General features: G+C 74.3%; 104 protein-coding genes (2 of these 104 running past the window's edge). 53 read left to right on the plus strand and 51 right to left on the minus strand.

The window, feature by feature from the left end; genetic code table 11:
- The 3 genes from ACZ7RU_RS15340 to ACZ7RU_RS15350 all read right to left on the minus strand — a co-directional run.
- Window positions 1-413, minus strand: partial view of a serine/threonine-protein kinase gene (locus ACZ7RU_RS15340; protein WP_470341569.1) — the beginning only. The gene continues 589 nt to the left of window position 1, outside the view; the window shows 413 of its 1,002 coding nt (coding positions 1-413); the start codon lies at window positions 411-413; the stop codon falls past the left edge of the window.
- 86 nt (window positions 414-499) lie between these two features.
- A complete protein-coding gene (locus tag ACZ7RU_RS15345) occupies window positions 500-1,063 on the minus strand; it encodes a hypothetical protein (protein ID WP_470341421.1) in 564 nt (187 codons plus the stop codon).
- A 7-nt stretch (window positions 1,064-1,070) separates the two neighbouring features.
- Window positions 1,071-3,488 (minus strand): ABC transporter ATP-binding protein/permease, encoded by a 2,418-nt coding sequence (locus ACZ7RU_RS15350; protein WP_470341422.1) that lies wholly within the window; start codon window positions 3,486-3,488, stop codon window positions 1,071-1,073.
- 158 nt (window positions 3,489-3,646) lie between these two features.
- Here ACZ7RU_RS15350 and ACZ7RU_RS15355 point away from each other — a divergent pair, with 158 nt between their 5' ends.
- Window positions 3,647-4,996, plus strand: a complete 1,350-nt coding sequence (locus tag ACZ7RU_RS15355) for an acyltransferase (protein ID WP_470341423.1) — start codon at window positions 3,647-3,649, stop codon at window positions 4,994-4,996.
- Here ACZ7RU_RS15355 and ACZ7RU_RS15360 read toward each other — a convergent pair.
- The 11 genes from ACZ7RU_RS15360 to ACZ7RU_RS15410 all read right to left on the minus strand — a co-directional run bounded on the left by ACZ7RU_RS15360 (window position 4,993) and on the right by ACZ7RU_RS15410 (window position 16,885).
- Window positions 4,993-5,778: a DUF3050 domain-containing protein gene (locus tag ACZ7RU_RS15360; protein WP_470341424.1), complete on the minus strand. Its 786-nt coding sequence runs from the start codon at window positions 5,776-5,778 to the stop codon at window positions 4,993-4,995. The genes ACZ7RU_RS15355 and ACZ7RU_RS15360 overlap by 4 nt on opposite strands.
- Window positions 5,779-5,842: 64 nt before the next feature.
- Window positions 5,843-6,811: an alpha-ketoacid dehydrogenase subunit beta gene (locus ACZ7RU_RS15365; protein WP_470341425.1), complete on the minus strand. Its 969-nt coding sequence runs from the start codon at window positions 6,809-6,811 to the stop codon at window positions 5,843-5,845.
- Entirely contained in the window at window positions 6,808-7,830 is a 1,023-nt protein-coding gene (locus ACZ7RU_RS15370; protein ID WP_470341570.1) for a thiamine pyrophosphate-dependent dehydrogenase E1 component subunit alpha, read from the minus strand. Before ACZ7RU_RS15370 ends, ACZ7RU_RS15365 begins: the two co-directional genes overlap by 4 nt.
- An 89-nt stretch (window positions 7,831-7,919) precedes the next feature.
- Window positions 7,920-9,890 carry a 4-hydroxyphenylpyruvate dioxygenase gene (gene hppD / locus ACZ7RU_RS15375; RefSeq protein WP_470341426.1) on the minus strand — a complete coding sequence of 657 codons (1,971 nt, stop codon included), beginning with the start codon at window positions 9,888-9,890 and terminating at the stop codon, window positions 7,920-7,922.
- Window positions 9,891-9,972: 82 nt separating this feature from the next.
- Complete coding sequence (locus ACZ7RU_RS15380; RefSeq protein ID WP_470341427.1) at window positions 9,973-11,247, minus strand: beta-ketoacyl-[acyl-carrier-protein] synthase family protein; 1,275 nt, start codon at window positions 11,245-11,247, stop codon at window positions 9,973-9,975.
- Window positions 11,244-12,860 (minus strand): class I adenylate-forming enzyme family protein, encoded by a 1,617-nt coding sequence (locus ACZ7RU_RS15385; protein WP_470341428.1) that lies wholly within the window; start codon window positions 12,858-12,860, stop codon window positions 11,244-11,246. The genes ACZ7RU_RS15380 and ACZ7RU_RS15385 overlap by 4 nt, the downstream gene beginning before the upstream one ends.
- 213 nt (window positions 12,861-13,073) lie before the next feature.
- A complete protein-coding gene (locus tag ACZ7RU_RS15390) occupies window positions 13,074-13,670 on the minus strand; it encodes a beta-ketoacyl synthase N-terminal-like domain-containing protein (protein ID WP_470341429.1) in 597 nt (198 codons plus the stop codon).
- 11 nt (window positions 13,671-13,681) lie between these two features.
- Window positions 13,682-14,839: a beta-ketoacyl-[acyl-carrier-protein] synthase family protein gene (locus ACZ7RU_RS15395; protein ID WP_470341430.1), complete on the minus strand. Its 1,158-nt coding sequence runs from the start codon at window positions 14,837-14,839 to the stop codon at window positions 13,682-13,684.
- Window positions 14,836-15,102, minus strand: a complete 267-nt coding sequence (locus tag ACZ7RU_RS15400) for an acyl carrier protein (RefSeq protein WP_470341431.1) — start codon at window positions 15,100-15,102, stop codon at window positions 14,836-14,838. Before ACZ7RU_RS15400 ends, ACZ7RU_RS15395 begins: the two co-directional genes overlap by 4 nt.
- Window positions 15,099-15,383, minus strand: a complete 285-nt coding sequence (locus ACZ7RU_RS15405) for a phosphopantetheine-binding protein (RefSeq protein ID WP_470341432.1) — start codon at window positions 15,381-15,383, stop codon at window positions 15,099-15,101. Before ACZ7RU_RS15405 ends, ACZ7RU_RS15400 begins: the two co-directional genes overlap by 4 nt.
- A gap of 68 nt (window positions 15,384-15,451) precedes the next feature.
- Window positions 15,452-16,885 carry a class I adenylate-forming enzyme family protein gene (locus tag ACZ7RU_RS15410; RefSeq protein WP_470341433.1) on the minus strand — a complete coding sequence of 478 codons (1,434 nt, stop codon included), beginning with the start codon at window positions 16,883-16,885 and terminating at the stop codon, window positions 15,452-15,454.
- 180 nt (window positions 16,886-17,065) lie between these two features.
- On the opposite strand from ACZ7RU_RS15410, the gene ACZ7RU_RS15415 reads away from it, so the two are divergent.
- The 5 genes from ACZ7RU_RS15415 (at window position 17,066) to ACZ7RU_RS15435 (ending at window position 22,584) form a co-directional block, all read left to right on the plus strand.
- Entirely contained in the window at window positions 17,066-18,166 is a 1,101-nt protein-coding gene (locus ACZ7RU_RS15415) for an alpha-hydroxy acid oxidase (RefSeq protein ID WP_470341434.1), read from the plus strand.
- 102 nt (window positions 18,167-18,268) lie between these two features.
- The gene (locus tag ACZ7RU_RS15420; protein WP_470341435.1) at window positions 18,269-19,045 is read left to right on the plus strand and encodes a class I SAM-dependent methyltransferase; all 777 of its coding nucleotides are present in this window, start codon (window positions 18,269-18,271) and stop codon (window positions 19,043-19,045) included.
- Between the two features lie 26 nt (window positions 19,046-19,071).
- Window positions 19,072-20,007 carry an alpha/beta hydrolase gene (locus tag ACZ7RU_RS15425; protein ID WP_470341436.1) on the plus strand — a complete coding sequence of 312 codons (936 nt, stop codon included), beginning with the start codon at window positions 19,072-19,074 and terminating at the stop codon, window positions 20,005-20,007.
- On the plus strand, window positions 20,004-21,290 hold the full coding sequence (locus tag ACZ7RU_RS15430) for an aminotransferase-like domain-containing protein (RefSeq protein ID WP_470341437.1): 1,287 nt from the start codon (window positions 20,004-20,006) through the stop codon (window positions 21,288-21,290). The genes ACZ7RU_RS15425 and ACZ7RU_RS15430 overlap by 4 nt, the downstream gene beginning before the upstream one ends.
- 127 nt (window positions 21,291-21,417) lie before the next feature.
- On the plus strand, window positions 21,418-22,584 hold the full coding sequence (locus tag ACZ7RU_RS15435) for an IS30 family transposase (RefSeq protein WP_470341571.1): 1,167 nt from the start codon (window positions 21,418-21,420) through the stop codon (window positions 22,582-22,584).
- Between the two features lie 107 nt (window positions 22,585-22,691).
- On the opposite strand, the gene ACZ7RU_RS15440 is transcribed toward ACZ7RU_RS15435, so the two are convergent.
- From ACZ7RU_RS15440 to ACZ7RU_RS15455, 4 genes are all read right to left on the minus strand, one after another.
- Window positions 22,692-23,456 carry an ABC transporter permease gene (locus ACZ7RU_RS15440; RefSeq protein WP_470341438.1) on the minus strand — a complete coding sequence of 255 codons (765 nt, stop codon included), beginning with the start codon at window positions 23,454-23,456 and terminating at the stop codon, window positions 22,692-22,694.
- A 43-nt stretch (window positions 23,457-23,499) separates the two neighbouring features.
- Window positions 23,500-24,474, minus strand: coding sequence for an ATP-binding cassette domain-containing protein (locus ACZ7RU_RS15445; protein WP_470341439.1), 975 nt, complete (start codon window positions 24,472-24,474; stop codon window positions 23,500-23,502).
- 226 nt (window positions 24,475-24,700) lie between these two features.
- On the minus strand, window positions 24,701-25,846 hold the full coding sequence (locus ACZ7RU_RS15450) for a glycosyltransferase (RefSeq protein WP_470341440.1): 1,146 nt from the start codon (window positions 25,844-25,846) through the stop codon (window positions 24,701-24,703).
- The gene (locus tag ACZ7RU_RS15455) at window positions 25,843-26,142 is read right to left on the minus strand and encodes a hypothetical protein (RefSeq protein ID WP_470341441.1); all 300 of its coding nucleotides are present in this window, start codon (window positions 26,140-26,142) and stop codon (window positions 25,843-25,845) included. The genes ACZ7RU_RS15450 and ACZ7RU_RS15455 overlap by 4 nt, the downstream gene beginning before the upstream one ends.
- Window positions 26,143-26,344: 202 nt before the next feature.
- On the opposite strand from ACZ7RU_RS15455, the gene ACZ7RU_RS15460 reads away from it, so the two are divergent.
- The 5 genes from ACZ7RU_RS15460 to ACZ7RU_RS15480 all read left to right on the plus strand — a co-directional run bounded on the left by ACZ7RU_RS15460 (window position 26,345) and on the right by ACZ7RU_RS15480 (window position 30,995).
- Entirely contained in the window at window positions 26,345-27,217 is an 873-nt protein-coding gene (locus ACZ7RU_RS15460; RefSeq protein ID WP_470341442.1) for a 3-oxoacyl-[acyl-carrier-protein] synthase III C-terminal domain-containing protein, read from the plus strand.
- A gap of 130 nt (window positions 27,218-27,347) precedes the next feature.
- Window positions 27,348-27,638: a phosphopantetheine-binding protein gene (locus ACZ7RU_RS15465; protein ID WP_470341443.1), complete on the plus strand. Its 291-nt coding sequence runs from the start codon at window positions 27,348-27,350 to the stop codon at window positions 27,636-27,638.
- Window positions 27,639-27,642: 4 nt separating this feature from the next.
- On the plus strand, window positions 27,643-28,428 hold the full coding sequence (locus ACZ7RU_RS15470) for a hypothetical protein (RefSeq protein WP_470341444.1): 786 nt from the start codon (window positions 27,643-27,645) through the stop codon (window positions 28,426-28,428).
- Between the two features lie 44 nt (window positions 28,429-28,472).
- Window positions 28,473-29,102 (plus strand): 4'-phosphopantetheinyl transferase family protein, encoded by a 630-nt coding sequence (locus tag ACZ7RU_RS15475; RefSeq protein ID WP_470341445.1) that lies wholly within the window; start codon window positions 28,473-28,475, stop codon window positions 29,100-29,102.
- Between the two features lie 111 nt (window positions 29,103-29,213).
- On the plus strand, window positions 29,214-30,995 hold the full coding sequence (locus ACZ7RU_RS15480) for a condensation domain-containing protein (RefSeq protein ID WP_470341446.1): 1,782 nt from the start codon (window positions 29,214-29,216) through the stop codon (window positions 30,993-30,995).
- A gap of 29 nt (window positions 30,996-31,024) precedes the next feature.
- Here ACZ7RU_RS15480 and ACZ7RU_RS15485 read toward each other — a convergent pair whose 3' ends face one another.
- Together ACZ7RU_RS15485 and ACZ7RU_RS15490 are read right to left on the minus strand one after the other, a co-directional pair.
- Window positions 31,025-31,741 (minus strand): hypothetical protein, encoded by a 717-nt coding sequence (locus tag ACZ7RU_RS15485; protein WP_470341447.1) that lies wholly within the window; start codon window positions 31,739-31,741, stop codon window positions 31,025-31,027.
- Window positions 31,738-32,391 (minus strand): RNA polymerase sigma factor, encoded by a 654-nt coding sequence (locus ACZ7RU_RS15490; RefSeq protein ID WP_470341448.1) that lies wholly within the window; start codon window positions 32,389-32,391, stop codon window positions 31,738-31,740. The genes ACZ7RU_RS15485 and ACZ7RU_RS15490 overlap by 4 nt, the downstream gene beginning before the upstream one ends.
- A 233-nt stretch (window positions 32,392-32,624) precedes the next feature.
- On the opposite strand from ACZ7RU_RS15490, the gene ACZ7RU_RS15495 reads away from it, so the two are divergent.
- From ACZ7RU_RS15495 to ACZ7RU_RS15515, 5 genes are all read left to right on the plus strand, one after another.
- Window positions 32,625-33,428 (plus strand): SAM-dependent methyltransferase, encoded by an 804-nt coding sequence (locus tag ACZ7RU_RS15495; protein WP_470341449.1) that lies wholly within the window; start codon window positions 32,625-32,627, stop codon window positions 33,426-33,428.
- Window positions 33,429-33,530: 102 nt separating this feature from the next.
- The gene (bla, locus tag ACZ7RU_RS15500; protein ID WP_470341450.1) at window positions 33,531-34,517 is read left to right on the plus strand and encodes a class A beta-lactamase; all 987 of its coding nucleotides are present in this window, start codon (window positions 33,531-33,533) and stop codon (window positions 34,515-34,517) included.
- Window positions 34,518-34,677: 160 nt separating this feature from the next.
- Entirely contained in the window at window positions 34,678-35,565 is an 888-nt protein-coding gene (locus ACZ7RU_RS15505) for a DMT family transporter (protein WP_470341451.1), read from the plus strand.
- A 78-nt stretch (window positions 35,566-35,643) separates the two neighbouring features.
- The gene (locus tag ACZ7RU_RS15510) at window positions 35,644-36,513 is read left to right on the plus strand and encodes an SDR family NAD(P)-dependent oxidoreductase (protein ID WP_470341452.1); all 870 of its coding nucleotides are present in this window, start codon (window positions 35,644-35,646) and stop codon (window positions 36,511-36,513) included.
- A gap of 7 nt (window positions 36,514-36,520) precedes the next feature.
- Window positions 36,521-37,288 carry a polysaccharide deacetylase family protein gene (locus ACZ7RU_RS15515; protein ID WP_470341453.1) on the plus strand — a complete coding sequence of 256 codons (768 nt, stop codon included), beginning with the start codon at window positions 36,521-36,523 and terminating at the stop codon, window positions 37,286-37,288.
- 91 nt (window positions 37,289-37,379) lie between these two features.
- On the opposite strand, the gene ACZ7RU_RS15520 is transcribed toward ACZ7RU_RS15515, so the two are convergent.
- The 3 genes from ACZ7RU_RS15520 to ACZ7RU_RS15530 are packed head-to-tail and all read right to left on the minus strand — an operon-like array spanning window position 37,380 to window position 40,575.
- Complete coding sequence (locus ACZ7RU_RS15520) at window positions 37,380-38,471, minus strand: MGDG synthase family glycosyltransferase (protein WP_470341454.1); 1,092 nt, start codon at window positions 38,469-38,471, stop codon at window positions 37,380-37,382.
- 12 nt (window positions 38,472-38,483) lie between these two features.
- On the minus strand, window positions 38,484-39,428 hold the full coding sequence (locus ACZ7RU_RS15525) for an NAD-dependent epimerase/dehydratase family protein (RefSeq protein WP_470341455.1): 945 nt from the start codon (window positions 39,426-39,428) through the stop codon (window positions 38,484-38,486).
- A gap of 22 nt (window positions 39,429-39,450) precedes the next feature.
- Window positions 39,451-40,575, minus strand: a complete 1,125-nt coding sequence (locus ACZ7RU_RS15530; protein WP_470341456.1) for a DegT/DnrJ/EryC1/StrS family aminotransferase — start codon at window positions 40,573-40,575, stop codon at window positions 39,451-39,453.
- Window positions 40,576-40,955: 380 nt separating this feature from the next.
- On the opposite strand from ACZ7RU_RS15530, the gene ACZ7RU_RS15535 reads away from it, so the two are divergent.
- From ACZ7RU_RS15535 to ACZ7RU_RS15545, 3 genes are all read left to right on the plus strand, one after another.
- Window positions 40,956-43,157: an MMPL family transporter gene (locus tag ACZ7RU_RS15535; protein WP_470341457.1), complete on the plus strand. Its 2,202-nt coding sequence runs from the start codon at window positions 40,956-40,958 to the stop codon at window positions 43,155-43,157.
- Window positions 43,158-43,438: 281 nt separating this feature from the next.
- Window positions 43,439-44,809 (plus strand): sensor histidine kinase, encoded by a 1,371-nt coding sequence (locus tag ACZ7RU_RS15540; protein ID WP_470341458.1) that lies wholly within the window; start codon window positions 43,439-43,441, stop codon window positions 44,807-44,809.
- Window positions 44,806-45,483: a response regulator transcription factor gene (locus ACZ7RU_RS15545; protein ID WP_470341459.1), complete on the plus strand. Its 678-nt coding sequence runs from the start codon at window positions 44,806-44,808 to the stop codon at window positions 45,481-45,483. Before ACZ7RU_RS15540 ends, ACZ7RU_RS15545 begins: the two co-directional genes overlap by 4 nt.
- A gap of 97 nt (window positions 45,484-45,580) precedes the next feature.
- Here the strand turns inward: ACZ7RU_RS15545 and ACZ7RU_RS15550 are convergent, their stop codons facing one another.
- Window positions 45,581-46,396, minus strand: coding sequence for an SAM-dependent methyltransferase (locus ACZ7RU_RS15550; RefSeq protein WP_470341572.1), 816 nt, complete (start codon window positions 46,394-46,396; stop codon window positions 45,581-45,583).
- Between the two features lie 252 nt (window positions 46,397-46,648).
- Between ACZ7RU_RS15550 and ACZ7RU_RS15555 the strand changes: the two genes are divergently transcribed.
- The 4 genes from ACZ7RU_RS15555 (at window position 46,649) to ACZ7RU_RS15570 (ending at window position 48,542) form a co-directional block, all read left to right on the plus strand.
- Complete coding sequence (locus tag ACZ7RU_RS15555) at window positions 46,649-46,996, plus strand: PRC-barrel domain-containing protein (protein ID WP_470341460.1); 348 nt, start codon at window positions 46,649-46,651, stop codon at window positions 46,994-46,996.
- A gap of 152 nt (window positions 46,997-47,148) precedes the next feature.
- Window positions 47,149-47,415: a metal-sensitive transcriptional regulator gene (locus tag ACZ7RU_RS15560; protein WP_380573425.1), complete on the plus strand. Its 267-nt coding sequence runs from the start codon at window positions 47,149-47,151 to the stop codon at window positions 47,413-47,415.
- A 199-nt stretch (window positions 47,416-47,614) separates the two neighbouring features.
- Window positions 47,615-48,088: a VOC family protein gene (locus ACZ7RU_RS15565; RefSeq protein ID WP_470341461.1), complete on the plus strand. Its 474-nt coding sequence runs from the start codon at window positions 47,615-47,617 to the stop codon at window positions 48,086-48,088.
- A gap of 4 nt (window positions 48,089-48,092) precedes the next feature.
- On the plus strand, window positions 48,093-48,542 hold the full coding sequence (locus tag ACZ7RU_RS15570) for an SRPBCC family protein (protein WP_470341462.1): 450 nt from the start codon (window positions 48,093-48,095) through the stop codon (window positions 48,540-48,542).
- Window positions 48,543-48,615: 73 nt separating this feature from the next.
- Here ACZ7RU_RS15570 and ACZ7RU_RS15575 read toward each other — a convergent pair whose 3' ends face one another.
- The 3 genes from ACZ7RU_RS15575 to ACZ7RU_RS15585 all read right to left on the minus strand — a co-directional run bounded on the left by ACZ7RU_RS15575 (window position 48,616) and on the right by ACZ7RU_RS15585 (window position 52,471).
- Window positions 48,616-49,869, minus strand: coding sequence for an FUSC family protein (locus tag ACZ7RU_RS15575; protein WP_470341463.1), 1,254 nt, complete (start codon window positions 49,867-49,869; stop codon window positions 48,616-48,618).
- Window positions 49,870-49,949: 80 nt separating this feature from the next.
- The gene (locus tag ACZ7RU_RS15580) at window positions 49,950-50,684 is read right to left on the minus strand and encodes a polyprenol monophosphomannose synthase (protein ID WP_470341464.1); all 735 of its coding nucleotides are present in this window, start codon (window positions 50,682-50,684) and stop codon (window positions 49,950-49,952) included.
- A gap of 179 nt (window positions 50,685-50,863) precedes the next feature.
- Window positions 50,864-52,471 (minus strand): N,N-dimethylformamidase beta subunit family domain-containing protein, encoded by a 1,608-nt coding sequence (locus tag ACZ7RU_RS15585; RefSeq protein WP_470341465.1) that lies wholly within the window; start codon window positions 52,469-52,471, stop codon window positions 50,864-50,866.
- Window positions 52,472-52,913: 442 nt separating this feature from the next.
- Here ACZ7RU_RS15585 and ACZ7RU_RS15590 point away from each other — a divergent pair, with 442 nt between their 5' ends.
- Entirely contained in the window at window positions 52,914-54,794 is a 1,881-nt protein-coding gene (locus ACZ7RU_RS15590) for an APC family permease (protein WP_470341466.1), read from the plus strand.
- Between the two features lie 93 nt (window positions 54,795-54,887).
- Here ACZ7RU_RS15590 and ACZ7RU_RS15595 read toward each other — a convergent pair whose 3' ends face one another.
- Entirely contained in the window at window positions 54,888-55,157 is a 270-nt protein-coding gene (locus tag ACZ7RU_RS15595; RefSeq protein ID WP_470341467.1) for a GlsB/YeaQ/YmgE family stress response membrane protein, read from the minus strand.
- Between the two features lie 270 nt (window positions 55,158-55,427).
- Here ACZ7RU_RS15595 and ACZ7RU_RS15600 point away from each other — a divergent pair, with 270 nt between their 5' ends.
- A complete protein-coding gene (locus ACZ7RU_RS15600) occupies window positions 55,428-55,793 on the plus strand; it encodes a hypothetical protein (RefSeq protein ID WP_470341468.1) in 366 nt (121 codons plus the stop codon).
- A gap of 127 nt (window positions 55,794-55,920) precedes the next feature.
- On the opposite strand, the gene ACZ7RU_RS15605 is transcribed toward ACZ7RU_RS15600, so the two are convergent.
- On the minus strand, window positions 55,921-56,721 hold the full coding sequence (locus tag ACZ7RU_RS15605) for a HEAT repeat domain-containing protein (protein WP_470341469.1): 801 nt from the start codon (window positions 56,719-56,721) through the stop codon (window positions 55,921-55,923).
- A 94-nt stretch (window positions 56,722-56,815) separates the two neighbouring features.
- A complete protein-coding gene (locus ACZ7RU_RS15610; RefSeq protein ID WP_470341470.1) occupies window positions 56,816-57,526 on the minus strand; it encodes a TetR/AcrR family transcriptional regulator in 711 nt (236 codons plus the stop codon).
- A 217-nt stretch (window positions 57,527-57,743) separates the two neighbouring features.
- On the opposite strand from ACZ7RU_RS15610, the gene ACZ7RU_RS15615 reads away from it, so the two are divergent.
- The 3 genes from ACZ7RU_RS15615 to ACZ7RU_RS15625 all read left to right on the plus strand — a co-directional run bounded on the left by ACZ7RU_RS15615 (window position 57,744) and on the right by ACZ7RU_RS15625 (window position 60,702).
- Window positions 57,744-58,943: an FAD-dependent monooxygenase gene (locus tag ACZ7RU_RS15615; protein WP_470341471.1), complete on the plus strand. Its 1,200-nt coding sequence runs from the start codon at window positions 57,744-57,746 to the stop codon at window positions 58,941-58,943.
- Window positions 58,944-59,288: 345 nt separating this feature from the next.
- The gene (locus ACZ7RU_RS15620; protein WP_470341573.1) at window positions 59,289-59,915 is read left to right on the plus strand and encodes a CBS domain-containing protein; all 627 of its coding nucleotides are present in this window, start codon (window positions 59,289-59,291) and stop codon (window positions 59,913-59,915) included.
- 136 nt (window positions 59,916-60,051) lie between these two features.
- Window positions 60,052-60,702 (plus strand): LamG domain-containing protein, encoded by a 651-nt coding sequence (locus ACZ7RU_RS15625; RefSeq protein ID WP_470341472.1) that lies wholly within the window; start codon window positions 60,052-60,054, stop codon window positions 60,700-60,702.
- A 36-nt stretch (window positions 60,703-60,738) separates the two neighbouring features.
- Here the strand turns inward: ACZ7RU_RS15625 and ACZ7RU_RS15630 are convergent, their stop codons facing one another.
- Window positions 60,739-61,314 carry a hypothetical protein gene (locus ACZ7RU_RS15630; protein WP_470341473.1) on the minus strand — a complete coding sequence of 192 codons (576 nt, stop codon included), beginning with the start codon at window positions 61,312-61,314 and terminating at the stop codon, window positions 60,739-60,741.
- A 152-nt stretch (window positions 61,315-61,466) separates the two neighbouring features.
- Here ACZ7RU_RS15630 and ACZ7RU_RS15635 point away from each other — a divergent pair, with 152 nt between their 5' ends.
- Entirely contained in the window at window positions 61,467-61,817 is a 351-nt protein-coding gene (locus ACZ7RU_RS15635; RefSeq protein ID WP_470341474.1) for an SHOCT domain-containing protein, read from the plus strand.
- 93 nt (window positions 61,818-61,910) lie between these two features.
- Here ACZ7RU_RS15635 and ACZ7RU_RS15640 read toward each other — a convergent pair whose 3' ends face one another.
- A complete protein-coding gene (locus tag ACZ7RU_RS15640; protein ID WP_470341475.1) occupies window positions 61,911-62,321 on the minus strand; it encodes an organic hydroperoxide resistance protein in 411 nt (136 codons plus the stop codon).
- 169 nt (window positions 62,322-62,490) lie between these two features.
- Here ACZ7RU_RS15640 and ACZ7RU_RS15645 point away from each other — a divergent pair, with 169 nt between their 5' ends.
- The 3 genes from ACZ7RU_RS15645 (at window position 62,491) to ACZ7RU_RS15655 (ending at window position 64,634) form a co-directional block, all read left to right on the plus strand.
- Window positions 62,491-62,964, plus strand: a complete 474-nt coding sequence (locus ACZ7RU_RS15645) for a MarR family winged helix-turn-helix transcriptional regulator (protein ID WP_470341476.1) — start codon at window positions 62,491-62,493, stop codon at window positions 62,962-62,964.
- A gap of 297 nt (window positions 62,965-63,261) precedes the next feature.
- A complete protein-coding gene (locus ACZ7RU_RS15650) occupies window positions 63,262-63,834 on the plus strand; it encodes an RNA polymerase sigma factor (protein WP_470341477.1) in 573 nt (190 codons plus the stop codon).
- Window positions 63,831-64,634: a hypothetical protein gene (locus ACZ7RU_RS15655; protein ID WP_470341478.1), complete on the plus strand. Its 804-nt coding sequence runs from the start codon at window positions 63,831-63,833 to the stop codon at window positions 64,632-64,634. The genes ACZ7RU_RS15650 and ACZ7RU_RS15655 overlap by 4 nt, the downstream gene beginning before the upstream one ends.
- A 101-nt stretch (window positions 64,635-64,735) precedes the next feature.
- Here ACZ7RU_RS15655 and ACZ7RU_RS15660 read toward each other — a convergent pair whose 3' ends face one another.
- Together ACZ7RU_RS15660 and argG are read right to left on the minus strand one after the other, a co-directional pair.
- Window positions 64,736-65,404, minus strand: a complete 669-nt coding sequence (locus tag ACZ7RU_RS15660) for a GAP family protein (RefSeq protein WP_470341479.1) — start codon at window positions 65,402-65,404, stop codon at window positions 64,736-64,738.
- A gap of 207 nt (window positions 65,405-65,611) precedes the next feature.
- Window positions 65,612-67,024: an argininosuccinate synthase gene (argG, locus tag ACZ7RU_RS15665; RefSeq protein WP_401103997.1), complete on the minus strand. Its 1,413-nt coding sequence runs from the start codon at window positions 67,022-67,024 to the stop codon at window positions 65,612-65,614.
- 370 nt (window positions 67,025-67,394) lie between these two features.
- Between argG and ACZ7RU_RS15670 the strand changes: the two genes are divergently transcribed.
- Window positions 67,395-68,117: a rhomboid-like protein gene (locus ACZ7RU_RS15670; protein ID WP_470341480.1), complete on the plus strand. Its 723-nt coding sequence runs from the start codon at window positions 67,395-67,397 to the stop codon at window positions 68,115-68,117.
- Between the two features lie 256 nt (window positions 68,118-68,373).
- Window positions 68,374-71,085, plus strand: a complete 2,712-nt coding sequence (locus tag ACZ7RU_RS15675; RefSeq protein ID WP_470341481.1) for a glycosyl hydrolase — start codon at window positions 68,374-68,376, stop codon at window positions 71,083-71,085.
- Window positions 71,086-71,314: 229 nt separating this feature from the next.
- Here the strand turns inward: ACZ7RU_RS15675 and ACZ7RU_RS15680 are convergent, their stop codons facing one another.
- The 7 genes from ACZ7RU_RS15680 to ACZ7RU_RS15710 form a co-directional block, all read right to left on the minus strand.
- Complete coding sequence (locus ACZ7RU_RS15680; RefSeq protein ID WP_470341482.1) at window positions 71,315-72,955, minus strand: methyltransferase; 1,641 nt, start codon at window positions 72,953-72,955, stop codon at window positions 71,315-71,317.
- A gap of 284 nt (window positions 72,956-73,239) precedes the next feature.
- Window positions 73,240-74,139 (minus strand): STM4011 family radical SAM protein, encoded by a 900-nt coding sequence (locus ACZ7RU_RS15685; RefSeq protein ID WP_470341483.1) that lies wholly within the window; start codon window positions 74,137-74,139, stop codon window positions 73,240-73,242.
- A gap of 11 nt (window positions 74,140-74,150) precedes the next feature.
- Window positions 74,151-75,485 (minus strand): STM4012 family radical SAM protein, encoded by a 1,335-nt coding sequence (locus ACZ7RU_RS15690; RefSeq protein ID WP_470341484.1) that lies wholly within the window; start codon window positions 75,483-75,485, stop codon window positions 74,151-74,153.
- On the minus strand, window positions 75,482-76,324 hold the full coding sequence (locus tag ACZ7RU_RS15695; protein ID WP_470341574.1) for an STM4013/SEN3800 family hydrolase: 843 nt from the start codon (window positions 76,322-76,324) through the stop codon (window positions 75,482-75,484). The genes ACZ7RU_RS15690 and ACZ7RU_RS15695 overlap by 4 nt, the downstream gene beginning before the upstream one ends.
- A 29-nt stretch (window positions 76,325-76,353) precedes the next feature.
- On the minus strand, window positions 76,354-77,478 hold the full coding sequence (locus tag ACZ7RU_RS15700; protein ID WP_470341485.1) for an STM4014 family protein: 1,125 nt from the start codon (window positions 77,476-77,478) through the stop codon (window positions 76,354-76,356).
- A 16-nt stretch (window positions 77,479-77,494) separates the two neighbouring features.
- Entirely contained in the window at window positions 77,495-78,427 is a 933-nt protein-coding gene (locus tag ACZ7RU_RS15705) for an STM4015 family protein (RefSeq protein ID WP_470341486.1), read from the minus strand.
- 74 nt (window positions 78,428-78,501) lie between these two features.
- Window positions 78,502-79,479 carry an STM4015 family protein gene (locus ACZ7RU_RS15710; protein WP_470341487.1) on the minus strand — a complete coding sequence of 326 codons (978 nt, stop codon included), beginning with the start codon at window positions 79,477-79,479 and terminating at the stop codon, window positions 78,502-78,504.
- A 202-nt stretch (window positions 79,480-79,681) separates the two neighbouring features.
- Here ACZ7RU_RS15710 and ACZ7RU_RS15715 point away from each other — a divergent pair, with 202 nt between their 5' ends.
- The 4 genes from ACZ7RU_RS15715 (at window position 79,682) to ACZ7RU_RS15730 (ending at window position 83,386) form a co-directional block, all read left to right on the plus strand.
- Entirely contained in the window at window positions 79,682-80,008 is a 327-nt protein-coding gene (locus ACZ7RU_RS15715) for a hypothetical protein (RefSeq protein ID WP_470341488.1), read from the plus strand.
- Between the two features lie 133 nt (window positions 80,009-80,141).
- On the plus strand, window positions 80,142-81,260 hold the full coding sequence (locus tag ACZ7RU_RS15720; RefSeq protein ID WP_470341489.1) for a DUF6745 domain-containing protein: 1,119 nt from the start codon (window positions 80,142-80,144) through the stop codon (window positions 81,258-81,260).
- Between the two features lie 114 nt (window positions 81,261-81,374).
- Window positions 81,375-82,172, plus strand: coding sequence for a MerR family transcriptional regulator (locus ACZ7RU_RS15725; protein WP_470341490.1), 798 nt, complete (start codon window positions 81,375-81,377; stop codon window positions 82,170-82,172).
- Window positions 82,169-83,386 (plus strand): glycosyltransferase, encoded by a 1,218-nt coding sequence (locus tag ACZ7RU_RS15730; RefSeq protein ID WP_470341491.1) that lies wholly within the window; start codon window positions 82,169-82,171, stop codon window positions 83,384-83,386. The genes ACZ7RU_RS15725 and ACZ7RU_RS15730 overlap by 4 nt, the downstream gene beginning before the upstream one ends.
- A 122-nt stretch (window positions 83,387-83,508) precedes the next feature.
- Here the strand turns inward: ACZ7RU_RS15730 and ACZ7RU_RS15735 are convergent, their stop codons facing one another.
- The 3 genes from ACZ7RU_RS15735 to ACZ7RU_RS15745 form a co-directional block, all read right to left on the minus strand.
- On the minus strand, window positions 83,509-84,114 hold the full coding sequence (locus ACZ7RU_RS15735) for a VC0807 family protein (RefSeq protein WP_470341492.1): 606 nt from the start codon (window positions 84,112-84,114) through the stop codon (window positions 83,509-83,511).
- A gap of 29 nt (window positions 84,115-84,143) precedes the next feature.
- Entirely contained in the window at window positions 84,144-84,812 is a 669-nt protein-coding gene (locus ACZ7RU_RS15740; RefSeq protein WP_470341493.1) for a TetR/AcrR family transcriptional regulator, read from the minus strand.
- Between the two features lie 128 nt (window positions 84,813-84,940).
- Entirely contained in the window at window positions 84,941-85,729 is a 789-nt protein-coding gene (locus ACZ7RU_RS15745; protein WP_470341494.1) for a class I SAM-dependent methyltransferase, read from the minus strand.
- A 347-nt stretch (window positions 85,730-86,076) separates the two neighbouring features.
- Between ACZ7RU_RS15745 and ACZ7RU_RS15750 the strand changes: the two genes are divergently transcribed.
- The 4 genes from ACZ7RU_RS15750 to ACZ7RU_RS15765 all read left to right on the plus strand — a co-directional run bounded on the left by ACZ7RU_RS15750 (window position 86,077) and on the right by ACZ7RU_RS15765 (window position 90,645).
- Window positions 86,077-86,448 (plus strand): hypothetical protein, encoded by a 372-nt coding sequence (locus tag ACZ7RU_RS15750; protein WP_470341495.1) that lies wholly within the window; start codon window positions 86,077-86,079, stop codon window positions 86,446-86,448.
- Between the two features lie 85 nt (window positions 86,449-86,533).
- On the plus strand, window positions 86,534-87,127 hold the full coding sequence (locus tag ACZ7RU_RS15755; RefSeq protein ID WP_470341496.1) for a DinB family protein: 594 nt from the start codon (window positions 86,534-86,536) through the stop codon (window positions 87,125-87,127).
- Window positions 87,128-87,949: 822 nt separating this feature from the next.
- Window positions 87,950-88,555, plus strand: coding sequence for an RICIN domain-containing protein (locus ACZ7RU_RS15760; RefSeq protein WP_470341497.1), 606 nt, complete (start codon window positions 87,950-87,952; stop codon window positions 88,553-88,555).
- Window positions 88,556-88,842: 287 nt separating this feature from the next.
- The gene (locus ACZ7RU_RS15765) at window positions 88,843-90,645 is read left to right on the plus strand and encodes a S8 family peptidase (RefSeq protein ID WP_470341575.1); all 1,803 of its coding nucleotides are present in this window, start codon (window positions 88,843-88,845) and stop codon (window positions 90,643-90,645) included.
- 278 nt (window positions 90,646-90,923) lie between these two features.
- On the opposite strand, the gene ACZ7RU_RS15770 is transcribed toward ACZ7RU_RS15765, so the two are convergent.
- Window positions 90,924-92,525 carry an ABC-F family ATP-binding cassette domain-containing protein gene (locus ACZ7RU_RS15770; protein ID WP_470341498.1) on the minus strand — a complete coding sequence of 534 codons (1,602 nt, stop codon included), beginning with the start codon at window positions 92,523-92,525 and terminating at the stop codon, window positions 90,924-90,926.
- A gap of 287 nt (window positions 92,526-92,812) precedes the next feature.
- Here ACZ7RU_RS15770 and ACZ7RU_RS15775 point away from each other — a divergent pair, with 287 nt between their 5' ends.
- Window positions 92,813-93,733, plus strand: a complete 921-nt coding sequence (locus tag ACZ7RU_RS15775) for an ATP-grasp domain-containing protein (protein ID WP_470341499.1) — start codon at window positions 92,813-92,815, stop codon at window positions 93,731-93,733.
- A gap of 117 nt (window positions 93,734-93,850) precedes the next feature.
- On the opposite strand, the gene ACZ7RU_RS15780 is transcribed toward ACZ7RU_RS15775, so the two are convergent.
- Window positions 93,851-95,185: an NAD(P)/FAD-dependent oxidoreductase gene (locus tag ACZ7RU_RS15780; RefSeq protein ID WP_470341500.1), complete on the minus strand. Its 1,335-nt coding sequence runs from the start codon at window positions 95,183-95,185 to the stop codon at window positions 93,851-93,853.
- A gap of 550 nt (window positions 95,186-95,735) precedes the next feature.
- Here ACZ7RU_RS15780 and ACZ7RU_RS15785 point away from each other — a divergent pair.
- Window positions 95,736-96,899 (plus strand): magnesium and cobalt transport protein CorA, encoded by a 1,164-nt coding sequence (locus ACZ7RU_RS15785; RefSeq protein WP_470341501.1) that lies wholly within the window; start codon window positions 95,736-95,738, stop codon window positions 96,897-96,899.
- A gap of 67 nt (window positions 96,900-96,966) precedes the next feature.
- Here ACZ7RU_RS15785 and ACZ7RU_RS15790 read toward each other — a convergent pair whose 3' ends face one another.
- Window positions 96,967-97,323, minus strand: a complete 357-nt coding sequence (locus ACZ7RU_RS15790; RefSeq protein WP_470341502.1) for a hypothetical protein — start codon at window positions 97,321-97,323, stop codon at window positions 96,967-96,969.
- Between the two features lie 118 nt (window positions 97,324-97,441).
- Here ACZ7RU_RS15790 and ACZ7RU_RS15795 point away from each other — a divergent pair, with 118 nt between their 5' ends.
- The 5 genes from ACZ7RU_RS15795 to ACZ7RU_RS15815 all read left to right on the plus strand — a co-directional run bounded on the left by ACZ7RU_RS15795 (window position 97,442) and on the right by ACZ7RU_RS15815 (window position 101,772).
- Complete coding sequence (locus tag ACZ7RU_RS15795) at window positions 97,442-98,038, plus strand: helix-turn-helix domain-containing protein (protein WP_387757090.1); 597 nt, start codon at window positions 97,442-97,444, stop codon at window positions 98,036-98,038.
- A gap of 63 nt (window positions 98,039-98,101) precedes the next feature.
- The gene (gene lepB, locus ACZ7RU_RS15800) at window positions 98,102-99,121 is read left to right on the plus strand and encodes a signal peptidase I (RefSeq protein ID WP_470341503.1); all 1,020 of its coding nucleotides are present in this window, start codon (window positions 98,102-98,104) and stop codon (window positions 99,119-99,121) included.
- Between the two features lie 230 nt (window positions 99,122-99,351).
- The gene (locus ACZ7RU_RS15805) at window positions 99,352-99,615 is read left to right on the plus strand and encodes a hypothetical protein (protein WP_470341504.1); all 264 of its coding nucleotides are present in this window, start codon (window positions 99,352-99,354) and stop codon (window positions 99,613-99,615) included.
- 347 nt (window positions 99,616-99,962) lie between these two features.
- A complete protein-coding gene (locus ACZ7RU_RS15810; RefSeq protein ID WP_470341505.1) occupies window positions 99,963-100,355 on the plus strand; it encodes a hypothetical protein in 393 nt (130 codons plus the stop codon).
- 187 nt (window positions 100,356-100,542) lie between these two features.
- On the plus strand, window positions 100,543-101,772 hold the full coding sequence (locus ACZ7RU_RS15815) for a trans-sulfuration enzyme family protein (protein WP_470341506.1): 1,230 nt from the start codon (window positions 100,543-100,545) through the stop codon (window positions 101,770-101,772).
- Between the two features lie 163 nt (window positions 101,773-101,935).
- Here the strand turns inward: ACZ7RU_RS15815 and ACZ7RU_RS15820 are convergent, their stop codons facing one another.
- Window positions 101,936-102,550 carry a PP2C family protein-serine/threonine phosphatase gene (locus ACZ7RU_RS15820; RefSeq protein WP_470341507.1) on the minus strand — a complete coding sequence of 205 codons (615 nt, stop codon included), beginning with the start codon at window positions 102,548-102,550 and terminating at the stop codon, window positions 101,936-101,938.
- Window positions 102,551-103,152: 602 nt separating this feature from the next.
- Between ACZ7RU_RS15820 and ACZ7RU_RS15825 the strand changes: the two genes are divergently transcribed.
- The gene (locus ACZ7RU_RS15825) at window positions 103,153-104,376 is read left to right on the plus strand and encodes an ROK family protein (protein WP_470341508.1); all 1,224 of its coding nucleotides are present in this window, start codon (window positions 103,153-103,155) and stop codon (window positions 104,374-104,376) included.
- Between the two features lie 154 nt (window positions 104,377-104,530).
- Window positions 104,531-105,064 carry a hypothetical protein gene (locus ACZ7RU_RS15830; RefSeq protein ID WP_470341509.1) on the plus strand — a complete coding sequence of 178 codons (534 nt, stop codon included), beginning with the start codon at window positions 104,531-104,533 and terminating at the stop codon, window positions 105,062-105,064.
- 266 nt (window positions 105,065-105,330) lie between these two features.
- On the opposite strand, the gene ACZ7RU_RS15835 is transcribed toward ACZ7RU_RS15830, so the two are convergent.
- Together ACZ7RU_RS15835 and ACZ7RU_RS15840 are read right to left on the minus strand one after the other, a co-directional pair.
- The gene (locus ACZ7RU_RS15835) at window positions 105,331-107,661 is read right to left on the minus strand and encodes a tetratricopeptide repeat protein (RefSeq protein ID WP_470341510.1); all 2,331 of its coding nucleotides are present in this window, start codon (window positions 107,659-107,661) and stop codon (window positions 105,331-105,333) included.
- 56 nt (window positions 107,662-107,717) lie between these two features.
- Window positions 107,718-108,194, minus strand: a complete 477-nt coding sequence (locus tag ACZ7RU_RS15840; protein WP_470341511.1) for a hypothetical protein — start codon at window positions 108,192-108,194, stop codon at window positions 107,718-107,720.
- 345 nt (window positions 108,195-108,539) lie between these two features.
- On the opposite strand from ACZ7RU_RS15840, the gene ACZ7RU_RS15845 reads away from it, so the two are divergent.
- Both ACZ7RU_RS15845 and ACZ7RU_RS15850 read left to right on the plus strand, forming a co-directional pair.
- On the plus strand, window positions 108,540-109,754 hold the full coding sequence (locus tag ACZ7RU_RS15845) for an NAD(P)/FAD-dependent oxidoreductase (RefSeq protein ID WP_470341512.1): 1,215 nt from the start codon (window positions 108,540-108,542) through the stop codon (window positions 109,752-109,754).
- Window positions 109,751-110,668 (plus strand): RNA polymerase sigma-70 factor, encoded by a 918-nt coding sequence (locus ACZ7RU_RS15850; protein ID WP_470341513.1) that lies wholly within the window; start codon window positions 109,751-109,753, stop codon window positions 110,666-110,668. Before ACZ7RU_RS15845 ends, ACZ7RU_RS15850 begins: the two co-directional genes overlap by 4 nt.
- A 197-nt stretch (window positions 110,669-110,865) precedes the next feature.
- Here the strand turns inward: ACZ7RU_RS15850 and ACZ7RU_RS15855 are convergent, their stop codons facing one another.
- A protein-coding gene (locus ACZ7RU_RS15855) for a hypothetical protein (protein ID WP_470341514.1) crosses the window boundary here: on the minus strand, window positions 110,866-111,037 show its final stretch. The gene runs 224 nt beyond the window's last position; only the last 172 of its 396 coding nucleotides appear in the window; its start codon lies beyond the right edge, outside the window; it ends in the stop codon at window positions 110,866-110,868.

The raw sequence follows: 111,037 nt of genomic DNA on the forward strand, positions 1-111,037 counted from the left end.
TTGACGTCCCGGTGCACCAGGTCGTGGCCGTGCGCGGCGTCCAGCGCCGAGGCGATCTGGAGCGCGAGCCGGACGCTCCGCCCGACCGGGAGCGGGCCGGAGCGGTTGATCAGGGCGCGCAGGTCGCCGCCCTCGACGTAGCGCATCGCGAGGAACAGGATGCCGTCCTGCTCGCCCGCCTCGAACACCGGGATGATGTGGGGGTGGTCGATCGCGGCGGCGGCCTCCGACTCGTGCATGAACCGCTGCCGGAACACCTCGTTGCGGGCCAGCTCGGGGGCGAGCAGCTTGATGGCGACGGTCCGGCCGAGCCGCAGGTCCTTGGCCCGGTAGACCACGGCCATGCCGCCGCGCCCGACCTCCTGCTCCAGCCGGTAGCCGGCGACCTGCCGCCCGACCAGCCCGGCGGGCAGGACGGGGGCGTCCCGCTCGGCGGTGGACCGGTCGACGGGAGGCGTCCCGGCGACAGGGCCCTCGGCGGACGGCCGCTCGGCGGAGGTCACGGCTCACCGGTCCGGGTGGGGGCGGACGGGCTGTGCAAGGGCGGCAGGCCGGGGGAGCGCGGGGAGGCGGGCGCCGCCGGGTGGTCGGCGGCCGCGTACGTCTGGAGCTGGAGCCCGTCGCCGTAGCACCAGCGGTCGTGCACCGGATCGAACAGCCAGAGCGCCTCGCCGTCGACCACCAGGCCGATCCGCAGGCCGCGGGTGCGCTCCCGGAAGGCCTCCAGGTCGAGGGCGCCGGTGGCGAGGTCCTCCAGCAGGGCGCGGTAGCGGGCGAGTGCGCTCCCGGCCTCGGCGAGCGCCGGGCGGGGGTCGGCGGTCCGCGCGGGCGGGCCCCCGGCGGTGGGCGGCGGATGCGGCAGGGCGACCAGCAGCCGGCCGTCCACCCAGGCGGTCCAGCCGTTGGCGCAGAGGATCCGGGCCCAGTCGCCCCGGCGGTCGAGCAGCCGCAGTGGCAGCAGCGGGTCGAGCCGGGCGGCGGGCCGGCCCGGGTCCGGCGTCTCCCAGGAGGCCATCCCGTCCGGTGGGGCGACGTGGGTGGGGCGGAAGGCGAACTCGTCCATGGGCGGGTCACCGCCGCATGATGCTGGGCTCGTGCCGCCGCAGCAGGGCCAGCACCACCAGGCCGTACAGCAGCGACAGTGCGGGCAGCAGCACCATGCTCAGCAGCCAGCCGGAGCGCTGGTGGCCGAACATCGGGTCGGCGGTGATCGCGTTCGGGAAGATGCCGTGCAGCTCGACGGTGCGCGCCATCGCCGACAGGCCCCAGCGGGACGGGATCAGCCAGGCGAACTGCTCCAGCCCCGGGACGCCGTGCAGCTTGAGCATCAGGCCGCTGAAGACGATCTGCACCACCGAGAGGAGCACCAGCAGCGGCATGGTGGCCTCCTCCTTGTCCACCAGCGCCGAGACCACCAGGCCGAGCATCATCGCCGAGAAGGCGAGCAGCGCGACCGCGATGATCAGCTCGGGCAGCTGCGGCATCACCACGCCGGTCGGCACCGCGAAGGACAGGTCCACCCCGGCCAGGCCGACCACGGTCAGGACGACGGCCTGGGCCGCCGTGACCGTGCCCAGCACCACCACCTTGGAGACCAGGTAGGCCGATCTGGAGAGCCCGACCACCCGCTCCCGCCGGTAGATCGCTCGTTCCTTGACCAGCTCGCGCACCGAGTTGGCGGATCCGGTGAGCAGCCCGCCGATGCAGAGCGTGAGCAGGCAGTTCACGGCGTTCTCGGGGGAGAGCCGGGAGCCGGCCATCGCCCGGCACATCAGGCCGATCACGAAGGGCAGCACCACCATGACGGTGAGGAAGAGCCGGTCGGCGGCCAGCACCGCGGTGTACCGGCGCACCAGGGTGCCCAGTTGGGAGAACCAGCTCTGCGGCTTCTCCCGGCCGATCGCGGGTGCGGCCGGCTCGCGCCGGGGCGCGTACGGCTGCGGGAGCGGGTGCGGCGCCGTCCCGTCCCCGGCCGCGACGTAGCGCGCGTACTGCGGGGACTGCCGGAACCGCTGCTGCCAGGCCGCGTGGTCCTCGTTCTCGAAGGCCTCGAAGGCCTCCGGCCACTCCTCGAAGCCGAAGAACTCCAGCGCCTCGCCGGGCGGCCCGTAGTAGGCCGTCCGCCCGCCCGGGGCCAGCACCAGCAGGCGGTCGCAGACGTTCAGGCTGAGCACGCTGTGGGTCACCACGACCACCGTCCGGCCGTCGTCGGCCAGCCCGCGCAGCATCCGCATCACCGAGCGCTCCATGCCCGGGTCCAGGCCGGAGGTCGGCTCGTCCAGGAAGAGCAGGGACGGCTTGGTGAGCAGCTCCAGCGCGACGCTGACCCGCTTGCGCTGGCCGCCGGAGAGGCTGGCGATCACCTGGTCGGCCCGGTCGTCCAGGCCCAGCTCGTGGATCACCTCGGTGACCCGGGCCTCCCGCTCCTGCGGATCGGTGTCACCGGGGAAGCGCAGCTCGGCGGCGTAGGACAGGGCGCGGCGGACGGTGAGCTGGGTGTGCAGGATGTCGTCCTGCGGCACCAGGCCGATCCGGCGGCGCAGCTCGGCGTAGTCGCGGTAGAGGTCGCGGCCGTCGTACAGCACCGTGCCCTCGTCGGCGGGGCGCAGCCCGGTGAGGGCGTTGAGCAGGGTGGACTTGCCCGCGCCGCTGGGGCCGGCCACCGCGAGCAGCGCCTTCTCGGCGAGCGGGAAGCCGACGTCCTCCAGCAGCACCCGGTGGTCGGGGCCGACCCGGACCACCAGGTTCCGGACGTCCAGGGAGATCTCGCCGGTGTCGGTGTACTCGACCAGCCGGCCGTCGGCCAGGCAGAGCGCGGAGTGGCCGATGCCGACGATGTCGGCCGGGCCGACCGGGGCCCGGCGGACCGGGCTGCCGTTGAGGTAGGTGCCGTTGTGGCTGTCCAGGTCGACGATCTCGTGGCCGCCGTCGGGCAGCTCGCGCAGCTCGGCGTGGTGCCGGGAGACCACCAGGTCGTCCAGGACCAGGTCGTTGTCGGGCGCGCGGCCGATCCGTACGGTGTGCCCGGGCAGCCGCAGGACTGCGCTCGGGCTGCGGAACGTGCCGGAGAGCTGGGGGGCGACCAGCGACGGGCGATCCCGCGCCGCGAGCACGGGATCCGCGGCGGAGTCGAGGGCGGAGGCGGGGGCCGGGGCCGGAGCCGGGGCGGCCGGGTCGGTGAAGGTCACGCAGGGGCCCGCGGCCGGATCGCCGAAGCGCAGCCGGGTGCCCGGACCGACGTCCTCGCTGCTGACCCGCAGCCCGTGGTCGTAGGTGCCGTTGGTGCTGCCGACGTCCTCCACCCGCCAGTGGCCGTCGGTCGCACGCAGGACCGCGTGGTGCCAGGAGACCCGGGGGTCGTCCAGGACGATCTCGCTGGTCGGGTCGCGGCCGAGGCGGTAGGCCCGGGCCGGGTCGATCAGCTGCGAGTCGGTGTCGGTGACCAGTACGAGGGGCGGCGCGGTGGGTGCGCCGGGGCGCTCTCCCATGCTCGGCATTCTATCGCCGCCGCTGCCGACGCGGCGGTCGAAGGGCCGGACCGGAGTGCGGGATTGGACTGGACCACTGCCTCCGTACACCACTATCGTTCGGCGTGGCCGCGGATCGCGCGGCGCCGGAGGCCGTCGACTGCTTCGGAACGGAACCCATGAGCATCTGGCCGCAGTTGCGACGATCCCGGACCGTCCGGGCCGGCGGGGCCACCGACCGGGTGCTGCGCTGCGGGCTGATGGACACCATGCTCGCCGACCTCGCCGTCTCGGTCGTGCTCTGCTTCGAGCACCCGCTGGACGACGACCGGCTCGCCGCCGGCCTGGCCCGCGCGCTGGAACGGGTACCGGTCTTCGCCGGACGGCTGCGCACCGTCGAGGGCGTCCTGGAAGCGGTCTGCGACGACACCGGCGTGCCGTTCGAGGTCTACACCGTGGAGGGCACGCTCGCCGAGGCGATGGGCCGGGTGACGGCGCCCGGCTCCGAACTGGTCGCCCCGCTGGACGCCCCCGCCGCGCGCCACGGCGGTGTCCCACTGCTCACCGTGCGGATGACCCGCACGGCCGACGGCGGGACGGTGCTCGGCTGCTCCTGGCACCATGCGGTCGGCGATCTGCACAGCTTCATGCTGCTGCTGCGGAGCTGGTCCGCGGCGGTCGAGGGCGAGCCGCTGCCGGCGGCCGAACTGGTCGACGACCAGGACGCGTTGCTGGCCGAGGTGCTGCCCGCCGAGGACTGCGGGCGGCCCGGCTTCCGGGTGCCCTCGGCGGCGGAGGCGGAACTGCTGGCCCATGAGGTGGCGGTCGGCCCGCGCGCCAACCGGATCGTCCAGATCGCCTTCACCGACGCCGAACTGGCACGGATGCGCGAGGAGTTCGGTGCCGCGGCCGGGCGGCGGCTGTCCTCCGGGGACGTGCTCTGCGCCCACCTCCTCGGCACCCTACGGGAGTTGGACGGGGACGACGCCGAGCGGATGCTGACCGTGCCGGTCAACGCGCGCCGCTGGCTGGGCCTGTCGCCCGCGCTGGTGGGCAACCTGCTGAGCGAGGTCCATCTGCCGCACCGGCCCGAGGACGGTCCGGCGGTGCTGGCCGGCGCGCTGCGCACGGCGGTCGAGGAGTTCCCGACCGCGCACCTCAACCTCCGCGCCAACCTGTGGTTCCTGGCCACCCTCGGCCGCTCGCGGCTGCGCGACTGCGTGCCGCTGGGCTTCGACCCGGGCGCGCGCCGGTTCAGCTTCTCCAACTGGAGCGGCTTCGGCGCCTACGCGGTGAGCTTCCAGGGGCGGCGCCCGGTGCTCTTCAGCCCGGCCGCCAACTACCCGATTCCCTGGGTCAGTTGGACGGTCGAGGGGTTCCGGGGCGAGGGCCGGCTGGCCACCGTGGTGCTGCCGGCCCGGCTCGCCGCCCGGGTGCGCGGAGCAGAGGGCCGGGCGGCGCTGCACCGCTTCCGGCGGGCCGAGGACCGGCCGCCCGCCTCGGCGGCCGTCCTGCCCAAGGTCGTCTAGAAGGACCGTTCGATCGCGGTCCACAGCTGGAGCCGGGCGCGCAGCGCGGTGCGGACCGTCTCGGCGCAGGAGTCCCACTTGTTCTGGTCGTCGCCGCACAGGTCGATCAGCATCTGCATCGCCATCGGGGTGTGCTGCTCGCCGTCGACCTCGATGTGGCGGGCCAGGTAGTCCTTGAAGACGGTGAGCGCGCCCTCGGGGTCGTCGATCCGGATGACCTGGGCGAACATGTCCGGGATCAGGTCCTCGCGGCCGAAGGCGAAGGCGGCGGCCCGGCAGTGCACCGGCGCGTTCTCCACGATCGACCAGGTGGTGGAGGTGAAGTCCAGGGCCGGCTGCGGCACTCCGGCACTCTTCAGGGCGTCCGGCACGGTGGTGCCCGAGCCCAGCAGGGCCAGGAACTCCTCGATCGGGCGCGGGTCGGCGCCGGCCTGCCGCATGCCCTCCACGTACAGCTCGAAGTGGCTGGTGTAGCCCTCGCCGAGCTCGTCGCTCTCCTCGACCAGCACGATCTCGTTGATCAGCCGGCGGCTCGCGGTCGGGCCGTTCGGGACCCACGGCACGTCCACGCAGGTGAGGTCGCGCTGAAGGCTCTTGAGTAGCGACATGAAGTCCCAGACGGCGAATACGTGGCTGCCGAGGAAGGTGCGGACGCGCTCGATGCCGGTCAGCGAGCGGTACACCGAGTGCTCGACCACCTCCCGGCGGAGCGGGTCGATGGCCTGCTGGAGGCTGGTCAGCCCGGGGTGCGAGCGGTCCCAGTGGAAGCGGTTTGCGGACAACGCGACTCCTTGCTCGGGTCGTTGGAAGGTCGGGGCTCGGTGGGCCTGCTGTGTTCCCGTACGGTCAGCGGTTCTTCATCACGAGGTCCAGCGCGTGCCGCAGCTGCTCGCGGCCGGGCTGGACGGCGCGGTCGAGGGCGGGGGCGAACGGCAGCACGGCGCCGTCCGGGCGGGTGATCCGGCGGGGCGGGGCGACCAGGCGCATCTCCTCGGCGGCGGTGGCCAGCACCTCGGCGCCGAAGCCGCAGCTGCGGTTGGAGTCGTCCAGGACGACCAGGCGCCCGGTGCGCTCCAGCGAGTCGGCGAGCGCCTGCCAGTCGAAGGGGTACACCGTGCGCGGGTCGAGGACCTCCACCGAGAGGTCCGGCGCCAGTTCCTCGGCCACTGCGAGGGCGTCGTGCACCAGGTGTCCGAGGGCGACCACGGTGACGTCGGTGCCCGTCCGGTGGATCCGGGCCCGGCCGAGCGGGACGGGGACGAGGTCCCAGGTGACGGTCTCGCGCACCGGCATCGCGGCGGCGGGCGCGAACACCACGACCGGGTCCGGGTCGCGGATCGCCGAGCGCAGCAGCCCGTAGGCGTCGGTCGGGGTGGCGGGCACCACGGTCTTCACCCCGGCGTGCGCGAACAGGCTGTACGGGTGGTCGGAGTGCTGCCCGGCCCAGCCGTCCCGGGAGCCCGAACCGGGCACCAGACAGGTCAGCGGGACGCCGGCCTGGCCGCCGGTCATCAGCGAGAACTTGTGCGCCTGGTTGACGAGTTGCTCGAAGACCAGGAACAGCAGGGACGGGATCTGGAACTCCAGCACCGGGCGCCGGCCGGCCAGCGCGGCACCGACCGCCATCGAGGTGAAGGCCTGCTCGGACAGCGGGGTGTCGACGATCCGCTCCGGCCCGAAGCGGTCCAGCAGGCCGAGGGTCGGCCCGGCCAGGCCGGCGCCGATGTCCTCGCCGAAGACGCAGACCGCCGGATCGGCGGCGAGTTCGTCGGCCAGCGCCCGGTTGAGCGCCTTGGTGTACGAGAGCCTGGTCACGATGTCACTCCCGCCCGGGGCCGCAGCCCGTCGGCGTACAGGTGGTCCAGCGCGCCGGCCGGGTCCGGGTGCGCCGAGGCGAGCGCGAACTCCTCGGCGGCGGCGAGCTGTTCGGCCACCGACCGGTCCAGGTCGGCGACCGTGGCCGGGTCGAGCGGCGCGGCGGCCCGGGGGAGCGGGTCGCGCTCGCGCCAGGCCCCGACCTCCTCGGCGGAGCGGTAGCGCAGCTTCATCCGGCGCTCCATGGTGTGGTGGCCCTCGTAGCGGTAGGTGCGGCAGTTGAGGAAGCCGGGGCCGCGGCCGCTCCGGGCCCGTTCGACGGCGCGCAGCGCGGCGGCCCGGACGGCTTCGGTGTCCATGCCGTCGACCTCCTCGGCGGGGATGCCGAAGGCGGCGGCCCGGCCGGTGGCGCTGCCCGCGACGGCGGTGGCGGCGGGCAGGGTGGTGGCGTAGCCGTTGTCCTCGCAGACGAACAGCACCGGCAGCCGCCACATCGCGGCGAGGTTGAGCGACTCCAGCAGGACGCCCTGGTTGAGCGCGCCGTCGCCGAAGAAGGCCACCGCGACCGGGGTCCGGCCCGCGGCCGGCGCGGGTTCGGCGGCGGAGCCTTCGGCGGTCACCCGGTCGGGCGTCGCCCGTTCGAGTGGTGGGGCGGCCGAGGCGGCCCGGGCCGCCCAGGCGGCGCCGACCGCGATCGGGGCGCCGGCGCCGACCATGCCGTTGGCGCCCAGGATGCCCAGCGAGAAGTCGGCGGCGTGCATGGAGCCGCCCCGGCCGCCGTTCGACCCGCCGACCCGTCCCAGGAGCTCGGCGAGCAGCCGGTGCGGCGCGGTGCCCCGGGCGAGCACGTGGCCGTGGCCGCGGTGGGTGCTGGCGAGCCGGTCGCCCGGGCCGAGCGCCGAGCAGACGCCGACCGCGACGGCCTCCTGCCCGATGTACGGGTGGATTCCGCCGGGGACCGCGCCGGCCTTCACCAGGCCGAGCGCCAGCTCCTCGAAACCCCGGATCAGCCGCAGCATCCGGTAGCGCTCGGCGGGGGTGTCCAGCGGGGCGGGACCGGGGCCGCCGGGCGGGACGGCGCGCCCGCCGGCCGGGTGCGCGGGAGCGGTCACGGCCGTCCCCGCCAGACCGCCGGGCAGAACCGCGGGTCGGCGTAGTCCGGCCGGCCGTCGTCCGTACGGCGCACCAGCACGTCGTGGTTGTACACCACGGGCTCGCCGTCCGGCCGGTCGTGCCGGCGGTACTCGTTGGCGCCGTCCTGGAGGTGCAGCGAGACCGCCCGGCGCGGGTGGGAGGCCAGGTTGGGGCCGCTGCCGTGGTACGTCAGGCAGTGGTGGAAGGACATGTGGCCGCGCGGGATCGGCATCGGCACCTTCCGCACCTGCTGCCCGTTGTGGGCGGCGTTGGCGGCCAGGATGCCCTCCAGCTCGGAGCGGTCGCGGTCGGCGAAGTGCCGGGTGGAGTCCTCGCCGGAGGGCAGCTCCCGCCAGCGGTGGCTGCCGTCGACCATGGTGATGGTGCCGTTCTCCTCGCGGCAGTCGTGGAACGGGATGAAGGCGGTGAGCATCTCCTCCGAGGTGCAGGTCTGCCAGTAGTGCTTGTCGAAGTGCCACGGCACCCGGTTGCTGGGCTCCTCGGGCACCGGGGGCTTGTAGATGAGCGTCGACTGGAAGATCCGGATCTCCTCGGTGCCGGCGAGCAGCGCGGCCACCGCGCCGATCAGCGGCTTGCGCAGGATCGCGCCGATCGCGTCGCTCTCGTAGTGCACGTAGTCGTTGTGCCGCTGGACCGGCCCGTCCTCGGGCCGCCAGGAGGCCAGCCGGGGCGGCCGGACGGGCAGCTCGCGGTCGCGGTGGCCGGCGTAGTACAGCTCGGTGGCGGCCTGGAGGGTGTCCAGTTCCTCGTCGCCGAGCAGCCTGCGGGAGAGGTACCAGCCGTGCTCGCGGTAGTGCGCCACCTCTTCGGGGGTGGGCAGCAGGGCGCGCTCGGCCTCGGTGAGCCGGAATTCGGGGGCGGCGGCCATCGGACGGGCCTCCTTCGGATGTGCGGGAGCGGGCCGGTCGACGGCGGTGGGCCGGTCGGCGCCGGTGGGCCGGTCGGCGCCGGTGGGGCCGTGCCGTTCGACGGCCTCGTAGAGGGCCTTGATGTTCGCGGTGCCGAAGGTACCCGCTCCCTGCCGTTCGATCAGTTCGAGGAAGAAGGTGCGCCGGGGGTGTGTGGAGCGGGCGAAGATCTGGAACAGCTGGCCGCCGTGGTCCTGGTCGACCAGGACGTGCAGGTCGCGCAGGGTCGCCACCGGGATGGCCGTCCCGCCGAGGCGGCCGGTCAGGGCGTCGAAGTAGGCGCCCGGGGTGGTCAGGAACTCCACGCCGCGCTCCCGGGCGGCCCGGACGGCGCCGGCGATGTCGCGGGTGCTGAAGGCGAGGTGCTGGACGCCGGCCCCGCCGTGGGCGGCGAGGAACTCGTCGATCTGGCCGGGACGGCGGGTGGTGTCCGGCTCGATCAGGGTGAAGGTGACGCCGCCGGAGGCGCTCTGCACCACCTTGGAGTCCATCGCCTGCTCGCCGACCTCGATGTACTCCTCGAAGATCGTGCGGAAGCCCAGCGCGGTCTCGCAGAACCGTACGGCGTCCGCGAGGGTGCCGGCCGGCAGGCAGACGGCGACGTGGTCGAGCGCGTCCAGCAGCCGGGGCTCCGGGGCGGGTTCGGCGGCGGGCAGCGGCACCAGGCGCAGGGCGGTGTCGCCGAAGCCCCCGATCAGGGCGCCGGCCCGGTCGAGCACCCGGGCGCCGTGCCGTTCGGCCCGCTCCAGCGCGGCCGCCGGGTCGGCGCAGCCGAGCGCGAGGACGGCCACGCCGTCGCCGTGCCGGGCGACGTACTCGGCCACCGGGTGCTCCGGGTCGGCGGCGGAGGCCAGCCGCAGCCGGATGCCGCCCTGGCGCAGGGCGACGGTGCGGGTGCCGTCCGGTGCGGTGGCCGGGGCGTCGGCGGTGAAGCCGTAGTCGGCCTGGAGTCCGGCCGCGGTCTTGTCGGCGTCCGCGCAGTGGAACTCGACATGGGTGATGGTCTGGATGGACAACGGGATCTCCCCCGGAGGGATGGTGGATCGAGGATCGGCGTGCTGCCGCCGCGCGGCGGTGGGCGGCGGCAGCGGGCGGTGACTACCGGGCCGAGCGGGTGGAGGCCGGGCCGAGGATCAGGCTGAGGTTGTGGCCGCCGAAGGCGAAGGCGTTGCTCAGCGCGGCGCGCACCGGGCCGGTCCGGGCGGCGCCCCGGACGTGGTCCAGGTCGCAGGCCGGGTCGGGATCGGTCAGGTTGAGGGTCGGCGGCAGCGTCCCCCGCGCCACCGCCAGAGCGGTCACCGCCGCCTCCAACGCGCCTGCGGCGCCGAGGAGATGGCCGGTGGCGCCCTTGGTGGAGCTGACCGCGGGCGGCCGCGCGCCGAACACGGCACGCAGCGCGGCGGTCTCGGCCACGTCGCCGAGCCGGGTGCCGGTGCCGTGGGCGTTCACGTAGTCGATGTCGCCCGGGGCCAGGCCCGCGTTGGCGAGTGCGGCGCGCATCGCGTCGGCGGCGCCGGTGCCGTCCGGGCGGGGCATGGTCGGGTGGTGGGCGTCGGTGGAGGCGCCCCAGCCGAGGACGTCCGCGTACCCGGCGGCGCCGCGCGCCTCGGCGTGCTCGGCCCGCTCCAGGACCAGGACGGTGCTGCCCTCGCCCAGCACGAAGCCGTTGCGGCGGGCGTCGAAGGGCCGGCTGGTCTGCTCGGGGTCCTCCCAACCCTGCGCCAGGGCTCGGGCGTTGGTGAAGGCGGCGGCGATGGTCGGGTGCAGTGAGGACTCGGTGCCGCCGCACACCACCACGTCGGCGTCGCCGGCCCGGATCAGCCGCAGCCCCTCGGCGATCGCCTGGGCGCCGGCCGCGCAGGCCGTCACCACGGCGGAGCTGTAGCCCCGGATGCCGTGCTTGATGGCGATCCGGGCGGCCGCCATGTTGGAGAGCATCCCGGGCAGCAGGTAGGGGCTGACGCCGGGGCGGCCGCGCTCCAGCCGGCGGTGCGACTGCTGCTCGAAGGTCTCCAGTCCACCTCCGCCGGTGGCCAGCACCACGGCGGTGCGGTGCGGGTCGGCGTCCCGGCCGACGGCCAGGCCGGCGTCGGCGAGCGCGTCGTCGGCGGCGGCCAGGGCGAGCAGCACGAAGCGGTCCACGCAGCGGGTCTCGGTGGGCGGCAGCACCTCCCGGCCGTCGACGGCGGGGGCGATCCCGGCGGCGGGCAGCCAGCCGTGCGCGGCGTGGCCCTCGGGGACGGCCCGCAGGCCGGAGCGGCCGGCGGTCAGCGCGTCGAACACCTCGGCGGGCTTGCGGCCGAGCGGGGAGACCAGGCCGATGCCGGTGACGACGGCACCGGGGCGCGCGCTTCGCTCGGTTCGGTCGTTCACGCGCCCACCGCCGCGAGGTGGTTCTCCCGCAGCAGGACCTTGCGGACCTTGCCGGTCGGGCCGAGCGGGATGTCGTCGGGGGAGACCACCAGCACCTTGCGGACGGTCGCCGCGGCGGCCTCGTCCAGGGCGGCGACGACCGCCGCGGTGCGGTCCGCGGCCTCGTCGGCGTCCGCGGCGAGGAGCAGCAGCACGTCGGTGACCACGCGGTCGCCGTCCCGTACCGCGACCACCGTGCAGTCCAGCACGTCCGGGCAGGCGGCCAGTACGCGTTCCTCCGACATCGCGGTGAACAGCCGCTTCCCGTCGCCGAGTTCGACCGAGTCGACGGCCCGGTCCACGTGGTAGTAGTAGCCCTCCTCGTCCCGGTACATCAGGTCCCCGGTGAGGAAGCGGCCGCGCAGCCGGGTGCGGAAGGTGGTGGCCGAGTCGTTCCAGTAGCCGAGCGCCAGGGTGGGTGAGGCGGTGGCGAGTTCGCCGACCTCGCCGGGCCCGAGCGGCTCGCCGTCCGGGCCGACCACCTCGCAGTCGACGAAGGCGTGCGGGCGGCCTACGCAGCGGCCGTAGCGCTCGGTGCCGGGACCGTGGGTGATGAAGAAGTGCGAGTGGCCCATCTCGGTGGAGCCGAGGCCGTCCACGAACAGCGAGCCGGGTACCCGGGTGCGGCCGGCCCGGGTGACGGTCTCCCGGCTGCCGGTGGCGATGAGGCGGCGGATGTGCACCTCGTGGGCGCAGTCGCCGGTGTTCCACCAGAGCGCGACGGAGGTCAGGTCGCGGGCGGCGAGGTCGTGCCGGGCGAGGTCGGCCCAGGTGGCGGCGAAGCCGATCACCCCGGTGGGCCGCCACCGCTCGACGGCCGCCAGCACGCCGTCGCCGGACTGCCGGGAGAGCAGGGCGAGTTCGGTGTGCGAGCTGAGCGCGAGGTTGAGGGCGATCAGGGTGGCGGCGTGCGGGGCGGGCAGCGCGCTGAGCATCCGGTCCTGGCCCTGCGGGCGGGGCAGTCGCAGCCGGTGGCGGATCGCCGCGTACAGGCTCGCGTGCGAGTGGACGACGGCCTTGGGCATTCCGGTGGTGCCGGAGGAGTGGGTGATCGCCACCGGGTCGCCGGACCAGTGCCGGTACGGCTCCGGGGCGGCGTCCGGGTCGCCGGTGCCGAGGGTTGCGATCTCGGGCAGTAGCGGCGCGCCGGGCTCGTGGCCGGCCAGCGCGGCCAGGTGGGCGGGGTCGGCGAGGACCCCGACCGCGCCGAGGCGGGCGATGTAGCGGGCGGCGCGTTCGCCGTCCAGGTTGGGGTTGAGCAGCGCGGGGACGGCGCCGAGCCGGGCCAGGGCGAGGAAGGCGAGCACGTGGTCGGCGGCGTCGCTCGCGTACACCACCACCGGGTCGCGCCGGGTGATGCCCAGGCCGTGCAGGGCGGCGGCGCGGGCCCGGACGGCGCGGTCCAGCTCGCGCAGGGTGAACGGCTGCCAGGCGGGGTGGTCGTCCACCGGGGTGTCGAAGCTGAGCAGCGGCACGTCCAGGTCGAGCCCGAGGGCGATCCGGGCGGTCAGGACGTTGCCGGCGCCCACGTCGGGGTCGTCCGCGAGCTGGGTGCGGAGGCTGCGGATGGTCACGGGGGTGGATCCCTCCCTCGGGGCCGGTGGACGGCCCGGGCGGCTGATCGGGTGGCGGGGTCGGTCGGGCGCGCGGGCGGAAGCTGCGGTCGGCCGCGCGGGCGGCAGGGGCGGTGTGCCGCTCGGGCGGCGGGTGTCGGGAGCGAGGCGATGCCCGGGAGGGGCGCTGGTGTGCCGGGTGCGGCTGCGTCAGGCGCCGGGCCTCGATGGTTCCTACGGCCGGCGGTGCCCGGCGGGTTCAGTCCGATCGGGTTCGGAGCGATCGGTTTCGGTCCGATCGGGTTCGGTGGCCGGACCGGCGAGCAGGACGGCGGCGGCGCGGTCCCCGTCGGGCGTCTGCTCGACGGCCACGGCCAGCACCAGGTCGGCGTCGCCGTCCTCGAGCAGCAGGGCGGCGAGTTCGAACGCCTCGGCCGGGACGCGACCGGGGTCGGCCTCGGCCGGGCAGACCGCCACGACGGGGCCGGTCAGGCCCCAGCGCGCGGCGACGTGCCCGAGGACGGCGTTGGGGTTGGACTGGAAGAACAGCAGCGGGCCGGTCCGCTGTCCGGGCTCGGCGCTGCGTTCGATGGCCCGCGCGGTGTCGAGGTCGCCGCTCGCGCTGGCGAGCAGCAGGGCGGTCCGTCCGGGCGCGGGCGGCGTGCCGTGGTGGGCGCGCAGACAGCGCTCGGCGGTGTCGGCGACCAGCGGGTTGAAGCCGGAGGCGGCGAAGCCGGGCAGCGGTGGCGGCGGCCCGTCCAGCCCGGGTGCGGGGCGGCGGGCCTCGGCGAGGATCCGCAGTCCGTGGGTGTGGTCGGCAGGGGTGGTCATGGCGGTGGCTGTCATCCCGGGGCCAGCAGCAGCGCGGTGTTGGCGCCGCCGAAGGCGGAGTTGAGGCTGAGGGCGTACGAGGGACGGGCGGCGCGCGGGCCGTCCAGGACGAGGTCCAGTGCGAAGTCCGGGTCCGGGCCGAGCCAGCCGGCGTTGACCGGGAGCAGGTCGGTGCCCAACGCGCCGAGGGTGACGACGAGTTCGAGCAGCGCGGAGGCCTCCAGGGCGTGACCGTGCACGGACTTGCTGGAGCTGACCGGCAGGCGGTCGGTGTGCGCGCCGAACACCCGCCGCAGGGCGCGGGCCTCGGCCTGGTCGGCGAGGGTGGAGCCGGTGCCGTTGGCGTTGACGTAGCCGACCTCGGCAGGGTCCACGCCCGCGCGGGCGAGCGCGGCCTCGATCGCCCGGGCCACCCCGTCGCCCTCCGGTTCCGGGCGGCAGACGTGGTGGGCGTCCCCGGCCCGGCCCCACCCCGCCAGCCGGGCGAGCGCGGGCGCACCGCGCCGTTCGGCGGCCGGGGCGGATTCGACCAGGACGGCGGCGGCCGCGTCGGCGAGCAGGGTGCCGGTGCGGCCGGCGCTGAACGGGCGCGCCTCGCCGTCCCGGGCCAGTGCCCGTCCGGCGTCGAACACCGCGAAGACGCCCGGTTCGACCAGGTGCCCGGCCGCGACCAGGACCCGCTCGTGCCGTCCGGCGGCCACCAGGGCGCCCGCGTCGGCGACGGCGGTCGAGGCGGCCACGCAGGCGCCGTTGTACACCCGGGTGACGCCCGGCGCGCCTTGGTCGGCTCGCACCCCGGCGGCCACCGCGTCGGCTGTCGCACGGGTGTGTCCGTCGCTGTGCAGGGCGAGCAGCACGGGCAGGTCGGCGCCCTCGGCGGCGGTCAGCCGGGCCTGTCGGCAGGCCTGGCCGATCGCGTCGAGCACGGCCCCGGCCAGTGGGTGGCGGCGGGTCGGCGGCCCGGTGTCGGGGAACAGCGCGGCCCGGGTGGTGCGGCGGGCGCTCACGTCGAAGCGGGTGACCGGGCCGAACAGGGACTTGCCGTGGGCGGTGGCCTCGGTCAGCGCGTCGAGGCCGCGCCCGGCGGCGCTGACCACCCCGGCACCGGTGAGCACCGGGCGGCCGGCCGCCCGGCCCGGCGGCCCGGAGCCGGTGCGGGCGGGGATCACGGCCGTGCGCCCGCGCGGTCGGCGAGGACGGCCTCGCGCAGCAGCGCGGTGGCGTCGTCGACGGTGCTCACCGCGCCGAAGCGGTCGTCGTCCAGGTCCAGCTGGAGCCCGTACCTTTGCTCGAACTCGGCGACTAGCCACGTGAGTTCGAGCGATCCGAGGTCCTCGGGCACGGTGTCGACGGCGCGCTGCCCGAACGCCGCCAGCATGGTCAGGACCTCGGCCCGGTCCGGCAGGCCGCCGGCGAGCGGGGAGCCGGTCACGCGGCGCTGCCGGAGGTGGCGGGGGTGGCGGCGAGGGCGTCGATCCGGCGGGCGACGTCGGCGGTGAACTCGTCCAGCGTCATCAGCGCGGTGGTCTCCATCTCGTCCAGGTCGAACTTGATCCCGAACTCGTCCTCGACCTGCACGGACAGGTCGGCCAGCGCAAGCGATTCGAGGTCCAGCCCGGCCGGGCCGAGGTCGGTGTCCCCGGTGACCTCGGAGACGTCGTACTGCATCTCGGCGAGTGCGGCCAGGACGAAGGCGCGGATGCGGTCCTGCATGGTGGTGGGCTCCTTGTCGGGGTGGTGGTGCGGACGGAACGGGTGCGGCCGGTGGCGGCCGGTGCGGGTCAGTCGGAGGTGGCGGTGGCGGCGGTCGCGCGCAGGGCGACCGGGTCGCGCAGCAGCTTTCCGGTGGCGGTGCGGGGGAGCCGGTCCAGCCGGGCGAGCCGGCGCGGCCGCTTGAAGGCGGCCAGGCGGCGGGCCAGCCCCTCCTGGACGGAGGCGAGATCGCTCTCCGGTTCGGTGGCCAGGTAGGCCTCGATCGCGCCGCCGTCGAAGACCACGACGGCCTCGCGGACCTCGGGAAGCGTGGTGAGGGTCTGCTCGACCTCGGTGAGGTCGACCTTCAGTCCGCCGATCGAGACCTGGGAGTCGAGCCGGCCGAGCACGGTGACCAGGCCGTCGGCGGCCAGCTCGGCCGCGTCCCGGGTGTGCAGCCAGCCGTCCGACCAGCGGCTCGGATCGTCCAGCCCGGGGTACGGGGAGGACGCCGCGCCGATCTGCAACTCGCCCTTCACCAGGCGCAGTTCCATGCCGTGCACGGGCTGCTTGGCGGGGTGGAGCGTACCGGAGAGGTCGGTGGCGATCACCCCGGTCTCGGTCATGCCGTACATGGTGCCGAGCGGGACGCCGTAGCGCTCGGTGAACAGCGCGGGCAGTCCCGGGCGGACGAGTTCGCCCGCCACGACCATCCGCCGCAGCCGGGGCAGCGGCGGGGGAGCGATCGTCCCCGCCAGTAGTTCGGCGTGGAACGGCACCCCGATCACGGTGGTCGGCCGGTCGCTCGCGGCGACCTCGGCGAGGATGCCCGCCGCCGTCATCCGCTCCGGCACGGTGAGCGCGACCCGGGCGTGCAGGCTGTTGAGCAGCCCGCCGACCAGCCCGAGCACGTGCACCACCGAGGAGAGCAGGACGACCCGCTCGCCCTCGCCGGGGAACTCCACCAGCCTGCGGTAGCAGTCGAGTTCGCGCAGCAGGTCGGACGCGGTACGGGCGATGACCTTGGCCGGGCCGGTGGATCCGGAGCTGAGCTGGATCAACGCGTGTCCGGTGCGGGCCGGGCGTCCGTCCGTCAGCGGGACGGCCACCGGCTCGACTTCGGAGAAGCCGCGCAGAGCCGCCGCGGACCGATGGGCGGAGCCTACCAGCACCTGCGGGGCCAGCCGCGCCACCGCGGCGTCGATCTCGTGGTCGGTCAACCGGTGGTCGAGCAGCGCCACTTGGGCGCCCAGCCGCCAGCATGCCAGCAGCACCGCGACGAACGCCACCGAGGGCGGCAGTCGCAGCGCAGCCGTCCCGCCGGGCCCGAGCCCGGCGGCCGCCAGCCGGTCGGACTGCTCCGTGACCAGGGCGCGCAGGGCGTCCCGGTCGAGCGGCGCGCCGAGACGCAGGCACTCCTCGCCGCCGGGGCCGGCCAGCAGCAGCCGGTCGACCCAGGAGTCCGGGGCGTCGGAGTGCGGCAGGAAGGCAGCCGGAAGTACGGAGGGGGAAAAGCCGGTCAACGCGGCTCCACACAAGTGAGGGGATTTGACATGAACGCCGTTAAAAGAATCCCAACGGTCAATTCCGTGGCCAGACCATGGCACAGACGTTTGGTCAAATCAAGGTCTATACCAATGTGGTCGTTGCTCCTACGCTGCCCAACCGGGACTGGTCCGCGCGTGGCCGTCCTGGAACGAGGAATGCCCGTGGGAGTTCTCACGCTGGCCGGGATCGAACGTGTGGCGCACGCCCGACTCCCACCGGAGATCTGGGATTTCATCGAAGGCGGCAGCGGCGCGGAACGCACCTTGGCGGCCAACCGGGAGATGTTCGGCCGTCATGCGCTGCGCCCGCGCACCCTGGTCGACGTCTCCGCCTGCGACCCCGCCCTGACCCTGCTCGGCGCGCCGCTGAGCCTGCCGCTCGGAATCGCCCCGATGGCCTACCACCGGCTGGTCGACCAGGAGGGCGAGACCGCCACCGCGCGCGCCGCCGGCCGGGCCGGAGCCCTGCTGGTCGCCGGGATGTTCGCCAGCCGGACCCTGGAGGAGATCGCCGCGGCCGCCGCCGGCCCGCTCTGGCTCCAGCTGTACTGGCTGCGCGAACGCGCCGCCCTCGCCGCCCTGGTGGAACGCGCCGAGGCGGCCGGCTACCGGGCGCTGGTGCTGACCGTGGACGCTCCCAGGATCGGCCGACGGCTGCGCGACCTGCGCAACGGCTTCGCCATCCCGCCCACCGTCCGCGCGGTCAACCTGGACCGGTCCCTGACGGCCGCCAGCCACCGCGCCGCCGACGGCGGTTCGGGCATCGCCGAGCACGCCCGCGAGCAGTTCGACCCCACCCTGACCTGGGCCGACCTGGCCTGGCTGCGCGAACGCACCCGGCTGCCGCTGGTCCTCAAGGGCGTCCTCACCGCCGAGGACGCCCGGCTGGCCGTCGAGCACGGCGTCGACGCCGTCCTGGTCTCCAACCACGGTGGCCGTCAACTCGACGGGGCGGTACCGGCCTTGGCCGCACTGCCCGAAGTGGTCGAGGCCGTGCCCGCCGAGCTTCCGGTGCTGTTCGACGGCGGCGTGCGCAGCGGCACAGACATCGCGATCGCCATCTCCCTCGGCGCCCGCGCCGTGCTGGTCGGCCGCCCCGCGCTCTGGGGCCTGGCCGCCGACGGCGAGGCCGGGGTGTACCGGGTGCTCGACCTGCTGCGCGAGGAACTGGAGCACACCATGGCCCTGTTGGGCCGCCCCCGGCTCGCCGACCTGGACCGCACGGTCCTGGCGCCCTGGCCCTGCCCGGCCGGCTGAAGCCCCCGAACCCCGCGAGTCCGGCCGTTGAACCCGAACCCCGCACGGCCGTTGAACCGCGCCGCACCCGAACCGCGTTCTCCCACCAGGAGGGTCCGACACATGACCGAGCAGAGCGAGAGATTCCCGGGCTGGGACTGGGACGACCCCGACGGGCTGGCCCCCCGGCTGGACGCCTTCAGCGCGCAGGTCGCCACCTGCGACAAGCTGGAGGCGCACCCCGGCGGCCTGCCGCGCGACCACGCGGGCCTCCGGGAACTCGGCATCACCGGCATCGAGTTCGCCGCGTTCCGGACCGCCCACCCGGAGGGCCTCGGCACCGACCTCGCCACCCTGCGCAGCCCCGACACCGCGACCGAACCCGGCACCCTCTACCGGGTCGACGGCGACCGCTGGTTCACCCGGCTCGACATCGCCGAACCGCTGCCCTTCGCCGACGACAGCGTCGACTGGGTGTACGCCGAGCACCTGATCGAGCACGTCACGATGCCCGTCGCCGTCCACTGGCTGCGCGAGGCCCGCCGGGTGCTGCGCCCCGGCGGCGTCCTGCGCCTGACCACCCCCGACCTCGCCCGCTACCTGGTCGGCTACGCCACCGGCGACGGCTTCCTGGCCAGGCACCGGCGCCGGCTGACCACCCTCGGCTTCGGCCCGCCGATGCCCGCACGCCCGGCCTTCCTGGTCAACCAGATCTTCCGGTACTTCGGGCACCAGTGGATCTACGATGTGGACGAGCTTCGGCACGTCCTCACCCAGGCCGGCTTCGACCCCGACCGGATCCGCCAGTGCGCCTACCGGCAGGGCATCCGTCCGGACGTCGCCGACCTCGACACGGCCTTCCGCACCGACGAGACCGTCTACGTCGAGGCAGACAGCTGAGACCTCCGCACCGAACGGATCCGCCCATGCCCCTGCACCCCCAGGCCGAGGCGCTGCGCGCCCGGCGCGCCGGCAGCGGTACCCCGCCGCTCTACACCCTGACCCTCGCCGAGGCCCGGGCCGCCGACCTCGCGGACATCCGCGCGGCGGCCGGCACGCCCGAGCCGGTCGCCGCCGTCGAGGAGCACCGCATCCCCGGCCCCGCCGGCGAACTCGCCCTGCGGCTCTACCGCCCCGAGGCGTCCGGCCACCGACTGCCCGCCCTGCTCTACCTGTTCGGCGGCGGCTGGACGCTCGGTTCGCCCGACACCAGCGACGCGATCTGCCGCCGGCTCACCAACGCCGTCGGCTGCGTCACCGCCTCCGTCGGCTACCGGCTCGCCCCCGAACACCCCTTCCCCGCGGCGCTGCACGACTGCCGCGCCGCGCTGCTGCAACTGGTCGAACGGGCGGAGGAGTTCGGCATCGACCCGGACCGGCTCGCGGTCGGCGGCGACAGCGCCGGCGGCAACCTCACCGCCGCGCTCACCCTCCTGCTGCGCGCCGAGGGCGGCCCCGCCCTGCGCCACCAGCTGCTGGTCTACCCCAACACCGACCACGGCGCCGACACCCCGTCGCTGCGCGCCCACGACGACCCGGCGCTGTTCAACCGCCGCTCGGTGGCCTGGTACTGGGGCCACTACCTGGCCGACCAGCGCGACGGCGCCAGCCCGTACGCCTCCCCGCTGCGCGCCGCCACCCTGGCCGGACTGCCGCCCGCGACCGTGCTGACCGCCGAGTACGACCCGCTGCGGGACGAGGGCGAGCAGTACGCCGAGGCGCTGCGCGCCGCCGGGGTCCCGGTGGAGCTGCGCCGCTACGCGGGCATGCCGCACGGATTCTTCGCCATGACCGGCACCCTGGACGCGGCCGCCGAGGCCCAGGCCTTCGCGGCCGAGTGCCTCCGGGAGGCGCTGCGGTGAAGCTCTCCCTGGACGACCTGCACGCCTCCCTGGCCGATCCGCTGCTGGACGCGATGACCTTCCTCAACGAGGTCACCACCCGCTACCCGGACGCCGTCTCCTTCGCCCCCGGCCGCCCCTACGAGGGCTTCTTCGAGCCCGAGGACGTCGCCGCCTACCTGGAGACCTACCTCGCCCACCTGGCGGACCGCGGCCTCGGCCGGGACGCGGTGCGCACCGCGCTGTTCCAGTACGGCCGGACCAAGGGCGTCATCAACGAACTGGTCGCCCGCTCGCTGGCCCACGACGAGGGCCTGACCGTCGACCCGCAGGCCCTGGTGGTCACGGTCGGCGCCCAGGAGGGAATGCTGCTGACGCTGCGCGCCCTGTGCGCGGGCCCGGACGACGTCCTGCTGGTCAGCTCGCCCTGCTACGTCGGCGTGACCGGCGCCGCCCGGCTGCTCGACCTGACCGTCCGCCCCGTCCCCGAGGGCGAGGACGGCGGCCCGGACCCGGCGGCGGTCCGGGAGGCAGCCCGCGCGGTGCGGGCCGAGGGGCGCCGTCCGCGCGCCCTCTACGTCGTCCCGGACTTCGCCAACCCCTCCGGCACCAGCATGCCGGTCGCGGCCCGCACCGCGCTGCTGGAGGCGGCGGCCGAGGAGAACGTGCTCGTCGTCGAGGACAACCCGTACGGCTTCTTCTCCCGCACCCCGGGGCCGCGGCCCACCCTCAAGGCGCTGGACCGCCGCCGCCAGGTCGTCTACCTGGGCTCGTTCGCCAAGACCTGCTTTCCCGGGGCCCGCGTCGGCTACGTGGTCGCCGACCAGGAGGTGGCCGGCCCCGACGGCCGGCGCAGCCTGCTCGCGGACGAGCTGGCCAAGCTGAAGAGCATGACGACGGTCAACACGCCCGCGCTCAGCCAGGCCGTCATCGGCGGCATGCTGCTGACCCACGACTGCCGCCTGCGGGCCGCCAACGCCCGTGCCACGGCCCACTACGCGGCCGGCATGGACACCCTGCTGCGGGAGCTGGACCGGCACTTCCCGGCCTCCGTGCGGCGCCGGCTGGGCCTCTCCTGGACCCGGCCGGACGGCGGGTTCTTCGCCGTGCTGACGGTGCCGTTCGTCGCCGACGACGCGGCCATGGAGCGCTGTGCCCGCGAGTTCGGCGTGCTCTGGACGCCGATGGCACCGTTCTACCCGGCGGGCGGCGGCGAGCGGCGGCTGCGGCTGTCGGTCAGCTCGCTGACCCAGGCGCAGATCATCGACGGCGTGGCCAAGCTGGCGGCGTTCGTGGCGGCCTGAGCCCACGAGGACGGCCGAGGGGCCCGGCTCATCGCTTGGGTTCTAGGAGTCGTTGCAACATCCCAGTTCAGGGGATGCATTGGACTTCGAGATCCGCAAGGGCCGGGCGGCCCAGGGGCCTGTGAAGCTGAGTCGGGAGCGGGAGGCATACTCCCGGCTCGTGCAGCAGGGATACAGCAATACCGCGGCGTGCCGGGTCATCGGCGTCGACCGGCGGACGGGCAACAAGTGGCGCAACGGCCGCAGCGCCGAACCAGGGAAGAAGGCGGTGCCGCCGATCGATGCGGTGGCACCGCCTTCCGGCCCGTCCCGGTACCTGACCGAGGACGAGCGCCTCCACATCGCCGATCGCCTGCGTGAGAAGGCCACCGTCCGGGCGATCGCCGCAGAACTGGGCCGCAGCCCCTCCACCGTCAGCCGGGAGATCCGCCGCAACCGGAACCCCGGCAGTGGCGCCTACCGCCCGCACGCAGCCCAGGCCCGGGCGAACGCCCGCCGGCCCCGCCCCAAGCCCCGCAAGATCCTCTCGAACCCGGAACTGCTCCGCGTGGTCCAGGAGTTGCTGCACGAGCGGTGGAGCCCTGAGCAGATATGCCACGCTCTGCGCACCGGATTCCCCGACCAGCCGGAGATGCACGTCGTGCCCGAGACCGTCTACCAGGCCCTCTACGTCCAGGGCCGTGGCGTGCTCCGACGCGAGCTTGCCGGCGCCCTGCGCACCGGACGCGCCCGCCGCAGGCCCCAGCGGCAGGCCAACCGCCGCCAGCCGCGCTTCACCTCTCCGATGGTCATGATCAGCGAGCGTCCCGCAGAGGCCGAGGACCGGGCCGTCCCGGGCCACTGGGAGGGCGACCTGATCATCGGCAAGGACCACAAGTCGGCGATCGGCACCCTGGTCGAACGCGCCACCCGCTACGTGATGCTGCTACACCTTCCCGGCGGCCACGGCGCAGAGGCAGTCCGCGACGCCCTGGTGGACGCCGTGCGGACCCTGCCCGCAGAACTGAGGCGCTCGCTGGCCTGGGACCAGGGCGCCGAGATGGCCGCCCATCACGAGTTCACCGTCGCCACTGACATCCCGGTCTACTTCTGCAACCCGGGCAGCCCCTGGCAACGCGGCTCGAACGAGAACACCAACGGCCTGCTGCGGCAGTACTTCCCCAAGGGCACCGACCTGTCCGTCCACACCCCGGAGCACTTGGCCGCCGTCGCCGACCAGCTCAACCGCCGCCCACGCAAAACGCTCGGCTGGGAAACCCCAGTCGAGCGTCTCGCTAGACTCATCGCGGCCTAGACAACCAACCACGTGTTGCGACGATCCCTAGAAACCGCCTCGCGAGCCGGGCCCCTCGGCCGTGTTCCCCGGCGGTCTTCCCGAACCGGGTTCCCGAGTCCTGCCCGTCAGCGCACCCGGGTGGAGAACAGCCGCGCCGACCAGTACACCGCCAGGACGGTCATCACCGCGACGACCAGCAGCCCCTGCCAGACCACGCTGTCCCCGGCGTGCCCGGAGAACAGCGCGCGCATGCCCTCCACGGCCCAGTAGAAGGGGTTCCACCTGGCCGCCTGCTGCAACCACTCCGGCGCCAGGGTGAGCGGCAGCAGCACCCCGGACAGCAGCGCGATCGGCTGCGCGATGGTGTTGACCACCGGCGACATCGCCGCGTCGGTCGGGACCATCAGCGCGATACCGAAGGAGATCGCCGAGGTCATCAATGCCAGCAGGCCCAGCAGCAGGTAGGCGAGCAGCAGGTTCGGCGGGCTCACCCGCAGCCCGAACGGCAGCGCGATCAGGGTGATCAGGACGGCCTGCACCAGCAGCGCCACCATCTCCCGCATCGCCCGTCCGAGGAGCAGCGCCAGGCGGCTCACCGGGGTCACCCGGGAGCGCTCGATGATGCCGGCCTTGAGCTCGCCGAGCAGGCTGAAACCGGTGAACAGCCCGCCGAAGATGCACAGCACCGCCAACAGGCCCGGCACGTAGACCTGGTAGGCGTCGGCGTAGCTGCTCGCGCCCTGCGGGGCGAGCACCTTCTTCAGCAGCGGGGCGAACAGCAGCAGGTAGAACAGCGGCTGGATGATGCCGACGGCGATCCAGACCGGGGTGCGGATCATGAGCAGCAGCTGGCGCTGGAAGACCAGCCAGGTGTCACGGGCGAGCTTCACGGTCTCCCCAGGGAGGTGTGCGGGTCCGGGTGGTTTCGCGGGGTCAGGACTGCCGCAGCGAGCGGCCGGTGCGGGCCAGGAACACGTCGTCCAGGCTGGGCCGTTGGAGCTGCACGGTGCCGGGCGTCAGGCCCGCCGCGTCCAGGGCGCGCAGCAGTCGCGGGATCGCGGCGGCGCCGTCCTCCAGGTACAGCCGCAGCCCCTCGTCGCCGTTCTGCTCCAGCCGGTGCAGGTACGGCTGCGGGCGCAGCACCTCGGCCGCGCGCTCGAAGGCGGCGTCCCCGCCGTCCAGTCCGAGCAGGACGACGTCGCCGGAGATCTCGCGCTTGAGCACCTCGGGGGTGCCCTCGGCCACCACCTGGCCGTGGTCGACGATGGCGACCCGGTCGCAGAGCGCGTCGGCCTCGTCCAGGTAGTGCGTGGTGACGACCACCGTCATGCCCTCGGTGCGCAGCCGGCGGATCTCCTCCCAGACGTACGCCCGGCTGGCCGGGTCCAGTCCGACCGTGGGCTCGTCCAGGAACAGCACCTGCGGCTGGTGGATCACCCCGAGCGCGATGTCCACCCGGCGGCGCTGGCCGCCGGAGTAGGTGGCGCACGGGCGGTCGCCGAACTCGGTGAGGTCGAAGGCCTTGAGGGCGTCCGCGGCCGCCTGGACGGCCCGGGTCTTGGCCGCGCCGTACATCCGGGCCTGGAGCACCAGCTCCTCGCGGCCGCTGACGTTGTCGGTGGTGCCGCCGCCCTGGGCGACGTAGCCGATCCGGCGGCGGACCCCGGCGGGGTCGGTGAACAGGTCGGCCCCGGCGATGACGGCCTGTCCGCCGTCCGGGCGGATCAGGGTGGCCAGCATGCGCAGGGTGGTGGTCTTCCCGGCGCCGTTGGGGCCGAGGAAGCCGTAGATCTCGCCGGCGGCGACCGACAGGTCGATGCCGCGGACGGCGTCCACGGTGGGGTCCCCGCCGCCGCGGCGGGAGGTCTTCTTGCGGTAGGACTTGCGCAGTCCCGTGGTCTCGATCAACCGGAACTCCCGTGCGGGGATGGGCTGCCACGGCACCTGGGAAGGCGGGGCTGGGCACCTGCGGAGGGCGGTGCCGCTGCGACACCCTAGGGTGAACCACGCCCAGGAAACAATGGCCTAGACCAATGGACGTGTGCTCTCCCGGTCTGCTAAGGGGGGCCGACGAGAGGCGGGTCCGCGCCGGTCGCGGGCCGGTCCGCAGGGAAGGAGTGCCGGTCGGGCCCGCTCAGCCGAGCGCTTCCAGGCGGTCCGCCGCGGCCGCCGCGCCGCCCCCGGCCAGCAGCTCCCGCCCGACCTGAACCGCCCGCTCCCGGTGCTCCGTTGTGTCGAGTACGGCCCGCAGCGCGTCCGCCAGTCGTTCCGGCGTGACGCGCGCGAACGGCACCCGCGGCCCCGCGCCCGCCGCAGCCACCTGTCCGGCGACGATCGGCTGGTCGTGCCGGATCGGCGCGGTGACCAGCGGCAGGCCGTGCGCCAGCGCCTCGCCCACGGTGTTCATCCCGCCGTGGCAGAGCACCGCGTCCAGCTCGCCGCGCGCCATCAGCTCCAGCACCGGCGCCCGGTCCACCGCCACGGCGCGGGAGGGGAGTTCGGGCAGCAGCTCGCGCGGCCCGGCGAACACCGGCTGCACGTCCTCGCCGTACAGCTCCAGCGCCCGGACGGACCGGGCCAGGAAGTCCGCGCCCAGCTCGCCGGCCAGCGTGCCCATGGTGACCAGCACCCGCCGCCGGCCGGGCAGCAGCCGCTGCCACGGGAAGTCCGGATCGTGCGGCCGGGCCGGGATCACCGGCCCGACCAGCGCGTGCTCCGGCGGCGGGGCGGAGCCGGTCAGTGCCGGTCCGGTGGTCGCCAGCACCAGGCGGGGGGAGAAGCGCGGGTCCAGGTACTCCGCCGCGGGCAGTCCGGCGCGCTCCCACAGCCCGCGCAGCAGCCCGGTCATCCACGCCTCGACCTGCGGCAACGCCCGGTAGGGGCGCCCCAGTTCCATCGCCCCGGGGGCGAAGGACGCCCACGGCAGCGCGTGCCGGTGCGCGACCAGCGCGCCCGCCGGGGTGTGCTGGTCGACCAGCAGCACGTCCGGCCGCCACTCCCGCACGATCGCGTCCAGCGGCTTCAGGGTGAAGCGCGTGTACGGGACGATGAAGCCCTCCCAGAGCGAGCGCAGCGCGGCCAGCCCGTGCCCGCCCTGGGACCGGAACGCCCGGGTGCCGGTGCCGAGCACCTCGGCCCGCGGGCCGAGCAGCGGGCGCAGCACCGACTCGGTGCCGGTCCAGGCCACCTGGTGCCCGCGCGCGGTCAGTTCGGCGGCGATGCCCGCGGCCGGGTTGACGTGCCCGGTCAGGGGTGGCATCACCAGCAGGTACCTGGTCATCGGGTGTCCTCCTCGGGGAGCAGTCGCTGCACGTCGGCGACGGTCAGGGCCTCCAGCGCGGCCAGGTCCAGCCCGGCGCGCAGCGCGGCGAGGTCGGCTCGGGGGCCGAAGCGCTCGCGCAGCCGCTCGGCCAGGTCGGCGAGCTCGTCCTCGTCCAGCAGCAGGTCGCCGTCCAGTCGGGCGTCCGGGGTGACGTGGCGAGCCCAGCCGGGTGGCGCGCCGGCCACCTCGACCAGCAGGGCCACCAGCTCCTGGTTCAACGGGGTTCGGGGGTAGGGCGGTTCAGGGTTGGGCATGAGAGATCTCCCACCTGCTCGACGGCGCGGGGGTGAACGCGGCCGCGCCGGAAGGCGGTTGACGGCTTCCGGGGAGCGGCGGCGACGGAGGAGGGCCCGAGATCACTTGTGCGACCCGGCGGGCGTCGGAATACTAGCCCGCGTGACCGCACTGGAGGCAGTGGCCGTCCACCTCCCCCCACACGCCGTTCCCATCGAGGCTGTGGGCGAGCGCATCGGCCTGACCCCACGTCAACTCCGTCTCTTCCGCCGCTTCCACGGCCTGGACCAGCTACGCCTGGACCCGGCCGGGACGCTGCCCGACCTGCTCGACGCCGCCCTGGACAACCTGCCGGAGCTGCGCGGACGCGAACGCGACATCCGCTTCGTGATCCACGCCCGCAGCATGCCGGTGGCGGTGCCCCACCCGCTCAACCCGCTGCACGACCTGCTCGACGCCCGTGGACTGGCGCACGCCAACGCCTTCACGGTGACCCACCACGCCTGCGCGGTGGGCCTGCTGGCCATCGACCTGGCCGGCCGGCTGCTCGCGTCCGACCCCGACCCGGCGGCGCTCGCCCTGGTGCTGACCGGTGAGAAGACCTTCACCAGGGACGCCCAGGTGGTGCCCGAGACCGGCATCTTCGCCGAGGGCGCGGCCGCCTGCCTGGTCAGCGCCGACGGCGAGCGCCACCGGATGCTCTCCTTCGCGGTGCGCCAGCGCCCGGAGTTCGACGGCCGGCTGGCCGAGGACCCGGACCTGCTCGCCCGCTACCAGCGCGAGTACCCGAACGTGATGGTGGAGGCGATCGAGGCCGCCCTGGACCAGGCCGGTCTGGACCTCTCCGACCTGGCCGCGATCCTGCCGCACAACGTCAACCAGGCCTCCTGGCGGATGATCGCGCGCCGGATCGGCTACCCGGTCGAGAAAGTCGTGCTGGACAACGTGCGGTCGGTCGGGCACAGTTTCGCCTCGGACAGCCTCATAAATCTCCACACCGCCATCACGCGGGGGCTGCTCCGCCGCGGCGACCACTACCTGATCGCCGCCGCGGGTGTAGGAGCGACCTTCTCCGCGATGGCGATGCGGTACTGACGGTCCGCCGATCGCGCCGGCAGCAGCCGCCGGCCGCCAGTGTCGTCAGATCCCCCGCACCACCCCAGAGCCCCCGGGGCGCCTTCAAGCCCCGGAGCACACATCCCACGTACGACGGGACGGGACACCCATGTCAGAAGCCGCGGTCCAGACCACTGACCCCGAACTGCGCGAGCGCATCCTGCACGGCATCGGCGAGCTCCTGCCGCGCGTCCTCAAGCGCGAACTGCCCGAGATCCCGCAGGACGCCTGCCTCTTCGACGACCTCGGGCTCACCTCGGCCGGCACCATCGAGCTGATCCTGGAGCTGGAGGAGACGCTCGACATCCAGGTCGACGTCGAGCAGATCACCGAGGACGACCTGCGGTCGGTCACCAGGCTGGCCGACTACGTCGCCGGGCACGTCATCCCCGAGGACTGACCGGATGGCCCCCGGTCCCACCGGCCTGCGCATCACCCGGGCGCTGGCCCGCCGCTTCGACGGCCGTTCGGAGACCTCGCTCGACCCGGACCTGCGGGTCTTCGTCTCCGACCTGGTCCGCCCCTACGGCCTGCCGCTGCGCGAGGACCTGCTGGGCGAGGGCGTCGGCCACTCCTACGAGGAACTGGCCGCCGGACCGCTGTGCGAGGCGCTCGCCGAGGACGAGCCGGTGGACCTGCTGGTCCTGGCCTTCGACACCCCGGACGTACGGCCCGGCGCGCCGTCCTCGCTGGCGCTCAGCCGGTCCGTACCGGGAAGCCCGCTGGCCTTCGCGGTCTGCGACCAGGGTGGCGCGGCGGCCTTCACCGCCCTGCGGCTGGCCGCCGACCACCAGCGCACCGGCGGCTGCCGCCGGGCCGTGGTGGTGCTCGCCGAACAGACCGCGCTGCACTACGAACCACCCGGGCCGGTGCCGTTGCCGCAGCGGCACGCGGTGGTGGTGCTGGTCTGCGAGGAGGCTTCCGGCGACGGTCTGACCGTCCGGCAGACCCGGGGCGCGACCTCCCCGGCGGAGACCGTCCGGGACGAGGCCGAGGAGCTCGGGCCCGAGGCGGCGCTGCTGCTCGGCCCCGGCTTCGACGCGCGGGAACCGGCGCCGGACCAGCCGTTCACCGGACTCTGGGCGGAACTGGCCGACCACCTGCCGCGGTGGCGGGTGGACGGCCGGCCCGCGCTGCTGGCCGGGTACGACCGGCGGCTCGGCGTGCTCAGCACGCTGACCCTGCCGTGACGGCGGTCGACCTCTGGCTGATCGATACGCGCCAACCAGAAGCAGTGACCGCCGAGTTGCGGCGACTGCTGGACCCTGACGAACGCGCCCGGGCGGCTCGGGCGGACCTCGGGACGCGCGAGCGCTTCACCGTGGTGCGCGGCGCCGTCCGGCAACTGGTCGCCGCCCGGCTCGGCGTGCGCCCGGCCGAGCTGGTCTGGCGGTACGGGCCGCACGGCAAGCCCGAGCCGGCGGAGGGCGGGGGACTGCGGGTCAGCTGGTCGGCCTCGGACGCGTTCGCGGCACTGGCCCTCGCTGAGGGGCGGGCGGTCGGCGTCGACGTCGAGCGGCTCCACGATCCCCGGACGGCCGAGCGGATGGCCGCCCGCTGGTTCCCGTCCGAGGAGGCGCGGTTCGTCGCCGAGCCCGTCGAGCCGGCCGAGCGGGCGGCGCGGTTCACCGCGCTCTGGTGCCGCCGCGAGGCCTGCGTCAAGGCGTACGGCGGGCGGCTCGCGCAGTCCTTCGGCGTGCCCGTGGCCGGTCCGTCGCCGGTGCTGGTGGCCGATCCGGGCGGGCTCGGCACCGGCTCGGCCCGGCTCTGCGACGTCCCTGTCGCCGAGCCGTTCCGGGCTGCCGTCGCCGCTCTCGGGGATTCGCCGATACATGTCAAATCCAATGTGTGGAAACCGAGTTGAGGCTGGAGCCGATCTGCCGCAGTTGGTCTGGACCAGTCCGCGAGGGCGCTGGTAGCGTCCTGATCACACCCCCGCCGAGCCCTCCCGGGCGAGCCGAAAGGCGCGTACGACGTGACCCCGCACGACGCCAGCCCGCACGACGCGACACCGCACGATCCGACGTCACTCGGCGCGACACCGGGCGGCTCGCACCGGACCGCCGGGCGGACCGCCAGGCGGGTCACCGTCCGGTTCGCCGCCGAAGGTGGCGGCTCCGGCCCGCTCACCCGCGGCCAGGACAACATGGTCCGCTGTATCCGGTCGAGCGCCCCCGAGCAGATCAACCGGGATTCCGTCTGGCCGGTGCCCCACGGCACCTCGGTCCCCGCCGGGCTGGCCGCCCTGCGCCTGCTGGTCGAGCGGTACGAGTCGCTGCGGACGTCCTTCCCCGCGGGCCCGGGGGCGGACGGCTTCCCGGACCGCCAGGTGGTGCACCGGGACGGCCGGTTCAGCGTCTCCGTGGTCGAGGCCGGTGGTCGCTCGGAAGCCGAACTCGACGTGTTCGCCGAGGAGTTGGGCCGTCTGGACGTCGCCGTCCCGGTGGCCCTCGACGCGCCGCCGAGAGTCCGGTTCACTCTGGTCGCCGCCGGTGACCAGCTGCTGCGGCTGGTCGCCGTGGTCTGCCACGCGGGGGCCGACGGCGCCGCCACCGCGGTGCTGATCGAGGACTGGCACGCCCTCGCCGCCGGAAAGGAACTGCCGCCGGTCACCGCGCCGACCCCGCTGCGGATCGCCGTCGCGGAGCAGAGCCCGCAGGGCCGGCGCAGGGCCGCCGCCGCGCTGCGGCACTGGGCCCGCATCCTGACCACCGGCCCGCAGACCGTCTTCGCCGACGCGCGGGTCACCGGACCGCCCCGCGACCACGGCGCCCTGCTGGTCCGCTCGCGCGCCGCCGCCGACCACCTCGCCGCGGTCTGCCGGCGCACCGGCGCCAGCCCCTCGGTCGTCCTGCTCGCCGCCTTCGCCGCGCTGGTCGCCCACCGCGCGGGCCGGCGCGAACTGGTGCTCTCGGCGCTCTCCGCCAACCGCCAGCGCGCCGCGCTGACCGACCACGTCGGGACCCTCGCACAGGACGCGCTGATCCTGCTCGACACCGGCGCGGCCGACCTCGACCAGCTGATCGGCCGGGCGAAGTCCGCCTCGCTGAACGCCTATTGGCACAGCACCCTGGACGCCGAGAAGGTCTGGCGGCTGGTCGAGGACGCGGCCCACCTGCGCGGAGCCCGGTTCGGCCGCCAGGTGGTCGTCAACGACCTGAGCCTGACCATCCCGGCCACCGTCGCCGACACCCGGCCGCTCCCGGCCGCCGACCCCGAACTCACCGTGCTGCCCGCCCCGCCACTGCCGGTGCGGCTGATGTTCACCATCCTGCGGATCGCCGGAAGCCTGGACTTCGCCCTGATCGCCTGCCCCCAGGTGCTCGACCCCGAGGAGGCCGAGACCTTCGCCCGGGCGCTGCCGGCCCTGCTCGCCGCCGCGGCCGAGGGCCCGGTGCTGCTCGCCGACCTGCCTGCCGCGCTCGGCCCGCCGGGCGGCGGCCGGGACGGCGAGTGGCTGCTGATCGACGATTCCTGGATCGACCTCGCGGCCGTCCGCGACCTCCTGCACACCGCCCTCGGGGACCACCGGCTGTCCGTGGTGGAAGGGAGACTGGTGGCCGAGGTGGCGGCGTCCGGCCCCGCCTTCGGCCCCGCCGACGCCCATCGCGCGGTGGTCGCCGCCCTGCCCGGCCGTGACACCGCGATGGCACCGCACCACTACGTCGTCCGGCACGCCACCCCGGCGGGGGAGCGGACCGAGTCCGGGAGCGGGCGGGACCCGGCCGTCGTCGCCGCGCTGTCCGCGCTCACCTGAAGGGATGATCACGGCAGCCTGCCGGGCCCTCACCCCCACGGGTCGTCGTGATCGCCCGCCGCCCCCCACCGGAGGTCCTCCCAGGAGCAGGCGGAGGTCGCCCCCGAGGTGAGCCCCCACGGGCTCGGCACCTCCTCCTCGTCGCCGTCCTGCACCGGCAGCCGGTCGACCACCGCGACCAGCGCCGGCGGCAGTTGCGGCGCCAGCCCCCGGTGCACCCGGGAGAGGACATCCCGCCGCACGCTGTCCGGCAGCAGCGGCCGGTCCATCCGCAACGCCCGTGGTCCGGGCGGCCGTTCGGCCGTCGCCAACTGGTCCGACCAGGCCCGCCAGTAGTCGGCGTCGTCGGTCTCGCCGAGCACCAGGTGATGCAGGTGCAGGCAATAGGCGGCCGTTCCGCTGCCCGAGCCGGCCGCGAAGCGCCACCAGAACTCGGCGCCCTCCTCCTTGCCGGTGGCGTACAGCAGCGCGCCGAACACCTCGGCCCCCTCCGGTTCGATCCGCCGCGCGTCCACCAGCAGGTCCAGTCCGCGCGAGGCGTCCGGCGCGCCCAGCACCAGGGCCACCACCAGACCGAGTTCGAAGGCGGCCTGCTGGTGCTCCGAGGGCAGGTGGGCGGGAGCGGCGGTCAGCCGGGCCCGGCGCACGGCGGCGATCCGCTCGGCATGGGGGCGTTCGGGCCGCGGGACGCGGAACACCGTTCGCCCGCCGTCGGCCGGGGTGCCGTCCTGCGGCCCCGCCGTCACAGATCGCCCCCGCCGTCCGGGAGTTCGCCCACCCCGAGTCGAAGGGCCAGCCGGTCCCGGGCGTGCCGGAGGTTGGAGTGCACCGTCGCCACCGGCCGTCCCAGGTACGCCGCGATCACCTTGACGTGCAGGCCGAGCAGGTAGCGCAGGATCACCACATCCCGCTGCCGGTCCGGCAGTTCGAGGATCGCCGCGTACAGCCGCACCTCGTCCGCCTCGCTGTGCAGCAGTCCCTTCGCCACCTGCTTGAACGCCCCGATCACCGCCGCGAAGGTGACCGCCTCCACCTCCACCGGCTCCTCGGCGGCCACCCAGTCCGAGACGTGCCGGTTGGCCAACCGCCAGGCGTACGCGGCCGGTTCCTCGAAGCGCAGCACCTGCGGCCAGCAGCGGGCCAGGTCGGACTTCACCGCCCCGACCACCAGCGCGGCGTCGGACCGGTTGCCTATCCGGGTCAACGCGAGGGCGTGCCAGGCGGGTTCATGGGTCTCGCAGAAGGCGGCATAGGTGAGGTCCAGGCGGAGGCCGAACGCGGATCGGAGGCCGGACTCCGGGCCGGCCGGCCGCTCCGGCCCCGGCACCTCACCGGTGTACGCCACGGCCGTCCCGCCCCGGTGCCCGCGCGCGGGGACACACCTGTCGATCGTCATCGATCCTGCTTTCCGTGGCCGTCGGCTGCGCACCGGGCCACCCGAGGGTCGGGCTGTCTGCGCCCATCCTCATTCCATCAGCCCTGTCACTCCAGGCTGCAATCCGAATACAGATTGTCATCTCATGGGTCTCGAATCCTCGTCGTCACCCGCGGGGCGACCTGTTCACGGTTGGCCCCCGCCCGTCCTGGGCAGCAAGCGATCGATCAGGAGCGGAGCGGAGGGAGAACACGATGGGCCTCTACGACGGGGTGGACCTACGGCTGAACGCGCCGCACTCGGCCCGGATGTACGACTACTTCCTCGGCGGCTTCACCAACTTCGCCGCCGACCGCGAGGCCGCCGGACACGCCCTCGCCGTGGCCCCCTGGCTGCGCACCGGAGCCCGGGTCAACCGGTCCTTCATGCACCGCTCGACCCGGATGCTCGCCGAGGCCGGCTTCGACCAGTTCCTCGACATCGGCACCGGCATCCCCACCTCGCCCAACCTGCACGAGATCGCCCAGGGCATCCGGCCGGGCGCCCGGGTGGTCTACGCCGACAACGACCCGATCGTCCTCTCGCACGCCCAGGCCCTGCTCACCGGCACCCCCGAGGGCCGCACCGCCTACGTCGAGGCCGACGTCACCGACCCGGCCCGGCTGCTCGCCGCCCCCGGCCTGCGCGAGACCATCGACCTCACCCGGCCCGTCGCGCTCTCCCTCAACGCCCTGCTGCACTTCGTCCCCGACGCCCGCGGCGCGTACGAGCTGGTCGAACACCTCAAGTCCGCGCTCGCCCCCGGCAGCGCCCTGGTGATGACCCACGTCACCCCCGAGTTCGCACCCCGCGACATCGCCGACCTGGTCCGCATATACGCCTCCGGCGGTACCGCCGTCCAGCCCCGCACCCGGCCGGAGATCGTCCGCTTCTTCGACGGCTGGACCCTGCTCGACCCGGGCGTCGTCCCCACTCCACAGTGGCGGCCCACGCCCGGCGAGGTCCCCGCCGCCCCCGACCAGGCCTCGGCCTACGCGGCGGTGGCCCTGCGGCCGTGAACCGTCCAACGGATCGCGGCGGCTGACGAACCATCTGCGCACGCACCGCGTCCTGGTGATCAAGAAGCGGCACGCGCCGCGACAGTCGATCAAGGGGGACGCATGGACCCGCAGTCTTCGGAAGTACACCGCCACAGCCGCCACAGCCGCCGTGCCGTCCTCGGCCTGGGCGTGGGCCTCGGAGCGGCGGTCGCCGTCACCGCCGCCACCGGCGGAACGGCCTCCGCGGCGCCGGCGGGCGACGACCCGGCCACCGGGAACGGCCTCCACCGGGCCCTGGCCGCCCTGGAACAGGAGCACTCCGCCCGCCTCGGCGTCTACGGCCGCAACCTGGCCACCGGCCGGACCGTCCGGTACCGGGCGGACGAGCCGTTCCCGATCTGCTCGGTCTTCAAGACCGTCGCCGTCGCCGCCGTCCTGCGGGACCTCGACCGCGACGGCGAGTTCCTCGCCAAGCGGATCCGGTACACCGCCGAGGACGTCACGCGGGCCGGCGGCACCGTCGGTGCCGAGGGCGGGGGCGGTGCGCCGATCACGGGCCGGGAGGTGAACCTGGCGAACGGCATGACCGTCGCCGAACTCTGCGCCGCCACCATCGACTACAGCGACAACGCCGCGGGCAACCTGCTGCTCCGCGAGCTCGGCGGGCCGACCGCCGTCACCCGCTTCGCCCGCTCGATCGGTGACCGCGTCACCCGCCTGGACCGCTGGGAACCCGAGCTCAACACCGCCGAGCCCGACCGCCGCACCGACATCACCACCCCGCACGCCATCGCCCTCACCTACGGCCGGCTCGCACTCGGAGACGCCCTGCCGCCGGCCAAGCGGGACCAGCTCACCGCCTGGCTGCGGGCCAACACCACCAGCACCCACCGGTTCCGCGAGGGCCTCCCGGCGGACTGGGCCCTCGCCGACAAGACCGGCACCGGCCGCCACGGCACCACCAACGACGTCGGCATCGCCTGGACTCCGGCGGGCGCCCCCGTCCTCCTCTCCGTACTGACCACCAAGCCGGCGGACGAGGCGGCCCCGAAGGACGAGCCCCTGGTCGCCCGGACGGCCACGCTGCTCGCGGGCGCGCTCGGCTGACCGAGCCCTCCCGCCGTCCCGTCGGCCCGCATCGCGAGATGCGGGCCGACGGGGTCGTCCCGGTGGTACCCCTCACCCCCTTCGTCCCACCCGTGCGCCCCCGTTCCCCCGGGCACAGACTGGTGGTGGATCGAAGCTGCCCCGCGAGGCTGGGAGAGGAATGCTGCTGGGACTCACCACCGCGTCGGCCGCGACCGTCTGCTTCGGCTTCGGGGCGGTCTTCCAGGCGCGCGGGGCGAGGTCGGCCCCGCGCGCCGACCGGGTGCGGGCCGGCCTGCTGGCCGCGCTGGCGCGGTCCTGGCAGTTCATCCTCGGCACGCTGCTGGACATCGTCGGCTTCGTGCTGAGCATCGTCGCCCTGCGCACCCTCCCGCTCTTCCTCGTCCAGGCCGTCACCAATGCCAGCCTCGCCGTCACCGCCGTGGCCGCCGTCCGACTGCTGGGGGCGCGGCTGCACCGGAGCGACCTCGCGGGCATCCTCGCCGTGGTCGCCGGCCTGACCCTGCTGGCGCTCGGCTCCGGCCCGGAGGGCCGCGACCACGCCGCGCCCGCCTTCCACTGGGCGCTGCTCGCCGCCACCGCCGTCATGCTGCTGGCCACGGTGGCCCTGGTGCGCCGCGAGGGCAACGCGGCCGCGGCCGGCCTGGGGCTGCTGGCCGGCGTCGGCTTCGGCGTGACCAGCCTGGCGGTGCGGGTCCTGGACGCCTCCGGCCCGGTCGCGGTCCTCACCGACCCCGCCGCCTACGCCCTCGCCGTCGGCGGGCTCGGCGGCTACCTCGCCTACGCCCTGGCCCTGCAACGCGGCACGGTGACGGCCGCGACCGCCGCCGGGACGGTGACCGAGACCTTCGGCCCTGCGCTGGTCGGCGTCACGGCGCTCGGGGACGCCGCGCGCCCCGGCTTCGAGTGGTGCGCGTTGACCGGCTTCGTGGTGGCGGTGGGCGGCACCTTCGTGCTCTCCCGCTTCGGTGAGCTGGAGGGCGGGTCCGCCGAGCCGTCCGCCCCGCGCCGGGACGCCGAGACGGAGCCCGCCGGCCCGCCCCGGTAGCCCGGACGGCTCCGCCGTGCGAAGGTGACTTGCCGGACAAAAAGGACGGCTACACGGTCACAGAGCGGCAGGTGCCCGATGGCGGAGGAGCCCCACTCCCGACCCCGGCGGTCGGACCCGAAGGACGGCCCGGACCCCGCGTATCCCACGCATCCCGCAGACTCCGCGGATCCCACGGGCCTCAAGGGCCAGGCCGACCCGACCGGCCGCCCCGTCGCGCTGATCACCGGCGCCTCCTCCGGGATCGGCCACGCCACCGCCACCCGCCTGGCCGACGCCGGCTGGCACACCCTGCTCTCCGGCACCGACCGCGCCAGCCTGGACGACCTCGCCGAACGCACCGGCGGCCGCGCCCTGCCCGAGGACCTGAGCAAGCCGGACGGCCCGGCCCGTCTCGCGGAGGCCGCCCTGGCCGAGACCGGCCGGGTCGACGCCCTGATCGCGAGCGCCGGCCTGGGCTGGCGCGGCCCGTACGAGCGGACGCCCTCCGACACCCTGGACCGGATGATCGAGGTCAACCTCGCCGCGCCGCTGCGCCTGGTCCGCCTGCTGCTGCCCGGCATGCTGGAACGCCGGCACGGCCGGATCGTGCTGATCGGCTCGATGGCCGGCCAGGTCGGCGTGCGCGACGAGTCGGGGTACGCCGCCACCAAGGGCGGGCTGACCATGTTCGCGGAGAGCCTCTGGTACGAGCTGCGCGGCACGGGGGTGGGCGTGCGCCTGGTACTGCCGGGCGCGGTGGACACCCCGTTCTTCGACCGGCGCGGCACGCCGTACCAGCGCGAGCGGCCGCGCCCGGTCCCGGCGGAGCGGGTCGCGGACCTCGTGGTCGCGACCATCACCACCGAGCGCGACCGGCTCTTCGTCCCGCACTGGCTCGGCTTCCCGGCCCGCATCCACGGGGTGGCCCCGGGCGTGTTCCGCCGGATGGCCTCGCGCTTCGGGTGAGCGCCGGTTGAGCACCGCCGCCGCCCGCACCGGGACGCTCGCCGCCGCGGCGCTCGGCGTCGCCGCCGGCGTCGAGTTCCTGCACCTCGCCCCGGCCGCGGTCCGGCTGCCGCCGCTGCGCCGCACCCTGGCCCGCCGCACCGCCGGCCACGGCACCGCTCCCGGCCACGTCGCCCTCACCTTCGACGACGGCCCCGACCCCCGCAGCACCCCGTACGTCCTCGACGCGCTGGACGGACTCGGCGCCCGCGCCACCTTCTTCCTGCTCGGCACCATGCTGGAGCGCGCCCCCGCGCTCGGCCGCGAACTGGTGCTGCGCGGCCACGAGGTGGCCGTCCACGGCTGGTACCACCGGCCGCAGCGGTACCCGGCCCCGCTCCGCGACCTGCGCGAACTGCGCCGCGCCACCGAGGCCGTGACCGAACTCTGCGGAGCCCGCCCGCTCTGGTACCGCCCGCCGTACGGCGTGCTGACCGCGGGCCCGGCCCTGGCCGCCCGCCGGCTCGGCCTGCGCAGCGTGCTGTGGACAGCCTGGGGCCGCGACTGGACGGCGGAGGCCACCGGCGAGTCCGTCTACGCGACCGCCCGCCCCGGCCTCACCGCCGGCGCCACCCTCCTGCTGCACGACTCCGACTGCACCTCCGCCCCCGACTCCTGGCGCGCCACCCTCGCCGCCCTCCCCCTGATCGCCGCCCACTGCCGCACCCACCACCTCACCCTCGGCCCCCTCCGCGACCACCGGGTGCCGCCCGCAGGCGGGAACCGTCGGAGGTGACGGACGCGTCGTCGGGACCGACGGACGCCGGCCGGCCCTCGACCGGGCCGCCGGACGTGCACCCTGGCCCGGCCGCTCCGGCCCGCCTCGGCTATCCCAGCCCGACCCGCCGCAGCGCCGCCCCGAACCCCGACTGCCAGGCCGCCGGCGTGGCGCCGGGGCTCGGCGCCGGCTCGGGGCGGCGGAGTGCGGCCAGGGCGTTGCGGACCACCTCGGCCGGGTGGGCGGTGGCGACGTCGGCGTGGCCGAGTTCCAGTTCGTGCTGGAGGTTGTCGCGCCCGTGCCCCTGCACCACGTCGAGGAGCAGCAGCCGCCGGCCCAGCGCCCGGGCCTCGCTACAGGTGTCGCCCGAGCTGGTGACCACCAGGTCGGCGGCGGCCATCAGGGCGGGGACGCGGTCGGTGTAGCCGAAGGGGTGCAACCGGGGCTCGCGGCGCGCGGCGGCCAGCAGCCGGCGCTCCAGTTCCCGGTTGCGCCCCGCCACGGCGAGCACGTGCGGCCCGGCGGCGGCCAGCGAGGCGGCGGTGCGGGCGAGTGGGCCGAGCCCCCAGGAGCCCGACATCAGCAGCACGCACGCGGCGCCGGCCGGCACGCCGAGCTCGGCGCGCGCCGCGGCCCGCGCCGGCGGCCCGTAGAACGGCTGCCGCAGCGGCGCCGGCACGACGGCGATGTCGGCGTCCGGGCGGTACCGCCGCACCGCGCACGCGGCGACCTCCGAGGTGACCAGGAACAGGTCCGTCCCCTCCTGCACCCAGAGCCGGTGCGGCGTCACGTCGGTGCAGAACACGAAGTGCCGGAACTCCCGCTCCGGAGCCTGCCGCAGCAGCCGGTTGACCGCCGAGGTCGCGGTGGCGAACACCGACACCACCAGCTGCGGCCGCTGCGCCTCGACCAGCCGCCGCAGCGCCGGGACCAGTCGGCTGCGCGCCGCCGCGTCCGCGAGCAGGGCGAGCCGGGTGCCCGGTCGCAGCGCCGAGAAGTGGAAGGCGTCGTACACCCCGGGCAGGTCGAGCAGCCGGCGGAACACCGCCTCCCCGGTCGCGCCCGAGCGCTGCCCGAGCAGGGCCATGGCGTCGACGGTGCGAGTGGTCCAGCCGCGCTCCCGCAGGGTGTCCGCGCAGGCCTGCGCCATCACGTCGTGGCCCTGCCCGAGCGAGCCGGAGACGAGCAGGGCGTGCGGCATCGGGCGGCCCGGTCAGGCGCCGGCGGCCGAGCCGACGGTGGCCCGGTACCAGTCCGCGTAGCGCCGCACGCCGTCCGTGAAGTTGGTCCTCGGCGACCAGCCCAGCAGCCGCTTGGCCTGCGCCGAGGAGATCCGCCGCCCCGCGTAGTCGGCCTTGCGCCCGTCGATGTGCTCGATGGTGACGGGCCCCAGCAGGCCGTCCACGGTGTCGGCGATGTCCCGTACCGAGACGGCCGTCGAGCCCTCCAGGGCGAAGGTCTGGTCCTCGGCGGCGGGGGAGAGGGCCCGGACGTGCGCGTCGGCGAGGTCCTCGACGTAGACGAAGTTGCGGCTCTGCCGGCCGTCCCCGGCGATGGTGATCGGCCGGCCGGCCAGCGCGGCCTGGACGAACCGGGCGACGACCAGCTCGTCCCGCATCCGGGGGCCGTACGGGATGCCGTAGCGCAGGATGGTGAAGTGCTGCCCGTAGAGCTCGCGGTAGCTGTGCACCAGCATCTCGGCGGCGAGCTTGGTGGCCACGTACAGATGGCCGCTGTGCTCCAGCTCGATCGGCACGTGTTCGTCCAACTCCTGCTCCCCGCTGTCGAGTTGCTCGTTGGCGAGGGCGGCGCCGTACACCCAGACGGTGCTCGCCAGCACGGTCCGGCTGAGGCCGCTGCGGCGGGCGGCCTCCAGGACGGCCTCGGTGCCGTCGATGTTGGTCCGCACCGCGCGGACCGGATCGGCGCAGACCTGTTCGACGTCGGCCATGGCCGCCAGGTGGTAGACCACCTCGCTGCCGGCCAGCGCCGTGGTGAGGGCCTTGAGGTCGAGGACGTCGAGCCGCGCGTGCTCGGCGTCCGGGTTGAGGTACTTGTCGGTGGTGTCCACCGCGAGGACGTCGTGGCCGGCCGCGATCAGGTGGTCCACGACGTGTGAGCCGATGAATCCGCAGCCCCCGGTGACGGCTATCCGCACGATCTTGCTCCCTTCGCTCCGGCTATCCGGCCAGTCGCCGGTACACCGCGGAGACGGCGTCGACCACCTGCTCCGTCTCGTCCTCGGTCATGTCGGAGTGCACCGGCAGGCAGACCTGCCGGGCGCAGACGTCCTCGGCCACCGGCAGCGGCCCGCGCCGGTACGGGGCGAGCACCGGCTGGAGGTGCAGCGGCAGGTCGTAGACCTCGCCGGACAGCCGCACGCCGTGCTCCTCGGCCACCGCCCGCTTGAACTCCGCGCGGTCCACCCCGGAGGGCAGCAGCGCCACGTACTTGTAGTAGTTGCCGCGGCAGCCGGGTGGTTCGAGCACCGGGTCGAGGCCGTCCAGCCCGGCCAGCGCCGCGTCGTAGCGGCGGGCGACGGCCCGGCGGGTCTCGATGAACTCCTTCAGCCGGCGCAGGTGCACCGCGCCGATCGCGGCGTGCGGCTCGCTCATCCGCCAGGAGTAGCCGAGCTTCACGTGGTGGTTGGTGGTGAAGGAGCCCTTGCCCTGGTCACGGTGGATCCGGGCCTCGTCGCGAAGCTCCGCAGACTCGGTGAGGATCATCCCGCCCTCGCCGCTGGTGGTGACCTTGGTCGGGTAGAAGGAGAAGGCCCCGGCCAGGCCGAAGGTCCCGGCCGCGCGCCCGTCGAAGCTGCTGCCGTGGGCGTGCGCGGCGTCCTCGACCAGCGGGATGCCGCGCCGGTCGCACAGCGCCCGCAGGGCGTCGACCTGCGGGCCGACCAGTCCGCCGATGTGCACCAGGACGACCGCGGCGGTGTCCGGGGTGAGCGCCGCCTCCAGGGTCTCGGGGGAGAGCGCGAGGGTGGCCGGGTCGACGTCGGCGAAGACCGGACGCCCGCCCGCGTGCACCACCGCTCCGGCGGTCGCGTAGAAGGTGACGGCGGGGACTACCACGTCGCGGCCCCGGACGTCGACGCTGCGCAGGATCACCTCCAGCGCCGCCGTGCCGCTGCTCACCGCGACGGCGTACGAGGCGCCGTGCTCGGCGGCGAAGGCCTGCTCGAAGCGCTCGGTCCACGGACCGAGGGTCAGCGCCCCGGTGGTGAGCATCTCGGTCACCGCTTCGGCGACCGCCGCGCGGTCGCTCTCGTCGAACACGATGCGGGCGGCTGGAACGCCCATGGGCACCTCCGGCGGCGGGCTGCGAAAGCAGCACCGATCGGGTGGGATCCTCCCGAACCGCACGTCGGCGGACGGGTCAGGTCACATCACGCTACTTCGCCCACCGGTCCGCGGCCCGCCGTCGCCGCCCGCACGGGTGACCGGACCTGCTTCCGCCGCAGGTCCGGGCGCTGCTTCCGGTGCAGGGCGTGCGCTCCTCCGGGCGGGGGAGGGGACTACTGCGTCCGCAGTAGGCAAACGGCCTGCGCAGGGACGACGACGGAGCAGGGGTCGGCGCTCAAGGATTGGCCATGCTGCGGCGGACCGCGTCCATCCGGACGTCAGGCCCGCCGTGGCGCGTCCCGTTTCCGAGCACCGCATCCGAAGGAGTCCGCTCTCCCGTGGCCACGTTCCTCTACCGTCTGGGCCGATGGACCTTCGTCCGGCGCCGGCTGGTGACCTTCCTCTGGGTCACCGTGCTGGCCGCCGTCGGGGTCCTGGCGGCCAAGGCGCCCGCCGCACCCGACGACGGCTTCGCGATGCCCGGCACGGAAGCGCAGAAGGCCTTCGACCTGATGAACGAGCGCTTCCCCGGCGGCCACGCCGACGGGGCCTCGGCGCGCCTGGTGTTCGTCGCCCCCTCCGGCCAGAAGATCACCGCCGCGCCCAACCAGCAGGCGGTCGAGCGGACCGTCGACGAGCTCGCCGGCTCCGAGCAGGTCACCGCCGCGGTGAACCCGTTCAGGACGCAGGGGGCCGTCTCCGCGGACGGCACCACCGCGTACGCGACGGTCAGCTACTCCGCCAAGGCGGGCGAGGTCTCCGAGGGCGCCACCGACGCCCTGGAGCAGGCCGCCCAGCACGGCCGGGACGCCGGGCTCAAGGTCGAGATCGGCGGTACCGCGCTGATGGCCAAGCCCGAGGCGGGCGGCAGCAGCGAGGCGATCGGCATGGCGCTGTCCGCCGTCGTGCTGGTGATCACCTTCGGCTCGCTGCTCGCGGCCGGCCTGCCGCTGCTCACCGCGGTCGTCGGAGTCGGCCTCGGCATGGCGCTGATCACCGCGCTGGGCAGCACGCTGGGGCTCTCCGCCACCACCGGCACGCTCGCCATGATGCTCGGCCTCGCGGTCGGCATCGACTACGCGGTGTTCATCGTCTCCCGCTACCGCGCCGAGCTCGCCGAGGGCCGCGCACCCCAGGAGGCGGCGGGCCGGGCCGTCGGCACCGCCGGGTCCGCAGTGGTCTTCGCCGGCCTCACCGTGGTGATCGCGCTCGTCGGCCTCTCCGTGGTCGGCATCCCGATCCTGGCCAAGATGGGCATGGCCGCCGCCGGCACCGTCGTGATCGCCGTGCTGGTCGCCCTCACCCTGGTGCCCGCGCTGCTCGGCTTCCTCGGCCGCAAGGTGCTTCCGCGCAAGGCCCGCAAGGCCCGCGGCGCGGCGGCCCCGGCCGTGAAGGAGAACGGCGGCGCCCGCTGGGCCCGCTTCGTCCTGCGCCGCCCGCTCGCGGTGCTGCTCGGCGGCGTGATCGGCCTCGGCGTGCTCGCCGCGCCTGCGCTGGACCTGCGGCTCGGCCTGCCGGGCGACGAGTCGAAGCCCACCTCGACCACCCAGCGCCGCGCCTACGACCTGCTCTCCGAGGGCTTCGGCCCCGGCTTCAACGGCCCGCTGACGGTCATGGTGGACGCCAAGGGCGTCGCCGACCCGAAGGCCGCCGCGGGCGAGGTCGCCAAGAAGGTCTCCGGTCTGCCCGGGGTCGTCGCGGTGACGCCGCCGATGTTCAACCAGGCGGGCGACACCGCCCTGCTCAACGCCGTCCCGGCGACCGGCCCGACCGAGGCCGAGACCAAGGACATCGTGCACGCCATCCGTGCCGACGCGGCCGGCCTGAAGTCGGCCACCGGGGCGACGGTCCTGGTCAGCGGCACCACGGCGATGAACATCGACGTCTCGCAGAAGATGTCCGACGCGCTGCTGCCCTACCTCGCCGTCGTCGTCGGCCTCGCCGTCCTCCTGCTGATGGTGGTCTTCCGCTCCGTCCTCGTCCCGCTGAAGGCGGCCCTCGGCTTCCTGCTCTCGGTCGTCGCCGCGCTCGGCGCCGTGGTCGCGGTCTTCCAGTGGGGCTGGCTGGCCGACCTGATCGGCGTGGAGCAGACCGGCCCGGTGATGAGCATGATGCCGATCTTCATGATCGGTGTGGTCTTCGGCCTCGCCATGGACTACGAGGTGTTCCTGGTCACCCGCATCCGCGAGGGCTACGTCCACGGCGAGCAGCCCGGCGAGGCGATCGTCACCGGCTTCCGGCACAACGCCCGGGTGGTCACCGCCGCCGCGTTCATCATGATCGCCGTCTTCGCGGGCTTCATCGGGATGAGCGAGCCGATGATCAAGATGATGGGCCTGGGCCTCGCCGCGGCCGTCGCCTTCGACGCCTTCCTCGTCCGGATGACCATCGTCCCGGCCGTCCTCGCCCTGCTCGGCCGCCGCGCCTGGTGGCTGCCGCGCTGGCTCGACCGTCTGATACCGGACGTGGACGTCGAGGGCAGCAAGCTGGCGACCACCGCGTCCGAGCCGGCCCCGGCCCGGGAGCCGGTCTCCGTCTAGACCGCCACCGCTCGGCCCGCCCCGGCCCCGGCACCGCCGGGGGCCGGGGCCGGGGGCCGGACTCCACCCGGGGCCTGCCCCGGTTCCGCTGGCTCAGGCCCGCACCCTTCGGCTCGGACACCGGTTCGGGCCCCAACCGTTACCGTTGCTGTCGGGGGCCACCGCCCGTACGGAGGCCCCCCGACGCGGCCCGCCACGGCTCCACCGGGGCCCGCGCGGCACGAACTGGAGCTGCCCGGCGACGGGCGCGTCCAGCGTCCCCCCGACCGGAGAGCACGACCATGAGCGACACCTGGCAGCGCCTGCGCCGCGACCACCCCCGGCTGCTCGACGCGGCCGGAGGAGTGGCCCTGATCACGGTCACCGCCCTCGGCGCCACCACCGACCAGGCTGCCGGCAAGTTCGTCAAGGCCGACCCGACGACCTGCGCCCTCGCGCTCGTCGCGGCCCTCTCCGTCTTCTTCCACCGCCGCTGGCCGCGCGCGGTGGTCGCCGTCACGCTGCTCTGCACCATGCTGCTCGCCTGGAGCAGTCCCCGGCTCACCCCGATGCTGGCCACCCCGCTGCTGCTCTCGCTCTACTTCCTCGCCACCCGCACCGACCGGGCCACCGCCTTCCGCGCCTCGGTCCTCACCGCCGTGCTGCTCACCGGGATCGCCCTGCTGTTCGGCCCCAGCGGCCCGGTCGGCGAACGGATCGGCGTCCTGGCCTGGGCCCTGCTGCCCGGGGCCCTCGGCGACTCCATCCGCAACCGCCGCGCCCACCTCGCGGCCATCGAGGAGCGCGCCGAACGCGCCGAGCGCACCCGTGAGGAGGAGGCCCGCCGCAGGGTCGCCGACGAGCGCATCAGGATCGCCCGCGACCTGCACGACGTCGTGGCCCACCACATCACCCTCGCCAACGCCCAGGCCGGCATCGCCGTCCACCTCATGGACAGCCACCCCGTCCAGGCCCGCGAGGTGCTCAGCCACATCACCGACGCCACCGGCTCGGCCCTCCAGGAGCTGCGCGCCACCGTCGGCCTGCTGCGCCGCGCCGAGGAGCCCGCCCCGCTCGAACCCGCCCCCGGCCTCGACCGGCTGCCCGAGCTGATCAACACCTTCGAGCGGGCCGGCCTGCCGGTCCGGCTCACCGTGGACGGCGAGGCCCGCCCGCTGTCGCCCGGGGTGGACCTCACCGCCTTCCGGATCGTCCAGGAGTCGCTGACCAACGTGGCCAAACACGCCCACGGTGCCGACGCCGAGATCACCCTCGCCTACAGCGGCAGCCGGGTCGCGGTCAGCGTCGCCAACGGCCGCCCGACCGCGACCGGCCGCCCCCGCGCGGTGCCCCTGCCCCAGGACCCGCCGAGCGAGGGCGGCTTCGGCCTGATCGGCATGCGCGAGCGGGCCGGCGCGGTCGGCGGCCGGCTCAGCGCCGACCGGCGGCCCGACGGCGGCTTCCTGGTCACCGCCGAACTGCCGCTGCGCACCGGTGCCCGCGACGACGGCCCCGAGGCCGCCGGAGCCTTCACCGCCGCAGACGTCGCCCGCGCCGCCCGGGCCGCCCGCGCCGTGCGCACCGCCCGTACCGATCACCCGACACCAGCCCAGGGACAGGCCGGCGCCGCCCGACCGGACGGCGCCGTTCGAGAGGACAGGGACCACGCATGACCATCCGGGTACTGCTCGCCGACGACCAGGCCCTGCTGCGCGGTGCCTTCCGCCTGCTGATCGAGGCGGAGGAGGACATGGAGGTGGTCGGCGAGGCCGCCGACGGCCGGGAGGCCGTCGCGCTCGCCCGGGCCACCAAGCCCGACATCGTGCTGATGGACATCCGGATGCCCGGCGTCGACGGCCTCGGCGCCACCGCCGAGATCTGCGGCGACGAGGAGCTGTCCGGCACCCGGGTGCTCATCCTCACCACCTTCGAGATCGACGAGTACGTGGCCCAGGCGCTCCGGGCGGGCGCCGGAGGGTTCCTCGGCAAGGGCGCCGACCCGAAGGAACTGCTCGCCGCCGTCCGCACCGTCGCGGCCGGCGAGGCGCTGCTCTCGCCCGCCGCCACCCGGGCCGTGATCGACCAGTTCCTGGCCCAGCCCGAGCCGGCCTCCGCCGCCCCGACGAGCGGGCGGCTGTCCGTCCTCACCGCCCGTGAGCGCGAGGTGATGTCGATGGCCGCCACCGGACTCACCAACGAGGAGATCGCCGAGCGGATGTTCGTCAGCCCCTTCACCGTCCGCACCCACGTCCACCGGGCGATGTCCAAGCTCGACGCCCGCGACCGCGCCCAACTCGTCGCCATCGCCTACCAGACCGGCCTGGTCCCGCCCGGCCGCCCGGCCTGAGCACGCCGCGATGCGGGCGCGACCGGGGTCGGCTCTGGTGGCCGACTCGCCGTACGAGGAGTTTCCCGTGCGAGGAGCTTGCCGTGCGACGGGGCCGTCAGGGCTTGCGGGCCACCGCGCCGTACATGCTGACGCGGTCGGCGCCGGGGCCCGGGGCGGTGTCGGGGCGCCAGAGGGGGACGGTGGTGACGCCGGGGTCGAGGAGGTCGAGGCCGTCGAAGAAGGTCCGGACCTCCTCGCGGGAGCGGCCGACCAGGGGCGCGGTGGCCTTGTCGTAGACGCCGGTGACCCGGTCGCGGATCTCGGCCGGGATGAAGTCGGCGGTGCCGTGGGAGAGGACCAGGTGGCTGCCGGACGGCAGGGTGTCCAGGAGGGTGGCGAGGGCCTGGTGGGGCTTGTCCTCGTCCCGCAGGAAGTGGAGGACGGCGGCGAGGACGAGTCCGACCGGGCGGGAGAAGTCGAGCAGCCCCACCTCCTGGACGGCGTCCAGCAGGGCGGCGGGCTCCCGCAGGTCGGCCTGGATGACGGTGGTGCGGCCGGGGCCGGAGCCGGCCATCAGGGCGCGGGCGTGGCTGAGCACGATCGGGTCGTTGTCCACGTAGACCACCCGCGCGCCCGGCCGGGCCGTCTGGGCGATCTCATGGGTGTTGCCGACGGTCGGGATGCCGGTGCCGATGTCGAGGAACTGGTCGATGCCGAGGTCGGCGACGCACCGCACCGCGCGGGTGAGGAAGCCGCGGTTGGCACGGGCGGTGGAGCGGAACTCCGGGTTGGCGGCGAGCGCCTTCTCGGCGGCGGCGCGGTCGGCGGGGAAGTTGTCCTTCCCGCCCAGGTAGTAGTCGTACATCCGGGCCGGGTGCGGCACGTCGGGCCGCAGGTCGGCCGCGATGGCGGCCTCGCCGGACTCCCACATGTTCTCGTATCCCACGGCTGCCGCCTCCTCCGCACGGAAATCACCGGTGATCCACTCGCATCCTTGCCGGCGGACAGCCTAGAGCCCAGGTCACGGCCCTGGTGCCGGTTGGTCGGGTCACCCCTGTATGTCCCTGTTCGTCGGGCGGGGGAGGGCGGCGGCTCGCCGCGCGCCGCCGCCGCTCCCGGCGCACGATGGGAGTTCGGGCAGTGGAACAGCCGGGGACGGGAGGTCGGGTCCGTGGTCATCGCAATGGCAGACATCCGCGAGTGGCGCGGCCACGCCGTGGTCGACGAGAAGGGCCACCGCATCGGTTCGCTGGAGTCGGTCTACGTGGAGACGGCCAGTGACGAGCCGTTCTTCGTCACCGTCACGGTCGGTTTCGCCGGTCGGCGCCGCCTGGTGTTCGTGCCGCTGGACGGGGCCGTGGCCGGACCGGACTACCTCCGGGTGGCGTACCCGCGCAACCAGGTCAAGCAGGCCCCGGCGATCGGCACCGACGACGTGCTGCCCGCCGAGGACGAGCCCGCCGTGTTCGCGCACTACGAGCTCCCGTACGAGACCGGCGCCGGCGGCGAGCGCCGCCTGGCCCGCCGCTGAACCGTGCCGCCCCGCCGCCGCCCGAACCGGGGTGACCGCACCGGAGCGACCGGGCCGGAGTGACAGGACCGGACGCGACTTCCGCCATCCGGGAATGAATACCCCGCCGGGTACACTTGTCCATCGACAGTCGATGGGAAAGGCGGCCCGACATGCAGGTGGACGAGGAGGCGGTCGGCGCGGTCCTGAACCGGCTGCGTCGCGCGCAGGGCCAGTTGGCCGGAGTGATCGCGATGATCGAGGCGGGCCGGGACTGCAAGGACGTGGTCACCCAGCTCGCCGCCGTCTCGCGGGCCCTCGACCGGGCGGGGTTCAAGATCGTCGCGAGCGGCATGCGCCAGTGCATGGCCGCCGCCGACGGGGACGCGCCGCCGATGAGCGAGGCCGAGCTGGAGAAGCTGTTCCTCGCCCTGGCCTGACCGCCGGCACGAGCCCGGGACCACACCCGTCCGGAGGGCCGCGACGCCTCACCCGTCGCGGCCCTCTTCGGCTGCCCGCGGTAGTTCCCGCGCCGCCCTCCGAGCTGACAACGGCGCCGGCCGGGCCGGGGGCGCCGATCCGGTGACCCCCGGCCGTGGCTCGGCCGCCCCGTCGCAGCCCGCCGCTACCGTCGGGCGCATGCAGAAAATCACCACCTTCCTCTGGTTCGACGACCAGGCCGAAGAGGCCGCCACCTTCTACACCTCGCTGTTCCCCGACTCCCGGATCACCGGCATCACCCGCTACGGCGAGGCCGGCCCCGGCCCGGCCGGCTCGGTGATGACCGTCGGGTTCGAGCTCGCCGGCCGCGAGTACACGGCCCTGAACGGCGGCCCGGAGTTCCACTTCACGGAGGCGATCTCGCTCCAGGTGGAGTGCGAGGACCAGCGGGAGGTCGACGAGCTCTGGGCCGGACTCACCGCCGACGGCGGCCAGGAGGGCCCGTGCGGCTGGCTCAAGGACCGCTACGGCCTCTCCTGGCAGATCACCCCGCGGGTGCTGCTCGAGCTGATCGCCGACGAGGACCGGGCCAAGGCGGGCCGGGTGATGGCGGCCATGCTGCGGATGCGGAAGATCGAGATCCAGCCGCTGCTCGACGTGGCCGAGGGCTGAGGCCGTGGCCGCCCTCAGCCATCGCGGCGTCACCTACCTGCGGGCCACCCCCGAACGGGTCTGGCACGCGCTGACCAACGCCGACGAGTCCGGCGTCTACTGGGGCCACCGCAACGTCTCCACCTGGCTGCCCGGCGCGCCCTGGGAGCACCAGCGGACCGACGACTCCGGCGTCGCCGACGTCATCGGCACCGTCGAGGCGGTCGACCGTCCGCACCGGCTGGTCACCACCTGGGCCGGGCCGCAGGAGCAGCGCGCCGGCTGGCCCTCCCGGGTCACCTTCGAGCTCCAGGGCTGGCAGGACCTCACCCGGCTCACCGTGACCCACGAGAACCTCGCCGACGAGGCCGAGCGGGCGGACGCCGAACAGGGCTGGTCGGCGGTGCTCGCCAACCTCAAGACCTACCTGGAGACCGGCCACCCGCTGCCCCAGCAGCCCTGGCTGATGCCCTGACCGACGCCGGCCCGCGAAGCGGCGAACGGCGCCCGGCCCACGCCGCCCCGGGAAACGGTGAACGGCGCCCGGCCTACGCCGCCGAGCGCTCCGCCGGGACGGACGTGCGGCGGCCGCGGGCCCGCTCGCCGCGCGCCAGGCGGCGCAGCCAGGCGTAGCGGGAGAACCGCTCCCGGTTCGCCACCGAGGCCCGGTCCAGCTCCTCCATCAGCCGCCGGCTGCGGTGCTCCAGGTCCAGCTCGTCCAGGATGCGGTCCACCTCGGCCAGCATCGAACCGTGCAGCTGCCAGGCCTCCGGGTGCTCCTGGACCTTGCGCAGCAGCATCTGGGCGACGTTCTCCCGGCAGGCCCAGGCCGCCGTCAGCTCGGCGGCCAGCCGGTCCTCCGCCTCCTCGGCGTTCCGGCTCACCTGGGTGGTCACCAGCACCGCGAAGCTCACCATCGCGTCGCCGACGTGTGCCAGCAGCTCCTCCAGCGCCACCGCGTCGTCCGGCGGGAAGAGCCGCTCGTCGGGTCCGCGCTTCTTGGCCAGGTCGGTCAGCGAGCGGGCCAGCACCCGGATCACCACCACACAGATCTCCAGGGTGTCCAGCCCGGTGCGCAGCACCAGCCGGGACAGCAGCCCCTCGCTGATCCGCGGGTTGAACCGCAGGCTGTCCTCGGCCTGGCGCAGCGCCGCGTCCACGTCCGCGATCGCCTGGTCCAGCCGGCGGGCCTCGTGCAGCCGCTCGGCGGCCCGGGCCACCGGGGTGGGACGGCCCAGCTCCTCGGAGATGTCGAGCAGCAGTTGGCGGGCCCGCCGGGCGAGGTCCTCGATCGACTCCCCAGCGGTGTCCACCCAGACCGGCGGCGCGAACAGCAGGTTGAACAGCAGGCCGACGGCGGCGCCGATGAGCGTCTCCAGCACCCGGTCCCAGGCCTGCGAGGCCAGCTTGGTCACGCCCAGGATCAGCATCGCGCTGATCGCGACCTCCTGGACGAACTCCTCGACCCGGACGAACCGGCCGACGACCAGCGAGGCCAGGATGATCAGTCCGAGGCTCCACCAGGAGAGCCCGACCACGGCGCTGAACCCGATGGCGATCAGCACCCCGACCACCACCGAGTTGACCCGGCGGACGCTGGTCTTGAGCGTCGAGTAGACGGTGACCTGGACGACCAGCAGCGCGGTCAGCGGCGCCGTCAGCGGGGCGGGCTCGCTGCTCAGCCCCGTCGCCACGGCATAGGCGATGGTGGCCGCGACGGTGGCCCGGATCGTCTGGACCACGAAGGGTTCTCGGGCGCTGCGGCGGACCAGGTCCGCGAGTCTCTCCGGGAGAAGGGCCATGTCGCCCTTCTTTCCCCGTGACCGCCGTTCACACCGCCTCCGGGGCCGTCCGGCACCCGTACGCCAGCATCGGGCCGTCGTCAGCCCTCGCGGTTGAAGCGCAGCTTCCAGGGCGCCAGCGCGGACTCGACCTGCACGCCCATGCTCATCTTGGAGGCGCCCTCGATCCGCTCCTCGAAGCGGATCGGCACCTCGCGGATCGTCATGCCCTGCCTGATGACCCGGTAGTTCATCTCGACCTGGAAGGAGTAGCCGTTGCTCCGCACGCTCGGCAGGTCGATGGAGCGCAGGGTGCCGGCCCGCCAGGCCTTGAAACCGGCGGTGGCGTCCTTCACCCCGAGGCTGAGGATCGCGTTGACGTAGAAGTTCGCCCAGGCGGAGAGCGCCTTGCGGTGCCAGGGCCACTCCTCGGCGGTCGAACCGCCGTCGACGTAGCGGGAGCCCAGCACCACGGCGGTGTCGTCGGCGAGCAGCGTCTCGACCATCGCGGGTATCGCCGAGGCCGGGTGGGAGAGGTCGGCGTCCATCTGCACCACGACGTCGGCACCCTCGTCCAGGGCCTTCGCCATACCGGCCAGGTACGCCCGGCCGAGGCCGTCCTTCTCGGTGCGGTGCAGCACGCCCACGGTGCCGCCGGAGTCCGCGGCGAGCTTGTCGGCGACCTCGCCGGTGCCGTCGGGGGAGCTGTCGTCGACCACCAGCAGGTGCAGGTTGGGCACCGGGAGCTCCGCGAGCATGCCCGCGAGGACCGGGAGGTTCTCCCGCTCGTTGTACGTGGGGACGACCACAACGACCTTGGGGGAGGCCTCGACCATGTTCTGTTTCCCTCGTGCCTGCTCCGGATGGGACTGTGCGAGTGTATCGGGGGCGCCGGCCGGCTCCTGCCCCGGCCGGGGGCGGGGCCGTCGTGACGACGGAGCGGCTCTCGGGCGTCGCCCCGGCGGAGGCCTTCACCCCGCCGGCGTCGCCCCGGTGAAGGCCTCCGCCGGGGCCGCTACGCCGTGCCGTAGACGGCGGCGAGGTTGTCCTGCGCCGGGCGGGTGCGGCCGGCCGGGCCGGCGGCGAAGGCGCGCAGGACGTTCTCGGTGACCTGGCGGACCAGGTCCCCGGCGTGCGAGTCGATGCCGTGGTCGGCCCTGCCGCCGCCGGGGCCGCGAGCCTCCAGCGCCTCGACCCAGCGCATCGTCCCGGTGGCGAACACCCCGGCACCGCTCGGCACCGTGTGGTAGGCGGTGTCGGAGTGGGAGCGGCGGCCGTCGCAGACCACCGGGGAGTGGGCGATCACCTCGATCGGGCGCGGGGTCGGGAAGCCGGTGTCCACCCGGTCGTACTCGACCCCGACCAGGTGCGGGAAGGAAGCCCCCGCAGCGACACCCGTCCCCTCGAAGGCCCAGTGCCCGGGGGAGGTGACCACGTACGGGGCGTCCACCGGGTAGCCGTCGTAGATGACGCCGAGCATCGAGCTCTCCGGGTCGGCACCCGGGCCGACCCGGAAGTCGGTGGTCGCCGGGGCGCCCGCCCGGAGGCCCGGGTCCTGCGCCCAGGCGTCCTTGTAGCAGACCACCGTGCGGTCCGGCCCGAGCTCGGTCGGCTCGAACCGCACCCGGCGGTAGCAGCAGTTGGCGCCCAGGATCGCCAGGTTGGTACCGAAGTCCCGGGCCGCGACCACGTTGGCCCGCTGCTCGGGCGACCAGTACTCGTCGTGGCCCAGGGACAGGACGGCGCTCGCCCCGGCCAGCAGGCCGGGCTCGCGGGCCACGTCGATCCCGGTGGTGTAGGCGAGCGGCAGGCCGAGCCGCTCGGCGAGGGCGATCAGCGGTGCCTCGTAGACCAGGAACAGCCCGGCGCCGTGGTCGTAGTCGTACGGCCGGTCGAAGACGACCCGCAGCGAGCGGGTGGCCAGGCCGCCGGTCGGGCCGTTGTAGAGGCTGTGGCCGCCCCACTCGTTGTAGGCCTGCCAGGTCGCGGGGGCGCTCATGATCACCGTCCGGCCGGCGGTGCTCGCGGAGCGGACGGTGAGCGGGACGTAGCGTCGTCCGGAGCCGTCCTCGGCGTCCAGCCGCAGCAGGTAGGCGCCCTCGGGCCAGCCGGCGGTGTCCACCGCGAGCGTGCGCTGCCAGCCGGTCAGCACGGTGCGGGTCGCCGGGTCGACGTGCGGCGCGGGCTGTCTGCCGCCGGGTACGTGCTCGCGGCGCCACACCAGCCGGGCGCGGGCGCCGTCGTACCAGCCCATCCGGTAGGCGGAGACGGTGAAGGCGGCTGCGGGGGTGGAGACGTGCAGGCCGAAGGGCTCACCGGGCAGCACGCTGACCCGGTCGGCGAAGCCCTCGATGGCGTCGTCGGGGCCGGGGTCGGTGATCTCCCAGTCGGGGTTGCCGGGGAGGGAGCGCTCGCTCTTCGGGCCGGTGCGCCCGTCGGTGGCCGGGCCGGTGGTGGCTGGTTCGGCCGTGGCTGGTTCGGCGGTGGGTGGTTCGGCGGACGCCGAGGCGGCGGCGGACGGGGACGGGGCGGGGGCCTGGTTCGGGCGGCGGGGGCCGCAGGAGGTGACGGCGGCCGCCATCAGGCCCAGGCCCAGGATCCTCCGCCGGCTCGGCTCCACCACCGCGACCTCCCTGTCTCCGTGTCCGTGCCGGGTCGGCCGGGTCGGCGCCGTGCCGACGCCCGTGGGTGCGCCGACCCGGTGCGTCAATGGCGCGGACATCCTCGCGTGTTCCGCGAGGTCCCGGCAGACCGCCGCGCCGCGCCGGACGGGGCTGCGGACCCGTCACCGGTGGGAACGAGCAGGTGAGGAGGCGGCCCGCCACCAGGGCAGGGCCGTACGGGCGCACCCGGGTGTGTCGGTGCGCGCGGTTGACCGGCCCCGGTGAGCCGGTCCCCTAGCCTGACCAGGCCCGCCGTCCGGCGGCCACAGGGGATCCGGGGCCGTGCGCCCGGCCGAGTCGACAGGGGTGCACGTGGTGTCGTCGGGGTCGGCCGAACCGGGGGCGGGGCCGGTCACGCGGCGCGAGCGGTTCCGGGCCTGGATGCTGGAAGGCCTCGCGGACATGGCCAAACAGCACCCCGGCCCGCACGCCCAGCTGCCGCAGGTGAAGGGCCGGCGCTGGTGGCGGGTGATGTGCCTGACCGGTCTGGACTACTTCTCCACCCTCGGCTACCAGCCCGGCATCGCCGCGCTCGCGGCCGGCCTGGTCTCGCCGCTGGCGACCATCGTGCTGGTGGTCGTCACCCTGCTCGGCGCCCTGCCCGTCTACCGGAGGGTCGCCCAGGAGAGCCCGCACGGCGAGGGCTCGATCGCGATGCTGGAACGGCTGCTGTCGTTCTGGCAGGGCAAGCTCTTCGTGCTCACCCTGCTGGGCTTCGCGGCCACCGACTTCATGATCACCATCACCCTGTCCGCCGCCGACGCCGGCGCCCACCTGGTGGAGAACCCGCACCTGCACAGCGCCCTGACCGGCAAGCAGGTCATGTTGACGCTGGTCATGATCGCGCTGCTCGGCGCGGTCTTCCTCAAGGGCTTCAGCGAGGCGATCGGCTTGGCCGTGGTGCTGGTCGGGGTCTACCTCTCGCTGAACGTCGTGGTGGTGGCCGACGGGCTGTGGCACGTGCTCCGGGCCCCGCACGTGTTCAGCGACTGGACGGACGCGCTGACCGTGGAGCACGGCAACGCGATCGCGATGATCGGCGTCGCGCTGATCGTCTTCCCGAAGCTGGCGCTCGGCCTGTCCGGCTTCGAGACCGGCGTGGCCGTGATGCCGCACATCGAGGGCGACCCGGACGACACCGAGGAGAAGCCCACCGGCCGCATCCGCGGCGCCCGCAAGCTGCTGACCACCGCTGCCGTGATCATGAGCGTGTTCCTGATCGCCACCAGCTTCATCACGACCCTGCTCATCCCGGCGGACCAGTTCAAGACCGGCGGCCAGGCCAACGGCCGGGCGCTCGCCTACCTCGCCCACGAGTACCTGGGCAGCACCTTCGGCAGCGTCTACGACCTCTCCACGATCGCCATCCTCTGGTTCGCCGGAGCCTCCGCGATGGCAGGGCTGCTCAACCTGATGCCGCGCTACCTGCCCCGCTACGGGATGGCCCCGCACTGGGCCCGCGCGGTGCGGCCGACCGTCATCGTGCTCACCCTGATCGCCTTCCTGGTGACCTGGATCTTCGACGCCAACGTGGACGCCCAGGGCGGCGCCTACGCGACCGGCGTACTGGTGCTGATCAGCTCCGCCGCCATCGCCGTCACCATCGCCGCCCACAAGGCCGGGCAGCACCGCTGGCGGGTCGGCTTCGCGGTGATCGCCGCGGTGTTCCTCTACACCACGGCGGTGAACATCGCCGAGCGGCCGGACGGCGTCAAGATCGGTGCCTGCTTCATCGCCGGGATCATGCTGGTGTCCTTCCTCTCCCGGCTCAAGCGGGCCTTCGAACTGCGCGTCACCGACGTGGTGCTCGACGACGTCGCGGAGCGGTTCGTCCGGGACTACACCCACCGCCCGCTGCGGCTGATCGCCAACGAGCCGAACAGCCGGGACCTCGCCGAGTACCGCGACAAGATGCACCAGATCCGGCGGGACAACGACATCCCGGTCGAGGACGACCTGGTCTTCGTCGAGGTCACCGTGCTCGACCCGTCCGACTTCGAGGCCGAACTGACCGTGCGCGGCGAGGTGCTGCACGACCGCTACCGGGTGCTGTCGCTGGAGAGCTCCAGCGTGCCCAACGCCCTGGCCGCCCTGCTGCTCCAGGTCCGCGACCTCACCGGGCAGCAGCCGCACATCTACTTCGAGTGGACCGAGGGCAATCCCTTCGCCCAGTTCCTGCGGTTCTTCCTGTTCGGGCAGGGCGAGATCGCCCCGGTCACCCGTGAGGTGCTGCGCGAGGCCGAGCCGGACCGCTCGCGCCGCCCGGCCGTCCACGTCGGTTGACCGGCCCGGCCGGTGGCGACGGAGCGGTTCCCGGCCGGTGGCGACGGTGTGGTCCCTCCGGCCGGGGAGGCGACGGAGTGGTCCCCGGGCCCGTCAGCGGCTCCGGTGGGACCTGCTCCACGCGGGCGAGACGAAAGCCACCAGGGCGACGGCGAAGGCGACCTGCAGGATGTGGCGGATCCAGTCGATGCCCGAGGTGTGGCGGACGCCGATCCAGCCGGCGACGGCGTTGCCGAGCCAGGCTCCGGCTGCGCCGAGCAGCATGGTCAGCCACCAGGGGATCGACTGCGGTCCGCGCAGGATCAGCTTGGCGATCACGCCGAGCACGAAACCGATGAGCAGAATCCACAGGAGCTGGAACATCGCAGTCCACCTTTCGGGCGCTCCCGGGCCGACGGCCCGGTGCGCCGAATCGCCGATGACGCGGTTCGTCCCATGATCACCCGGATCGGGCGAACGGGCATGTCGACAGGAGACCACGCAGCTCAGCGGCGTGTCGGCGGGCGGAGCACGGAGGGGAGGGGCGAGAACGCGCCGCAGGTCGGGCCGGAAAGAAGCTGTCCGTCCTCGCCGCCGCACGGATAGGAATGGGCGGGACGCGGACGAGCCGCGTCGCGAGAGGAGCCGATCCCTGTGATACGCCTTCGTTCCGTCGCGCTGACCCTGGGCTGTACCGCTGCCGCGTTGACCCTGACCATGGGGACGGCCCAGGCCGCGCCCGGCGACACCAGCACCATCTGCTCCTCCTCGCTGACGCCGAGCGGCTTCGTCGACGTCCAGTGGTGGAACAGCGCCGGCTGCGGCTCCGGGTTCAACCCGAACACCAAGAAGATCATGCAGCTCACCGGCTACCCGGTCGGCACCGTGGTCAACGCCTGCGGCTCCACTTGGCCGCCGGACGGCTGGACGATCGTGAGCAGCTTCTACAGCTCCAGCTGCCGGTACTCCGCGGTGCCGAGCCTCGAGAAGAACTCCTGGCAGCTCAAGCGCGTCTCCTGAGGTCGGGGCCTGGGGCCTCAGGTCCGGCGTCTGGGGCTTCGGGCCCGGCGACGGTGTCTGAGGCCCGAGGCCTGGGGGCGGTGCACGCTCCGGCGACGGCGCACGACCTGATGGCGCGGCCGGGGCCTCAGCGGTCCCGGACCGCCTCGACGGCCTCGCGGACATACGGGTGCGGGTCGGCCGCGAGGCCGTCCAGGAGGTCGGCGACGCCCGGGGTGGACCAGTGGCCGATCGCCCGGACCAGGTCCCCGCGCACCTCCGGGGCCGGATGGGCGGCCAGTCGGGCGAGGAGGTCCACCGGACCGCGCCGGCGCAGCCCGAACCAGTGCAGCACAGCGCGCAGTTCGGCCGGATCGCCCGGCTCTCCGGCCGCCGCGATCCGGGCGAGCAGCACGGGGACGGGCGGCGGCGGGCCGTCCAGCGGGTGCGGATGGCGCTCGCGCAGCCGGCGGCTGCCGTACTCGCCGCGGACCCGGCAGCCGAAACAGGTGCAGGGCCGGGTGCCGTGGGCGCCCGGCAGGTAGCGCCAGCCGGTGACCTGCGGCACGGCGCGGACCCGGTGCACCTCGCGGGCGCCCACCGCGCGCGGCAGGAACACCTCCCAGCCGCGCGGGTCGGCCAGCGCGCCGATCCGCCGGACCGCCTCGGCGGCCGGCAGCGACCGCTGGGCGTCCCGGGCGCTGTCGCCGTAGTGCCCGGCCAGGACCTCCTGCCCGTCGTCCAGCCGGAGGTGCACCGCGATCAGCGGACCCTTGGGGTGGAACCGGGCCAGCTCGCGCAGCCACTGGTGGGTCAGCGTGTACGAGGGCAGCACGGGGAAGCAGTACACCCCGCGCGCGCCGCCCTGGCCCCGGCTGTCGGCGCGGATTCCGGCGCGGCGGATCCGCGGCGCGTTCGCCGCTGCGGTCAGGTGCACGAACATCGCCATGGGGCGCGATCCTAGCGAGCGCCGGGCGGCGGTCCGAGCGGTTTTCCGGGTGCCGGACGGGTCGGCAAGGCCGGCTCCGGCGGTCCGCGGCGGGTCAGGCGGTGGTCGCGCGGCGGTCGATCAGGGCGGCCAGCCCGTCCAGGATGCGGTCCAGGCCGAACTCCAGCGCCTGGTCGCGGCCGCCCGGTTCGGCCATGGCGGCGGCGACCGCGGGGAATCGGTCGGCGTGCTCCTGGACCACGGTGCCGAGGGCGGCGAGGAGTTCGGCCTCGGGGGTGTCGTCCGGTCCGGCGGCGCGGGACTGCGCGGCGATCCCGCGCACGTGCCCGGTGAGCAGGACGGCGGCGTCCATCCGTTCGGGACCGGTCAGTCCGTGGCCGTCGAGTGCCGCCACCACCCGCTCCAGCCAGGCGAGTTCCCTGGGGCCGAGCGCCCGGGGGCCGACGGTGGCGTCCAGCAGCCACGGGTGCCGGGCGAAGGAATCGGCCAAGTGGTGGGCCCAGGTGGTGAGTTGCTCCCGCCAGCCGATGCCCTCCGGCGTGTCCGGCGGTGTGTCGACGGCCGACTCGACCATCAGGGCGATCAGTTCGGCCTTGCCGGGGACGTAGCGGTAGAGCGACATCTTGGTGAAGTCGAGCAGCCCGGCCACCTTCTGCATGGAGACCGCGCCCAACCCCTCCGCGTCGGCGACCTCGACCCCGGCCGCCGCGATCCGCTCCAGGGTGAGGGCCGGCTTCGGCCCCCGGGTGGGCTTGGCCGGCGGGCCCCAGAGCAGCCGCACCGTGTCGTTCGCCGCCTCCGCCATCATCCGCTCCCGTTCCGAGGTCCCGCCCGGGTTCGGTCCATGTTCCGCCGGTGTCCCGTCGGGGTTCCGTCGGCGTTCCGCCCTGGGCTGCTGACCCTGTTTCCGCCTGGGCTTCCACCTGGGGGGTTGCCCTTCCGATCCAACTGTGTCTACCGTACACAGCAATGAACAGTGTCCGCGAGACACAGTTTTCCGACCCTCGGACGGAGTGGTTTCCATGAGCACCAAGGTCCTCATCTCGGGCGCGAGCATCGCCGGCCCCGCACTGGCCCACTGGCTGGGCAGGTACGGCTTCGAAGTGACCGTGGTCGAGCTGGCCCCCGCGCTGCGCGACGGGGGTCAGGACGTCGACTTCCGGGGCCGCACCCACCTGACCGTGCTGGAGCGGATGGGCGTCCTGGAGGAACTGCGCGCGCTCGGCACCGGCGGTAGCCCGATGACCTTCGTCGGCCCCGACGGGCGCCGACTGCTGCACCTGCCGGCCGAGTTCGCCGGCGGCGACGTGGAGGTCCCGCGGGGGGAACTGGCCCAGCTGCTCCACCGGCACAGCAGCGCCCGCGCCGAGTACGTGTTCGGCGACTCGATCACGGCCCTGGAGGAGACCCCGAGCGGCGTCCGGGTCGCCTTCCGGCACGGGGCGCCGCGCGAGTTCGACCTCGTGATCGGCGCCGACGGACTGCACTCCAACGTCCGCCGGCTCGCCTTCGGCCCCGAGCGGCGCTACGTCCGCCACCTCGGCTACTACGCGGCCACCTGGCAACTGCCCGACACCCCCGGGCTGCCGGTCGGCGGGGTCGGCCTCAACGTCCCCGGCCGGCTGATGTCGGTCGGCGCCGCCCACCGCGACCCGGGCCGGGGCGGTGCGTTCTGCCTCTTCGCCTCGCCCGAACTGCGCTACGACCGCCACGACCCGGCGCAGCAGAAGGCGCTGGTCCGGGCCGCCTTCGCCGGCCTCGGCTGGCGGGTGCCGCAGCTGCTGGAGAGCCTGGACGCCGCCCCGGAGCTGTACTTCGACTCGATCAGCCGCGCCGACGTGCCCGCCTGGTCGACCGGCCGGATCGCCCTGATCGGCGACGCCGCCTGCGGCGCGACCATCGGCGGCATGGGCACCGGGACGGCGGTGGTGGCCGCGTACGTCCTGGCGGGCGAGCTGGCCCGGGCGCGCGGTGACCACCGGGCGGCCTTCGAGCGCTACGAGACGCTGCTGCGCGGCTACGCGCAGGGCTGCCAGAAGGGCGGCGACCGGACCGGCCCGTTCCTCGCGCCGCGCACTGCCATGGGCCTGCGGTTCCGCAACGCGCTGCTCAACCGCCGCTGGGCGCTGGACAAGATGCTGGAGCTGGGCAGGCAGGTCAGCACCGTCGAACTGCCTGCGTACGAGGCGGAGCCGTCCCGTGGTCCGAAGGTCACGGGCTGAGCGGGGGCGCTCGCCATCCCTGTCACCGAGGCGTTCTCCGGGAGCCGGGGTCGGTTCCACGAGTCGATCAGGTGAGGGTTGCGCCGTCGGGGGAGATCGGCGGGCCGCCGGGGAAGGCCCGGCCGGTGAGGCGCGGGAGGTCGTAGCCGACCTGATCAGGGCGCCGGTCGGGAGGGTGTTCGTAGGTCGGGGCCCAAAGTCCCACCCGTTCGGCCCCTTGGCCCCTGGCGATCGGGCCCGCCGCGAGCGATGCTGCGGGTACCGGCCTGGACGATCCGCGTTCGGTCGGACCAGCATCGTTGGACGAGGTGAACCGGCGTGCGGCATGCCACCGTCGAATCCGTGATGACCAGCCCCGTGGTCCTGGTCTCGCCCGAGACCGGCTTCCGGGAGATCGTGGCGCTGCTGAGCGAGTACGACATCACCGGCGTACCGGTGGTGGACCCGGAGGGGCAGCCGCTGGGCGTGGTCTCGGAGGCCGATCTCCTGCGCACCCTGGCCGCGCAGGAGGACACGGGCAGCCTGCTGCCCGCGCCGGAGTCGGCGCCGGCGGGCCCGGACGGCGAGGTGACCGCCGCCGACCTGATGACGGCGCAGCCGGTCTGCACCACGCCGGACACCAGTGTGGTCGCGGCGGCCCGGCTGATGAGCCGGCACGGCCTGAAGCGGCTGCCGGTGCTGGACGACGAGGGGCGCGTGATCGCCATGGTCAGCCGCGGCGACCTGCTGCGGGTGTTCCTGCGCGAGGACATGGTGATCCGGCGGGAGATCGTCGAGGAGGTGCTCGGCCGGATCGAGGGGGTCAGCCCGGCGGAGATCGGGGTGGAGGTCACCCAGGGACGGGTGGTGCTCAGCGGCACCGTGCCCGAGCCGCACCTGGTGCCGATCGTCCTCAACCTGTGCCGTTCGGTGGACGGGGTGGTCTCGGTGACCGACCGGCTCGCCGCCGGAGGTGCGGCGCCGGTCGGCTGACCGGCCGTGCCCCCGCGTCGTACGTTCGGCCAGGCTCGAACGATCCGCTTCGCATACTGCGGAGGGTATCGGGTAACTCACTCTGTGTGCCTGGCGGTGTGGGCTGCCGGGGCGCCGGAGCTTCGGGGAGGCGGCCGTGGCAGTCGTTTTCGACGCGGACTTCACTTCGACCAGTCAGTGGATCGCCGGGCGCAGCAGCGCGTATCCCCGGATGGGGCCGACCAACCGGAGCGACCACAAGCTCGACTACCTCAGCCGCGACTACTGCCCCGACGGGGTGTTCGCGGCGGTCAGGCGGCACAGCGGCGGGCTGTGGAGCTGCAACCTGCTGACCACCGAGGGGAGCCCGGACGGCTTCCAGGTCCGCACCGGGGACGTGTTGTCGGCGAGCGTGACGCTGCCCGTCGAACTGGGTGCCTGGCCGGCGATCTGGACCTGGCGGGACGGCGGCAACGAGGTGGACGTCTTCGAGTACCACCCGGACAACCCGGACATGCTGGAGATCTCCAACCACGTCCGGGGCGGCTTCCGGTACTGGCACGGCGCGGGCGCCGGGATCGCTCCGGGGGCGACCTTCGACCTGAGAGTGGTGCTCGGGGCGAAGTCGGTGGACTGGTACGTGGCGGACGAGCTGGTCTACGCCGACCTGCACGGGGTCGGCTCCGGGTGGCACGCCTACCTGATCGTCAACATGTCGGTGGCGGACGGCACGTACCACGACCGGCCGCCGTACGGAGGGCCGGACCGGCTGACCTGGGTCTGCCACAGCCTCCGGGTCGAGCGCTGAGCGGCCGGGTGGGGAGGGTACGGGTCCCTATGACTCCTACGGCTTCCACGGCTCGTGGGGCGCGAACGCGGCCGTGATCGGGCCGCGGGGGGCGTATCCGCCGCGCGGGTCGAGCGGGGTGAGGAGGGCGTGTGGGCCGCTCGGTCCGTAGGGGCCGTGCGAGCTCTGCGGTCCGTGTGAGCCGTACGGGCTGTACGGGCTGTACGGGCTGTGCGGGACGGAGCGCTGGAACCAGACCGCCCGGCGCTGCGGGCCGATGTGGGCGGGGTCGGTCACGTAAAGGTCGTCGCGCGGGGCGCGCTCGTTGCCCGGGGCGAGTGCCGCGTCCACCGCGCCGTCGGCGATCGAGCGCAACAGGGCGGCGGCGGTGGTCTCGGCGGCGGTCGGCGCGATGGCCAGGGCGGTGAGCTCGGCCCAGAGGGCGGCGGTGACGTAGTCGATCGGGGAGTGGCCGAGCGCCGGGTGGGGACGCGGGTCCGGGTGGCGCCGCAGCACCCCGGCGGCGACGAGCTGCTCGGGGGAGCGGTCGTCGTCCGGCAGGTGGAGGGCCGTGGACGGCTGGTGAGCCGGGGGCCGCTGGGGGTGGGACACGGGCGGCGGGTGGTGGGTCACGAGCGGCACGCTACCCCTGGTGGGGGCCGGCCCGATCGCCGGATCGTTCTCCCAGGCCTCCCTCACGCCGCTTTCACCGCTGACGGGCGCACGATGGTGGTAAGGCGCTGCTCACCTCGGCGGGCCCGACGGGGCCGGAGGAGGAGGTCCTGATGAGGTACTGGCACGGACACGGCCACATGGATGGCTGGGGCATCGGGCTGATGGCGTTCGGGACGCTGCTGTTCCTGGTGATCGTCGTGCTCCTGGCCGTGGCCCTGTTCCGCTACGTATCGCACTCGCGGCAGGCGGTCCCGCCCGGGCGGGCGACTCCGGGTGGCGGTGGACCCGGGGCGGGCGGTCCGCCGGGCTGGGGCCGGGACGGGCACGGGAGCCCGGGATTCCAGGGGGTGCCCCCGGAGCAGCTGCTCGCCGAGCGGTTCGCGAGGGGCGAGATCGACGCGGAGGAGTACCGGCGCCGACTGGAGACACTGCGTTCGGCGAACCGGCCGGGCGGCGATTGACCTCGGGGGCGACCCGGGCCGGGCCCGCCGCGGTTCGCGTGCGGCGGGCCCGGCCCGTCGGCCGGCTGCTCGGGCGGCCGGTCGGCGGGGCGACTACTCGACGACCAGCTCGACCGGGATGTTGCCCCGGGTGGCGCGGGAGTACGGGCAGACCTCGTGGGCCTGCTTGACCAGCAGCTCGCCGGTCTCGCCCGCGAGGGACTCGGGCAGCTCGACGCGCAGCACGACGGCGAGGGAGAAGCCGGCCCCGTCCTTGCCGATGGAGACCTCGGCGGTCACCGAGACCTCGCTGGTGTCCACCCGGGCCTGGCGGCCGACCAGGCCGAGGGCGCTGGCGAAGCAGGCGGCGTAGCCGGCGGCGAAGAGCTGCTCCGGGTTGGTGCCCTGGCCGCTGCCGCCGAGCGCGGGCGGCATGGCCAGCGCGAGGTCCAGCTGTCCGTCGGAGCTGACGGCACGGCCCTCCCGGCCGTTGGCGGTGGCGGCGGCGGTGTAGAGCGCGTCCATGGTGGCGTCCCCTTCGGGTCCTGGGTGTTCCTGCGGTCGGTGGTCCGGCGAATGCCGGTCCGGCGTGCTGCGCGGCGGCCCTTCGGTCGTCGTTGCGCTGTGACAAGTAGAGCACGCAATTCAGTTGCGCACAACTCAATCGCGCGATGGCGATCGGTACCATGGGTCCATGACCACCCACCCCGGCATGGCGGACGAGGAACTGCTCCGCCTCGACCAGCAGATCTGCTTCTCGCTCAACGCGGCCTCCCGCGCCTTCGGCGGCGTCTACCGGGTGCTGCTGCGCGAACTCGGGCTGACCTACCCGCAGTACCTGGTGATGCTGGTGCTGTGGGAGGAGGGCGAGCTGCCCGTCAAGCGGATCGGCGAGCGGCTGCGGCTGGACTCCGGGACGCTCTCGCCACTGCTCAAGCGCCTGGAGGCGGCCGGGCTGGTGCGCCGTGAGCGGAGTCCGGAGGACGAGCGGTCGGTCACCGTCCGGTTGACCCCCGAGGGGTCGGCGCTGCGTGAGCGGGCCGGGCAGGTTCCGCGTCAACTGCTCGCGGCCACCGGCCTGCCGATCGAGGACCTGGCCGCGCTGCGCGGGCTGCTGGACCGGGTGACGGCCGCGCTGGACGCCGCGGAGGTGGAGCCGGCGCCGTAGGGGTGCGGGGCGGGGTCTGCGGGGCGGAGGAGTGCTGAGGTGGCGTCACCGGGCCGTGTCAAGCAGCGCCCTCGGCGGCTGTGATCTGGGTCACGTTTCGGATGCTTCGGTAGGGCTCGTGTGAGCGAAGCGGCAGGTCAACGGTGCTGTTCAGAAGTGAACGGAATCGTTCGACAATTGTCCGCCCGATCCGGTCAACATCCCGGACCTTCCGGACGGTTACACCACGAGCCCCCAAGGGGCCGTCGGCGTGCCACCGGGCGGGTCGGCCAGTTGACCCACGAAAGGGGGGTCCGCGTGAGCACTCCAGGGCCGGGCGAGGAGCGGGGCCTGCGAGCCGACCCGCTCGGCGACCTGCCGAACGACTTCGAGGCCTTCTTCACCCGCGAGAACTCCGGCTACCTCCGTTACGCCCAGCAGCGCCTGCGGCACCGGGAGGACGCCCAGGACGCCGTCCAGAACGCGGGCACCACGCTCTACAAGAACTGGCGCCGGGCCCTGGCCAGCCCCGATCCGCAGGCCTTCGCCTTCAAGATCGTCAAGGACGCGGTGGTGGACGTGCTGCGCGAGCGCCGCCGCATCGAACGCAAACGACAGCGGGTGATCGCCCAACGCCGTCCCGACACCAGCCAGGACGAGCTGAACGAGCTCGCCGAGCTGGACGCCCTGGACTGGGCGATGGAGGAACTCGCGCGGGCCGCCCCGGTCCAGGCCGACGTGGTACGGCTGCGCCAGGCGGGACTGTCGTACCACGACATCGGACGCTCCCTCGGCATCGCGCACACCACCGCCCGGACTTACTACAGCCTCGGGCGGCGCCACCTGGAGTACCTGCTGGAGCACCCGGACGACGGCGAGGCGCGGACATGAGGATCGTGGACCTGCTGCGCGCGCACGCCGTCGAGCTGGACCGGGAGTTCGACGACCACGATCCGGTGGACTTCACGCGTCGGCTGGCCGAGCGGCTCGCCGCCGCCCGACGGCCCGCCCCGGCCGTGCGCGAACGCCCCGCCCGGCCGCCCGGCGGTGCCCGTCCGCCGCACGCTCCGGCCTCGGGGCCGAGCCCGGGAACGGCAGCGGGGGCGGGCTCCGGGCTCGGTGCGGGGGCGGCGGTGGGCGCCGGCTCCGGTCCGGGATCCGGCTCCGGTCCCGGGGCGGTCCCGGGGCAGCCCCGGTGGGCCGGGGGACGGGCGGAGCTACGGCGCGACCTGCGGCACCTGTGCGCGGGGGTCGCGGGCGCGGTCGAGCCGGGGGAACTGGCCCTGGACCTCGAACTCGCCGAGAAGACCGCCTTCCGCACCCTCGGCTGCCTGCTGTACGGCATGGGCCGCACGGCGGACGGCGTCTTCTGGTGGCGGATAGCCGCCCAGTACGGGGACCAGCTGGCCGTGCACTGCCTGGCGGTGCACTACACCGCCGAGGGCGAGCGGCGTGACGCGGCCCGCTGGGCGGCTCAGGCCCAGGACCTCAGCGCTCCCGGCCGGCTGCCGGAGCTCGCGCCCGACGTCCGGCCGGGTGGCGCGGCGGAGCTGGCGCGGGTGCTGGCGGAGCGCTACGACGGCGAGATCCTGCTGACGGTGCGGGAGGCGGTGGCGGCGCGACCGACGGCCGATCCCGGGCGGTTGGGGGTCCGGGCGGTGCGGGGGCGGGGGGTGGTGCGGATCCGGTGAGGGGTGAGGGGTGAGGAGTGGGGTGTGGCCGGGGTGCGGGTACGGGCAGGCCGAGGGGCTGGGTCGGCCGGGCGGCGTGGAGAGGAGGTCTCACGGGGAGGTCAGGTGAGCCCGGAGACGGCGGCGCCCAGGTACTCGGCGCCGAGCAGCAGCGGGACGGTGATCATGATCGCCGCGTTGTGCGTGGCCGTCCAGGCGCGCCACCCGCCGAGGGCGTGCCGCGCGCGGTCGTCGGCCCGGAAGTGGACCGCGAGCGGCAGCAGGGTGCCCAGTGAGCCGAGCAGCACCAGCACGGCGGCGGCCACCGCCTTTCCTCCGTCACCGGTCGGGGCGGCGGCGATGGAAGCGGCCCCGCCGACGGCCGGAACCAGGGTCTTCGGGTGGGCCACCACCAGGACCACGGCGAGGCCGGTGGCCCGGGCGGCGGTCAGCCGGTCGATCGAGAGCAGCCAGACCGGCGGCGCGGTGACCCGGCCGGGCCGCGGCCGTTCCCGCCACTGCCGGGCGGCCAGCAGGAGGAGTACGGCGCCGAGCGCGAGCTTCAGCCAGGACAGCCAGGTCGGCGTGGCCTCGGAGGAGTTCAGCGCGCTTCCCGCCGCCACGACGGCGGCCGTCACCGCTGCCAGGCCCAGCAGCCAGCCGACGGTGAACGCGATCCCGTTGGCCCGGCCGCGCGGTGAGGCGAGGATCAGGAGGACGGCGATCAGCGGCAGGGGGCTGAGTGCGACCGCCACCGCGGAGGCCAGCATCGGGCCGATCGCCTCACCCATCCCGGACCTGCCTTCCCGCCGCCGGGCGTCCGTCCGCCATTCAGCTACCGACGGGCGGGCGGCGCACGGCCGGTGCCGCCGTTCGGGTGAGGGGGTGTCCGGGTGAGGCAGGGTGGATGGCAGCGGGGCGGGCGGGGGGTGGGGGTGCGACGGCGGAGGGCCGCCGCACCGCTGGGGTGTGACGGCCCTCCGCGGGCGCGAGGTGCGTCAGTCGGTGCCGGACTCGATCGCCGCGTGGTCGAGCGCGGTGGAGTCCTCCTCGTCACCGGTGCCGGCGGCGATGGGGGCCGCACCGCCCGGGGCGAGCTCGCCGATCAGGCCGCTCCACGGAGCCAGCTGGCCGTGCACCGCGTACTGCTCCAGCTTGCTGCGCGAGTCGGCGATGTCCAGGTTGCGCATGGTCAGCTGGCCGATGCGGTCGTCCGGGACGAACGCGGCGTCGACGCTGCGCTCCATCGACAGCTTCTCGGGGTGGTAGCTGAAGTTGGGGCCCTGGGTGTCGATGACCGAGTAGTCCTGGCCGCGCCGCAGCCGCAGGGTGACGCTGCCGGTGACCGGGTGGCCGATCCAGCGCTGGATGCTGTCCCGGAGCATCAGCGACTGCGGGTCGAACCAGCGGCCCTCGTAGAGCAGCCGGCCGAGCCGCCGGCCCTGGGTGTGGTACGTGGCGAGGGTGTCCTCGTTGTGGATGGCGTTGAGCAGCCGCTCGTAGGCGATGTGCAGCAGCGCCATGCCGGGGGCCTCGTAGATGCCGCGGCTCTTGGCCTCGATGATGCGGTTCTCGATCTGGTCCGACATGCCCAGACCGTGCCGACCACCGATGGTGTTGGCCTCGTGGACCAGGTCGACGGCGCTGGCGAACTCCTGGCCGTTGATCCGGACCGGGCGGCCGAACTCGAACTCGACGGTGACGTCCTCGGTCTGGATCTCGACCGCCGGGTCCCAGAAGGCGACGCCCATGATCGGGCTGACGATCTCCAGGGAGGCGTCCAGGTACTCCAGCCGCTTGGCCTCGTGGGTGGCGCCCCAGATGTTGGCGTCGGTGGAGTAGGCCTTCTCGGCGGAGTCCCGGTAGGGGAGGTCCCGCTCGGCGAGCCACTCGGACATCTCCTTGCGGCCGCCGAGCTGGTCGACGAACGCCTGGTCCAGCCACGGCTTGTAGATCCGCAGGTTGGGGTTGGCGAGCAGGCCGTAGCGGTAGAACCGCTCGATGTCGTTGCCCTTGTAGGTGGAGCCGTCGCCCCAGATGGAGACGCCGTCCTCCTGCATGGCGCGAACCAGCAGGGTGCCGGTCACGGCGCGGCCCAGCGGGGTGGTGTTGAAGTACGTCTGCCCTGCGGAGCGGATGTGGAAGGCGCCGCAGGCGAGGGCGGCCAGGCCCTCCTCGACCAGTGCGGCCCGGCAGTCCACCAGCCGGGCCTGCTCGGCGCCGTACGCGCGGCCGCGGGCCGGGACGTCGGCGAGGTTCGGCTCGTCGTACTGGCCGATGTCGGCCGTGTAGGCGTAGGGGAAGGCACCGTGCTCGCGCATCCACGCGACGGCGACGGAGGTGTCCAACCCACCGGAGAATGCGATGCCGATCCGTTCACCGACCGGCAGCTTGCTCAAGACCTTCGACATGGATGCACCCTTGACCCGCGTGGAGCGGGCCCCTGATCTAGCGATGTGTGACGGGATTCGGCGTAATCGATCCGATGCCCGAACTCTGGCATAGATTTGCAGAGTAATGCAAGAGCATACGGAGCCCTGGTCGGCTGCGGGGGCTCGATCGGTCGGCGCATGCCGGTCGGTGGCCCGGCCAACTCGCTTGGTCGGTCCTGTGGTTGTGGTGCGCGAGGAGGCCGTCACGGTCAGCAGCAGGGCGTACCCGGTGGTGAGCCGTAGCCGGGCGGCGGCTCCCGGCGGCGGGTGTTCGGAGGCGGCGGGTGTCGGGAGGCGGCGGGGTCGGGCGGGGGTGAGGGTGAGGGGAAGGAGTGGCGAGGAGGCGTCGATGGCCGGCAGCACCGCCAGGGGATCCGAGGCGCACCGGCGGCCCCGGTGGGGGCGGGCCGCCCACGCGGCGTGGGCCTACGTCCGGCGTGCGCCGGGTACCTGTGTCTGGCTGGCGATCCTGCTCGTCACCACCCAGGTGATCCGCCACGTCGATCCGGCGACCGCCGACCACATCCTGGAGCGGCGTTCGACCAACCTCCACCACCTCCAGGTCTCGCCGGTCCGCGTCCTGGTGACCAGCGCCCTGTGGATCGCGGGCGGGGGCTGGCCATTCTACTTCCTGCTGTACAACGTCTTCCACGTGCCCGCCGAACGCTGGCTCGGCACCCTGCGCTGGATCTCGGTGGCGGCGCTCGCGCACGTCGGCGCCACCTACCTCAGCGAGGGTGTGCTCGGCTGGGCGATCCACCGCGGGCTGGCCCCGCCGAGGGCCGTCTACACCCTGGACTACGGCGTCAGCTACGCGCTGGCCGGTGTGGTCGCGGTACTCGCCTATCTGATCGTGCGGCCCTGGCGGTACCTGTACGCGGCGGGGGTGCTGGCGGTCTACGGACTGGGCGTGCAGCAGAGCCGCGACTACACCAGCCTCGGCCACCTCAGTGCGGCGCTGATCGGGTTCGCCTGCTATCCGCTGACCAGGGACCGCCCGGGCTCCTTCGACCCGGTCGCCTCGGCCCGCGCGCTCCGGCGGCGGGCCCGGGCCCGAGCCGGCGGGCGATGACCGGCGGCCGGTGGCGGTGGGCGGTGACCGGGGCTGGCGACGGCGGGCGCCGCCGGCCTCCCGGGCGACGGGAGCGGGCCGCCCGCGCGACGGTGATCCGGCATTCGGTGAATGCCAACTGTTCGAAACCGTAGGGCTATTACCGGCTTCTTACCGTAGGCCCCTTCCCCCTGCCCGGGTGGGCCCAGCAGGCTGACCCCCTGTTTCCGCCGAGTGTGCGCGACCGCGCGACCGGCCTCAGGGGAGGACCTCAACCGTGCCCACCAGGCAACGACGACGGCTGCTGACGAGCGCCGTCACACTCACTGTGATCGGACTGACCACCACCCAGGCGTTCGCCGCGCCGCCGGTGCCGCCGCAACCGCAACCGTGGCAGGTCCGGCACCAGGCGGAGATCGGGAAGGCGCACGCCGAGAAGGTCCGCAGCGGCACCGCCGGCGTGACCGCCGCCCCGAGCCTCAGTCCGAAGGCCGAGACGGAGCCCGGGGACGGCGGGGACGAGGCGGAGAACTCCGCCGAGGGCACCGCGCAGTACACCGAGGCCCGCACCGCCCCCGGTGTGGTCGCACCGGGCGCCTACGGCGCGGCCTGGGCGCAGTTGCGGTCCATGCCGCGCACCGGCGGCACCTGGGACCACGTCACCGACAAGCCGTACGACTCCGACGACCCGCGCTACCGGGACGTCAACTCCAACTCCAGCGGCGGCGCCGGCCTGGTGACGGGCCGGATCACCGGCCTCGCGGCCGACGACGACGGCTACGTGTACGCAGGTGGCGCCAACGGCGGGGTGTTCCGCTCCCGCACCGGCGGGGGGCACTGGGAGCCGATCGCCGACAGGCTGCCCACGCTGTCCACCGGAACCCTGAACCTCGACGGGGGCGGCCGGCTCTGGTACGCCACCGGTGAGTCCAACACCGGCGCGACCTCGTACGTCGGCACCGGTGTCTACGTCCTCGCGGACCCGAAGCACGGTGAGTTCCAGCCCGGAAACCGGGTCGGCGGAGCCGAGCTGGAGTCCACCATCATCCACGCGCTGCGCTTCGGCGGCGGCCGGGTCTGGGCGGCCACCAGCCGCGGGGTGTGGAGCCACTCCACGACGGACCTGTCCGGTCCGTGGAAGCTGGAGTTCGCGCCCAACCCGGAGTACCTGCCGGGCGGTGCGAAGGCCGGTGACCCGGCCGCGCCGTACAAGAACATCGCCAACGACATCGCGATCGACCCCAAGGACCCGGGCAAGGTCGTGCTGGCGGTCGGCTGGCGCGGCGGCGACAGCTACAACGGCTTCTACAGCAGGGCGGCGGACGGAAGCTGGCAGCGCGTCGGCTCGCTCGGCGAGCTGCCGACGGACGCGGCGAACGTCGGCAACGTGACCTTCGCGCGCTCGGCGGACGGCTCGCGCTACTACGCGATCGACCAGTCCCCGGAGGTCATGGCCAACGACCCGGACACCGGGCTCAAGGGGATCTACGTCTCCAAGTCCGGCTCGCCGTTCGGCCCGTGGACGCTGGTCGCGGACAAGGAGAAGCTGAGGAACTCCGGCTCCGCACTCCAGGACGAGGGGTACCAGCCCGGCATCCAGGCCTGGTACAACCAGTTCCTCCAAGTCGATCCGGCCGACCCGGACCACGTCTACGCGGGCCTGGAGGAGGTCTTCGAGACCACCGACGGCGGCTCCGGGTGGGCCACCGTCGGGCCGTACTGGAATTTCGGCTTCCCGTGCTGGAACATCGATCCGGCCAAGCGGACCGGTGACTGCTCGGCCACCCCCCACTCCGACCAGCACGCCGTCGCCTTCGGCAGCTACCAGGGCAAGGCCAACGTCTACGTCGGCAACGACGGCGGCATCTACCGCCGGCCCGGCACCGGCCAGTTGGACGCGTACGGGCACGCCAAGGACTGGACGCCGCTCAACGACGGCACCATCGACACCCTCCAGTACTACTCGGTCGGCGTCGGCAAGGACCCGGCGGACCGCTCCGGGCGGGGCGTGATCGTCAGCGGCGGCCTCCAGGACAACGGCGAGTCGATCCTGCGCGCCCACGACAAGGTGATGGGCTCCGACTTCGGCGGCGACGGCGCCGACACGATCGTGGACCCCGCCAACGGCTGCAACATCGCCGAGGAGTACGTCTACCTCGACATCTGGGTCACCCAGAACTGTGCGACCAACGACGGCAGCTGGACGAAGGACCCGGGCAAGGCCACCTCCTACGAGGTCGCCCCGCCGGACAAGGACACCGGTTCCGCCCGCTTCATCGCGCCGATCACCGCCGACCCGAAGGACGGCGACACCTGGATCGCGGGCGGACGGCACGTCTGGGTGCAGCACAAGGGCTACGCGATCCGCAGCGGCAGCGAGTGGACGAACGCCTACGACCTGGGCGAGGGCCACGTCGCCACGGCGGTGGCGACGGTCGACGGCACGGTGTACGCGGGCTGGTGCGGCCCGTGCAACAACGTCGGCTTCAGCCGCGGCATCGCGGTGGGCAGGACCGACGGCACCGGCTGGCACCAGCTCGACCTGCCGGTCGACGGCACCCTGCCGAACCGCTACATCTCCTCCTTCGCGGTGGACGAGAACGACGCACAGCACGTCCTCGTCGCCTTCAACGGCTTCTCGCGCACCTGGACCGAGGGGCCGGGTGCGGGCGTCGGCCACGTCTTCGAGACCCGTGACGGCGGTGCCACCTGGAGCGACGTCTCGGCCAACCTGCCGGACGTCCCCGCCACCTCGGTCAGGATCCTGTCGAACGGCGGCCTCGCACTCGGCACCGACCTCGCCGCCTTCTACCGCGCGCCGGGCACCACCGACTGGCGCGTCCTGGGCCGCAACCTGCCCACCACCGCGGTGCAGCAGCTGAAGACCGGCCCGGACGGCAAGCTCTACGCGGCCACCTTCGGGCGCGGTATCTGGTCCTTCGACCTGCGCCTCCTCGGCCACGGCCGCTCCGACGAGACGGACGACTGACCGCTCGGCCCGCCACCCGGTGCTGGGCACCCACCCGGCACTCGCCCGGCGCCTGCCCCCGCTGCCCGGCCCGCTCCTTGCGAGCGCGCCGGGCAGCGGCGCCGCCTCCGAAGAACGCGGCGCCGTGGGTGAGATGGGCGGTGTACCGGTGTACCGGTGTAGCGGGGTGCCCGGGCCGACGGACGGGTTCCGTGGAGCGCCCGTCGGCCGGGGCCTGGTGGCGGGACGGTTACTGGTCGATTCTCTGGGCCACGCAGATGATGTTGCCCTCGCTGTCCTTGAACCAGGCCGCGCGCATGCCCTCGCCCTCGGCGACGCCGTTGACGGTCTGCAGACCGGGGAAGTCGTACTCCTCGAAGGTGATGCCGCGGTCGCGGAGGCCGGCCATCTCGCCGTCGAGGTCGGTGACCTTGAAGCTGGCGAGGGTGTGGGCGGCCTGTCCACCGCTGGGGGTGCGGTAGACGGTGAACTGGGTGCCGCCGCTGTCGCAGGCGAACTCCTCCTCACCCTCCTCGGTGAGCTTGAGGCCGAGGGTGTCGGTGTAGAAGGCCTTGGCGCGGGCGAGATCGGTGGCGGGGATGACTGCTTGCAGTGGAGCGTCTCCAAGCATGGTGTTTCGCCTCCTCCTTGTCACCAGGCTAGGGACGTACGGGCCGTGCCGCCCGGTGGGCGCGCGGCCGCTTCGGGCCGTGTGCGGCAGGTCGCGGGGAGTCATGCGGGGGCCAGCCTCCAGAGCGAGGTGACCTCGGCGGCGCGGGCGGCGCGGAGGACGGGGGCGGCCCGCTCGGGGGCGGTGGCCCGGGGGGGTGGCGGGGACGGTGTCGAGGCGGCCGGTGACGCGCAGCCCGGCCCCGGCGACGGCGTCCAGCAGGTCGGCGCGGGACCTCAGGCCGAGGTGTTCGGCGAGGTCGGAGAGGACGAGCCAGCCCTCGCCGCCGGGCAGCAGACGCCCGGCCAGAGCGTCGAGGAAGCCGTGGAGCATACGACTGTCGCGGTCGTAGACGCCCTCGTCGAGGGCGGAGCTCGGTCGGCCTGGCAACCATGGAGGATTGCACACGACCAGGGCCGCCCGGCCGTGGCCGGGCGGGTAGAGCCCGGTACCGGCGGTCTCGATGCGGCGGGCGAGGCCGAGACGGCGGGCGTTGTCCTGGGCGCAGGCGAGGGCGCGCGGGTTGGCGTCGGTGACCATGACCTTGCGCAGGCCGCGACGGGCGAGGAGGGCGGCGAGCACACCCGTGCCGGTGCCGAGGTCGTAGGCGGTGGAGCGGGTACGGGCGGCCGGCGGCAGGGGCGCCCGGGCGACGAGGTCGACGTACTCGCCGCGGACTGGTGAGAAGACCCCGTAGTGCGGGTGGATGCGGGCGTCGAGGGCCGGGACCTCGACGCCCCTGAGGCGCCACTGGTGTGCGCCGATCACACCGAGGAGCTCGCGCAGGGACACGATTCTGTTGTCAAGGAGCGGTCCGTAGGCCGCCAGGCAGGCCTCGCGGACGTCGGGCGCCCGGTGGAGCAGGAGGCGGTGATCCGCGCCCAGCGGCACCAGCAGCATGCCGAGAACGCGCGCGAGGCGGGCGCGCTCCCGTCGGTGCCGGCGGAAGGCGTCGGCGGGTGAGTCGGGTGCGGATCGGGTTCGGCGCCGCTCGGCGCGGCGGCGCAGGGCGTGCAGGAGGTGGAGCGCACCGGGGTAGTCGCCCTGCCAGAGCAGGGCGGTGCCCTCGCAGGCCAACCGGTAGGCGGCCTCGGCGCGGAGGGTGTCGTCGGCGGCGATCAGGCGACGGGGCGGGGGCGTGCCGTTCTCGCTGTGCCAGGGTGCGGGCAGGGCGGAGAGGGTGGGCAGGGTGACGGTACTGGGCCGGTGGGTGTCGGACACCGGGGCTCCTCGTGGTCGAACGTGCAGGGGCACGAAGAGCACTTCGACGAGGAGGTGAGCAGCAGTCGCGTCGGGTGACGGCGCCGCCGGGACGGCGGGCGCGGGCGTCAGGCCGGGTGCGGCTCACGCGTCGAAGCGCGAGCCGGGGTGTCACCGAGTACGAGGCCCGGCACGACCGCGAGCCGTATGCCACTGATCATCTGCGGGCCTCCCTTCCGAACGAGCTGGTCCTGCGCGGTTGTTCGTACGCTTTCACACAGCGTGGCCGGTTCGCAACCGATTTATCACCGTCCCCCTGGCCAGCCGTGCGGCACGCGCTCCAGCACTCCCGCGCCGAACAGCTCGTACAGCGGCAGGGTCTCCAGGTGGACGTAGCCGATGTGGCAGTCGCAGGCCGGCAACGGGCAGGCGCGCGGCCCGAGTTGCGTTCGGTAGCTGCCGTCGTAGAGGTTGCCGAGGACGTCGCGGACGAAGTGGCAGCGGCGCACCGTGCCGTCGCCGTCCACCGACAGCACGGACTCCCCGGTGCGGCACGGCAGTCCGGCGCTGGGGTGGGCGTGCCGGCTGTAGCCGAAGTGCGGGTCGAGGGCGGTCCACTGAGCGGCTTCGGCGTCGGTGTAGGCGAGGCCCTCGGCGGCGTTGACCCACAGGTAGACGTTCCCCGCGAGTTCGGCGCGCAGCCGGCGGGCCTCCGCGAGGTGCTCGGGCCGGCCGACCACGCCGACGCTGTAGCGCACGCCGAGTGCGTCCAGCTCGCGGCACTTGGCGAGGAACCGGTCGCGGGCGACCTGGCCCGGGTGGAAGGTGACCCAGAGGGCGAGGGCGTCGAGGTCCGCGTCGGCGAGCCAGCCCGTGCGGCAGCTGAGGTTGGTCTGGATCGCGACGCGGCGGACGTGCGGCAGAAGGCTCAGCTCGACCAGCGCACGGCGGTACCAGGACCGCACCAGACCCTCGCCCCACGGGGTGAACAGCAGCGACAGGGTGTCGCCGGTGCCCGCGCGCCCGGCGGCCCAGCCGGTGAAGCGCTCCAAGGCGGCCCGGTCGGCCCGCAACTGCTCGGGGCTGTCGCGCCGCTTGGCGAACGGACAGTACGGGCAGTCGTAGTCGCAGGAGGAGAGCGGGCCGCGGTAGAGCAGGGTGAGGTCCCGCGCGCCGTCCTCCGGCAGCGGTGGGGCGGAGGGCATGCCGAGGAAGGTCATTTCGCCTCGTACGCCGTCATCAGGGCCCCGACCTCGGGCGAGAAGAGCATCGGCCCGACGGCGTCGGAGTGCGCCAGCCCCTCCGGGCTGAGCCGCAGGACCTGCGCATCGCCCTCGGCGAGCCAGCCGCGCTCGGCGAACTCGGCCAGCTCCGCCGGGAAGTCCTCGGCCGGTGAACCGCCGAACCGGGCACGGTAGTCCGCCAGGAGCAGACCCTCGGCTTGGAGCAGCGACTGCACCAGGTGGCGCCGGCGCGGTTCCGCGCCGCCCATCCAGTGGCCCACCTCGGCCCGCTGGAAGTCCTCGGTGGCGACGTAGTCGTCGATGATGCCGCGCACCTCGGTGGCGTTCACCGCGTAGTCGAAGGAGTAGTGCAGCCGCGAGGTGTAGGAGCGGGCGCCGCAGCCCAGGCCGACCATGCCGTCGGTCTGGCAGGCGTACTCGCCCGCCCCGGCCTGCGGGGAGGCCGCGCGGCGGAACATCCGCATCGACACCTGCTGGTAGTCGTGGGCGAGCAGGTGGTCGCGGCCGGCCCGGTAGAGCGAGAGCCGGCGCGCGTCCCAGGCGGACGGGCTCTCCTGCTCGCCGCGCCGGGCCAGGCCGGTCAGCGGGCGGACGTACAGCGGGTAGAGGTACAGCTCCTCGGGCTGCCAGGTGAGCGCGGTGTCCAGCGAGCGGAGCCAGCTCGCCTCGGTCTGGCCGTCGATGCCGTAGATGAGGTCGATGTTGAGCACCGGGAACCCGGCCGCCCGGATCCGGCCGAGGGCGGCCTCCACCTCGGCCCGCTTCTGCGGACGGACGGCGGAACGCGCCTCGGCGTCGTCGAAGGACTGGACGCCCAGGCTCAGCCGGGTGGTGCCCCGGGCGGCCAGCACCTCCAGCCGGTCGGCGGTCGCGGTGGCGGGCGAGGCCTCCACCGAGAGCGGTATCGCCTGCAGGTCGGCGCCCATCCGCCGCTCGGCGATGTCGCACAGCCGTTCCAGCTCACCGGCCGTCAGATAGGTTGGGGTGCCGCCGCCGAACGCGGCCAGCGCGAACCGAGCCCCCTCGTCCAGCGCCGAGCGCACCGCCGTGGCCTGGCGTTCCAGGGCGTCCAGGTAGGCGATGGTCAGGCCCTCGGGGCTGCCGATCCGGGTGAACAGGTTGCAGAAGCCGCAGCGGACCTCGCAGAACGGGATGTGCAGGTAGAGCGAGAGCGCGTGCTGCGCCTCGCCGGCCCACAGCTCGCGCAGTGGCGGGCGCTCGGGCAGCGGGCGGTAGGCCGTCTTGTGCGGGTACGCGTAGACGTACGACTGGTACGGCGAGTCCGGGCGCGGGGGTGCGGTGGTCATGCGTCTTCCTCGGAGGTCGCGGTGGCGTCCGCCGCTCGGGCGGGGAGGGTGAAGTGCGCGTACGGGACCGTCCAGACCACCTCGTGGCCGATCCGGTGCCCGGTGTAGCCGTCCTCGCCATAGGCGGTGCCGTGGTCGGAGCAGACGACCGCGAAGCAGGGGCGGCGGGCGCTCATCGCGGCGAACAGCCGGCCGATGTGCGCGTCCACGTACTCCAGGGCGGCGGCGTGGCTGGCCCGGGAGTCCCCGTGCTCCCGGGTGGCGCCGGGCAGGTGGAACCAGTTCGGCTGGTGCAGCGCCGAGACGTTCAGGAAGAGGAACAGCGGCCGGCCGGCTGGCTGTTCGGCGGCGACCCGCTCGGCCCGGGCGACCTGCTCCTCGAAGGACGTCGGCGAGGCCACGCCCAGTTCGGGCGCCCAGTGGCTCTCCTGGAAGAGGCCGGGCAGCACCGAGCCCAGCGGGCCCTGCTTGTTGAAGAACCCGACGCCGCCGATGCACACCGTGCGGTACCCGGCCGCGGCCAGGGCTGTCGGCAGGTCGGGGGCGTCGAAGACCCAGGTGCGCGGGGCGGTGCTCTCGGAGCCGGCGAAGCGGGCCGCGAACAGGCGCGGGTGCGGGCCGTCAGGGGAGGCCGGCGTCGGCAGGAAACCGGCCAGGATCGCCTGGTGGGAGGCGTAGGTGAAGCTGCCGGGCGCGTGCCGGCGCTCCCAGCGGCCGCCGGGGAGGACGGCGGAGAGGTTCGGGATGCGGCCGGCGGCGGCCAGCTCCTCGGCGACGTCGAAGCGGAGCGTGTCGAGGGTGACGAGCAGCAGGTCGTGGGTGCCCACGACGGCGTTCATGTCGGGGGCCGGGACGGTGGTCCGGTGGTTCATCGAGCGGGTTCCGTGATCTGGTGGTCCGACGCCGCGGGCGACGACGGGGAGCGGGTGGTGAGCGCGGCCAGCTGGGCGCCGTAGGTGTCGAGGCCCTCGGCGGGGCCGCCGGGCAGGCCGGTGAGGTCCGGGAGCAGGTCGCCGAAGGCGTTGACCTCGCCGACCAGGGCGCGCCGCCAGCCGGCCGTGGGCAGTACGTCGACCCCGACCATCGGCGAGCCGGGGAAGCAGGCCGCGGCGCGCTCGGCCGTCTCCAGCAGGGCCGGCCAGGCCGGCCCCGCGACCTGACGGACCTGGTCGACGCTGCCCCGGGCGCCGCCGAGGTGCAGGTTGGTCATCGGCTGGGCGCTGGTGCGCACCACGGCGTGGGTGGCCCGGTCGGCGACCACCACGACCCGCAGGTCCGCCGAGCGTCCGGACTGCGAGGCCTTCGGGACCCACTGCTCGACGTGCAGCCCGTCCGGTGCCAGGCCGTCGACGATCGCGGCGACCTCCCGCTCGCTGCGGTAGCGGCGCACCCGCAGCGAGTTGTGCAGCCGGCCGTCGGCCAGCTCCACCGAGGTGGTGGCCTGCAACCGGCCGCGCGGCCCGAACTCCAGAGCCATCACCCCGGAGGCGGAGGAGCCGTGCGCGGGCTTGACGAAGACCCGGTGCAGACCGGCGTCGGCGAGGCGTTCGCGCAGGTGCTCCCAGCCGGTGACCTCGCCGCCGAGGGCCCTGGGCACCGGCACCCCGGCCCCGGAGAGCAGCGCGTGCGCCCGGCGTTTGTCGAACATCACGGCGATCTCCTTCGGATCGCCGAGCAGCCGTACCCCGGGCCGGGCGGCCAGCGCGCGCAGCGCGGCCATGACCCCCGCGTACCAGACGGCCGTGCCCTCGACCCTGGTCGGTGCGTAGCCGGGGCCGAGCGCCGGGCCGCGCAGCAGGCGGTCGACCTCCGGCTCCTCGCCGGGTGACTCGATGCGCAGCAGCCCGCCCTCGGGCAGCCGGTACCGGCCGCGCAGCACGTCCAGCCAGGGCAGGACGGCGGGCTCGGGCAGCCCGGCGGCCCGGGCGGCGGCCGCGAACAGTGTCACCCGCCGGTGCCCGGGGTTGCCGAGGACGGTCAGCCGCACAGTCATCGTCTCCGCCGCCCGACTACTCGGCGACCGAGACGTAGCGGTCGTCCTCGTCGTCCATGGCACCCTCGGCCTCGTCGAGGTCGACCTCGACGCCCGGCAGGGCAGCGCACAGCCGCTCCATCATCGCGTCGCTCAGGTAGTGGTGGTGCAGGTCGAGCGAGCGCAGGTGGGTGAGCGGCTGGCCCTCCAACAGGGCGGTGGCGCCCTCGTCGGAGAGCATTCCCATGGAGAGGTCGAGCGACTCCAGCCGGGCCACCACCGGGGCGTGGGCGACGGCGGCGGCGATCTCGTCCTGGAGCTCGCTGTTGGCCAGCCCGAGGTGGCGCAGCTCCGGCAGCCGGGAGCCGTCCAGGAACGGCGCCAGGTCGTCCATCGACGCGTCACCGCCGTACTCGTCCACACCGAGCCAGAGGCTCAGGCGCTCCAGCGCGGGCAGTTCGGAGCCGGCCACCGCGCGCACCACGGTGGCCGGAAGGCCGCCGGACTCGAAGCTCAGGCTGGTCAGCCGGTCGTGCCGCACCGGCTCCAGGGAGAGGTCCATGCCGCCGCGCACGGTCAGCGACCTCAGCCCGGGGAAGGCGTTCAGCAACGGGGTGACGTCGTCCATCTCCAGCCAGGAGATCTCGCACTCGTCGTATGTCACCTCGCCGAGGAACAGCGCCTCCAGCGCGGGCAGGCGCCGCGCTTCGGCGGTGACGGCCTCGACCGCTGGGCGCACGGACGTGTAGCCGTCCTGCCACCAGGCGCCGATCACCACGGCGCGCACGCCGGCCGGGTCGACCTTCTCCAGGAACGACTGCCAGAGCTGGACGAAGTCCTGCTCGGAGCCGTACTCGAGGGACAGCCGCCAGGCGACGGCGCCCGCGGCGGGGCGCGGCCGGGCGTCGTCGGGCGTGAACTCGTGGATCGGCAGCTCGTGGAAGCGTTCCAGGTGGTGGGAGACGGCCATGTCGGATCCTGGTGGGTCGAGTGGTCGGACGGGTGGTCGGTGCGGGTCGGGCCGGTGGGTGCGGGGGGTGACGGCTACTCGGCCACGGCCACGTAGCGCCACCGGTCGTCGGGCTTGCCGGCGTCGGAGAGGTCGACCTCCACCCCGGCCAGGGCCTGGCGCAGGCGCTGCTGCACCTCCTCGGTGACGAAGTGGTGGTGCAGGTCGAGGGAGCGCAGGTGGGTGAGTGGCTGGCCCTCCAGCAGGGCGGTGGCGCCCTGGTCGGTCAGCACGCCCATGGAGAGGCTGAGCGACTCCAACCGGGCGACGACGGGCGCGTGCGCCACGGCGGCCGCGATGTCGTCCTGGAACTCGCTGTTCTGCAGGCCGAGGTGGCGCAGCGCGGGGAAGCGGGTGCCGTCCAGGAAGGGCGTCAGGTCGGCCATCGTCACGTCGCCGCCGTAGTTCTCCACGCCCAGCCAGAGCTCCAGCCGCTCCAGGGCCGGGAAGTCGCAGGCCGCCACCGAGCGCACGACCGAGCCCGGCAGCCCGCCGGCCTCGAACCGCAGCGCCTTGAGCCCGTCGTGCCGCAGCGGCTCCAGAGCCAGACCGCCGTTGCCGTCCCAGTCCTGGGACGCGCCGCGCACCACCAGCTCGGCCAGCCGCGGGAAGGCCGTCAGCAGCGGCGTGATGTCGCACTGCTGGATCCAGGAGATCTCGCACTCCTCGTAGGTGATGTCGCCGACGAACAGCGCGCGCAGCGCGGGCAGTCGGCCGGCGGCGGCGACGATCGCCTCCATCGGCTCCTGGAAGCCGTCCGGCTCCTCCGGAGCCCACTGGCCGATCACCAGGGCGGTGACCCGCTCGGTGTCGACGGTGCCGAGGAACTGCTCCCAGCGCTCGACGAACGTCGCCTCGGACTCGTAGTCGAGCTTGATCCGCCAGGCGACCGACGCGGCGTCGGGCAGCTGGACGGCGCCGGATCCGCCCTTCTCGTCGGCCTCCTCCAAGGCCTCCACGAAGTCGAAGACGGGAAGACCGTGGAACCGCTCGATGTGGGCGTTGACAGTCATGCGCTGCTCCCTCTGGGGTCTGGGCCGAACAACTGTCTACCAGCCGGGACTGACAATCCGGTGGCCGGGTCGCCGCCCCGGCGCGTTGTCAGACCCTTGCTCTATGTTCGGGTCCTGGCTCCGGAGAGTGACCGCGGCAGGTGCGGCGGAGCCGTGGGTTCCGGTGTCCGCCGGGGTCCGGCCGTACGGCGAGGGAGGACTGATGTACCGCCAGGGCGATGTACTGATCGTGCCGGTCGAGGAGGGCGCGGTCCCGCCGCGGGTGGCAGAGCTGGCCGTGCAGCCCCGGGACGCGCGGGGGCGGATGGTGCTCGCGCTCGGCGAGGTCACCGGGCACGCCCACGCCGTGGTCGGCCCCGGTGAGCTGCGCCGCGAGACCGGGCCGTTCGGCGCGGGCTGGCTGCACCTGCCCGAGGGCGGCCGGGTGGTGCACGAGGAGCACGCCGCGATACCGCTGCCCCGGGGCTGGTACCGGGTGGTCCGCCAGCGCGAGTACGTGCCGGGCGCGGTGCGGGTGGTCGCGGACTGATGACGGCTCCGCCCGCCGTACGGGGGTCGGCGGGCGGTGGCGGACACGAGGGCAGGGCGCGGCCGGGGCCGCGGCACGGAACGGAACGGGAACGGACGGCCGGGTGGGGAGCCCGGCCGGGAACGGAGCAGGGATGGAGACGGTGATCCACGACGAGGTCCACGGCGACCGGACGGAGGCACGGGCGCTGCCCGGGCCGGCCGAGGTGACGGCCCGCTGGCGGGCGGCCGCGGCCGCCACCGGGGCGGGCGACCGGGCGGCGGCCGAGCGCGCCGTCCGCGCCGCGTACCGGGCGGCCGGGCTGCCCGAGCCCGCGGCCGTCCGCTGGTTCGGCTCGCCGCTCGCCGCGACCGAGGCGGCGCTGGCGCTGCGGTCCGCCGGTGCGGAGAGCGTGCGCGAGGCCGTGCGCACCGGGCCCTGGGAGGAGGCCAGGCGACGGGCCGTCGAGCAGGTCGGCACCGCGGGGTGGGCGGGCCACTGGGCGCTGACCGGCGGTGAGCTCGGCCCGGTCACCACCCCGCTCGCCGACCGGCTGCGCAACGCCGTGCTCGACCGGCTCGCCCCCGAGGCCGACCGGGAGGAGGACGCGGCCGTGGCCGAGGACGCCCGGGGCCGGCGTACCACCGTCCGGCTCGCCCTGCTGGACGCCGTGCGCGGTCAGCACGACGCGCCGTGGTTCGCCGCCTTCGAGGCCGCCGGGCCGAGCGCCGGCGCCGTCGCACCGCTCGCCGAGCTGGCCCGGGAGGTCGGCTGGTGGTGGCCGTACCGGGACGTCGCGCTGCTCAGCGAGCGGCCGACCGCCCTGCACCGCGACGAGGCCGGGCGGCTCGACCGGGCGGACGGGCCGGCGCTGGAGTACGCCGACGGCTTCGCCCTGCACGCCTGGCGCGGCATGCCCGTCCCGGCGGAGTTCCTGGCCGGCCTCGCCGGGGTGACGGTCGAGCGGATCCGCACCGAGGAGAACGCCGAACTGCGCCGCGTCCTGCTGGAGCACTACGGCTACGAGCGCTACCTCGCCGACTCCGGCGCCGAGCCCGTCCACCGCGACGAGACCGGGGTGCTGTGGCGGATCGTCCTGCCCGACGACGAGCCGGTGGTGATGGTCGAGGTGGTCAACTCCACCCCCGAGCCGGACGGCACCCACCGCACCTACTGGCTGCGCGTCCCGCCGAGCACCCGCACCGCGCGAGCCGGGGTCGCCTGGACCTTCGGCATACCCGAGAGCGCCTACCACCCGCAGCGCGAGACCTGACCGGGGGTGCCTCCCGGCATCCGGAGCAGGCCCCCGGGCTGCGCGTGTTGACCCTTACCCCACGTCAGGCCGCACGGTGGGGCGCAGTGAACGCACGGATGATCGGAGGGACGCATGAGCTGGTCGGTGGGCCAGGTCTCCGGCTTCGCCGGGGTCACGATCCGGACCCTGCACTACTACGACCGGTCCGGGCTGCTCTCGCCCAGTGAGCGCAGCCCGGCCGGCTACCGGCTCTACAACGGGGCGGACCTCGCCAGGCTCCAGCAGATCCTCTTCTACCGGGAACTCGGCTTCCCGCTCGACGAGATCGCCGACATCCTGGCGGACCCGCAGGTCAACGCGCTCGACCACCTGCTGGCGAGACGACAGGCCCTCACCGAGCAGATCGGCCGCCTGCAGAAGCTGGTCGACGTCGCCGAGCGGGCCATCGAGGTCCAGCGCACCGGGGTCGAGCTGACCCCGGAGGAGCGCTTCGAGGTCTTCGGAGACGTGGTCTTCGACCTCAGCTACGCGGCCGACGCCCACCTCAAGTGGGGCGAGCGGGACAGCCACCAGGAGGCCCTGGCCCGCGCCGCCACCCACTCCAAGGAGGACTGGCAGCAGCTGATGGCGGAGGCGGCGCAGTGGCGCGTCCGGCTGCTGGCGGCCTTCGACGAGGGGCTGCCGGTCGACCACCGGACGGTGCTGGACCTCGCCGAGCAGCACCGGCAGCACATCACCCGGTGGTTCACGCCCTGCCCGCCGGAGATGCACTGCCGGATCGCCGACGACTACGAGGCGGACGCCCGTGCCTTCGCCCTCGTCGTCCCGCCGGCCGAGCAGCGCCCCGGCCTGGCCGGCTACCTCCGCGCGGCCATCGGCGCCAACGCCGAGCGGCACGACGAGAGCGACCTCGACGGGGTGGCCCGATGAGGATCCTCGTCATGGCCGCCGGATCGCACGGCGACGTCGCCCCCTACACCGGTCTCGGAGCGCGGCTGCGCGATGCGGGGCACGAGGTCGCGCTCGCGGCGCCCGAGGCCTTCCGCGGGCTGGTGGCCGACAGCGGTCTCGACTTCCGCCCGCTCCCGGTCGACCCGCGCGGGGCGGGCGCCGAGTCGGCCGGTGGGCGCCCCGAACTGCTCGCCCGGGCCGCGGCGTTCATCGGGCAGCTCGGCGACGCGCTCGCGGACGCCGCCGCACCCGGTGCCGATCTGCTCCTGCTCAGCACCACCACCGCGCCGCTGGGCTGGCACCTCGCGGAGGCGATGGACGTCCCCAGCATGGGGGTCTACCTCCAACCCACGCTGCCGACGCGGGAGTTCCCGCCGGTCGTCGGAGGTGGCCGCTCGCTCGGGAGCTGGGCCAACCGGACGGCGGGGGCACTCGGTCAGCGGGTCGTCGACCGTCTGCACGCGGAGGCCGCACGCCGGTTGCGGTCGCGGTTGGGCCTCCCGGCGCTCTCCCAGACCGCGCGACGGCGGGCCGTGGAGCGGGTGAACTGGCCGGTGCTGCACGGCTTCAGTCCGACCGTCGTACCGCGTCCGGCCGACTGGCGGGAGGGGTTGCGGGTGGTCGGCAACTGGTGGCCGCACGTGGCGGAGGACTACCGCCTCCCGGCCGAGGTCGAGGACTTCCTGCGGGCCGGGCCGCCGCCGGTGTTCATCGGCTTCGGCAGCATGGCGGCGGGACACGGCCGGCGGCTGAGCGCCCTGGCGGTGGGGGCCCTGCGACGGGCGGGCGTCCGGGGCGTGGTGCAGGCCGGCTGGGCCGGGATCGCCGGGGAGGGCGACGACGTGCTGACGGTCTGCGAACTGCCGCACGCCAGGCTGTTCCCGCACATGGCGGCCGTCGTCCACCACGCGGGCGCGGGCACGGCGGCCGCGACGCTGCGCGCGGGCGTGCCGAGCGTCCCGGTCCCGGTGACGGCGGACCAGCCGTTCTGGGCCGACCGACTGACCCGGCTCGGTGCCGCCACCGCTCCGCTCCCCTTCGCCGGCCTGACCGCCGACCGGCTGGCGGAGGGCATCCGTCAGGCCGTCGAGGGGCAGCGGCTGCGGGAACGGGCGCAGCAGGCGGCCCGCGCGATGGCGAAGGAGGACGGCGCGGGCCTGGTCGCGGAGGCGGTGATGGCAATGGGCCGGTAGGGGAGAAGGGGAGCGGGCCGCTGAAGGTCCTCAGGCCAGGGTCCGCTCCAGCCGGTCGGGCAGCGCGGTGCTGCGGAGTCGCTGTTCCAGCGGTCCGGTGGTCGCGGTTCGGTCCGTTCCGGTCAGGCACGCAGGCCGTGGCGCTTGGTGTACACGAGGTGGAACAGGAGCAGCGGTGCGGCGATCACCGGCCAGCTCAGGTTCATGGCGGCCGGGGCGGCGTCGACGGGAAGGAGGTAGGCGAAGGCGAGTTGGGCGACGGCGTTGAGCAGGCTGGCGGCGCCCCAGGCCAGGGTGAGTACCCGGAGGCCGCGGCGGAACGCGGCGTCCCGCTCCCAGCGGGCCTCCCAGGCACGCAGCCCGTCCTCGCCGGCCTTGGCCCGGACGAAGGAACGGAAGACCACCATCAGGGCCGGGCGGCCGTAGCCGACGGAGGCCAGCAGCCAGATGCCGAGGAGTCCGCCGAGCATGCCCGTCCAGGCCTCGCGGATCAGCAGGGTGCGAGGGTCGCCGGTGAGCGCGGAGAGCACCAGACCGAGGAGGATCATGCTCAGGATCAGCAGGGCCAGGAAGTCGACGCGACGGGTGCGGACCAGCCGTACGAGCACGGTGACGGCGGGTACGGCGGCGGACCAGAACAGGCACCACCACCGGTCCACGCCCGCCGTGCGCAGCCCGTAGTAGACGGCGAGCGGCAGGCCGAGGTCGATCAGCAGGGGTAACAGCACGGCGGTTCGGCGTGGGGCGGCGTGGAGGGTCACGTCGCCTCCCCGTTCCTGTCCGCGTTCCTGGTCGCGAGGGTGAACAGGGTGACCAGCTCGCGCCCGTAGGCGCGGGCGTCGAAGTCGTCCCCGGTGGACAGCCGGTTGGCGGCCGCGTCGATCGAGGCGCGGATCGCCGTGGCCATCGCCTCGGCGTCGAACGATCGGAAGTCACCGCTGAGCTGTCCGTCGCGCAGATGCTGGACCAGCAGTGCCACGGGGGTGTCGAAGCCCGCCGAGCTGACCAGCGGGCTGCCGTCCTCCCGGCGGGCATTGGCGAGGACGTCCACCAGTGCGCGCACCTCGACGGGGTGCTCCGCCAGGAACTCCAGGTTCGCCTCGATGTATGCGGCCAGCTGCGCGGCCGGTCCGGCCTGGGCGTGGATGCGCGGCTGCATGAAGGTCCGCGCCGCCTCCTGGACGGTGTCGGCGAGGGCCTGGAAGAGGTCCTCCTTGTCCTGGAAGTGGTACGAGATCAGCCGCACGCTGGAGAGTCTCGCCCGCTTGGCGATCTGGGCGAACGAAGTCCGGGCGTAGCCGAGTTCGGCGACGGTCTCGATCGCGGCGGCGACGATCTGGGCGCGCCGCGCATCGGTGGTGACGCTCCGGCCGGAGCCGTGGGCGGCCGGGGGAGCGGCCGGGGCCGGGTCAGGTTTTACTCGCATGAGTAAAAATTAACATGCATCGGCAAAACCGTGGGTGCGAAGAGCCGTGCCCGCGGCCGTCAAGCGTCGAGACGTCAGGAGAGCCGGAGGGGCAGACGGGTCAGAAGGGTCAGAAGGGTCAGAAGGGGTCAGGAGGTGGCACGTCGTGGCGCCCGGGCGATCAGGACGGGCTGGAAGAAACCGGTGTCGGCGGGCTGCTCCCAGTGGATGGCGGCCAGGCCGGCCTCGGCGGCGAAGGCGCTCAACTTCTCCTGGGTGAGTGCCCAGTAGGTGGAGCGTCGGACTGAGACCTGCCACTGACCGGTCGCGTGCGGCAGGAGCTGGAAGAGCTCCAGGTCGTACCGCTCGCCGTCCTCGTGCCACTGCCAGAGCTGGAAGGCGACCGACCGTCGGCCGCCGTGCTCGGTGGTCTGCGGCGCGGTGGAGGCGGGCCGGGTGCGGCGCAGCTCGTCGTACGGGCGGGTGCTGACCAGCAGCAGTCCGCCCGGGCGCAGGACCCGCCGCATCTCACCGAGCGCGGCGCGGACGTCCTCGGCCGTCAGCAGGTGGGGCAGCGCGTTGTCGGCGCAGACCACGACGTCGAACCGGCCGTCCGGGAAGGGGAGTTTCCGCATGTCGGCCGCGGCGGCGGGCAGCCGGAGGCCGCGCCCGGCGGCCTCGGCGGTGGCGCGGGCGGCGGCGACCGGGCTGAGGTCGGTGCCGGTGACGCGGTGGCCGAGCGCGGCCAGGCCGATCGCCTGGGTGCCGATGCCGCAGGCGCAGTCCAGCACCTCGGCGGGTCGGTCGCCGAGGCCCGCGCGGATCAGGGCGTCCAGCGCGGCGCCCTGCCGGGCGAGCGACGCGTTCCAGTCGCTGTAGAGGAGGTGGTAGTCGTCGGCGAAATCGTCGTAGAAGCGGCCGGGGGAGGACTGGGTCATGGCGGCGGGTCTCCACGGGGCGTCGGCGGAGCGGGAAGAGCGGTGTAGGCCGGGCGGAGAGCGGACGCGCCAAGGCCGGGCCCTGGCCGTGGCGCGACGCCGAGTGGGACACGATGACCGGTCCGTCCGCCACGTCGCTATCCTCACCCGGACGTACCGGCGCGGAGTACCGGTTTTCGGGGCCACCGAGGAGGCAGGCACATGACCCGGGTACCGGACGAGGACCGAACGGGCGCACCGTCGCCTCGCCCCCCGTCGCCGCGACTCCGACCGACCGAGACGGGCCGACCGAGACGGGCCGGCCGACACGGGCCGGCCGACACGGGCCGGCCGGACCGATGCCCGGAGTGATCGAGCTGCCGGAGGGCAGTTGGGGGGACTGGGACGTGTGGTCCTGGCGCCCTGGCGAGTGCCGACTGGCCGCCGGGTACGACCTCTGCTACCACCACGGCCTGGAGCTGGTCTTCGACGATCCGCTGTACGTCCGCTGCCCGGAGTCCTTCCAGGACCCGGTGTTCCGTCCGCCGACGGTCGAGGAACGGCGGCTGGTGGAGCGCCAGTGTGGGGAGGCGGCGGGCGTGCTGATCGCCTTCGAGGCGGACGGCGGTGGCCCGGACCCGGTGGGCGGGCTGATCGCCGCCGGGAGGCTGGAGGTGCGGGTCGGTACCGTCCTCCGTTACCCGTCGGCCCCCCACCGGCCCGATCGACCCAAGGGGTAGAGCCCGCAGCGGGGCGATCCGCCGGCCAGGCGTCGCCGGCAAACTCACGCGACGGTTGTCGGCGGGTGGTGGGAGACTCGCTCCCATGAAGCCCAATGATCCCAAGGACGACCTGCACCGCTACCTGAAGGCAGCCCGCGAAGCCATCGTCTGGAAGCTGGAAGGACTGTCCGAGTACGACATCCGCCGCCCCCTGACGCCGACCGGCACCAACCTCCTCGGCCTCGTCAAGCACCTCGCCAGCGTCGAGCTCGGGTACTTCGGCCCGACCTTCGGGCGCCCGCACGACGAATCCCTCCCCTGGACCGAGGAGGGCGCCGAGCCCAACTCGGACATGTGGGCCACCGCCGACGAGTCGCGCGAGGATGTCGTCGGCCTCTACCGCCGCGCCTGGGAGCACGCGGACGCGACGATCGAGGCGCTACCGCTCGACGCGATGGGCCACGTCGAGTGGTGGGGCGACAGCGGAGACGTGACGCTCCAGCGGATCATGCTGCACATGACGGCCGAGACGAACCGGCACGCCGGCCACGCCGACATCGTCCGCGAGCTGATCGACGGCAAGGTCGGCATGCGGGTGGAGAACAGCAACATGGACGGCGGCGACGGGGCGTGGTACCAGGCTTACTGGAACCGGCTGGAGGAGTCCGCCAAGGAGGCTCAGGCCAAGCAGCACTGAGGGCCGTTCGGGGAGGGGGCCGCCTTGGTAGCTCGTGGTGCCTGCCTCCCCGCTCCCGTGGCACAAGGGCGGCGCCGGTTCCGGACGTCGATGACGCAAGGAGCTGTGGCATGACGGCGTCGTCCGTGGCGGCTGTAGAGCGAGGCGGCGTGTGACGTCGGCGGCATAGGTGGGTCGGCGGGAAGGCGGCTCAGCGGGCGGGGGTCGGGTCGGGCCCGGCGACCCGGGTCGGCAGGTGGCGGTCTGTCGCCGTGGAAGGGCCGGCGGACGGTCGCCATGCCTCGGGGCCGTGGAACAGTCCGGGCTCCAGCTGGTTTTCCGCCGGTGGACGACGCCGCGCTGTCTGGCGGTGTGTCAGTAAGGGAGAGGCCCTCGATGACCATACCCTCGTGCACGTCGCGCCTGACCCGCCGCCTCGCCGTCTTCGGCACGGCACTGCTGGCCGCCGTGGCGGCCGTCCCGCTCGCGGCGGCCCCCGCGGCTGCCGCCGTGAACCCGATCCGCATGAGCGGCAAGTTCCGCTACGACTACGCGAACGCGGAGGAGGGCAGCCTGTTGGACCGCGCAGGAGCGCGACCCCGCCGCGTGCACCGGGCTCACCCTCGAGTGGTACCCCGGCTCCACCGACGGGCCGGTGTACCACCAGAACACCGTCAGGCTGTCCGACGGTGACCCGGACTCCGAGCACACCGTGCTGTACGAGAGCGGCCACTTCCTGATGGACCGCCGCTACGACGGCGTGATGCCGGCTTCACCTACGGCGGCGGCTGGGACACCGGTGACACGGTCTCCGGCAACGTCACCGGTCCGCTGCTCGAACCTGTGGAGGAAGACGACGGCGGCTGGCCGGGCACCATCAAGGCGCTCGCCGCGAGCAAGCCCGGCACCTTCGCCGACTACGTCAAGAACACCCGCCCCGCCGCCACCCCGCCGCTCGCCACCACCGGCGCCGCCCTCGACCACCCGGCCCGGCGCACCATCAACTACGGGCCCGTTGTCGGCGACGGCCGCTACCACAGCCTCACCGGCGGCAACGGCCTGGCGTCGGAACGCGACGGCGGCCGCGCCGCGACCAACCGTCCGCGCGGCGCCCTCAACGCCTACGACGCCTCCCGCCCCTTGCAGCGCTGGAAGTCGGGCCCGAACCCGGACGGCACGCTGCAGATCTCCGACAACTGTTCCACCGCGCTCACCCTGACCGCGGACTTCACGGAACCGCCTCGGGCCATTCTGCGGCCGTACAACCCGGCGGACCCGTACCAGAAGTGGAAGGTCACCCGGAACGCCGGCGGCGGCCTGACGATCACCATCCCGAACACCTACACGGCCCTCGACTGCCCCGGCAGCCAGGCCGGTGACGACGCGCAGCTGCGCCGTGAGGACGCCAGGGTCAAACCCCGGAACCGGGGCGCCATTCCCGTTCCGTAACGCGCGACGCGCCCGTCGGGCCGGCTGGGGGCCCCGGGGGGAAGCCGGCGGGTCCGACTTTCCTCCGGCAACCCGCCCGGGGCGCCGGGGCCCATGACATCAAAACGTAACGCTTCCGTGAAAAGTCGGCAGGCGTAAAGTCTTCCCCAAGTCCGGTCTAATCTGGCATGTTTCCTTCAATTCCCGTGCGATCCCCCTCACGCATGGGCCGAATCGGAGGACACGTGTCACCCCTGATATCCCGGCGGCTCGGCCGCCCGGCCGCAGCCCTCGCCGTGCTCTCGGCCATGGCGCTCGCCACCCCCACCGCGTTCGCGACCGCCGCCACCGCTGCCACCACCCCCACCGTCCCCGGCGCAGTCTCCGCGCCCGCGGCCAAGACGCCCGCCGCCCAGGCCGCCGCGGCCCAGGCCCCCGCCGCCCCCGCCGTCGCGGGCAGCGCGGCCGGCTGGGCCGCCGGCACCCGGGCCTACCTGGTGATCAGCGCCCCCGCCGACATCGCCGCCGCCAAGGCCGCCGTCGCCGCCAAGGGCGGTACGGTCTTCGCGAGTTACGACGCGATCGGCGTCATCGTCGCCCACTCCACCAGTACCGGCTTCGCCGCCGCGCTGCGGACCGTCGCCGGCATCCAGCAGGTCGGCGCGACCCGCACCTCCGACGTGCCGGCCGACGCCTACAGCCCGGCGCTGCCCGCCAACCCCGCCCAGTCGGCCACCACGCTCACCGAGTCCAACCGCTGGGACATGACCCAGATCAAGGCGGACCAGGCCTGGAGCGTCAGCACCGGCTCGCCGACCGTCAAGGTGGGCGTGCTCGACACCGGAGTGGACGACCAGCACCAGGACATCGCGCCGAACTTCGACGCCGCCGACTCGGTCTCCTGCGCGTACGGCAAGCCCGACACCCGCACCGGCGCCTGGCGGGACGTGGACGAGCACGGCACCCACGTCGCCGGCACCATCGCGGCCGCGAAGAACGGCAAGGGCGTCATCGGCGTCGCGCCGGGCGTCAAGGTCGCCGCGGTCCGGATCGCCGAGCCGACCAGTACCCTGTTCTTCGCCGAGAACACCGTCTGCGGCTTCGTCTGGGCCGGTGACCACGGCTTCAAGGTCACCAACAACAGCTACTACACCGACCCGTGGCAGTTCAACTGCCCGGACGACCTCGACCAGGCGGCCATCATCGAGGGCGTCAAGCGCGCCCAGGAGTACGCCGAGGGCAAGGGCTCGCTCCAGGTCGCGGCGGCCGGCAACTCCAACTACGACCTGGCGAACAAGACCACCGACACGGCGAGCCCGAACGACTCCACCCCGACCACCCGGACCATCAGCAACGCCTGCCTCGACATCCCCACCGAACTTCCGGGCGTGGTGACCGTCGCTGCCACGGGCAGCGGCAGCGGCAAGGCGTCCTACTCCAACTTCGGACGGGGCGTCATCGACGTCGCGGCGCCCGGCGGCGACGGCGCCACCGGCGTCTACTCGACCCTGCCCGGCGGCAAGTACGGCACCATGAGCGGCACCTCGATGGCGTCCCCGCACGTCACCGGCGTCGCCGCGCTGATCGCCAGTGCCGACCCCTCGCTCACCCCGGCCGACATCCGGGCCCGGCTGGCGAGCCAGGCCAACGACCTGGCCTGCCCCGCCTCCGACAGCCGCTGCACCGGCACCACCGCCAACAACTCCTTCTTCGGCGAGGGCCAGGTCGACGCGCTGAAGGCCGTCGGCGGCGGGACCCCGCCCACCGGCAAGTACTTCGAGAACACCGCCGACGTGGCGATCGCCGACAACACCACGGTGGAGAGCCCGCTCACCGTCACCGGTGTCACCGGCAACGCGCCCGCGACGCTCAAGGTCGGCGTGGACATCAAGCACACCTACCGCGGTGACCTGGTCCTCTCCCTCGTCGCCCCGAACGGCACGGTCTACCTCCTGGAGGACTTCCCGAACAGCGACAGCACCGACAACGTCGCCAAGGCCTACACCGTCAACGCCTCGGCGAGTGCGGCGAACGGCACCTGGAAGCTCCGGGTGAAGGACGGTGCCTCCGGCGACACCGGCACGATCGACGCCTGGAACCTCACCTTCTGACCCCGCCGTCCGGCCTGACGCCTGACGCCTGACGCCTGACGCCTGACGCCTGACGCCTGACGCCTGACGCCTGACGCCTGACGCCCGACGCCTGACCGCGTCGGGCGTCACGCGTTGGGCGGCCGGCATCGCGGGCAGGACGCCGAACACCACCGGGGTGCCGGCGTACCCGGCGGTCTTGTGGCGGTCCGTGACCAGGAAGCCGCGCCGAGGGGCCGTCCGTGCCCACTCGGCGCGGTTCCCGATCGGGGCGCGCCGCTCGTGGCCGGCGCCGTACCTCAGGACTGCGCGACCAGGTCCAGGTACGCGTCGTGCCAGAGATCCTCGTCGCCGTCCGGCAGGAGCAGTACGCGGTCCGGCCGCAGGGCCTCGATGGCGCCCGGGTCGTGGGTGACCATCACGATCGCGCCCGGGTAGGTGCCGACCGCCGTCAGGACCTCGGTACGGGAGGCCGGGTCGAGGTTGTTGGTCGGCTCGTCCAGCAGCAGGACGTTGGCGCCGGAGTGCACCAGGGCGGCCAGCGCGAGCCGGGTCTTCTCGCCGCCGGACAGCACCGCGGCCGGCTTGTCGGCGTCGTCGCCCCGGAAGAGGAACGCGCCGAGCACGTGCCGAAGTTCGCCGTCGGTCAGGCCCGGTGCGGCCGCGGCGAGGTTGTCGCGCACGCTGAGCGCCGGGTCGAGGGTGTCGTGCTCCTGGGCGAAGTAGCCGAGCCGTAGGCCGGTGCCGGGGACGACGCGGCCGGAGTCCGGCGTCTCCCGGCCGGCCAGGATGCGCAGCAGGGTGGTCTTGCCGGCCCCGTTCAGGCCGAGCACGACCAGTCGGCTGCCGCGGTCCACGGCCAGGTCCAGGCCGGTCAGCACGGGCCGCCCGGCGTAGGACTTGGCGAGGCTGATCGCGCCGAGCGGCATCCGGCCGCACGGGGCGGGCTCGGGCAGCCGGATCCGGGCGGTGCGCTCGGCCTGCCGGACGGGTTCGAGCTCGGCGAGCATCCGGTCGGCCCGGCGGGCCATGCTGCGGGCGCTGGTCGCGGTGGCGACGTTGGCCCGCATCCGGTCGGCCTGCGCGTGCAGGGAGGCGGCCTTGCGCTCGGCGTTGGCCCGCTCCCGGGTGCGGCGGCGCTCGTCGGCGGCGCGCTGGGTCAGGTAGGCCTGCCAGCCGGTGTTGTGGACGTCGATCGCGGCGCGCTGCGGGTCCAGGTGGAAGACCCGGTTGACGGTCTCCGCCAGCAGGCCGAGGTCGTGGCTGATCAGCACCAGCCCGCCCTGGTGGGTGGCGAGGAAGCCGCGCAGCCAGGCGCCGGAGTCGGCGTCCAGGTGGTTGGTGGGCTCGTCCAGCAGCAGGACGCCGTGGTCGGCGAAGAGGATGCGGGCCAGCTCGACCCGGCGGCGCTGGCCACCGGAGAGCGTGCCGACGGGGGAGTCCATCACCCGGGTGGGCAGGCCGAGCCCGGCCGCGACCCGGGCGGCCTCGGCCTCGGCGGCGTAGCCGCCGCGGGACTGGAACGCGGCGTCGGCCCGGACGTACGCGTCCATCGCCCGGCGCTCCTCGGCCGGTGACCCGGCCCTGGCCATCGCCGCCTCGGCGGCGCGCAGGGCCTGGACGGCGGTGTCCAGGCCGCGGGCGGACAGGATGCGGTCGGTGACGGTGACCGACGGGTCGGCGGCGCGGGAGTCCTGCGGGAGGTAGCCGACGGCCCCGGTCCGGGTGACCGTTCCGGCGGCGGGCGCCAGCTGTCCGGCCAGGGTGGCGAGCAGGGTGGTCTTGCCGGCGCCGTTGCGGCCGACCAGGCCGATCCGGTCGCCGGGGGCGATGTGCAGGGTGACGTCGGACAGCAGGAGGCGGGCGCCGACGCGCACGTCGACACCACGGGTGGTGATCATGGGATAACGCTCCGAAACGACTAGCGGACAGACGGGTGGCGTGGAAGCGGGCCGTCTGGCTAGGAGATTCGGGGCGTGGACATGAGAGGAACGGTAGCGGGCGGAATGGAGTCGCGCATCCGAATTGACGGACGCATCCGAACCAACGGGCTCGCCCGGACGGGCGGGCGCACACCCGGATCGGCAGGCGCGCCCGGATCGGGCGACGCGGTTTCGGCCACGTCGCGCGGCGGATGGCGCACGGAGCCGTCTTGTCGTGGCCACGTCGCAATCGCTTGTATGGCCGCATGGCCCGACGCGATCTCGTACTCCTGACCGACCACAGCTCGACCGAAGGCAGCCGGAAGGTGCTCGCCGCCGCCGCGCGGACGCTGATCGGCCGGGAACCCGTCCAACTGGACGCCCGGCACTTCATGACCGGAGGCAACGGCCTGATCGAGGCCGACGACGCGGGCGGGATCCGGCTGGCGGGTGGCGGCCGGACGGTGACCGCCGACACGGTGATCGTCTACGAGATCCCGCCGCACCGGCGCCGTGCGTTCGAGGACTGCCAGCGGCGGCTGCGCGGATTCGGCGCCCGCTCGCTCGGCACCGACGCCGCGGCGTGGCGGGCGGCCACCGAGAAGGACCTCACCGTCGCCCGTTTCGTCCGGGACGGCGTACCGCACATGCCCAGCATCGCGCTCTCCGAGCCGAGCCCGGAGGCCGCCGCCGAGGCCTTCGCGGCCCTCGGCGGCGACGTCTGGGCCCGGCCCTGCGTCGGGATGGGCGGCGACGACGTCTTCCACGTCACCACCGGTGCCCAGCTCGACGCCGCCGCACGGCACTACGCGCAGACCAAGACGGACTGGCTGCTCGCCCGTGACGCCCGGAACTTCCTCCCCGACGGGCGGCGCCACCAGTACCGGGTGGTGGTGCTGCACGGGCGGGTGGTCCGCGCGGTCGAGCACGTCCAGGCGGACCCGGACGCGCCCTGCAACGAGAGCCGCGGCGCCGTGTCCACCCTGCTCGACTACGCCGAACTCCCGGACGGGCTCGCGGAGTCGGCCGTCGCGGCGGCCGCCTCCCTGGGGCTCGACCTCGCCGGGGTGGACCTCGCCGCCGAGAGCGGCGGTGTGGTCTTCGAGGTCAACGTCCACCCCGCCTTCGGCCGGCGCGGTCTGGAGCAGGTGGCGCTGCCGTACGTCGCCGCGCACCTCGGCGAGTAGCACCCGCCGCGCCGCGCCGCGCCGCGCCGCGCTGCGCCCCGCCCTGCCCGGCCGACCCGCCCTGCCCGGCCGACCCCGCCCGCCCCGGCAGCGCCTCCCGAGGGCCCCCTCGGCCCCTCAGCCCCGCAGGACCGACGCGAGCACCGACGGCCGGAACAGCAGCGACGGCGGCTCCACCAGCGACATCACCTCGTGGAACGCCTTGGTGACCGCCGGGTCCCGGGTGCTGCGGGCCAGCACCTTGTCGAAGAAGCTGTGCTGGAGTTCGATCAGGGCCCCGGAGGGTGCGCCGGTGGTGGTGCGGAAGCGGGCGTCCTCGGCGCAGGAGATCATCCACGGGACCCTGGACGCCGCGGCCACGGCGCGCCGGGCGGCCCGGGCCGTGGGGTGCCCGATGCCGCCGTACCGCTTGGCGGTGCGGCGCAGCTCCCGGGCGCAGAACAGCGCGACGGTGACGCCCTGCCCGTAGACCGGGTTGAAGGTGCTCGCGGCGTCGCCGACCACCACCAGCCCGTCCGGGCAGCTGCGCTCGTAGTGCCGGCGCACGCCCGGTCCGGGGTGGAACCCCCGTACCTCGCCCGCCGGTTCGGCGTCCCGCAGCACCTCGTGCAGCAGCGGGTCGCGCAGCAGGCCCAGGTGCTCGGTGAAGCCCTCCTCGCCGGCCGCCGGCTCGGCGCCGCGCATCCCGGCGAGGCTGACGATCCAGCGGTCGCCCTCGACCGGCAGCAGCACGCCCAGTCGCGGCGCGTCGGGGGCCTTGGTCTGGATGTAGACCGCCCGGTCGCCGAGATCGGCCCCGGGCGGGCGGTGGAAGATCCGGGAGGCGTAGGCGACGCCCGCGTCCACCCGCTCCTCGGGCACCGGCGGGCACCCCGACTCGGTGAGCCACTTCGGCACCGAGGACGAGCGGCCGGTCGCGTCCACCACCAACTCGGCGGGTATCTCCCGGACTTCGCCGCGCTCCGGGCCGCGCTCGCGGACCTTCACCCCGGTCACGGTGGTCGCCGAACCGAGCAGTCCGACCGCGTCCGTCCCCTCCAGGAGCTCGATCGCGGGATGGGCGCGGAGCCGGTCCAGCACGAACGAGTCCAGCAGTGGCCGGGTGCAGGAGAGGAAGCTCATCTCGGCCGGGTACTCGGCCAGCCACCCGGCGGAGCAGAGCCACTTGATGTCCGAGACGGACACCCGCCGCGCGCCCGCGGCCGCCAGCTCCTGCCTGATGCCGGGCATCATCTCCTCGAGCAGCCGGTGCCCGGCCTCCAGTACCAGGTGGGCGTGCCGGCCCTGCGGCACGCCGGCCCGGAATTCCGGCCCCGCCGGGTACCGGTCCCGCTCCACCACGACGATCCGCTCCGCGAACCCGCGCAGCGCCCACGCGGCCGCCATCCCGGCCAGCCCGCCGCCGATCACCACCGCCGTACCCCGCCCCGGGGCCCTCTCCGAAGAAGTCATGACACGTAGCGTAGTGGTGCGGTCGCCTCCGCGTGATCGCTTCGCTCCGGACGAACGTCCCTGTCCCGCAGGGTCGTTGACGCCTGGCCGGACCGGACCGAACTGGACTGAGCCATACCGCACCGGACCGCACCAGATCGAGCCGGACCGAGCCGGACCCAACCGGACCGGGCGGTGGTCGCGCGGTTCGCGGAGCGCGGTCGCGAGCGTCGGCCACTCCCTGCGACGGGCCCCGGTCGGTGCCCGGCGCGTGCGGGTACTAGACTCGACGGGGTTGTGCTGGCGCCTTTCCGGTGCGTGAGCACGCGGAGCCCAGGAGGTGAGAGCTGTGGAGTGCAGTAGTACGGGTCGAAGTCGGCCCCGATCCCGGTTGTCCCGCACCACTCGCGGCCCCCGGCACACCTCCTCCCGTACGGCTCCCGCGCGGCACTGATCTCGCCCTCCCGGCGAGGCACCGCCGGTCGCGCCGTGCGCGTGGCGGCCGGCCGGGCGCCTCCGGTCCGCCGTGTTCCCGTACGGCGGCCGGGCATTCACCCGTGGAGGTCCCGCCATGTCCGACTGGCGTGTGCGCGCCGTGCGCGCGAGCAAGCGTCCGTTCTCCCGTTCCATCGTCCGGCCCGCGGACACCCAGCCGGCGCCCGAGCACTCGATGGACCCGCGCCCGGACCAGCCGGTCGAACCGGTGACGCTGGAACGTTCCGTCGTGGACGCGGCGGTCTACCGGGACGGCCACCGGATCGAGGCGCCCACCGACCTCGCGGACATCTACCGCAAGCTGCCCGACCGGCCCGGAACGATGGCCTGGATCGGCCTGTTCCGCCCCGCCGAGAAGCAGTTGCTGGAGGCCGCCGACCGGTTCAACCTGCACGAGCTGGCCGTCGAGGACGCCATCGTCGCCCACCAGCGGCCGAAGCTGGAACGCTACGGCGACACCCTGTTCGTGGTGCTGCGCGCCGCCCGCTACCTGGACGAGGCGGAGGAGGTCGACTTCGGCGAGATCCACCTCTTCGTCGGCCCCGACTTCGTGATCACCGTCCGCCACTCCCAGGCGCCGGACCTGTCGGCGGTGCGCCGCCGCCTGGAGGACGACCCGGAGCTGCTGGCGCTCGGCCCGGAGGCGGTGCTGTACGCGGTGCTGGACGCCGTGGTGGACGGCTACGCGCCGGTGATCGCCGGCCTCCAGCACGACATCGACGAGATCGAGACCGAGGTGTTCGGCGGCGACCCGCAGGTCTCCCGCCGCATCTACGAACTGTCCCGCGAGGTCATCGAGTTCCAGCGCGCCACCCGCCCGCTGCTGGAGATCATGAAGAGCCTGGAGGCGGGCTTCGGCAAGTACGGCACCGACGAGGAACTCCAGCGCTACCTGCGCGACGTCGCCGACCACGCCACCTACGCCGCCGAGCGGGTGGACGGCTTCCGGCAGATGCTCCAGAACATCCTGACCGTCAACGCGACGCTGGTCTCGCAGCGCCAGAACGAGGAGATGAAGCAGCTCGCCGAGGCGGGGCACGCGCAGAACGACGAGATCAAGAAGATCTCCTCCTGGGCGGCCATCCTCTTCGCGCCGACCCTGATCGGCACGGTGTACGGGATGAACTTCGAGGAGATGCCGGAGCTCAAGTGGGCCTTCGGCTACCCGTTCGCGATCGGGTTGATGGCGCTGGTGTGCACCGGGCTGTACCTGGTGTTCAAGAAGCGGGACTGGCTGTAGGGCCCGCGTCCTGGCGCGTGCCGGGACGCGCGAGTGCCGGACCCTGAACGCCCTGACGCCCCGGGCCTCACCCGTGCAGCAGCCGCTCGTACTCGGCCTCCGGGTCCAGCTGCCGCCGGTACTCGACGTGCAGCCGGACGGCGCCGTCCGCTCCGGCCAGGCGGTCGAGCGGGCCCCGGGCGGCCGGGAGCGGGCGGGGTCGCGGCCACTGCTGGGCGAGGACGGCCAGCGGGGAGCCGTCGGCGCCGCGCACCACCCAGGTGGCGCGGCCGCCGCCGATCAGCGGGAGGCGGGGGCGGGGGAGCCCGAGCGCGGTGAGCGCCGCCGGGGCGTCCAGACCGTCGGGAAGGGCGACGGTCTCGGCGTGCGGGGCGTCGGCGTCGTCGCCGGCCGCGACGCTGTCCCGGGTGAGGAGGATGCGCATGACGGGAGGATAGGCCGGATCGGCGGGCGCCGCCGTGGTGACCCCCAGGGGTGGCGGCCGGGGCCTCACCCGTGTGCCGGATTGACAAGCAGCCTTGCCGTACTGGCAAATGGCAGGCATGGCCGACGAAGAGTTCGAGAACGTCCTCACCACGGTGGGCCCGCGGTTGCGGGCGCTGCGCCGGGAGCGCGGCACCACGCTCGCCAAACTCGCCGCCGCGACCGGCATCTCGCTCAGCACGCTGTCCCGGCTGGAGTCCGGGCAGCGCAAGCCGACGCTGGAGCTGCTGCTGCCGCTGGCCCGGGAGTACCGGGTGCCGCTGGACGAACTGGTCGGCGCACCGGCCACCGGCGACCCGCGGATCCACCCGCGCCCGGTGACCAGGAACGGCCAGACCATCGTCCCGCTCACCCGCCACCTGGGCGGGCTGCACGCCTACAAGCACATCGTGCCGCCGGGCCGGAACGCCGGGCCCGAGCTGGAGCTGAAGGTCCACGAGGGGTACGAGTGGCTGTACGTGCTGTCCGGACGGCTGCGGCTGGTGCTCGGCACCCACGACCTGGAGCTGACGGCCGGTGAGGCCGCCGAGTTCGACACCCGCACCCCGCACGCCTTCGGCAACGCGGGCCCGCAGCCGGTGGAGTTCCTCAGCCTGTTCGGCCCGCAGGGCGAGCGCATCCACGTCAGGGCGCGCCCGGGAACCTCTGTTCGGTAGGTTCGTTCCTGACAGGGGGTCTTCGTACCGGCTCCCATCAGGCCGCCGGGAGGGGCCGAGGACATGAGTGTGCAGCAGAGCGCGGAGTCCGGGGAGAGCGGCGGAGCCGGGGAACGCGGGGAGGCCGGGAACGGCCGGTCGGAGGCGGGTCCGGGCACCGCGGAGACGCAGGACGCGGACGCGAGCGCGGGCTCGGCCGCCGGTGCTCCCGAGGAGGCCGACGCTCCCGCGAAGACCGGCGAGGACGCCGAGCGCGCCCGGAAGAAGCGCCCGTTCTGGCAGGAGCTGCCGATCCTGCTGGTGATCGCGCTGCTGCTCTCGCTCGGCATCAAGACCTTCTTCGTGCAGGCCTTCTCCATCCCCTCCGGCTCGATGGAGCAGACCCTCGCGATCGGCGACCGGGTGCTGGTGGACAAGTTCACCCCGTGGTTCGGCGCCGAGCCCGAGCGCGGCGAGGTGGTGGTGTTCCGCGATCCGGGCGGCTGGCTGGAGGGCGCGCCGACGACCTCCGGGGACTCCGTGACGGGCACCGTCCAGAAGGCGCTCAGCACCGTCGGCCTGATGCCCTCGGCGGACGAGAAGGACCTGATCAAGCGGGTGATCGCGGTCGGCGGGGACACCCTCGACTGCGAGGTGGGCGAGCCGCTGAAGGTGAACGGCGTCGCACTGGACGAGCCGTACCTGTTCCCCGGCTCGACGCCCTGCGACAACGATCCGGTCGGCACCATCACCGTGCCCAAGGGCAAGCTGTGGGTGATGGGCGACCACCGCAACAACTCGCGGGACTCCCGCTGGCACCACAACCAGAGCGGGGACGGCTTCGTGCCGGTGGGCAACGTGGTCGGCCGGGCCTTCGTGGTCGCCTGGCCGGTGTCCGACTGGTCCACCCTGCCGGTCCCGGACACCTTCGACAAGGTGCCGGACGGGGCGGCGGGCGCGGCGGGCGCGGTCGGCGCGCCGTTCGAGGTGCCGCCGGCGCCGGAGGCCGCCGCACTGGCCGGGATCGTACCGCTCGCCCTGTGGCAGCGGCGGCGGTCGGCGCGCCGGGCGTCGGCGCCCGCGGAGACGTCGCGCGGAGCGTAGGCGCACGGACGTACGCGCGAGACGAAGCGGCTGGGGCCTCGGCGCGGCAGGACGGCTGAGGCCGCCTCGCCCGCCGCAGCTCCGGCAGACCGGCCCGATCGATCGTCTTCGACGGAACTCCCCCATCGACATCTACACGCCTGTAGAGTTCAGGGCGTGAGCTGTACCCCGGCTGACGGCCGCCCCGAGGGGGTGTCCGGCGGCCGGGTCCGGGCCGGGGAGGCGGAGCCGTGATGGAGAGTCAGCGCAGTCCCGAGGGCGCCGGAGACCGGACGGACCCGGAACCGGCGGGCCGGGACGTCCGGTGGGTCTACCAGCCGGTCGAGGTGCACCTCGGCGGCGGCACCTGGGCGGTCGGCCGGATCAGCGCGTGGTGGCAGGACGCGGCCGGGCGGCGCTGGTGCCGGCTGCGGGTCGGCCGCAGCGGACAGCCCGCGCTCTGGCAGCCGTTCGACCCGTCGCGGATTCAGCTGCTGCCGGTGTCCGGGCTCTGAACGGGCCCGGCCGGGACGTCCCGGCGGCGCCGATCGGAGATCCCTGTCGTCCCTGCGAGCGGCCGGGGCGTCTGCGTCGGCGGCAACTACCGCGATCCGTGCGGCTTCCGGATCGCCGTTCCCGGCTCCGGGGGAACCTTTGCGGCCGGACGCGGCGTCATCCTCCGCAGTCGCCACGCGCCCCCGTCGAAGCGGCGGGGTCGCGGGGCCCGCGGCCGGAGCCGGTCCGGGTAGGGACCGGCGTTTGGATTTTCACACTGCCGTGGAAAAGCAGTGGAGCATACTGGGCGCGGATGGGAAGACCAGCTGGTCAGACCATGACTGCCTGGACTCGTATGAGGAGCACGATGACTGATCGGATCGCACGTTCGATAGCCGGCGCCCTGGTGGCCCTGCTGGCCGCCGTCGGCCTCACCGCCGCGGCTTCGGGCGCGGCGGCGGTGGCCGCACCCCGAACCGTCGCGGCCGCCGCCGCGAACCCGGGCGCGGCAGGCACGCAGGGCGCGGGTGCCGAGGCCGTGGACTCCGGCCGGGAGGTCCGCACCGAGGCGCGCGCCGCGGCCGCCGTCGACGCCGCTCACCTCGCGTCCAAGGACGAGAAAAAGAAGAAGAAGAAGGGTTTCTTCGCCAAGCTGGGCAAGTTCCTGCTGGTCGTGGTCATCCTGCTCATCGTGCTCGTCGTGCTGCTGATCGTCGGGATCGTCTACGCCGCCAAGCGGATCTTCAGCCGACGCAAGTAGCCGCGAGGAGGCCGGAGGTGAGCCGCACGCGGTCCGCATGCGGAGCCCTGGGAGGGCCGCACGCGGCCGCGCCCCCGGCGTTCGTCGGCGTCCTCCGGACAGTGGAGCCGGAACGACCATCCGACCAGGGCCACTTGTCGGCGATTGGCCCTGGTCGGGGGGCCGGGGCGGCCCGAGGATGAGCGCCATGAACGACTTCCACCCCGACGGGGCCCCGCACGCCACCTCCGGTACGAACGACGGGTTGCGCCCCGAGAGCCGGGTCGTCCACCCGCCGCTCGCCGAGGTGACCGGCAGCCGTCCGCTCGGCGTCCCGCTGCACCAGGGCCACCTGTTCGCCTTCGACACCAGCGAGGCGCTCACCGAGGCCCACGGCGGACCGGACGGCGCCTTCTTCTACAACCGCTTCGGCAACCCCACCGTCCGTTCGCTGGAGCAGGCCGTCGCCGGACTGGAGGGCGGCACGGGCGCCCTCGCCACCGCCTCCGGCATGGGCGCGATCAACACCGCGCTGCTCGCCCTGCTGCGCGCCGGCGACCACGTGATCGCCCAGCGCAGCCTGTACGGCGGCACCGTCAGCGCGCTGACCGACCTCACCGAGCGCTGGGGCGTCGAGGTCACCTACGTGAGCGGCGACGACCCCGCCGGGGTGGACGAGGCGCTGCGGCCCAGCACCCGGGTGCTGTTCCTGGAGACCGTCTCCAACCCCACCACCCGGGTCACGGATTTGCCCGGGCTGATCGCCGTCGCCCGGCGGGCCGGGGTGGTGAGCGTGGTGGACAACACCTTCGCGACCCCGCTGCTGTGCCGCCCGATCGAGCACGGCGCGGACATCGTGATCCACTCCGTGACCAAGTACCTCGGGGGGCACTCCGACGTGCTCGGCGGGATCGCCGTCTTCGCCGACCCGGAGCTGCACCACCAGGTCTGGCGGCGCTCGCTCGAACTCGGCGCCTCCGCCGACCCGTTCGCCGCCTGGCTGACCCTGCGCGGCATGCAGACCCTCGCCCTGCGGGTCCGCCGCCACTGCGAGACCGCGCTCGACCTGGCCGGCCGGCTCGCCGCCCACCCCGCGGTCACCGCGGTCCACTACCCGGGCCTGCCCACCCACCCCGACCACGAGCGCGCCCGCCGCCTGCTGCCCGACGGCCACGGCGGCGTCCTGGCCTTCGACCTGGCCGGCGGGCGCGAGGCGGCCACGACGTTCACCGAGTCCGTCCGGCTCGCCTCGCTCGCGCCCTCGCTGGGCGACGTGCACACCCTGGTGCTGCACCCGGCCAGCACCTCCCACCGGCAGCTGTCGGACGAGGAGTTGGCGGCGGCGGGCATCGGCCCGGGGACGGTGCGGGTGTCGGTCGGCATCGAGCACCCGGAGGACATCTGGGCGGACCTCCAGCGGGCGCTGGCGAAGGTGTGAGCCCGGAGGGGGAGCCGTCGGGGCAGGGGAGCCGGGAGGACCGGCGCCGCGTCGAGTTCGACGCCGCCGCCCGTCCGCCCGGGTCGGCGGTCCGGTCGGACCCTTCCGCGGCGGCTGCCCCGCGTTCCGGAGGATGCCGGACGCGGGCGTGCCCGGCGGCCCGTCAGCGCTGCCGGGGCCGGGCCACCAGGAGGGCGATGTCGTCCTCGGCGGCCTGGGCCTGGGCTTGGGCCGGGGCGAGGGAGTCGAGGACGGCGTCGAGCAGGTCGTCGAGGTCCCCGGTGGCGGGCAGGCGCAGGGCCGCGAGGCGTTCCCGGGAGACGTCGATGTCCTCGCCCCGGCGCTCGACCAGGCCGTCGGTGTAGAGCAGCAGAGTCTGGTCCGGGAGGAGCGGGTGGGCGGTCTGCTGGTAGCCGCCGAGCCCGGTGCCGAGCGGCGGGCCGGTGGGGACGCGCAGCAGCTCGGTCGGACGGTCGCGGGCGATCAGGGCGGGCGGCAGGTGGCCCGCGCTGGAGAAGGTCCAGCGGCCGCGGCCCGGGTCGGCGAGGGCCAGCAGACAGGTCGCGGGTCGGGCGGAGTCGTCGGCCGGGATGACGTTGTCGAGCCGGTGCAGGATCCGGTGCGGCGGCAGGTCCATCCCGGCGAGGTCGCGCAGCGCGGAGCGGTAGCGGCCCATGTCGACGGCGGCCTCGACGCCGTGCCCCATGACGTCGCCCATCGCCAGCAGGGTGCGGCCGAACGGCAGCCGTACCGTCTCGAACCAGTCGCCGCCGACCACCGAGGTGCTGCCGGAGGGCAGGTAGCGGGAGGCGAGGGAGAGGTTCTGGTGCGGGTCGCCCGGCTCGCTGAGCAGCGCGGCCTCGTCCGGGGTGAAGGCCGGGACGGCGGCAGTACGTCCACGGTGGCGAGGTCGGCGAGCCGGTCGCCGCTGTTGTCATCGCCGGGGATCGCTTCCGCTGTGACCGCCGTTGTGACCGCCGGTGATCGCGCCGAGCCGCGCGGCGAGGGCTGCCGCGGTCGCCGCCGGGGACCGGGAATCGGGTTTCGCGGGCCGTGGGCCCTCCGCTCGGTTGCCGTGCCGGAAGTGCGTACACCCATGATCACGCGCCCGGGTGCGGCACGCCCACAGGTGGGTGAGACGTTGACTGGCCGGAGACGGTTGTTGTAAAGCGCGGTCGTGCGGATACGGCAGGCGAACACCGGATGATCACCGGTCATACTTGGGCGGCGGCGTCCGACCCGGGACGCCGCCGGCCGGACCGGGCCCACCGGGCCGTACCGTACCGACCCGACCGGACCGTGCGGACCCGTACCGACCCGACCGACCTGGTCGACCGACCGACCCGACCCGCGCCCGCGGAGCCAGACCGGAGGAACCCGATGAGTCCCCACCAGCCGACCAGTCGACGGGCGGCCGGGGTCCCCGGAGTGCCGTGGAACCGGCAGCGGCTGCGCAGCAACAACGAGTGGCTGCTGCTGGAGCTGCTGCGCACCGGCGGCGGATCCTCGCGCGCCCAGCTGGCCCGGGACACCGGTCTGTCCAAGCCGACCGTCTCGGCAGCGCTGGCCGAACTGGAGCGGGCCGGTCTGGTCCGCGAGGCCGGGCTGCTGGCCCCCGAGCGCGGCCGTACCGCCGTGCTGTACGAGGTCGACCCGACCGCCGGGCACGTGCTCGGCGTGGACATCGGCCGGGCCCGGCTGCGGGTCGCGGTGGCGGACCTGGCGGGGACGGTGGTCGCCCGCCGGGACGTGGCCAACCGGGGGCGCTCGGCGAACGCCGTCGCGGATGCCGTGGTCGCCGCCGCGCACGAGGCGATCGCCGAGGCGGGCCCGGCCGCCGGGGACATCGTGCACGCGGTGATCGGCACCCCGGGGGTGTGGGACGAGCAGCGTCGTGGGGTGCGCTACGCCAGCAGTCTGCCCGGCTGGGGGAGACCGGGGCTGTTCGACCGGATAGCGGAGGGCCTGGGGGCGCCCGTCTCGGTGGCCAACGACGCCAACCTGGCCGCGCTCGGCGAGTACACCCTGGGCGCCGGGCGGGGCAGCCGGATGTTCGCCTACCTGCTGGTCGGCACCGGGCTCGGGCTGGGCGTGGTGAAGGACGGCGAGCTGCTGCTCGGCGCGCACGGCGCGCTGGGCGAGATCGGCCTGGTCCCGCTGCCCGGGCGGGCCGGCGAGCCGACCGTGACCATCGAACAGGACGCCGCCGCCGACGCCGTGGTGCGCGCTGCCCGGGACTTCGGACTGGACGGGGAGTCCGCGGCCCGGCAGCTGACGGCGAAGCAGGTGTTCGAGCGGGCCCGGGCGGGGGAGGCCGCCGCGGTCCGGGCGGTGGAACGGGAGGCCGAGCGGCTCGCCTACGCGGTGGCCGTGCTCTCGGCCGTCCTGGACCCGGACCTGGTGGTGCTCGGCGGCGGGATCGGCAACAGCGCGGACCTGCTCCTGGAGCCGCTGGAGCGGGCCCTGCACCGGCTCGCCCCGATGCGTCCGACGCTCGCGCCGAGCCTCCTGGGGGAGGAGGCGGTGCTCCTCGGCGCGGTCTCCACGGCGTTGGAGACCGCCCGCCCCGAGGTGTTCGAGCGCCGGACGGCGGGGCTGCGCTGACGGTCGGTCAGGGGGATCGGGCGGCGCGGGGTGGCGACGCTCGGTGGCCGGAAGGTCTCGATCTGCAAACGAGTGGGGGTTCCGTGGACGGTGCGTGTGCGATTCCTGTTTCAATCGCACGACTCGTCCAAACGGAACGGAGCGTTCTCCTCCCATGTCTTCACGGATACCCGGTCGCCGCCGGGCCGGCCTGGCCGGATTCGCCGGACTCGTCCTCACCGTCGGTCTGGCGCTGACCGGTTGCGACCCGTCGGCCGCCGACGGCGGTGCCAAGGCCTCGGCCACGCCGACCGTCGCCGCCACCACGGCCCCGTCCGCGCCGACGACCCCGCCGGCGACGTCCGCCGCGCCGGTCCCGGCCAGCACCCCGCCGGCCCAGCCGGCGCCCCCGGCGCCGGTGGTCACGCCCCCGCCCGCCGAGCCCCCGGCCCAGCCCAGCGCCAAGCCGCAGCCGCCCGTCACCAAGGCGCCGCAGCCGAAGGTGACCACCGCCCAGCCGCCGACCGACCCGGAGCCCCCCGCGGCGGCCGGTGCCGGAACCGGGTGCGAGATCCGCTCGAACGCGGGCAACTGCTACGAGGCCGGGCAGTTCTGCCGCACCGCGGACCTGGGCAGGAGCACCCACGACGCCGGCGGCCGGATGATCTACTGCCGGATGGTCAGCGGCAAGCCGCACTGGCAGGCCTGAGCCGCCCGGGCCGGGCGAGGGCGGTCAGTACAGCGCGTCACCCATCGGGACTCGTCATCCGTGACGTAGGCGCGGATCGAGGCGGGGTACTGCCGGCGGCCGACGCCACCGTGGTCGCGGGCAGTGCCGTCGATGTTCCGGCCGCGCACCAGGCACCGTCCATCGAAGTTGACGACTGAGCACCAGCGCTGGAAAGAGCTGACCGCCTCCGACCGCCGGCCCGGCTGCCCGCGCCGGCCGCCACCGGGGTAAGCGGCCGGCAAGGGCTACCTCCTCCGGAGCCACCCCCTGCGCCGGGACTGTTCCCGCCAGTACGCGAGTGCCTGCTGGGTGGTCGCGAGGTCGGGATGGTCCGGGCGGAGGACGCGCAGTTGCTCGTCCAGCAGGTCGGAGAGGAGGGCCACCGCGCCGCGAGGGTCGCCGGACTGGCCGCGCCGGCGGGCGAGGGCGGCGCGGGTGCGGAAGATCGCGGACCGGTCGGTGCCGGTGGCCACCGCGTACGGGTTGGCCACCGGGTACCGAGTGCCCCGGGCGATCTCGCGTGCCTCCAGGCGGAGTTGGTCGTCGAGCAGGTCGGTCAGGACGGTCACGGCCCCCCGTGCGTCGCCCGACTCGCCCAGCCAGTGGCCGAAGCGGAAACGGGTGTCGAAGGTGCCCGGGTCCTGCGGCCCGTGCATGCGGAGCTGCTCGTCGACGAGCCGGCGGTACGCGACCGCTGCCCCGGCCGCGTCTCCCGCCCTGCCCTGCCACTCGGCGGCGGCGCGGCGCAGGGCGAAGTCGGGCGGGCCCGTCCGTCCGCCGACGGCCGCGAGGTAGCCGTCATCGGCGAGCAGGTCGCGATAGACGAGTGCGACGCCCGGCAGGTCGCCGGCCTGTTCGAGCCAGTAGGCCAGACGGTAGCGCAGCTCGGTGACCTCCTCGACCAGGCGGATCCGCTGGGAGGGGTACAGCTCGTACTCCGGTGCCAGCAGGGCCAATTGCTCGCCGATCATCCGGCGGTACTCGGCGATCGCGGCGGCGAGGTCGCCGGATTCCGCCCGCAGCCGGGCGATCCGGCCGCGCAGCTTCGTCACCGACTCGTGCCGGGCTCCCAACCGGTCGGCCGTCGTCGGCAGCAGCGCTACGAAGTAGTCCAGTGCGGCCTGTGGCCGGCCGTCGTCCGCCAGCGTGTCGCCCACCCGGAGCACGAGGTCGTGCAGCTCCTGGCCGGTATCCCACCCGTACCGAAGCCCGGGCTCGCCGGAGCCCAGCATCAGGGCCGGGGCGTTGCGGATCAGCGCCTCGACGTTGGAGCGCAGCACGTCCGGAGGGAAGTCGAGGGCGCGCGAACGCAGGTGCGGAGCCTGATCCCTCGGGGGCACCAGGAAGAACGTCATCGAGTTCGCCTGGTCCGCCGACGTCCGGGACGCGACGAAGAGCTGGTCGGCGGCCACGTCGGCCAGCTCTGCGGCCCGGCTCGCGGGCACGCCCTCGCGGACGGCTCGCTGCACCATCGGGTGGACCCGCACCGACCGGTCCCGGTCCGCCGGATCGTAGTCGAGCAGGTTCCACCGGTGCAGCAGCGCGAGCGTCTGGTCGGCGCGCTCGTCCGGCGGCGCGTCCTGCGCCGGGCGGTCGGTCCGCTGCCGGTCGAGGTACTCGACCGCGGTGCTCAGCACGGCGGCCGGGATGCCGTCGCAAGCCAGCGGCGCCACCAGTTCCAGCAGCCTCCGCGCCGTCCCGACCGGCGCCAGGGCGTCGGCGCGCTCCAGCGCGAGGTCCCAGGCGTACGGCAGCGGCAGGCTCTGCTCGTCCGGCAGTCCGCCCGGGTCCGGCACGAGGTCGGCCAGCCGCCGACCGCCGTCGCCGAGCAGGCGCAGGTAGTCGGCGCAACTCAGACCGGTGCTGCCCAGGTAGGCGGCGGCCTGCGCGAGTGCGAGCGGCAGGTGTCCCAGCTCGCGGGCGAGCGCTTCGAGGTGCTCCGGCGGCTCGGTCCGGCCGGACGCGGCGAGCACCGCGGTGAGGTAGCCGAAGGCCTCGGCGGAGCTGAACGACGGCACGGTGACCACCTGTCGGCCGAGCCCCTCGCGGGCCACGTCCCGGCGCCAGGTGGTGACCAGGGTCCGCCCCACGGGCTGGTCCGGCGGCCAGAGTCCGCGCAGGTCGTCGGGGTCGACCAGACCGTCCAGGACGATCAGCCGGCGAACCGTCTCCCCGGCCCCGCCCGGCCGGAGCCAGGCCAGGAACTCCCGCGCGCCCTGCTCCGGATCGGCCGGGTCACTACCGGTGATCTCGGCGATGGCCTGGGCGTAGGCGGTCAGGATCGCCGCGCGGCTGCCGGCGGCGACCCAGACCAGCAGGTCGAGTCGCCCGGCCTGCCAGGCGGTGCGGGCCTCGTTCGCGGCCAGCTGGGTCTTGCCGGCCCCGACGGCGCCGACCAGTATCCGGCAGCGCGCAGGGGCGTCGGGATCGTCGAGAACGGCCCGGCGCTGGAAGCAGTGCGCGGTGTTCGGGACCGCCCCGACCCGGTGCGGCCAGGCGGCCGGGGCATGCCGGCCGGCGTAGTAGGCCACCTGGTCGGCGTGGCCGACGGCGAAGCTGTGGTTGCTCGCCCGCACGCCTGTGAGCGGCGGCGGTGGCGAGGCTTGTGACGGGCTCGGCGTCGCCGGTCCGTTCAGCCCTGGAACGGATCCGGCACCTGAGGGTGGCCGATCTGCACGCCCCCGTGGATCACACCGGCGGCGACCGAGCCTTCCTGGGCGCTGATGTGCACGTTTCCGCCGACCGCCATCCCGCCGGCCCCGGCCGACACCTGGGCCTGGGCCGCGCTCTCGGCCAGCAGTTCGCGCAGCGCCTCGCCGGCGCGCTCGCGCTCGTCCTCCGGCAGGTTCTCCAGGAACGCCTCGAACCGGGCCTGCCAGGAGGCCTCCTGACGGATCCGGAGCTGCTCCAGCTGCCCGCCCTCAGCTGCCGCGAGCTCGGCGGCGGTGCGACCCAGCCGCTCCAGCTCGGCTCTCTCCCGCTCGGTGTCCCCGCGCCCGAACCAGGCGGCCACCCGGCCTCGGAACCCCTCCCATGCCTCGGTCCCCGCCGCGGTCATCACCGCCGTCCCACCGGTCATGGCCAGCGCGGTCAGTGCCTCGGGCAGCATGCCCAGTCCCCCTCGTCGACAACCGTGACCCCGACCGTACCGCGAGCCGGGCGCCGTGCCCAGGCGGATATTCACGCGGCTGCGCAGGCGGACGAAGGCGGGTGACCGGCTGTCAGGGGTGACCACTGAGCGGGCTCACGATGTGCCCGGCGGCGACCAGCGCCAGGATCTCGGGGAAACACCCGCGCGGCCGGGCCCCGAGTGACGGGGCGTCCACCCGGGTGCGCCCGACCTCCATCGTGGCGTGACGCGGGTCACATCGGCTCCATGTCACGAACGGAAGGGCAGCTCGCGTCTGGTGGTCGTCCGCACGGCGGGAACGACCGACACGAAGGAGACAGAGCGATGAACGCGACAGCGACAGAGCGGCAGCACGAGGTCCTGGTCCTGGGCGCCGGCTACGCCGGGCTCTCGGCAGCGATCCAGCTCGCCGCCCGCAGCAGGAAGCGCGGTGACCTGCGAGTGACGCTGGTCAACCCGTACGACACCTTCACCGAGCGGCTCCGGCTGCACATGACCGCCACCGGCCAGGAGACGGCCGAGATGAACATCCCGGAGCTGCTGGACGGCACCGGGGCCGGCTTCGTCCGCGGCTGGGTCACCGCCGTGGACGCCGAGGCGAAGACCGTCCGGATCGACGACGACCGGGTGCTGCGCTACGACACCTTGGTCTACGGCCTGGGCAGCATCGCGGACACCGCCGCCGTCCCCGGCGTCGACGACCACGCCTACACCCTCAACAGCCCGGAGGACGCCGCCGCCCTCGCCGACCGGCTGGCCCGGCTCGACGGCGGCACGGTCGTGGTCGGCGGCACGGTCGTGGTCGGCGGCAGCGGCCTCACCGGTGTCGAGGCCGCCGCGGAGATCGCCGAGCGCCACCCGCGACTCCAGGTCGTGCTGCTGGGCCGGCAGGAGCCGGGCGCGACCATGCACCCGAAGGCCAAGGCCCACCTGGACGCGGCGCTCGCCCGGCTCGGCGTGCGGGTGCGCAGCGGCGTCGAGGTGGCCAAGGTGCTGCCGGACGGGGTCGAGCTCGCGGACGGCTCCGGCGTCCCGGCGGCCGCGGTGCTGTGGACCAGCGGCACCAGGGTGTCCCCGCTGGCCGCGGCCGCGGGCCTGGCCGTCGACGAGCGCGGCCGGGTGGTCACCGACAGCGCGCTGCGCTCGGTCTCGCACCCGGAGGTCTACGCCGTGGGTGACGCGGCGGCCATCCGTCAGGGCTTCGGCGTGATGCACGGGACCTGCCAGAGCGGCATGCCCACCGGCGTGCACGCGGCGCTGTCGATCCTGCGGGTGCTGGCCGGCAAGGAGCCCAAGCCCTTCCGCTTCGGCTACTATCACACACCCGTCAGCCTGGGCCGCGGCGACGCCGTCGTGCAGTTCACCCACCCCGACGACAGCCCGCGCCGGATCGTGCTGACCGGCAAGCGGGCCGTCAAGTACAAGGAGACGGTCACCGCGGCACCGTGGCCGACCTTCGCCCGCATGAAGAAGATGCCCGCCTCGGGCGCCCTCTGGCCGCACGGCGGCCGCTACACCCGGATCAGGAGCGCCAAGTGACCCAGCCGCAGCAGGCCGACCCCGACCAGCTCGCCTTCCAGCAGTACCGCACCCTGCTCTTCTCGGTCGGCTACCGCATCCTCGGCTCCGCCGCCGACGCCGAGGACGTGGTGCAGGACGCCTGGCTGAAGTGGTCGGCGGCCGACCGTTCGCAGGTCGCCGACCCCAAGTCCTATTTGACGCGGATCGTGTCCAATCTGGCGATGGAGCGGCTGCGTTCGACCCGTCACCAGCGCGAGACCTATGTCGGGCCGTGGCTGCCGGAGCCGATCCTCACCGGCCCGGACACCGCCGACGGCGTCGCCGCCGCGGACTCGGTCTCGATGGCCCTGCTGGTCGTCCTGGAGTCGCTGAGCCCCCTGGAGCGCGCGGTCTTCGTGCTGAAGGAGGTCTTCGCCTTCAGCTACGCGGAGATCGCCCAGGCGGTGGAACGCTCGGAGGCGGCGGTGCGGCAGGCCGCGCACCGCGCCCGCGAGCACGTCCAGGCCCGCCGACCCCGCTTCACCGCGGACCCCGCACGCCAACGCGACGTCACCGAGCGGTTCTTCGCGGCGGCGACGGGCGGCGACATCAACACCCTGATGGAGCTGCTCTCCCCGGACGTGACGCTGTGGACCGACGGCGGCGGCAAGGTCCGCCAGGCCCTCAAGCCGGTCGTCGGCCTGGAGACCGTCGCCGGTTGGTTCGCCGCCCTCGGCACCGCGACCTACCAGGGCATCGAGCCGGACCAGATGCGGGCGGAGCTCACCTGGATCAACGGCGGCCCGGGACTGGTCTTCCGCGGCCCGGACCGCGTGGTCGCCACGATGACCTTCGACTTCGACCCGGAAGGCCGCATCCGGACCATCCACAACGTGGCCAACCCCGACAAGCTCCACGCCGTCGCCGACGGCGCCCGGCACGAACTCGCCTGAACCGCCGACCGCACCGTCGCGCGGCCGGACCGGAGCTGCGCCGCGCCGCCCTCGCCGAAACGCACGGGCTTGTGCGGCGCTCCCGCCCTCGGCCGAGGTGGCGTACCAGGCGTGGTGTACGGGTGGTGCGCTCCCGGCCGGGCCGGTGCGTCGGCCGGGAGCAGATGGAACGGGCAGCGGGGAGCGCGCCCGGTGCGTCAGGCGTCGGCGCAGGCCTTCCCGATGTCGCCGGCGGCGGCGGTGATCGGCCTGAAGTCGGGCTGCTTGCCCTTGGCGACCCGGTCGATGGCGTCGTTGACGGCCTTGGAGAGCCGGTCGGCGGCCGCGTCGACGTTGCCCCCGCCGTCCTGGCGGATCTTCTTGGCGTCC

It is taken from the genome of Kitasatospora sp. NPDC114501, assembly GCF_055633695.1.

What these genes read in the sequence shown, in the direction of transcription:
- ACZ7RU_RS15345 (WP_470341421.1), bottom strand. Translation starts at nt 1,063, where the DNA reads ATGGACGAGTTCGCCTTCCGCCCCACCCACGTCGCCCCACCGGACGGG.
- ACZ7RU_RS15350 (WP_470341422.1), bottom strand. Translation starts at nt 3,488, where the DNA reads ATGGGAGAGCGCCCCGGCGCACCCACCGCGCCGCCCCTCGTACTGGTC.
- ACZ7RU_RS15355 (WP_470341423.1), top strand. Translation starts at nt 3,647, where the DNA reads ATGAGCATCTGGCCGCAGTTGCGACGATCCCGGACCGTCCGGGCCGGC.
- ACZ7RU_RS15370 (WP_470341570.1), bottom strand. Translation starts at nt 7,830, where the DNA reads ATGCTGCGGCTGATCCGGGGTTTCGAGGAGCTGGCGCTCGGCCTGGTG.
- ACZ7RU_RS15390 (WP_470341429.1), bottom strand. Translation starts at nt 13,670, where the DNA reads ATGACCACCCCTGCCGACCACACCCACGGACTGCGGATCCTCGCCGAG.
- ACZ7RU_RS15405 (WP_470341432.1), bottom strand. Translation starts at nt 15,383, where the DNA reads ATGCAGGACCGCATCCGCGCCTTCGTCCTGGCCGCACTCGCCGAGATG.
- ACZ7RU_RS15415 (WP_470341434.1), top strand. Translation starts at nt 17,066, where the DNA reads ATGCCCGTGGGAGTTCTCACGCTGGCCGGGATCGAACGTGTGGCGCAC.
- ACZ7RU_RS15420 (WP_470341435.1), top strand. Translation starts at nt 18,269, where the DNA reads ATGACCGAGCAGAGCGAGAGATTCCCGGGCTGGGACTGGGACGACCCC.
- ACZ7RU_RS15425 (WP_470341436.1), top strand. Translation starts at nt 19,072, where the DNA reads ATGCCCCTGCACCCCCAGGCCGAGGCGCTGCGCGCCCGGCGCGCCGGC.
- ACZ7RU_RS15450 (WP_470341440.1), bottom strand. Translation starts at nt 25,846, where the DNA reads ATGACCAGGTACCTGCTGGTGATGCCACCCCTGACCGGGCACGTCAAC.
- ACZ7RU_RS15455 (WP_470341441.1), bottom strand. Translation starts at nt 26,142, where the DNA reads ATGCCCAACCCTGAACCGCCCTACCCCCGAACCCCGTTGAACCAGGAG.
- ACZ7RU_RS15465 (WP_470341443.1), top strand. Translation starts at nt 27,348, where the DNA reads ATGTCAGAAGCCGCGGTCCAGACCACTGACCCCGAACTGCGCGAGCGC.
- ACZ7RU_RS15470 (WP_470341444.1), top strand. Translation starts at nt 27,643, where the DNA reads ATGGCCCCCGGTCCCACCGGCCTGCGCATCACCCGGGCGCTGGCCCGC.
- ACZ7RU_RS15490 (WP_470341448.1), bottom strand. Translation starts at nt 32,391, where the DNA reads ATGACGATCGACAGGTGTGTCCCCGCGCGCGGGCACCGGGGCGGGACG.
- ACZ7RU_RS15495 (WP_470341449.1), top strand. Translation starts at nt 32,625, where the DNA reads ATGGGCCTCTACGACGGGGTGGACCTACGGCTGAACGCGCCGCACTCG.
- bla (WP_470341450.1), top strand. Translation starts at nt 33,531, where the DNA reads ATGGACCCGCAGTCTTCGGAAGTACACCGCCACAGCCGCCACAGCCGC.
- ACZ7RU_RS15505 (WP_470341451.1), top strand. Translation starts at nt 34,678, where the DNA reads ATGCTGCTGGGACTCACCACCGCGTCGGCCGCGACCGTCTGCTTCGGC.
- ACZ7RU_RS15510 (WP_470341452.1), top strand. Translation starts at nt 35,644, where the DNA reads ATGGCGGAGGAGCCCCACTCCCGACCCCGGCGGTCGGACCCGAAGGAC.
- ACZ7RU_RS15520 (WP_470341454.1), bottom strand. Translation starts at nt 38,471, where the DNA reads ATGCCGCACGCCCTGCTCGTCTCCGGCTCGCTCGGGCAGGGCCACGAC.
- ACZ7RU_RS15530 (WP_470341456.1), bottom strand. Translation starts at nt 40,575, where the DNA reads ATGGGCGTTCCAGCCGCCCGCATCGTGTTCGACGAGAGCGACCGCGCG.
- ACZ7RU_RS15540 (WP_470341458.1), top strand. Translation starts at nt 43,439, where the DNA reads ATGAGCGACACCTGGCAGCGCCTGCGCCGCGACCACCCCCGGCTGCTC.
- ACZ7RU_RS15545 (WP_470341459.1), top strand. Translation starts at nt 44,806, where the DNA reads ATGACCATCCGGGTACTGCTCGCCGACGACCAGGCCCTGCTGCGCGGT.
- ACZ7RU_RS15550 (WP_470341572.1), bottom strand. Translation starts at nt 46,396, where the DNA reads ATGTGGGAGTCCGGCGAGGCCGCCATCGCGGCCGACCTGCGGCCCGAC.
- ACZ7RU_RS15555 (WP_470341460.1), top strand. Translation starts at nt 46,649, where the DNA reads ATGGCAGACATCCGCGAGTGGCGCGGCCACGCCGTGGTCGACGAGAAG.
- ACZ7RU_RS15560 (WP_380573425.1), top strand. Translation starts at nt 47,149, where the DNA reads ATGCAGGTGGACGAGGAGGCGGTCGGCGCGGTCCTGAACCGGCTGCGT.
- ACZ7RU_RS15565 (WP_470341461.1), top strand. Translation starts at nt 47,615, where the DNA reads ATGCAGAAAATCACCACCTTCCTCTGGTTCGACGACCAGGCCGAAGAG.
- ACZ7RU_RS15575 (WP_470341463.1), bottom strand. Translation starts at nt 49,869, where the DNA reads ATGGCCCTTCTCCCGGAGAGACTCGCGGACCTGGTCCGCCGCAGCGCC.
- ACZ7RU_RS15580 (WP_470341464.1), bottom strand. Translation starts at nt 50,684, where the DNA reads ATGGTCGAGGCCTCCCCCAAGGTCGTTGTGGTCGTCCCCACGTACAAC.
- ACZ7RU_RS15590 (WP_470341466.1), top strand. Translation starts at nt 52,914, where the DNA reads ATGGCCAAACAGCACCCCGGCCCGCACGCCCAGCTGCCGCAGGTGAAG.
- ACZ7RU_RS15595 (WP_470341467.1), bottom strand. Translation starts at nt 55,157, where the DNA reads ATGTTCCAGCTCCTGTGGATTCTGCTCATCGGTTTCGTGCTCGGCGTG.
- ACZ7RU_RS15605 (WP_470341469.1), bottom strand. Translation starts at nt 56,721, where the DNA reads ATGGCGATGTTCGTGCACCTGACCGCAGCGGCGAACGCGCCGCGGATC.
- ACZ7RU_RS15610 (WP_470341470.1), bottom strand. Translation starts at nt 57,526, where the DNA reads ATGGCGGAGGCGGCGAACGACACGGTGCGGCTGCTCTGGGGCCCGCCG.
- ACZ7RU_RS15615 (WP_470341471.1), top strand. Translation starts at nt 57,744, where the DNA reads ATGAGCACCAAGGTCCTCATCTCGGGCGCGAGCATCGCCGGCCCCGCA.
- ACZ7RU_RS15620 (WP_470341573.1), top strand. Translation starts at nt 59,289, where the DNA reads ATGACCAGCCCCGTGGTCCTGGTCTCGCCCGAGACCGGCTTCCGGGAG.
- ACZ7RU_RS15635 (WP_470341474.1), top strand. Translation starts at nt 61,467, where the DNA reads ATGAGGTACTGGCACGGACACGGCCACATGGATGGCTGGGGCATCGGG.
- ACZ7RU_RS15640 (WP_470341475.1), bottom strand. Translation starts at nt 62,321, where the DNA reads ATGGACGCGCTCTACACCGCCGCCGCCACCGCCAACGGCCGGGAGGGC.
- ACZ7RU_RS15645 (WP_470341476.1), top strand. Translation starts at nt 62,491, where the DNA reads ATGACCACCCACCCCGGCATGGCGGACGAGGAACTGCTCCGCCTCGAC.
- ACZ7RU_RS15655 (WP_470341478.1), top strand. Translation starts at nt 63,831, where the DNA reads ATGAGGATCGTGGACCTGCTGCGCGCGCACGCCGTCGAGCTGGACCGG.
- ACZ7RU_RS15660 (WP_470341479.1), bottom strand. Translation starts at nt 65,404, where the DNA reads ATGGGTGAGGCGATCGGCCCGATGCTGGCCTCCGCGGTGGCGGTCGCA.
- argG (WP_401103997.1), bottom strand. Translation starts at nt 67,024, where the DNA reads ATGTCGAAGGTCTTGAGCAAGCTGCCGGTCGGTGAACGGATCGGCATC.
- ACZ7RU_RS15670 (WP_470341480.1), top strand. Translation starts at nt 67,395, where the DNA reads ATGGCCGGCAGCACCGCCAGGGGATCCGAGGCGCACCGGCGGCCCCGG.
- ACZ7RU_RS15685 (WP_470341483.1), bottom strand. Translation starts at nt 74,139, where the DNA reads ATGCCCTCCGCCCCACCGCTGCCGGAGGACGGCGCGCGGGACCTCACC.
- ACZ7RU_RS15690 (WP_470341484.1), bottom strand. Translation starts at nt 75,485, where the DNA reads ATGACCACCGCACCCCCGCGCCCGGACTCGCCGTACCAGTCGTACGTC.
- ACZ7RU_RS15695 (WP_470341574.1), bottom strand. Translation starts at nt 76,324, where the DNA reads ATGAACGCCGTCGTGGGCACCCACGACCTGCTGCTCGTCACCCTCGAC.
- ACZ7RU_RS15700 (WP_470341485.1), bottom strand. Translation starts at nt 77,478, where the DNA reads ATGACTGTGCGGCTGACCGTCCTCGGCAACCCCGGGCACCGGCGGGTG.
- ACZ7RU_RS15705 (WP_470341486.1), bottom strand. Translation starts at nt 78,427, where the DNA reads ATGGCCGTCTCCCACCACCTGGAACGCTTCCACGAGCTGCCGATCCAC.
- ACZ7RU_RS15710 (WP_470341487.1), bottom strand. Translation starts at nt 79,479, where the DNA reads ATGACTGTCAACGCCCACATCGAGCGGTTCCACGGTCTTCCCGTCTTC.
- ACZ7RU_RS15715 (WP_470341488.1), top strand. Translation starts at nt 79,682, where the DNA reads ATGTACCGCCAGGGCGATGTACTGATCGTGCCGGTCGAGGAGGGCGCG.
- ACZ7RU_RS15720 (WP_470341489.1), top strand. Translation starts at nt 80,142, where the DNA reads ATGGAGACGGTGATCCACGACGAGGTCCACGGCGACCGGACGGAGGCA.
- ACZ7RU_RS15725 (WP_470341490.1), top strand. Translation starts at nt 81,375, where the DNA reads ATGAGCTGGTCGGTGGGCCAGGTCTCCGGCTTCGCCGGGGTCACGATC.
- ACZ7RU_RS15730 (WP_470341491.1), top strand. Translation starts at nt 82,169, where the DNA reads ATGAGGATCCTCGTCATGGCCGCCGGATCGCACGGCGACGTCGCCCCC.
- ACZ7RU_RS15740 (WP_470341493.1), bottom strand. Translation starts at nt 84,812, where the DNA reads ATGCGAGTAAAACCTGACCCGGCCCCGGCCGCTCCCCCGGCCGCCCAC.
- ACZ7RU_RS15745 (WP_470341494.1), bottom strand. Translation starts at nt 85,729, where the DNA reads ATGACCCAGTCCTCCCCCGGCCGCTTCTACGACGATTTCGCCGACGAC.
- ACZ7RU_RS15755 (WP_470341496.1), top strand. Translation starts at nt 86,534, where the DNA reads ATGAAGCCCAATGATCCCAAGGACGACCTGCACCGCTACCTGAAGGCA.
- ACZ7RU_RS15765 (WP_470341575.1), top strand. Translation starts at nt 88,843, where the DNA reads ATGGCGCTCGCCACCCCCACCGCGTTCGCGACCGCCGCCACCGCTGCC.
- ACZ7RU_RS15770 (WP_470341498.1), bottom strand. Translation starts at nt 92,525, where the DNA reads ATGATCACCACCCGTGGTGTCGACGTGCGCGTCGGCGCCCGCCTCCTG.
- ACZ7RU_RS15775 (WP_470341499.1), top strand. Translation starts at nt 92,813, where the DNA reads ATGGCCCGACGCGATCTCGTACTCCTGACCGACCACAGCTCGACCGAA.
- ACZ7RU_RS15780 (WP_470341500.1), bottom strand. Translation starts at nt 95,185, where the DNA reads ATGACTTCTTCGGAGAGGGCCCCGGGGCGGGGTACGGCGGTGGTGATC.
- ACZ7RU_RS15785 (WP_470341501.1), top strand. Translation starts at nt 95,736, where the DNA reads ATGTCCGACTGGCGTGTGCGCGCCGTGCGCGCGAGCAAGCGTCCGTTC.
- ACZ7RU_RS15790 (WP_470341502.1), bottom strand. Translation starts at nt 97,323, where the DNA reads ATGCGCATCCTCCTCACCCGGGACAGCGTCGCGGCCGGCGACGACGCC.
- ACZ7RU_RS15795 (WP_387757090.1), top strand. Translation starts at nt 97,442, where the DNA reads ATGGCCGACGAAGAGTTCGAGAACGTCCTCACCACGGTGGGCCCGCGG.
- lepB (WP_470341503.1), top strand. Translation starts at nt 98,102, where the DNA reads ATGAGTGTGCAGCAGAGCGCGGAGTCCGGGGAGAGCGGCGGAGCCGGG.
- ACZ7RU_RS15810 (WP_470341505.1), top strand. Translation starts at nt 99,963, where the DNA reads ATGACTGATCGGATCGCACGTTCGATAGCCGGCGCCCTGGTGGCCCTG.
- ACZ7RU_RS15815 (WP_470341506.1), top strand. Translation starts at nt 100,543, where the DNA reads ATGAACGACTTCCACCCCGACGGGGCCCCGCACGCCACCTCCGGTACG.
- ACZ7RU_RS15825 (WP_470341508.1), top strand. Translation starts at nt 103,153, where the DNA reads ATGAGTCCCCACCAGCCGACCAGTCGACGGGCGGCCGGGGTCCCCGGA.
- ACZ7RU_RS15830 (WP_470341509.1), top strand. Translation starts at nt 104,531, where the DNA reads ATGTCTTCACGGATACCCGGTCGCCGCCGGGCCGGCCTGGCCGGATTC.
- ACZ7RU_RS15840 (WP_470341511.1), bottom strand. Translation starts at nt 108,194, where the DNA reads ATGCTGCCCGAGGCACTGACCGCGCTGGCCATGACCGGTGGGACGGCG.
- ACZ7RU_RS15845 (WP_470341512.1), top strand. Translation starts at nt 108,540, where the DNA reads ATGAACGCGACAGCGACAGAGCGGCAGCACGAGGTCCTGGTCCTGGGC.